The following is a 112530-nucleotide window of genomic DNA, read 5'->3' on the forward strand; positions in this document are numbered from 1 at the left end:
GCCCCGAACGGCGCTGAAAGAATTCATCAGACTCCCACCCCGAAGCCCCCGCTAGCATCGAACGACCCGGGCGGCCAGCCTGCGCCGCGCCGGGGACCCAAGGGAGCAAAACATCGTGAAGTGGATCGTGGCTGGCTTTGTGGCGCTGGTTTTCTCAGTGCTGTCGTTCAACGCATTCATTGCCAACGACCTGAGCCGCCAGACCAGCGGCAACCGGCTCATCGCCATGCTGACCGACCTGTACGGCTGGCTGATGGGCACCCTGGGCGCCGTGCCGACGGGCCTCCTGTTCGCGGCGTGCGCCGTGGGCATCGTGGTGCTGGCGGTCCGGGACGGCAAGAAGGCGTCCTGAGCCATGCCGGTGACCACGCGCGTGGCCCTGCTCGACCCGCAAGGCACCACCGGACCCCAGCTGCTGCACAGCCTGCCCCGCCTGGGCTACGACGCCCTGCAGTTCTCGAGTGCGGGCGACTTCTTTGCGTTGCTGGACAGCGGCCAGCCGATCGACCTGCTGCTCCTGGTGGTCGAGAACGAGCTGGCTTCGCGCAGCCTCTTCGCCGCCTGCCGGGCGCTGAACATTCCGACGCTGCTCATCGTGCGCGACAGGCGCTGGGAACAGCTCATGCCCTGGCGCGACGCCCCGGGCTGGGACGACTTCATCGAGCTGCACGGCGCCGGCATCGACGACGCCATCAACGAGCTGGCCTGGCGCATGCGCACCCTGCTGCTGCGCGCCCGGCAGGCCGCGCAGACCGCCAGCCTCGGCGCGGCGAGTTGGGGCCCCTACCGCTTTCTCGACATGGCCCACACGGTGCTGCTGCACGAGCGGCGCATCCGCCTGCAACCGCGCCAGTACGCCTTCGCCGTCACGCTGTTCCGCAACGCCGGGCAGGTGATCACGCGCGAGTGGCTGTGGCAGTCGATCTGGGACAAGACCACGCCGTATGAAGGCACGCGCGTGCTCGACGTGTGCGCGGCCAACATCCGCAAGCGCCTGGACCTGTGCGCCGCGAACGGCTACGAGCTGCGCGCGGTCTACAAGCAGGGCTACCGGCTGGTGTCGGTGTTGCCCGGGCGCGAACCCGTCAAGGAGAGGGAGTTCACGCGAAGAGGCCGGCCACGCCATGCCGCCCTTGCCGTGAATTGCTGACAGGCCCGGCCCCGCTGCGGGCCGGGCCCCGGGCGTGCGTCAGGCGTCCGCCCCCACGCGAATCAGACGCGCCGGCTTCAGCCGGCCGTCCAGCGACGCCAGCCAGGCGCCCAGGTCTTCGTTCGACACGGGCGTCAGCAGCAGCTCGAAAGAACGCTGCGCGCGCACCGCGACGGGCACCGACTCCACGCTCTCCAGCTCCGAGCGGTGCGTGAGGTACAGCAGCGGCAACATCCAGTCGGCCGCCTGGTGCATCGCGGGCACGCGCGCCACCGTCTTCTGCGCGTCGGCGTGCAGCCCCACGATCACCCCGTCGAAGCGCTGCCCCACCTCCAGCGCCTGGATCAGGTCGGCGATGCGCACGAAGGGAATGAAGTCGGCCCCCAGCGCCGTCAGCGAGTTGCCGGTGCAGGCGCGCTGCAAGGCGTCGGAATCGACCAGCGCGATCCGGTAGCCCGAGGGAGCAGGCGCGTTCATCGTCACTGCTCCCCTGCGATGTCGAGCTCGACGCGCCGGTTGGGCTGCAGGCACTGCAGCAGCGCTGGCGTGCTGCGGCTGCCTTCGCAGTCGGACACCACCGGCTGGCGCTTGCCCATGCCCGCGGTGCGGATCAGCTTGCGGTCCAGGCCCTGCTGCACCAGCAGGTCGCGCACGGTATTGGCGCGCTCCAGCGACAGCGCCTCGTTGTAGGCGTCGCCGCCCAGCCGGTCGGTGTGCCCGGTCACCACGATGTAGTGCAGCGAGCGGAAGTTGTTGCGCAGCTCGACGGCCAGGTGCTCCAGCCGCGTGCGGCCCGCGGGCTGCAGGTCGGTGAGCGAGGCGCCGTCGAAGCGGAACAGGCCATCCGCATTGAGCGTGACCTTCTGCGGCGGCGCCAGCTTGGTGCTGGCCGGTATCGGCGTGGCCGCCGGCGGCTGCGCGAGCAAGGCGCAGTCGGGGTTCTTCCACCAGCCGCCAGTCATGAGCTCGCTGCCGTTGAAACGCACCATGTACTGGCAGGTGACGTGCTCGCTGCCCTTGCCCGTGTAGAAGTGGAAGATGTAGTTCCACTCGCGCACGCCCCACAGGCCTTCGCTGAAGTGCGGCCAGCCCAGCAGCTCGCGCAGCTGGTCCTTGCCCATGCCGGGGCGCACGCGCTGGAACTTCTCGGTGCCCGGAAAGGCGCCCTGCTTCCACTTGGCGCTGTCCAGCGCCGGAAACTCCTCGGGCCTGGGCGCCGCGGGCTTCTCGGCCGCGGCGCGCGCCTGCGCGTCCTTGTCGATGGCGGCGCCGGGCGAGGCGCAGCCCTGCAGGGCCGCGAGCAAGGCCGCCAGTGCGACGGCGGACAGGGTTCGGTTCATCTGCTTCATTCTTTTTCTCTCCCGCTTCAATTGAAGACCCACTCGGCACCGACCGTGGCCGCGGCCCCGGCGCGGCTCATGCCCACGCCGCCGGTCACGCTCCAGCCGTTGTTCTCGGCCGTGCGGCGGAAGCTGATGCCCACCGCGCTCTCGCCCTTGAACGTGCCGTAGCCCACGCGCATCACCGTCTTGCCCGGCACCGAGGTGCCCGGCATCTGCACGGCCATGGCGGCGGCCACGCCGGCATAGGCGTTCTTGGCGGTGTTGCGCAGCTCGTTGCCCAGCGCGTTGGTGCGCGCGTCGGTGTAGGCCATGCCGGCGGCGCCGGCCTGGTTCAGCTGCTGCACGTTGACCGCGTCGGTGGGCGCCACGCCCGGCGCCACGTTCTGCACCGTGACCGGGCCGGTGGAGGCGCCGTTGCCCATGGTCACGCTGTTGTAGTTGACGCTGCCGTCCACGTTCGTGTCGTAGCGCACCGCGCTTTGCTGCACGGCCTGCAGCTGGCGCACGTTCACCGCGTCGGTGGCCTGCGTGCCGCCGGCCACGTTGGTGATCTGGCGTTCGTTGCCGGCCGCACCGACCGACACCGCGCCCTGCGCCGACTGCACCACGGTGTTCGAGAACATCTCGCGCTGCCCGTTCATGCCCGCGCGGTTGGCCACCGCGCCGTCGCCCAGCGCCACGCTGTTGGCCGTGCTGGCCGTGCTGTTGGCACCCAGCGCGATGCTGCCGGCCGCCTTGGCCTGCGCGTTGTTGCCGGTGGCGATGGAGTTGTTGCCGGTCGCAACGGCCTTCGGTCCGATCGCCACACTCTCCGCGCCCTTGGCGTCCGAGTCAGCCGCCTTCGAGTTCGCGTGGAAGTACTTGATACCGCCACCCCCCGTGGTCATGTTGTTGATCGCCTGGTTGGTCGCGTTGAGCTGGCTGCCGTTCACCGCGTCGGTGCTGGTGGCGCTGATCTCGCCGGCCGCGACGTTGGTGATCTGGCGCTCCGCGTCCTTCGAGCCGACGCTGACCACGCCCACCGGCTTGGTGCCTGCGAACTGGTAGGTCGTGCCCTGGAGCGTGACCTCCTTGGTGGGCTTGGCCTCCGCCGTGGTCGAGTCGTTGCCCAGCGCGACGCTGTTCTTCGTGGTGACCACGGCGCCGGTGCCGATGGCCACGCCCTGGTCGGCCTTGACGGCCGCGCCCGAGCCCACCGCCGTGCTGTCGGTGCCCGTGGACGTGGGCGCCACGTAGGTCGTCGGCGAACCGGTGATCCACTTGCTGCCCGCCGCCGCGGCCTGGCTGGCCACCGCCTGCAGCTGCGCCACGTTCACGGCGTCGCTCGGTGCGGAGCCGGCGGCCACGCCGGTGATCTGGCGGAACACGCCGTTGGCCGCGTCGCCCACGCCCACCGCGCCCGTGGTGCTGGTGGTTGCGGCGATGGCATCCGCCTGCGCGGCGGTGGCTTCCGGCGGCACATAGCCCTTCACGCCCGCTGCGCGGTCTGCCACCGAGCCTGCGCCCAGTGCCGCACCACCGGCCGCGGGGGCCGTGCTGCCTGCGCCCACGGCCACGCTGACGTCGCCGGCCGCGGCGCTCGCCGCGCCCATTGCGACGCTTGCCACGCCCGAGGCGTTCGAGGCCGCGCCCGCGGCCACGCTGCCGTTGCCTGCAGCCCGCGCCCAGGCGCCGAAGGCCGCGCTGTCGATGCCGTCGGCGGTCGAGAAGTAGCCCACCGCCGTGCTGCGGTCGCCCATCGCCCAGGCGGCATTGCCGATCGACGTGGCGCTGATGCCCGCGGCCTGCGCCGCCGTGCCCATGGCCACGGCGTTGACAGCCGTCGCCTGCGCGTCCTTGCCCGCGGCGATCGCGTCGGCGCCCGTGGCCCCGTCGTTGTTCTCGTTGCCGCCGCCGGTCGAGTTCACGCTGTAGTACTTGGTCTTGCTCTCGGCGACCGTGTCCTTGAGCTGGCTGACATTCACCGCGTCGGTGCCGGCCACGCCGGGCGCCACGTTGGTGATCACCTTGCCGCCCGCGTCGACCCCCGCCGTGGTCACGCTCGGACCGCCGACGATGGTCAGGCCGGTGGCGCCGAGGGTGACGTTCGGGCCCACGGTCACGCCGGCGTTGTTCATCACCGTGTTGCCGGTGGTCACGCTGTCGAACTTCACGTCCTTGGCCGTGGCCACGGTCAGCGTGTTGCCGTTGCGCGTGACCACCATGTTGTCGCCGTTGGCGAAGTTGGCCGTGCCGCCCGGCGCGATGTTCTGCGGCGTCGCCTCGCCGTTCGCGCTCAGGTTCCAGCCCTTGCTGGCCGTGGCGTCGACCAGCTTGAGCTGCTCTTCGGTGGCCGCGCGGCCCACGGTCGCAAAGCTCGGGTCGGTCAGCGTCTTGTTGCTCAGGCCCTGGATGTCGTTGCTGACGCCGCTGAGCTTGACGGTGCCGCTGGTGACGCCGCCGGCGGCGACGGCCGTGGTGGTCGTGCCGTTGTTGACCGTCAGGCCCGTGGTGTTGAGGACGCTCTGGCCGACCGTCACGCTGTTGTTGACCTTCACGTCGTCAGCGAGCTTGAAGTCGAGGTTCGTGCCGCTGCGCGTGATCGTGACGTTGCTGTCGGAGTTGCTGAAGTCGACCTTGCCGCCAGGAGCGACATTGCCGCCCGTGGCTTCGCCGTTGGCCGCGACATTCCAGCCTGCGCTGGCGGTGTCGTTGACCTTCTTCAGTTGCTCTTCGGTCGCTGCACGTCCCGCCGTCGCGAAGCTCGGATCGGTCAGCGTCGTGTTGCTGAGACCCTTGATGTCGTTGGTGACACCGCTGAGGTTCACGCTGCCGCTGGTCACGCCGCCTGCGGCGACTGCGGTGGTGGTCGTGCCGTTGTTGACCGTCAGGCCCGTGGTGTTGAGCACGCTTTGGCCTACGGTCACGCTGTTGTTGACCTTGACGTCATCGGCCAGCTTGAAGTCCAGGTTCGTACCGCTTCGCGTGATGGCGATGTTGCTGTCCGAATTGCTGAAGTCGACCTTGCCGCCTGGAGCGACGTTGCCGCCCGTGGCCTCGCCGTTGGCCGCGACATTCCAGCCTGCGCCGGCGGTGTCGTTGACCTTCTTCAGTTGCTCTTCAGTGGCCGCGCGCCCCACGGTCGCAAAGCTCGGGTCGGTCAACGTCGTGTTGCTGAGACCCTGAATGTCGTTGGTGACACCGCTGAGGTTCACGCTGCCGCTGGTCACGCCGCCTGCGGCCACTGCGGTGGTCGTGGTGCCGTTGTTCACCGTCAGGCCCGTGGTGTTGAGCACGCTCTGGCCCACGGTCACGCTGTTGTTGACCTTCACGTCGTCCGCCAGCTTGAAATCGAGATTCGTGCCGGTGCGCGTGATCGCGATGTTGCTGTCGGAGTTGCTGAAGTCGACCTTACCTCCAGGTGCGACGTTGCCACCCGTGGCCTCGCCGTTGGCTGCCACATTCCAGCCTGCGCTGGCCGTGTCGTTGACGATCTTGAGCTGCTCTTCGGTCGCTGCGCGGCCCACCGTCGCGAAGCTCGGATCGGTCAGCGTCTTGTTGCTCAGGCCCTGGATGTCGTTCGTCACGCCACTCAGATTGACCGCTCCGCTGGTCACGCCGCCGGCGGCCATCGCCGTCGTGGTCGTGCCGTTGGTCACGGTGGTGCCCGTCGCCGACGTCGTCGTGACGTTGCCCGCGCCGTCGTTCACCGTCAGGCCCGTCGTGTTCAGCACGCTCTGGCCCACCGTGACGCTGTTGTTGACCTTGACGTCGTCAGCCAGTTTGAAGTCGAGGTTCGTACCGCTTCGCGTGATCGTGACGTTGCTGTCCGAATTGCTGAAGTCGACCTTGCCGCCCGGTGCGACGTTGCCTCCCGTGGCTTCGCCGTTCGCCGCCACGTTCCAGCCTGCGCTGGCCGTGTCGTTGACGATCTTGAGCTGTTCTTCCGTGGCCCCACGGCCCACGGTCGCAAAGCTCGGGTCGGTCAGCGTTTTGTTGCTCAGGCCCTGAATGTCGTTCGTCACGCCGCTCAGGTTGACCGTCCCGCTGGTCACGCCGCCGGCTGCAACGGCGGTGGTCGTCGTGCCGTTGTTCACAGTCAGACCGGTGGTGTTCAGCACGCTCTGGCCCACGGTCACGCTGTTGTTGACCTTCACGTCATCCGCCAGCTTGAAGTCGAGGTTCGTACCGCTGCGGGTGATCGTGACGTTGCTGTCGGAATTGCTGAAGTCGACCTTGCCGCCAGGCGCCACATTGCCACCCGTGGCTTCGCCGTTCGCTGCCACGTTCCAGCCTGCGCTGGCCGTGTCATTGACGATCTTGAGCTGTTCTTCCGTAGCCCCACGGCCCACAGTCGCGAAGCTTGGATCAGTCAACGTCTTGTTGCTCAGACCTTGGATGTCGTTGGTCACGCCACTCAGATTGACTGAGCCACTGGTCACGCCACCTGCCGCGACTGCGGTGGTGGTCGTTCCGTTGTTCACCGTCAGGCCCGTGGTGTTGAGCACGCTCTGGCCCACGGTCACGCTGTTGTTGACCTTCACGTCGTCAGCGAGCTTGAAGTCAAGGTTCGTACCGCTGCGGGTGATCGTGACGTTGCTGTCGGAGTTGCTGAAGTCGACCTTGCCGCCAGGCGCGACATTGCCGCCCGTGGCCTCGCCGTTCGCTGCCACGTTCCAACCCGCGCTGGCCGTGTCGTTGACGATCTTGAGCTGCTCTTCAGTGGCCGCACGGCCCACCGTCGCAAAGCTCGGATCGGTCAGCGTCTTGTTGCTCAGCCCCTGAATGTCGTTCGTCACCCCACTCAGCTTGACCGTCCCGCTGGTCACGCCACCGGCCGCAACGGCTGTGGTGGTCGTTCCATCGTTCACCGTCAGGCCCGTGGTGTTGAGCACGCTCTGCCCCACCGTCACGCTGTTGTTGACCTTCACATCGTCAGCTAGCTTGAAGTCGAGATCCGTGCCGGTGCGCGTGATCGCGATGTTGCTGTCCGAGTTGCTGAAGTCGACCTTGGCCCCTGGGGCCACATTGCCGCCCGTGGCTTCACCATTGGCAGCCACATTCCATCCCGCGTTGGCGGTCGCATCGACGGCCTTGAGCTGGCTCACGTTCACCGCATCCGTATCGACCGCGCCGGCCGCCACGTTGGTGATGCGCCGCTCGGCACCCACGCCGCCTATCGACACTTCGCCCACCGGCGTCGCGCCGGCGACCGACGTCGCGCCCGTCGGCACATAGGCCGCGTTCGCGTTCAACGTCGCCAGGTCCGTGGCCGTGGTGCTGTTGGCACCGAGCGCCACCGCGTTCGCGTAGGTGGCGCTGGCATCGGTGCCGATGCTGACGCCGCTGTCGCCCGTGGCCTTGGCACGGGTGCCGATGGCGACGGTGTTGCTGGCGCTGATGTTCTCGCCCGCGTTCAAGCCGATCGCGACGTTGGCGCTGCCCTGGACCCCGCCGCCGGCAAGACCGCCCAGCGCCACGTTGAAGGCGCCGTTGGTGCCCTGCCCCGCGGAACTTCCGATGCCCACGTTGGAGAAACCGGTCGTGACCGCCCCGCCGTTCACGCCAATGCCGATGTTGGAGTCACCGGTGACGCGGGCGCCCGCGCTCAACCCGAGCGCGGTGTTGTTCCCGCCCGTCACCGACACACCGGCGCTGTTGCCGACGGCCGTGTTGTCCGCTCCCGCAACCTGCCGGCCCGCGCCGTACCCGACGAAGGTGTTGTGCGAGTTGCCAGCCGCCGTGCTGCCCGAGCCGGCCATGTTGCCGACCGCCACGGTGCCCACACCCGCGGCCACGGCATCCACGCCTGACGCGATCGCATTGATGCCGGTCGCGCCCTTGTTGTCGTAGTTGCCGCCCTGCGTGCCGTTGTCGTTCACGCTGTAGTAGTGCGTCTGCGCGCCCTTGAGCTGACTCACGTTGACAGCATCGGTATCGTCCGAGCCCGCTGCCACGTTGGTGATGCGCCGCTCCTTGCCCGCGCTGCCCACCGACACCTCGCCCACCGGCGCGGTGCCGGCCACGGCCGTCGCGCCTGCCGGCACATAGGCGTTCTTGAGCGCCAGCGCGGCTGCGTCCTGCGTCGCCTTCGAATCCGCGCCCAGCGCCACGCTGTTGACGGCGGCAGCCTGCGCGCCATGGCCGACGGCAACGCCGTCGTCCTTGCTGGCCACGGCGCTGTTGCCGATGCTCACCGTGTTGTTGGCAGTGATGCCGGCAAACGTCGCGGTGTCGACGATGCCTGCGAGGCTGCCGATGGCGATGTTGCTGCTGCCTGTTGTTCCAGCACCAGCCAGAGCACCGATGCCGATGTTTGCATCGCCGACGACGGAGGAGCCCGACAGGTCGCCCATGGCGATGTTGTCGTTGCCGTTCACGGCCTGGCCCGCGCTGCCGCCGATCGCGGTGTTGTAGGTGCCCTTGGTCCCGATGCCGCTGTAGACACCCATCGCCAGGTTGTAGTCGCCCTGGACGCCCTGGCCCGCCGCAATGCCGAACGCCGCATTCGAGCTGCCCGCCACGTCCTTGCCCGCAGCGGAACCCACGGCGGTGTTGCTGGACCCCACGACACCGCCACCCGCTTCGGTGCCGATGCCCACGTTGTTCTGGCCGGCCAGGCCGGCGCTGGCGCCCACGCCGGCCTGGTAGCCGATGGACACGCTGCGCTCGCCGTTGGCCTGCGCACCCACGCCCGCCGCCAGTGCGTTGATGCCGGTGGCGCCGTCGTTGGCGTAGTTGCCGCCCTGCGTGCCGTTGTCGTTCACGCTGTAGTAGTGCGTCTGCCCCGCCTTCAGTTGCGCCACGTTCACCGCATCGGTGGCTTGCGTGCCCGCTGCCACGTTCGTGATCTGGCGCGTCTGGCCGTTGCCGCCGACGCTCACCGCGCCCAACGTGCTCTTCCACGTGGCCGAGGTGTCCGTCGAGGCCAGGCCCGTGGCCGGGTCGAAGCCCGCCACGCCCTTGTCCGTGCTCGCCACCGATTTGCTGCCCAGCGCCACGCCGTCGGCCACGGTCACGCTGGTCGAATCGCCCAGCGCCGTGGCGTTGGCCACGTTGACATTGACGTTGTTGCCCAGCACGAAGGTGTTGCTCGCCGCAGCGCCCAGCGTGTTGTTGTTGCCCACGCTGTAGCTGTTGGCGCCGTCGATCACGGTCGGGTCGCCGATGGCGCCGCTGTTGTTGCCGTTGACGACGTTGCCGGTGCCGATGCTGATCGACTGCGTGCCCAGCGCCTGGGCGCCCGTGCCGATCGCGATCGCGCGCTCGGCATTGGCAAATGCCTGGGTGCCCAGGGCGATCGTGTCGCTCGCCGTCGTCGGCGTGATGTTCCCGGAGGCCACATCGCCGGCAAGGCCCGCGGCCGAGCCGATCGCCAGGTTGCGGTTGCCGCTCACCAGGGCCCCTGCCGTCTGGCCGAGCGCGATGTTTTCGTTGCCGTCGGCGGCAAGACCGGCGTTCTGGCCCAGCGCCACGTTGCTGTTGCCCTTGGCGATCGAGCCCGCCCCCGCACCGATGGCCAGATTCGCATCACCCTGGGTGCCAAGCCCCGCCCCCTGCCCGATCGCGGCATTGCCCGAACCCACGACGCTGGCGCCCGCCGAAGTGCCCATGCCGATGTTGCCGTCGCCCTTCACGAACGCGCCCGCGGCGAAGCCCCATGCGGCATTGCTGTCGCCCTCGGTGTTTGCGCCCGCCAGGTTGCCGAAGGCCGAGTTGGCGGTGCCCTTGGAGAAGATGCCCGCCCCCGCGCCGATGAAGCTGTTCAGGTCGCCCTCCGACGAGCTGCCGGCCGTTGCCCCGATGAAGGTGTTGCTGTTGCCCGACGCCGCCTGCCCTGCGTTGTTGCCGATGGCGGTGATGTCCGCGCCCGCGCTCTTGTTGCCGGCACCGGAGCCGATGAAGGTTCCCGTCAGCACGGTCGAATCCTTGCCCGCGCTTGCGCCGATTGCCACGGTGCCGCCCTTGGCGGCAGAGGCCTGGGTTCCGATCGCCACGCCGTTCGCGCCGGCCGCGTTGGCCTGGTAGCCCTGCGCGATCGCATAGTGCCCGCCGGCCGTCGCACCGTGGCCCATGGCGGTCGCATGGTCCCCACCGGCCTTGGCATCGACGCCCGCGGCCATGGCGTTCAGGCCCGCGGCGCCCTTGTTGTCGTAGTTGCCGCCCTGCGTGCCGTTGTCGTTCACGCTGTAGTAATGCGTCTGCCCCGCTTTCAGCTGCGCGACGTTCACCGCATCGGTGGCTTGCGTGCCCGCCGCCACGTTCGTGATCTGGCGCGTCTGGCCATTGCCGCCCACGCTCACCGCGCCCAGCGTGCTCTTCCACGTGGCCGAGGTGTCCGTCGAGGCCTTGCCCGCGGCCGGGTCGAAGCCCGCCACGCCCTTGTCCGTGCTCGCCACCGACTTGCTGCCCAGCGCCGCGCCGTCAGCCACCGTCACGCTGGTCGAGTCGCCCAGCGCAGTCGCGTTGGCCACGTTGACGTTGACGTTGTTGCCCAGCACGAAGGTGTTGTTCGCCGCAGCGCCCAGCGTGTTGTTGTTGCCCACGCTGTAGCTGTTGGCGCCGTCGATCGTGCTCGGATCGCCGATGGCGCCGCTGTTGTTGCCGTTGACGACGTTGCCGGTGCCGATGCTGATCGACTGCGTGCCGTTGGCCTGGGCACCCTTGCCCATGGCAATGGAGGCTTCGCCCTTCGCAAAGGCGCTATCGCCCACCGCCACGCTGGACACACCGAAAGCCTTGCTCGCCGTGCCGATGGCCACGGCGGCCTTGTCGCCGGCGACCGCCGACGAGCCCAGCGCCACGGCGTCGTCGCCGGTGGCGCGCGACAGGTGGCCGATGGCCGTCGTGCGGCTGGCGTCGATGCCGGCCACGCCGTTGCGCTGGAACGCCTGGGTGACCGAGGTCTGCAGCTCGGCGGCGGTGACCAGCACGTTGCCGCTGCTGGCCTCGATGACGTTGCCGCTGGCGTCCAGGGTGTAGGTGCCGTCGGCCAGGCCGGCCTCGGTCACGCCGCGCGTGGCCAGAAAGCCCATGTACTCGGTCTGCGCCGCCAGGCTCGCCGCCTGCACGGCGGCCTGGGAGATCGGGGCGTTCGGGTCCTGCGCGGCCAGCGCCAGGTTGGCGCTCGCCAGGGTGCCGAGCGCGATGTTGTTGCTGCCCTTGGCCTGAAAGCCCGCCATCGTGCCCTGGTTGATGTTCTGGTCGCCCGTCACGAACTGGCCGGCGCGCTGGCCCACCGCGACGTTGCGATTGCCGGCCGACAGCCCGCCCGCGCCGTAGCCCATGCCGGCGTTTTCGTCGCCCTGCACCGCAAAACCCGCCTGGTTGCCGACGTAGGAATTGCGCGCGCCATTGCCGCTCGCGCCCGAGCCGCTGCCGACGAAGGTGTTGAGCGAATTGCTGAAATCGTTCGGGTCGGTCTTGGCGGGGCGGCCCATGCCCGCGAACGTGCCGATCGCGACGGTGTCGTAGCCGGCTTCGGCGCGCGAACCCAGCGCCGTGCCGCGTCCTTCGGCCTTCGCCGAGCCCCCCAGGGCCACGGAGTTGCCTTCGGTCGCGGAGGCATAGGTGCCCACCGCCACGGAACTCCAGTTCTCGGTCGGTCCGGTCAGGCGATCGCCACCGCTCGCAATGGCGGCGCGGCCGATGGCGATGTCGCCGAGCTTGTGCGCCTCGGCGCCGTTGCCCATGGCTACGGTGTCGTTCGCGAGCGCCTTCGCATCGGGGCCGATCGCCACGCTGTTGGCGCCGATGGCGCCCGAGTTGGCCTGGGTCGAATTGCCGACAGCCGTCGAATTCACATGCAGGTACGGCGTCTCGTCGACATTCACCCAACGACCGTTCTTCCAGGTCATCAGCCCGACGCCGAGGCCGTTGGCCGAGGTGCCTGCCGTGGTGTTGAAGACCACCATGCCTTCGATCGGCGTCGGCGCGGCCAGGCCCCAGGTCGTAGCGTCGGTCAAGGCGGCACGCGGCATCAGCACGCCCTTGTTCGGCACACCCGCGCCCGGCTCCGGTCCGATGGTCAGCCAGGAACTGGGGTCCGGGGACGGCGTGCCGACCCCGACCTGCGCAAGCGCCGGCCCGCCCAACAGGAGCATGCCCAGGCCCAGCGCGGCCAGCTGGCGTTGCGCGCTGCGGCTCTTCTTGCCTCGGGCCGAGGCGATTTCCGACGCGGCAACCCAAGCGCCCAGCGCCTCATTCCAGATGGATCGATAAGACTTGTTCATTTCCCCTGTTCCTCGGATGCAAGCCGGCCTTACTCCGCAGGATCGCGACATGGCGAGCGGAGATGACCGGAGATGTGGAGTGATCGGAGCGCCGGGTGGCGCTACAGGGGGCGGATGATGTCGAGGGCCTTCGAGGGTCGAAGGGCCGGCGTGAGGTTTGGTCAGATTTGCAGCCAGCTTTAGTCTGCATTTGTGAATTTCTTTACTACTTCATAACCATCGCCAACAATGTTGCTAACGTTCACGCTACGGAATTCGTCAGATTTCGGGTGTGGATTCACTGTCAAAATTGCCGCCGCCACCCCTGGAGTCCATGCGCATCGCCATCCTTGAAGACGACCCGAACCAGCTCTCGCATCTCGTGCGGACACTCGAGCAGCTGTTAACAATTGGCGAGACGAATGTGACCTGCATCACGTTTTCGAACGGGTCGACCTTGCAACAGGCACTGCGACGCGAAAGCTTCGATCTGCTGGTGCTCGACTGGAACGTGCCCGGCCTGGCCGGCGTCGAACTGCTGCAGTGGCTGCGCAAGTGGCAGACCGACAAGGTGCCCGTGCTCATGCTGAGTTCGCGCGCTTCCGAGCACGACGTGGTGCAGGCGCTGAACCTCGGCGCCGACGACTACATCGTCAAACCTTTCCGACCGCTCGAACTGCGCGCCCGCGTGCAGCGCCTGATGGCCCGGCGCGTGCCGATCGCGCCGTCCGATGGCGAGCGCTTCGGCCGCTGGGAGTTCGAACGGGTGTCGCAAAGCGTCCTGATCCACCCGGCCCCGGGCGACGACGCCGCGCCGCAGCGGCACGCCCTCACCGACCGCGAATTCAAGCTCGCGCTGACGCTGTTCCAGCACATGGGCGACACGGTGTCGCGCGCGCATCTGCTCGAAAGCGCCGGCTACAGCAACGAAGAACTGCCTTCGCGCACGCTGGACAGCCACATCTACCGGCTGCGCAGCAAGCTCGGCCTCGAAGCCGAAAGCGGATTGAGCCTGCGCACGGTGTACGGCCGCGGCTACCGGCTCGAGGCCACGCAACACGCACCGCAGGCGGATTCCTGATGGCGACGACGCACCCAACCCCGTTCCGCCCGTTCCGCCTGCACCGCCTGCTGTCCTGCGCCGCGCTGCTCGTCGCCACGGCGGCGGGCGCGCAGTCGCCGCACGTGGTGAAGCCCGGCGAAACCCTGTGGGGCATCTCGGGGCAGCAGCTGGACACGCCGCTGCGCTGGCCCGAAGTGCAGCAGCGCAACCAGGTGGGCGAGCCGCGCCTGTTGCAACCGGGCACGGTGCTGTACTTTGCCGACGGCCGGCTCGTACCCGAGGGCGCGGCGGTGGTCACCGCGGTCGAAGGGCGGGCCTCGCGCAAGCGCGCGGGTGTGCCTGAACAGGTCCTCACGCCCGGCCTGCCGATCCAGGCCGGCGACACGCTCATCACCGGCACCGATGCCTTCGTGACCTTGGGCGTGGCCGGTGGGAGCCGCGTCGTGCTGCCCTCGCGCAGCGCGCTGGAGGTGCTGGCCATCGACGCCAATACGGTGCGGCTGCGGCTCATCGAAGGCCGCGTCGAATCGCAGGTGCACAAGCAGCAGCCGAACCAGCAGTTCGAGATCCGCGCGCGGTCGATGGGCCTGGGCGTGCGCGGCACCCACTTCCGCGTGCGCGACGAAGACGGCGTGCTGACCGGCGAAGTGATTTCGGGCGAAGTGGTGGTGCAGCGCACCGCGCAGGCCGAACCGCCGCTCGTGCTGCGCGAAGGCCGCGGCGCGGTGCTGCTGGAGAGCGGCCCGTCGCAAGCGCAGGGCCTGCTGCCGGCGCCCCAACTGGTGCCCGAAACGACGGCGCGCAACGACCGCACGTTCCGCTTCACGCCCGTTGCGGGCGCGCAAACCTACCGCCTGCAATTGGCGCGCGACGAGCGCTTCCTGCTGCCGGTGTACGAACAACGCGGCCCAGGGCCTTCCTTCACGGTGCCGGCGGAACTGCCGTCGGGCCTCTACCAGCTGCGCCTCACGGCCTTCGATGCCGCCCGGCTCGAAGGGCTGCCGGGCGACGGCACGGTCTACCTGCCCACGGTCGAAGGCGGCGCGGGCGGCCAGAGCACGTCGACCGCACTGCCCGACGGGCGCGTGGAGGTCCGCTGGCCGGGCATCGCGGGCCAGCGCTACACCTTCGAACTCGCGCGCAGCCCTGACTTCGCCGTGTTGCTGGTCAACGAGCCCGCGGTCTATGCCACCGGCATGACGGTCGGCCCCTTCGCGCTCGGCGGGCGCTACCACTGGCGCGCGCGCCAGGCCACCCCCGACGGTGCTGCGTCCGCAGCCACCGGTTTCGGCGGAAGCTTCGACATTCCGGCGCGCTGAAGCGGGGCCACGCGCATGCGCCTCGTCGTCGAACGCCTGCTGATGGCGCTGCTGCTGCCGCTGGCCATGCTCGGCCTGGCGCACCGCCCGGGCCTGCTGCAGATGGATGCGTACATCCACGACCGCCTGCTGATCCTGGCCTCGCACCGGGCGTCGGCCGACATCCTGATCATCGCCATCGACGAGCACAGCCTGCGCGAACTCGGGCGCTGGCCCTGGAGCCGCGCGACCCACGCGCGCCTGCTCGAACGGCTCGCCCCGGCGGCGCCGCGCGCGGTGCTGCTCGATCTTTTCCTGACCGAGCCGAGCGCCGACCCGCGCGAAGACGCGCACCTGGCGCAGGCCATGGGCCTGCTGCCCGTGTACCTGCCGCTGCTGCATGCGAGCCCCCTGGCCTTCACGAGCCACGAATGGCCGGGCTTCCTGCCGCCGCTGCCGGACTTTGCCGCCCAGGCCCGCGGCGTGGGGCATGCCGGCCTCGCGCCCGACACCGACGGCGTGGCGCGCACGCTGTACCTGCTCGAGGGCTATCCGAACCAGCTGCAGCCCTACGTGGGCGCGCTGATGGCGCGGCGCGTCCCGCCGGCCGTGGTCGACCCCGAGGCGACGCCGGTCGACTGGTTGCGCCAGAGCCCGCTGCGCCTGCTTTTCGCCGGCCCGCGCGGCAGCTACCGCACCGTGCCCTACGTGAGCGTGCTGCGCGGCGAAGTGCCCGCCGAGCTGCTGCGCGACAAGCTGCTGCTCGTGGGCGCCACCGCGCCCGGCCTCGGCGACCAGACGCTCACGCCCAACGCCGGCATCCGCGGCGTGCTGCCCGGCGTGGAAGTGCATGCCAATGCCATCGACAACCTGATGCACGGGCGCAACGTGAGCGTGTCGCCCCCGCTGTGGCACGCGGCCTGGACCGTGGTGCCGCTGTGGCTCGCGCTGTGGCTGCTGGTCCGTCGGGGCCGGCACGCACTGCCGATCGCCGCCGGCCTCGCGAGCGCGTGCCTGCTGATCAGCAGCGTCGCCATGCTGGCGTGGCACCACTGGCTGCCGCCTGTGGCGCCGATGCTCGGCCTGGCCATCCTCTACCTGCTGTGGAGCTGGCGCCGTCTCGAATCGCAGTTCGTCTACCTGCGCAAGCGCGCACAGGTGCTCGACGCCCTGCCCGGCGGCACCTTCGAAGTCATGCCGGCCCGCTCGCCGGCGCCCGCCGATCCGGCGGAGCATCCCAAGCAGGCGCTCGACCGCGCCATTGCACGCCTGCGGCGCATGCAGCAGCTCATGGACAAGGCCATGCAGGCAATGCCCGTGGCCATGTTGATCTGCGACGAAGAGGGGCACATCGGGTCCGGCAACGCGGCGGCCTTCCGGCTGCTGGGCGGCGATGCCATGCCGTCGCACGACGACGATGGCATTGCACCGCCCGCGCTGCGCGGCGTGCGCCTGCCCGAGCTGATCGCGCCGCTGGCCGTGCCGCCCGCCAGCGGCGCGCCGGCCCGCACGGACGCCGCCCATTGGACCGACCGGCTGCACGGCGAATACGCGACCCCCGACGCGCGCGTGTTCCGCCTGGAGGCCGCGGCCTTCAGCGGCGACGCGCCCGAAGACCGCGGCTGGGTCGTGATGCTGCCCGAGCTCACGGCCGAGCGCGAAGCGCAGCGCCAGCGCGACGAGTGGCGCCAGTTCCTGTCGCACGACCTGCGCAGCCCGCAGGTCACGATCCTCAGCATCCTGTCGATGCATCCCACGGCCGATGCCGACATGCGTTCGGCCATCGGCCGCGAAGCCGAGCGCACCCTGGCGATGGCCGAGGGCTTCATGGATTTCGCGCTCGCCGAATCGGACGACTACCGCTTTGCGGACACGCACGTCGGCGCCGTGCTGCTCGATGCCAGAGACCAGGTGTGGCACTACGCGCAGTCTCATGGCGTGCGCGTCGAAGCGCGCATCGACGACGCCGCCGGCGACACGACCCTGCGCGCCGACGGGGCCTTGCTGACCCGCGCCATCGTCAACCTGCTGAACAACGCCATCCGCCACAGCCCGTCCGGCCGCCGCGTGGAATTGGGCATGGCCATCGAGCCCGGTGCCAACGGCGCGGACGCGGCCGGCGTCCGGATTTCCGTCAGCGACCAGGGCTCGGGCATGACGCCCGGACAGCTCGACGCCCTGCTCCATGCACCGCGCGGCCGGCGCGCCCCCACCGCGCCGGAAGCCGCCCCCGGCGAGACCAAGGGCACGGGCACGCGGCGCATGGGCCTGGGCTTTTCCGTCGTGCGCGCGGTGGTCCAGAAACACAACGGCACCCTGGGCGCGGACAGCACGCCCGGTGCCGGCACGACCGTCTGGCTGCGGCTGCCCCTGCCCGGTTCGCGCCCTAGCACATCGAAGTGACGGGTTTTCCAATCCCGATGGGGACAATGTTGTGGAAAACCGTGTGCGCAGCGCGCGAAACCCTTGCCTGGCGGGGCCTGCAACACGGTGCCTGCGAAACAGGCAGCGACGCTGAAAAACCTGGAGAAATATTTTTCTCGGCGTTTTCGCCACACTTTCGGCGCCGAATCGGGACGCGCCGCAGCACCGGCGGGACCACCGCAGCGCTCAGTCCGAGGGCTCGCTCGCCGCACCGTCGGCGAGCATGGCCGCGATGGCCGAGGCCTCCAGCCCGGCTTCGGCCAGGAGGCGCCGGGTGTCCGCGCCGCGACGCACGGGCGCGCGCAGCGAAGGCGTCAGCGGCTCGCTGGACGTGAAGCCGATGCCCGGCACCGGCACCCGCCGCGCGCCGTTCGGCAACGGCAGCTCCACGTGCGGCCAGTCGCACGCCATCTGTGCCGCCGCCTGTGCGGGGCGCACCACCGGCGTGGCGGGCACGCCGTGGCGGGTCAGCAGCGCATCCCATTCGGCCGTGCTCCTTCCGCCCAGCGCCTGGCCCAGCAGCGCCTGCGCGCGCGGCACGTCGCGCAGTTCGGCGGCCTCGTGCAGTGACGACAGCAGCGAGGCGTCCGTGCCGGTTTCGCGCAGCGCGTTCAGCAGCCCCTTCGCCTGGTCGGCCGCATTGCAGACGATGGCCAGCTGGCCGTCGGCCACCCCGAAAGTGCCCGACAGGGGGCTGCCGGAAAACGCGGTCGATGCGCTGCGCGGCATCTCCATGCCACTGACCAGCGGCCCGGCGTAGGTGGGCGCCATCAACGTGAGCGCCGCGCCCATCATCGACACCTGGAGCCATTCGCCGCGCACGCGCGCCTCGCCGTTCGGTCGGTCGCGCCGGTAGAGCGCGCTCATCACCGCCAGCGCGGCCTGCTGGCCCACGGCGTAGTCGACGAGCGGAAAACCCACCCGCTGCGGCTTGCCGTCGCGGTCGGCGTTGGCTGCCATCAGCCCGCTCGCGGCCTGGATCACGTGGTCGTAGGCGCGCCGGTCCGATGCGGGGCCGAAGCCGGTGATCGAGCAGACGACCAGCTGCGGATGGCGTGCGATCAGTTGCTGCGGATCGAAGCCGAGCGCCGCCAGCTTGCCGGGCCGGAAGTTCTCCAGCAGCACATCCGCGCTGCCGATCAGTTCGGCCAGCGCCTGTTTGGCCCGCGGGTCGCGTGCATCGATGGCCAGCGAGCGCTTGCCCGCGCCCTGCGTCACGAAGGTCTCGCCCAGTCCGAGGGCGGTCAGTTCGGCATCCAGGCCCTTGGCACGAATCATGTCGTCGCCGTCGGCGCGCTCGATGCGGATCACCTCGGCGCCGAGCAGGCCGAGCTGGTAGCCGGCGAAGGGGCCGGCCAGCACGTGGGTCCAGTCGATGACGCGCAAGCCGGCCAGGGGTGTGGGGGTCGATGTCATCGCGTCACTCCGGCTTGACGCCACTGTTCTTCACATAACGCGCCCAGCGGGCGATCTCTTCCCTGGCGAAGCGGCGGCCCTCTTCGAGATTGAACGCCAGCGGCTGCGTTCCGCTGCTGGCGCGCAGTTGCACCGACTCCGGCGACGCCGACGACTTGCGGATGGCCGCATGCAGCGTCTCGACGATGGGCGCGGGCGTGCCCGCGGGCACGAACACGGCGGTCCATCCGGTGATCTCGAAATCGGCAATGCCTTGTTCGCGGAACGTGCCGACGTCCGGCGTGGCCGGATAGCGCCGCGCGGCGGCCACGGCCAGCGGCTTCAGCTTGTTCCCGTCGATGAAGACCTTGGCCACCGACGCGTCGGAGAACGCGAAGTCGATGTGCCCGCCGGCCAGGTCCGCCAGCGATTGCGGGTTCGACTTGTAGGGAACCGTGACGGCGTCGATGCCCGCCGACTTGCGAAAGATCTCGCAGGCCACCTGTGTCACCGCGTTGCCGCTGCCGCACCTGAGCGCGTTCGGATGGGCCTTGCCGTAGGCCATCAGGTCGGCCAGGTTGCGCCACTTGGCGTTGGCCGCGACGTACAGCGAGATCGGGCTGCTGCCCAGGCCCGCCACCATCTCGAACGACCCGGGTTCATAGCCGAGCCTGGCCGGGAAGAACGAGAAATTGACGGCGTTGGTCGTGGCCGAGCCGATCAGCAATGTGTACCCATCGGGCTTCGCGCGCGCGGCCGCCGCCGTTCCCAGCGCGCCGTTGGCGCCTTGCTTGTTGTCGACGATGACGGGCGTCTTCAGGATGTCCGTCAGGTCCTTGGCCAGCACGCGCGCGCCGATGTCGGTGCCGCTGCCCGCGGCGAATGGAACCACCAGCGTGATGGGGCGTGAAGGATAGGCCGCCTGTGCGCAGGCCGAGGCAGTCCCCAGGGCCCACAAGGCGCACAGGGCGCCCAGGAAGAAAGAACTGCGAAGCATGAGGGGTGTGTCTCCTGGTGGTGTCCGGGCTGAACGATAGGTTGCCGCCCGGCGCGCAGCAACCTACATTCCGTGGCGACCTTTTCCACTTTGGAAAACCATGAACTTGAACGACCTCCATCTGGCTGTGGTGATCGCGCGCGAAGGCGGGCTGAGCCATGCCTCGGCCTGCCTCGGCATTTCACCGGGCACCCTGAGCAAGGCCGTGACGCGGCTCGAGCGCGCCACCAAGGTCAAGCTGTTCGAACGGCTGGCCCGGGGCATGCGCCCCACCGAGCTGGGCCAGGCCTTCCTGAAGCGGGCGCAGCGCATCGACCTGGACGCCGCCGACCTGCATGCGGAACTGCGCGACCTGCGGCAGGCGCGCGCGGGCGTGCTGCGCTGCGGTGTCGGCGACGGCATTCCCGACCGCTGGGTGCTGCCGGTGGTGGCCGCGCTCATCGAGCGCGGGATCCGCGTGGACCTGTCGGGTGGCAACTCCGACTCGCTCACGCGGGCCGTCGCCATGGGCGAGCTGGAGTTCGCCCTGACCGGCCTGCACAAGAAACCGGCGGCCGCGCTGGCATGGGAAGGCCTGCGGGACGACCCGCTGCTGCCCATGGCGCCGATCGGCCATCCGCTGGCGCGCACCAAACGCGAGGTGGGCTGGGACCAGCTCGCGCAGGCGCGGTGGATCGTCATGGCGCCCGGCACCTCGACGCACACCGAGTTCGAAGCGAACTTCCGCGCGCACCGGCTCGACCCGCCCGAGCCGGTGGGCACCTCGCGTTCGTCCCAGCGCGAGCTGGCGTTGGTGCGCTCGCTGGGCGCCTTGATGCCCGTGCCGCGTTCGGTCCTGAAAGAGCCGCCGGTCGCGGCGCAGTTCGTGCCCGTCAGCCCCGTCGGCGGATGGCGATCGACCCGCCGCGTGGGCATCGTGCGGCGCGCCGGCGGCTACCTCAGCCCCTCGGCATCGCAAGCGATGGAGGCGCTGGAAGACATCCTGCGCAAGGAGCGCTGACGACCGGAGGCGCAAGGCATGGCGCGCCGCGTGCGTTAGGCTCCACGATCCCTTCAACCCCTCCTCCCATGCACATCGAAGAACGCATCCACATCGCCGTCCCGCCCCGAGTCATCGACCGCATCTGGAGCGAGGTCGACCGATGGCACCTGTGGGACCCGGACACCAAGCAGGCCCGGCTCGACGGCCCCTTCGCCGTGGGCACCAAGGGCCGGATCGTTCCGCAAAAAGGCATGGGCGTTCCGATGGTGGTCACGGAGCGCTCCGAGGGCCAGTCGTTCACCGCGCAGGGCTACATCCCCCTGTTTCGCATGCACTTCAAGCACACGGTGTCTGCAACGGACAGTGGCTCGGACGTGGTGCACCGCGTGTGGTTCACCGGCGCCCTGGCCTTCCTGTTCGGGCCGGGCGTCGCCAAGCAGGTTCGGCATGGACTGCCCCGGACCATGCTGTCGCTGAAGGCCTATGCCGAGCAGCGCCACGCCACGTCGGGGCCCGGCGACGCCCCCTGAAAGCCGCCGCGCGCTGGCATCGCGCCGCAAATTCCCGCGCGCTGGCGAATGAAGGCGCATCATGGGCCGATGAACATCCAGCTCGGTTTCGAGATCGCCTACCAGTTTCCCCGGCCGACGCCGATGATCCTGGCCCTCAGCATTCACTACTCGCGCGCCTCGGACCTGCTGCGCCCGGACCATCTGCTCACGAAACCGGCCGTTCCCACCACCGCGTACCGTGACCTGTTCGGGAACTGGTGCACACGCCTGGTCGCCCCCGCGGGCCGCTTCGTGCTGAGCACGGACACCGTGGTCCACGACGGCGGCGCACCCGACATCGTCGTGCCCTCGGCGCCGCAGGTGCCGGTGGAGTACCTGCCCGAGTCCACCCTGCTCTACCTGCTGGGCAGCCGGTACTGCGAAACCGACCTGCTGTCCGACTTCGCCTGGCAGCGCTTCGGCAACGGCCCGACCGGCTGGGGCCGCGTGCAGGCGGTGTGCGACTTCGTGCACCAGCACATCGAGTTCGGCTACCCGCATGCGCGGCGCACCCGCTCGGCGTTCGAAGCCTTCAAGGAAGGGCAAGGCGTGTGCCGCGACTATGCGCACCTGGCCATCACGCTGTGCCGCTGCCTGAACATTCCGGCCCGCTATTGCAGCGGCTACCTCGGCGATGTCGGCACCCCGCCGCCGCACGGCACGATGGACTTCGCGGGCTGGTTCGAGGCCTTCCTGGGCGACCGCTGGTACACCTTCGACGCGCGCAACAACGTGCCTCGCATCGGCCGCGTGCTGATCGCGCAAGGGCGCGACGCCAGCGACGTCGCGCTGTCCAACACCTTCGGGCCCAACGAACTGGATGGGTTCAGGGTGTGGTGCGACGAGGTGCAATGAACTGAATCGCCGCTCTTCGCCGACGCCCCCGCGCTACGCGCTGCCCCAGCCTCCGCCCAGGGCCTTGTACAGGTTCACGGTGTTCACCGCCGCCTTGAGCTGCAGTTCGATCAGCTGCTGCTGCCCGGTGTACAGCTCGCGCTGCGCATCCTGGCTCGAGAAGTAGTCTTCCATGCCGCTGCGAAAGCGCGTGCGCGAGATGCCGGCCACCTTCTCAAGCACCTGCACGCGCGCCTGTTGCGCCTCCAGCTGCGGCTGCAGGTGGTCGCCGGCGATCAGCGCGTGGGCCACCTCGCGAAAGGCGACCTGCGCCGCCGATTCGTAGCCGGCCATCGCGGCGGCCAGCCGCTCTTCGCTGGCGCTCACGTTGGCCGACCGGCGGCCCCAGTCGAAGATCGGCAGCGACACGCCCAGCACGCCGGCCCAGCTGCTGTTGCCGCTGCTGAGCAAGGTCGACAGCTCCTTGCTGACGCCGCCGGCCAGCGCCGTGAGCGAAATGGTCGGCAGCATCGCGGCCTTGGCCGCGCCCACGCCGGCGTTGGCGGCCTCGACGCGCGCATAGGCCGCAAGCAGGTCGGGCCGGCGCTGCAGCAGGCTGGACGGCAGGCCGGCCGCGACCTGCGCGGTGGAACGCTCGGGCCAGGGCCGCGCGCTGCCCGTCTCGGGCGGCACGGGGCGCCCGACCAGCACGTTGAGCCACTGCAGGTCCTGTGCGACGCGCATGCGGTATTCCTCCTGCCGCACGCGCGCGGTCTGCAGCAGCGACTGCACCCGGTACACGTCGAGCTGCGCGGCACCGCCGACCGCACGGGCGCGGCCGATCGTGTCGGCATTGGCATTCAGCGCGGCCTCGTTGGACTCGGCCAGCGCAAGCAAGGCACGGTCGGCGCGCAGCGTGAGGTAGGCGTTCGACACCTCGCCCACGAGGTTCATGCGCGCGGCCGCGTGGTCCTTGTCGCCGGCCTCGGCAAGCGCGCCGCTTTGTTGCGCGGTGCTCTGCTGCCGGCCGAAGAAATCCAGCTCGTACGACATCACGCCCGCCTGGACGTCGAAGCTGTTGGACACGCGCCCGTCCGACGGCAGGTTGCCGACCGGGCTGAGCGAGCCCTGTGGCGTGGTCTGCGCGCGCTGGGCATGCGCCGACAGGCCCAGCGCCGGGAACAGCGAAGCGCGGTTGCCCGCATAGTTCGCGCGCGCCTCGCGGGCCTTCGCGGCATAGGCGCGCAGGTCGCGGTTCTGTTCGAGCGCGGTGGCGATCAGGCCGCGCAGCTCCTCGTCCTGCACGAAGCTGCGCCAGTCCACGGGCTGCGCGCCCGGCGCCGTCGTGCCCGCGGGCCATTGCGACGGCACCGACAGGTCGGGGTCCTTGAGCGGCGGCGTGAGGTTGCACCCGGTCGTCACCAGCACGATGCACACGGCCAGCACCGCGAAGAGCAGGCGCAGCGACAGGCGCGCGAAGCCCGCGCCCGGTGCGCGCATGCCCGCACTCGCGAACAGCGCCGACGCCGCCTGCCAGGGCCGCACCTGCACGGCCACGTGGCTCGGCGGCACGTTGAAGACGTGGCGCACGAGGTCTTCGCGCTGCGCCTCGGTGGCGGCGAACTTCAGCTCGGCGCCCGCCCTGCCGCGCGCGGCGAGGTGGGCCGGCAGCCAGCCGACCGGCTCGACATGCACCTCCAGCGGCTGCCCGACGCGCAGGCGCTTGAGCGGCCCCCGGCCTTCGAGCAGCGCGCCGTCGGCCGCGATGTTGACGAAGCGCGACTCGCCCTCGCCCGCCGCCGTGCGCACACGTGCCCGCGCACGCCAGGGAAAGCGCTCTTCCTGCTGCGGGCGCGGCAGGTCGACGCAGGCCATGAGCGCGCTCAGGCACAGCACCAGGGCGATGCCGGTCCACACGAGGTTGAGCTGGTCGCCCGGCGTCAGCGCCTCGCCGCCCAGGGCCGCCATCGCGGCCGCGCCCTGCAGCGCGACGAGCAGGCCGCCGAAGACCGCCACCAGCTTCCAGTGCACCACGGTGCGCGAGCGGTCCAGCCCCTTGGCCGTCACCTTGAACGGATGGCCGAAGGGCTTCAGCATCGCGCGCGCCAGCGTGCCGCTCACGGCCATCGCCGCCACCAGCTGGCTCACCTCGCTGAACACGGGCAGGCAGCGCCGCTGGCTGACCCAGTAGCTGTAGGCCCAGAACATCACGAGCGACGGCAGGCCGTAGGCCGCAAAGGCCTGCGGCGTGGCATGGAAGGCCGAGACGCCGGCATACCAGTACAGCGCCGGCGCCAGCAGCACCAGCACCATGAAGGGCTTGCCCAGCCAGTGCAGCAGCCCGTGCAGGAAGTGCATCCGCGCCGACAGGCTGTAGCCCGGGCCGCGCAGGGGCCCGTCGGGCAGCAGCGCGAGCTGCACGGTGCCCAGGCACCAGCGGCTGCGCTGGTTGATGTAGTCGATGATGCTCTCGGCCGACAGCCCGTTGGACAGCCGCTCGCCCAGCCAGCGCGTGATGCGGCCGTGGCGCAGCAGCAGGTAGGTGGTGTGGATGTCTTCGCACACGCTGCCCACCGGGAACCCGCCGGCCTCGGTGATCGCGTCGCGCCGCACGATGAACGAGGTGCCCACGCAGAACGCCGAATCGACCGCGTCCTTGGCGGGCTGCAGCACGTCGAAGAACACGCGCTGCTCGTCGACCCAGCTGTCGGTGGCGCGCAGGTTGTGCTGGATGGGGTCGGCGTTGTAATAGAACTGCGGCGTCTGCACCAGCCCCACGCGGCGGTCCTCGAACAGGCCCAGCATGCGATAGACGATCTGGCGCTGCGGCGCGAAGTCGGCGTCGAGCACGAGGATGAACGGCGCGTCGGTCACGCCCGCGGACAGGCGCAGGCCGTTGTTGAGGTTGCCGGCCTTGGCGTGGCGGTTGTCGGGCCGCCGCGCGTAGTGCACGCCGCGGCGCTCGCAGTACGCGCGCAGCCAGTCGCGCCGCGTGTCGTCGAGCACCCAGACGTTCAGCCGCGGGTAGTCGATGGCCTGCGCGGCGATGATGGTCTTCTCGAGCACGGCCAGCTCTTCGTTGTAGGTGCAGATGAAGACATCGACGGCCGGCACCTCCTCGCCACGCGCATGGCGTTCGCGCAATGCGGCCTCGCCCCGGTCGGCCTGCGCGCGATTGTCGCGGCGCCGCATGAGCATGTGGATCGACATCAGCGTGTAGACGATGGCCGTCAGTTCGAAGCCCAGGAACACCCAGGCGAACAGGGTCTCGAAGCCCAGGTCCGAGGGCGGCATCGTGGCGACCACGCGCCAGACGGCGTAGCGCAGCAGCAGCAACGCAGTGAGCGCACCGAACAGCACGCGGTGGGTGATGCGCTCGACCCTGGCCCAGGTCATGAGGAGCAAGGCGAGCCCCCCGACCAGGGCGTTGAGCTGGAATTCCGGTGTGGCGATCAGGCTGGACATGAGGGGACTTCCGATGCGGCGGTCTTGCCGGTGAAGGGGTTGAAACCCGTGGCGGCCAGGGCGATCCAGGCGGTCGCGCCCAGGTGCGGCCAGCGGTAGTAGAAGAAATCGGCACCGGTCGAATCGGGGCCGATGGCCAGGCCGGTGGCAATGCGCGCGCTCGGCGTGGCGTAGTACAGGCCGTTGCCGGCGCGCTGCGAGGCCAGCAGCTGCCACAGCGCCTCGGGCGCCGCGCCCTTGCGGGCCACCAGCGTGGCGGCCGCCTGCGCGCTGCCTTCGGTCCAGATGCCGTCGGGCTCGCGCGAGAAACCGTAGCCCGCGCCGACGCGGTGGTGCTTCTCGACCCAGTCGAGGCTGCGCACCCAGGCGCAGGAGCCCTCGGGCGCCGCGAGCAAAGGCCACAGCTGCGCATCGAGGCCGGAGCCTTCGGTGGAAATCGTGGCGCCATCCTCCTTGGTGCCGATGTGGAAGCGCTGCTCCGACGGGTTCCACATGCGGCCCACGAAGTCGAGCGCGGTGCGCGCCTGGCGTGGCTCGGGTCCGTCCGGCTGGCCGTCGGCGCGCACGGCCCGTGCGGCCCACGCCGCCGCCACGGCGATGTCCAGGTTGTGCTCGGTCGACTTCCAGGTCTGCGCGCGCTGCGCGTGGTCCCAGCCGTGGCGCCCGCCGTTGTAGCCGTCGGGGCCGTTCCGGGCGCGCGTGTTCTGTTCGGTCCAGGCCAGCAGCCGTCGCGCGGTCGCCAGGTAGGCGGGCGTGGGTTCGGCCTGGTGCAGGTTCAGCAGCAGCAGCGCGGCCCAGGCCACGTTGCCGGTGGCGGTGCTGACCTGGTAGGCATCGGCGATCCACTGCTTGCGCCCGGCGTCCCAGCGGCCGGGCAGCGCGGGCTTTTCCTCGGTGACCGGCCCGGCGCGGTAGGCATTGCGCACGCGCCCGTCGGGCATCGTCTGGTCGTGCGCCACCGCCCGCACCACGGCGTCGCCGATGCGCCGGGCGGCGGCGCGCTCGCCGCACGCCAGCAGCGCGATGCCGGCCAGCGCGTTGTCGTAGGTGAAGCCGGCGCCCGCCAGCGCAGGCTCGAACGGCGGCTCGCCCTGTGCATTCGCCGGGCGGTAGCTGCTCAGGAACAACGGCCCCGACGTGGCGCCGCCCTGGTCGTGCGCGACGGCGCGGCGCAGCCCGTCGCAGCTCTCGCGCGCAAGGGCCTTTTGCGTGGCGCCGGGCGAAGGTGAAGGTGCAGCAGCAGCAGCAGCAGCGACGCCGGCAAGCGCCATCGATGCGGCGGCGCACCGTGCCACGGCACGGAAAGAAAAAGGGATCGACATGGCGTTCTCGGTGGGCTGCGCGACATGCTTTCTCACGCCTTGGCGAGGCTGGCCGAGACCACCTTGCCCGGCACGCACAGGGTCTGGCGGCTGCCGTCTTCCGAGGGCGGCGGTTCGGGCGCCTCGATGCGTGCCACCGCATAGATCGAGCCCTGCTCGGCAAAGGGGAAGGGCACGCTGTACGTGCTCTGCAGTGCATCCGAGGCCACGGGCAGCAGCTGCTCGACGCGCGCCTGCACGTCGACGTTCTGCGCCACCTTCACGTCGAGCTTGGAGCCGACGCTCAGCCGCTTGGCCAGCCGCGCGGGAAACACGGCGACGACGCCGATCCGGCTGCAGTCGGTCACGCGCACCAGCGAGGAGCCTGCCGTGACATACGCGCCCTCGGGCGCCAGCACCGTGTGCACCATGCCGGGCTGGCTCGCCTTGACCTCGTAGGCGGCGAGCTTGTCGACGCGGCGGCGCTCTTCGTCCTCGAGCTGCGTGATCTGCGCGAGCTGCTTGACGATCGCGGTGCCGTCCTGGCGCGCGCGGTCGCTGCTGTTGCGCAGCGCTTCACGCCGGCTCGCGAGCGTCTGGAACAGGCTGTTGCCGCTGGTGCCCACGAAGGCGCCCTGCCCCGCGCTCGCCACCGTCTGCGCCTGTCCCGCGAAGGCCTGCTCGGCCACCGCTGCATTGGCACGCGCGGTGCTCAGCTGGGCCTCGGACGCGTTCATCACCTGTTCGCTGATGGCGCCCTCTTTCAGCAGCGCTTCGTTGGTGCGCACCTTGTTCTCCTGCTCGGCCACCACGCTGTGCGCCACGTCGCGCTGGCGCTGTGCGATCTCCCAGGCGTCCCAGGTCTGCGCCAGCGAGGCCTGACGGGTCACCTGCGCCTGCTGGCCGATGGAGCGCATCTCCTGGCTGTCGGACTTGTACTGGTTGCCCAGCTGCGACAGCTGGCTCTGCAAGGCCAGGCGCTGCGTGGTCAGCGTGGTAAGGATCTCCTGGCTGACGGTCGGGTTGCGCACCGTGGCCACCACTGTGCCGGGCGCCACCGCGTCGCGCGTGCGCACCGCCATCTGCGTCACCACGCCGTTGATCGGCGACGTGACGATGCCGACCGGCGCCTGCAGCACGGCGCGCGTGGCCTGCGAGGACAGGAGCGGCGCGACCAGCGTGGCCACCATCAGCCACAGCACGAAGGCCAGCAGCGCATAGGCCGCCAGCTTCGGAACGAAGGCGCCCCGCTGGCGCCGGGCACTTCCGGCACCCGGGGCGCGCGGTCGGCCCGGTTCCGACGGAAAAGGAATGGGTCTGGACACTCGCATAACCACCTCTTGGAAACATCGACGGCATGCCGGCGAACGGCATGCCGTCTGGTGAAGAAAGAGACTCGAATCAACCTCCCGACCCCTCGGTCCGCGCCTTCGATTTTTCGTGCTGCGGTGCAATAAAGGTACGCCCAAAGCGCGGCCCGTCCTGCTTCCGGGAGAAACAAGATGTGCGAACTTCACATCTACTTTTCGGCTGCAGACCGGGCGAAGTCCTACATAGGTGTTGCGGCGGTGGGGGTTGACACGGGCTGGGCGTGTCGGCACGCACGGAACAGCGCGCGATCGCGTTTGTCTCGAAGGCCCGCGGGCATGGCGCAGGGCGAGGTCCGATGAAGCGGCCCGCTGCGCGCGCGGCGTCGAGAACGCGGCTTCGGCGTCGGGTTCAACAGGCCGTAACGATATTGCCGCGATTGGTCACAGCCGCCGCGGGGGCGCTGTGGCGGGTACGCATCAGCGACGGTCATCAACCCCGGTGAGCCCCATGCCCTTCGCGACATGGGGACACGCCCAGGCTGCGGCATGCGCGCGTTCTTCCTTTGCACCACCGGCTTTTCGGCGGTTGTCCTACACCTTGGGCCGCGCAGAAGACTAGACCTGTACCTGCGCCGGTTCAGGGCCGTGCGCTCCCCTTTCCTGCCATGAACCACGGCCGCCCAACTTACTTTTTCTTCAAAGGATTCCAGATGCGAAAAGTCAACGCTGTGATGACCCGCGATGTCGAGGTCATCAGTCCCGACGCCACCATCGCGGAGGCCGCCAGGCGCATGCGCGACGGCGACTTCGGGATGATGCCGGTGGGCGAGAACGACCGCATGATCGGCGCGATCTCGGACCGCGACATTGCCGTGCGCGGCATCGCCGAGGGACACGACGGCAACGCCAAGGTGCGCGACGTCATGTCGGACGGCATCCGCTGGGCCTACGAGGACGACGCCGTCGATCATGCGGCGCAGCTCATGGCCGAGCACCAGATCCGGCGCCTGCCCATCGTCAACCGCGACAAGCGGCTGGTGGGCATCCTGGCACTGGCCGATGTCGCGGTGAAGGAGCCCAAGGTCAAGCCGGCCGCCGAGGCGCTGTGCGGCATCTCGCAACCCGTCGAGGCCTGAGAAGGTCTGACCAGGCGAGGTCCTTCACCCCGATTCACTGTCCCTTCCCTTTCTTCCTGGAGGACTTGCCATGCACGTCGCACCTTTCCACCTGCTTGCAGCCGCCGCCGTCGCGGCGAGCCTCGCCGTGACCGGTTGCACGGTCACCCGCCCCAGCGGCGCGGCGAACGACATCCCGGCGTCGTCGGCATCGGCCATCGATGCCCAGGTCGATGCCTCGCTGGCCCGGCTCTATGACACCGTCGCCGGTTCGCGCGCGCTCGTCGCCGGCGCGCAGGGCGTGCTGGTGTTCCCGTCCGTGGTGGGCGGAAGCTTCGGCATCGGCGCCGACTATGGTCGCGGTGCCCTGCGCAGCGGCGGCCGCACGCAGAGCTACTACAGCACGACCGCCGGCTCCATCGGCTTCCAGGCCGGTGCGCAGTCGAAGGCCGTGTTCTACGTGTTCACCTCCAGGGAGGCGCTGGACAAGTTCCGCCAGAGCCGGGGCTGGACGGTGGGCGTCGACGCGACGGTGGCGCTGGCACGCTACGGTGCCAACGGCGTCGTCGACAGCAGCACCTTCCGGCAACCCGTGGTCGCTTTCGTGATGACCAATGTGGGCCTGGAGGCGGGTGCGTCGGTGCAGGGGGCGAAGGTCACCGAAATTCGACCTTGATGCTCGTCATCGGATGACGGGCATCCGGTCGGAAGCGCCATCGACAAGGAGCGCCCGTCATCATGCTCAACGGAGCCGAAGCCCACCCGATCCAATCTGCGACGCGCGCGTTGTTCGAGCGCTATGAGCGGGAATTCAATGCGGGGCTGACCGGCGAAGCCGACCTCGAAGCCGTGGCGGCGCTCTACGCCGCGTGCTTCATTGCCGCTTCGCCCGCCGGCGTCTTCACGGGCAAGAACGATGAAGAACTCAGGCGCGTGTCCGCGAAGGGGTTCAAGCATTACCGCGACACCGGCGTGCAGCGGATGAACGTGCGCAACCTGGACATCTCGGCCATCGACGAATGGCACGGGCTCGCCCGCGTGGCGTGGAGAGCGATCTACAAGGTCGACGGGGCGCAGAAGGTGATCGACTTCACCAATGTCTATCTGGTGCGGCTCGAGGGCGACACCGCGAAGGTGTTCGGCTGGATCACCGGCGATGAGGCCGAGGTGCTGCGGCAGCACGGCATCGGGTGAGAGGCTGCCGGGCGCCGAGGAATGGGGGCTGGAGCGGGTGAAGGGAATCGAACCCTCGTATGAAGCTTGGGAAGCTGCCGTTCTACCATTGAACTACACCCGCAGCAGGCGCGGATTCTAACGTCAGTTCACTCGCCCCCAACGCACGCTCAGGTCTGCAGCGCATCCCTTCGCAGCCGCAGCGCCGCACGCCCTTGCGGCGTGACGAGCAGGACGACGGCGACGCGCGGGCCCGTGCCGCTGGCGGCCGGTGGCAGCACGGCTTCGATGAGGTGCGCGGCGACCAACATGGTCGCGCAGTGGATGTCGGCTTCGTCGCGGACCGCCATCGGGAACGACGCGTCTTCGATGCGCTCCAGAAAGTCCATGGGCATGGGAAGGCTCCTGAGGAAACGAGGCGCAGTCTAGGTCGTTGCGCCCCCGAAAATGCAGCCCGGATGGGTTGCTTTTGTAACCAAATCGACAGGTCGCACGGTGCGAGCGCCGTGCGAGAACTTTCGCCCGACAGCGCCTCGCCACCCGCGTCTCAGCGCGGTGCACGCATCCGTGCGAAATCGGCGCAGGCCAGCACGATGGGCCCGTGCGGATCGGCCCTGAAGCGCGCCACCGCCGCCGCCGAGATCACGTCGAAATGCCGTTTGCAGGCATGCAGCGTGTGCTCGCCGATTTCCTTCGCGCCGAGCGCATCGTGCAGCACGTCTTGCGAAATCTGCGCCAGCACGCGCGCGCCGTCGGGACCGTCGGGGTACACGGCGAAACGCACCGTGGCCGTATCGAAGCAGTAGATGCCTTCGAAGTCCATCGCCTTGTCTCCTTCATCGCAGCGCAAGGATTCGGCGCGCGCGCTGCGCAGCGTGGTGATGGATTTGCACGCATGTTGAAGAGGGAAGCGGCCTACAGCTGCGGTCCGCGCGCCTGGCCCTCACCCGGCCTCGCCCGCGCGTGCGGCCTTGGCCCACACGAAGACCGGACACCTGGCCGATGCGGCGCGGCCCGAATGCGGGCACACCTGAGGCTATGGCCCGTTCCGACACGCCCCTCGCAACCTACCAGGCGAAGCGCGACTTCGCCGTCACCGACGAACCCGCCGAAGGCGGCAAGGCCCGGCCGCACGCGCCCGCCTTCGTGATCCAGAAGCACGCGGCGCGGCGGCTGCACTACGACTTCCGGCTCGAACTCGACGGCGTGCTGGTGTCGTGGGCCGTGCCCAAGGGGCCGAGCCTCGACCCCGCGCACAAGCGCATGGCCGTGCATGTGGAAGACCACCCGCTGTCGTACGCCGGCTTCGAGGGCGCGATTCCCGAAGGCCACTACGGCGCGGGCGACGTCATCGTGTGGGACCACGGCACCTGGGAGCCCGTGGGCGATCCGCGCAAGGGCCTGGCCGCGGGCAAGCTCGCGTTCCGGCTGCACGGCCAGAAGCTCGAAGGGCTGTGGGAACTCGTCAGGATCGCCAAGGGCGGCGATCGGCAGGAGCCCTGGCTGCTGTTCAAGAAGCGCGATGCCTTCGCGCGCTCGCATGCCGAGTACGACGTGGTGTCCGCGCTGCCCGACAGCGTGGCCGGAGCGCGCAAGACCGCCAAGGCCAAGACCGCGCCCACATCGCCCGCCTTGCCCGCAACGGGCGCGGTGAAGGCACGCCTGCCCGCCAGGCTTTCGCCGCAGCTCGCGACGCTCGCCACCGGCGTGCCCGAAGGCGCACCCGGCGACTGGATCTTCGAGATCAAGTTCGACGGCTACCGCCTCATGGCGCGCATCGGCAACGGCAAGGCACGCCTGCTCACGCGCGGCGGCCACGACTGGAGCGCGAAGCTGCCGAAGCTGGTGGCCGAGCTGGAGCGCCTGGGCATCGGCAACGCCTGGCTCGACGGCGAGATCGTCGTGCCCGACAAGAACGGCACGCCCGACTTCAACGCGCTGCAGAACGCACTCGACCGCGAACGCGCCGACCCCATCGTGATGTTCCTGTTCGACGTGCCCTTCTTCGAGGGCTTCGACCTGCGCCACACGCCGCTCGCCGAACGCCGCCGCCTGCTCAGGCAGCTGATGGATGCGCACGCCACGCGCCGCCTGCGCTTCAGCAGCGACTTCGAGGCCGATGTCGACTCGATCCTGCAATCGGCCTGCCGCATGAACCTCGAGGGCGTGATCGCCAAGCGCGCCGACGCGCCGTATGTCTCGCGCCGCAGCGACACCTGGCTCAAGCTCAAGTGCATCCGGCGCCAGGAGTTCGTGGTGTGCGGCTACACGCTGCGCACCGACAGCCCGACGCGCATCGGCAGCCTGATGCTGGGCGTGCACGCGAAGAATGGCGAGCTGGTGTCGGTCGGCGGCGTCGGCACCGGCTGGAACGACCGCGAGGCGCGCGACATTCGCCGCCAGCTCGCCGCGCTCGATACCGACCACGCGCCGTTCACCGGCGGCGAGGCCAAGCCCGGCCGCCGCCGGCCGGGCGGCACGCGGCACTGGGTGAAGCCGACGCTGGTGGCCGAGGTGCGCTTCGCCGCATGGACGCCGGACGGGCAGATCCGCCACGCGTCTTTCGTGGCGATGCGCGACGACAAGCCCGCGTCGGAGATCGTGCATGAAGAGCCCCGTGACATCGCACCTGCCTCTCGCGAAAAAGGCACGAAGGCCATGAAGACCTCATCGAAGAAATCCGCCTCCACCGTCGGCGGCGTCGCCGTGAGCCACGGCGAGCGCGTGATCGATGCGGCTTCGGGCCGCACCAAGCTCGACCTCGTGCGCTACTACGAATCGGTGGCCGACGACATGCTGCCGCACCTGAAGGGCCGCCCCTGCGCGCTGGTGCGCGGGCCGCAGGGCGTGGGCGGCGAGATCTTCTTCCAGAAGCATGCCGAGAAGGTCCACATCGCCGGCGTGAAGCAGCTCGACCCGGCCCTGTGGCCCGGCCACCCGTCGATGCTCGAGGTCGGCACGCGCGAGGCCTTGCTGAACGCGGCGCAGTTCAACGTGATCGAGCTCCACACCTCGAACGCGACCTCGACGCACTTCGACCGGCCCAACCGCATGATCTTCGACCTCGACCCGGGCGAAGGCACGCCGTGGGCGCATGTGCAGGAAGGCGCGCTGCTGATGCGCACGCTGCTCACCGAACTGGGCTTGGCCTCATGGCTCAAGACCAGCGGCGGCAAGGGCCTGCACGTGGTCGTGCCGCTGCGCATGCACTACGACAACGACACCGTGAAGGCCTTCTCGCGCGCCATCGTGCAGCACATGGCCCACGTGATCCCTTCGAAGTTCGTAGCCAAGAGCGGACCCTCGAACCGCGTCGGCAAGCTCTTTGCCGACTACCTGCGCAACGGCGTGGGCGCGACCACGGTGGCGGCCTACTCGGCGCGGGCGCGGCCGGGCATGGGCGTGTCGATGCCGGTGCGCTGGGACGACCTCGCCGGCCTCAAGAGCGGCGCGCACTGGACCATTTCCACCGCGCGCGAACACCTGTCGTTCCAGTCCGAAGACCCCTGGGCCGCCTACTGGACCACGCGCCAGCCGCTGGGCGAGGCGATGAAGCGGCTCGGCTTCAAGAAATAACCAAGGAGACACACCATGGCCACGAGAACCCTCTGGAAAGGCGCCATCACCTTCGGGCTGGTCCACATCCCCGTGGGCCTGCACACCGCCAGCACCGAACAGGGCATCGACTTCGACTGGCTCGACAAGCGCAGCATGGACCCCGTGGGCTACAAGCGCATCAACAAGCGCACGGGCAAGGAGATCGCGCGCGAGCAGATCGTGAAGGGCTTCGAGTACGAAGACGGCAAGTACGTCGTGATCTCGCCCAAGGAGATCGAGGCCGTCTACCCGCGCACCACGCAGACCATCGAGATCCAGCGCTTCCTCGACGTGGGCGAAATTCCCTTCGTGTACCTGGAGCGTCCCTACTACCTCGCGCCGATCAACAAGGGCCAGAAGGTCTACGCGCTGCTGCGCGAGGTGCTGGTGAAGACCGGCAAGGTCGGCCTGGCCAAGGTGGTGATCGCCACCAAGCAGCACCTGGCACTGCTGATTCCCTTCGGCAAGGTGCTGGTGCTCAACCTGCTGCGCTGGGGCGACGAGATCAAGGACGCCGACGGGCTCGACCTGCCGGCCGCCGGCATCAAGGGCGCGAAGCTGTCGGCCACCGAGATGAAGATGGCCGAGCAGCTGGTCGGCGACATGTCGGGTCCGTGGAACCCCGACGAATTCAAGGACGAGTTCAAGCACGCCGTGATGAAGATCGTCGAGAAGAAGGTCAAGGCGGGCGACACGGAGACGGTGGTGCAGCCGGAAGAAGAAGCACCTGAGGGCGGCGCCGAGGTGATCGACCTGACCGAGCTGCTCGCGCGCAGCCTGCGCAGCGGCAAGCGCACGCCGCCTGCGGCGAAGAAACGTGCGGCGAAGTCGACGGCTTCTGCACGTAAGACCGCGCACAAGCCTGCTGCGGCCAAACGCGCGAAGAGCGTGGCCCGCAAGGCGGCCTGACTAGCGCCGCGGCGCTTTCGCAGCCCCCGGCAGCGCCGCCACGCGCTGCGCCAGGAAGTCGACCAGCACCTGCACGCGCAGCGGCAGTTGCCGGCGCGGCGCATAGAGCAGGTGCAGCTCCTGCGCCGGCCCCGTGTGCCGCGCGAGCACGCGCACCAGCCGCCCCTGGGCGAGCAGGTCCGCCACCATCCACGTGGGCTGCAGCGACACGCCCGCGCCCGCCAGCACGCTGTCGAGCAGCGCCACGGCGTTGTTGACGCGGTAGCGGCTGCGCACCGGCACGGCCACCGCGCCGTCGGGGCCTGTGAGCAGCACGCCGTCGTCGCCTGCCGCATAGCGCAGGTAGTCGTGCGCCAGCAGGTCCTGCGGCGTGCGCGGCTTGCCGCGTGCGGCCACGTAGTCCGGCGAGGCGACGAGCACGCGCGGCCAGCTGCCGAGGTGGCGCGCGACGAGGTCGGGCGGCAGCGCGCCGCCGACGCGCAGCGAGACGTCGATGCGCTCCTCGCGCGGATCGACGAAGCGGTCGTCGAGCACCAGCTCCAGTTCGATGTCGGGGTACAGCCGCAGGAACTCGACCGCCATCGCGTTGAGATGCCGCTGCCCCAGCGTGACCGGCGCGCTCAGGCGCAGCAGGCCGCGCGGTTGCTGCACCTGGGCGCGCGCGTCGGCCACAGCGTCGCCGTAGTCCTCGAGCATGCGGCGCGCGCGTTCGTGAAAGCGCTGACCCTCCTCCGTGAGGCTCAGGCCCGTGGCCGCGCGCCGCAGCAGCCGCACGCCCAGCGACCGCTCCAGCCCAGCGACGAGCTTGCTCACGGTGGGCTGCGTGGTGTCGAGCGCGCGGGCCGCGCCCGAGAGGCTGCCGAGCTCGACGCTGTGCACGAAGGCGGAGAGTGCGCGAAGGGTGTCCATGGGGTCATTCGAATCAGGAATGTGATGCATGCCATTCTGCCTCCTACCCCTCGCGATTCGAATAGAAGAAAGTTCGTCCATCGACACTTCTTTCACCTGAGGACATTCACATGACCGCTTCGCGACTCACCTCCCTCCTGCGCCAGGGCGCGCTCGCCCTTTCCCTCGCGGGCGCCGCCACCGTCTCCGTTGCAGCGCCCACCCACTGGAGCCCCAGCTGGATGGCCGCCACCCAGCCGCTGTGGGACCCAAGCTTCGTTCTGCCCGTCGGCATTCCCGCCCGCTTCGAGCGGCAGACGCTGCGCCATGTGGCGCGCCTGAGCATCGGCGGCACGCGGCTGCGCGTGGTGATCAGCAACGAAGGCGGCACCACGCCGCTGCACATCGGCGCCGCCCGCGTGGCCCGCCATGCGAACGGCTCGGCGGTCGTCGAAGGCACCGACCGCGTGCTGCGTTTCGGGGGCCGGACCGACGTGACCGTGCCACCCGGCGCACGCCTCGTGAGCGACCCGGTCGACCTGCCGCTGCCCGCGCTGAGCGAGGTGGCCGTGTCGCTCTACCTGCCGGAACCCAGCCAGCCCGCAGGCTTTCACTTCGATGCGCGGCAGACGCTGTACATCGCCGACGGCGACCTGAGCGCCGCCGCGCGACTGCCGGCCGCCGCCACCTCGTGGAGCACGCGCGTCTACGTGAGCGGGCTGATCGTCGAGACGCCCCAGGCGCCCGTCACCGTCGTCGCGCTGGGCGACTCGATCACGGACGGCAACGGCTCGACGCCCGGCGCCCACACGCGCTGGCCCGACGCGCTGGCCGAACGGCTCGCGCCGCGCGGCGTGGGCGTGCTCAACGCCGGCATCTCGGGCGGCCGGCTGCTGAAGGACGGCATGGGCCGCGCGGCGCTCGAACGCGCGGGCCGCGATGTGTTCGCGCAGCCCGGCGTGCGCGCGATGGTCGTGCTGCTGGGCACCAACGACATCGGCTGGCCCGGTGGCCCCTTTGCACCGCAGGAGCCCGCGGTGCGCGCCGAGGCCGTGATCCAGGGCTTTCGCCAGCTGATCGAGATGGCCCACGCCCACAACGTGCGCATCGTGGGCGCGACGATTCCGCCGAATGAACGTGCGCTCGAAGGCACGCCGCTGGCCGGCCACCACTCGCCCGAGAAAGACAAGGTGCGCCAGGCCATCAACCGCTGGATCCGCGAAAGCGGTGCCTTCGATGCGGTGGTCGATGTCGACGCCCTGCTGCGCGACCCGGCCCGGCCGATGCGGCTCAAAGCCGCCATGGATTCGGGCGACCACCTGCATCCCGGCGACGCCGGCTACCGGGCGATGGCGGCGGCCATCGACCTCGACGCCCTGCTCGGCAACGATCTTCGATAGACTGCAAATATACTGTACATAAATACAGTCTTTTCTCTAGAATGGCTCGTCTCCAAGAACAACATTCGAGGCGACGCCATGACCACCGCCAACCCGCCTGCGCCCTCGGCGCAGGTGCTTTTTTTCTCCTCGCGACAGCATCCGTTGCAGTCGCGTTCGCGCACCACCGGCAAGACAGGCCGGATTTCGAACTGGCCCTTCCGCGTGACGCGGGAGCACGGCCACGACGACAGCAACGAACAGGATGACATCCGCGTTCAGGCGGCGCGCGTCATCCGGACGACGGCCGCGCATTGGTGGCCGCCGGAGCCCTGAACCGCCTTTTCATCCTTCTTCCCCCGGAGAACTGCAATGGACGACTTCCACCGTGGCGATGCGTTTGCGAACGGGCCCGAACCCGACTGGGACTCCCCCGCTTTCGAGAGGCAACGCCACCTTCTCATCGCGCTGTTTCCCGAGCCCGAGGTGCAAGCGGCGATCGAAGCGCACCGCAAGGAATGGATCTGGCCCAAGGGCCACTACTTTCCTCGCAGCCCGCGACTGCACCTGACGCTCCACTGCTTCGGCGACCAGCCCAAGGATGTCGAGAAACGCCTGCGTGAAGCACTCGCCCAGGTTCGGGTGCGGCCCATGAGCCTCGTGCTGGACAGCTCGCGCACATGGCGCAACGACATCGCGGTGCTGCAGCCCGCCGAGCACGGCGCTTTGCGCACCCTGCATGCGGACATCGGCCGTGCGGTCCAGAAGGCGGGCATCGTCACGGAAACGCCGATGTTCACACCGCACATCACCATCGCCCGCCGCACCGAGGGCGCGGCCTACCCGATGCGCCTGCCGCCGATCCCGTGGCGCGTGAGGAAATTCCTGCTCGTGCGCTCGTTCACTTCGCATCCCGTCGAGCACAAGGTGCTGGCCACCTACGAGGCCGACGAAGAAGACAAAGAAGACGGCGTCTGACAAGGGCCGGCCGGCTTTCGTGGCCTGATCGGGTGAGACAATTTTTGGCGCCCATCGAACCCACGCCACGCCCGCCGCATGCTGACACCACCCGATATCGCCCCCGACGCCGTTCAAGCGCGTCTCGCCGAAACCTACGACCTGCAGGTGAAACGCGCGGAATTCCTGCCGCTGGGCGCCGACGTCGACTCGGCCGCGTTCCGCATCGAGGCCTCGGACGGCCGCGCCTATTTCCTGAAGCTGCGCCGCGGCGGCTTCACGCCCGCCGTGGTCGACGTGCCGGCCGTGCTGCATCACACCTATGACATCGACGCCGTGATGGCCCCGCTGCTCACGCGCACGCGGCGGCTCAGCGTGCAGGACCAGGGCTTCGACTGGGCGCTCTACCCCTTCTTCGATGGCGTCGACGGCTTCACGCGCGCACCGACCGACCGGCAATGGACCGCGCTCGGCACCGCGCTGAACGCCATCCACCGCACCGAGCTGCCCGAATCTCTGCGCGCGGGCCTGCCGCGCGAAAGCTATTCGCACCACTGGCGCGAAGGCGTGCGTGGCTACCAGCGCCGCTTCATCAACGGCGTGGCGGGCGACGATCTGGTCAAGCGCTTTCTGGCCTTCTGGGACGCGCACGACGAAGAGATCGATTCGATCGTCTACCGCAGCGAACAGCTCGCCTCGATCCTGCTCGAGAAGTCGCTGCCGCAGGTGCTGTGCCATGCCGACCTGCACGCGGGCAACGTGCTGCTGGGCGACGACGACCGCCTGTGCATCGTCGACTGGGACACGCTGACCCTCGCGCCCAAGGAGCGCGACCTGATGTTCATCGGCGGCGGGGTCGGCGGCGTGTGGAACCAGCCGCGCGAAGAAGCGCTGTTCTTCCAGGGCTACGGCACGAGCGAGGCGGTCGACACGCTCGCCCTCGCCTACTACCGCCACGAACGCATCGTGCGCGACCTGCTCGAGTTCTGCGACCAGATGTTCGACCCGCAGGCCAGCCGCGAAGACCGCGAGGAAGGCCTGCGCCAGATGGCGAGCCAGTTCGATCCGGGCAACGTGGTCGCCGTCGCACACCGGGACTACGACGCCATCACCTGAAGCACCCGAAGGGCGCGGGTCAGATCAGCAGGTCCTGCGCGTCGTCCTCGAAGCCCGCCACGGGCTGCGCCTTGGCCAGCGCCAGCCACACCGAAAAAGGAATGCGCTCGAAGGCGCGGTGCACCGCGGCGCGTGCCACCACGAGACGCTCGCCCTCGAGCACCATCACGCCGCATTCGGCCGGGATCTCGTCGGGTGACGCGATGCAGCGGCCCTTGGCGTCGTTGCCCAGCACGTACCAGCACTCGCCGCCCAGGTCGAGGTAGGCCGCGCGCTTGTCGGGCTTGCGCAGGTCGCCCAGCAGGTCGGCGCGGCTGACCTTCACCTCGTGCACGATGGGATGCGCATAGGCCTCGACGCTGGTGTTGCGAATCGAAAAGACATCGGGCCGCGCCATGCACCAGCGCGGCTTGCCGCCCTCCTCCAGCGGTGGCAGCCGGGCGCGCAGGCCCAGGCCGCGCCAGGCAATGCGGCCGCCGCGCGTCATCTCGCGCGCCACGCGCTCCACCAGCGCCTCGTGCGGCGACAGCGCCGCGCGGTTGACCGTGAGCGTGGTGGCAATGCGCGCAATGCCCGCATCGGTCACGCGCAGCGTCTCGTGGCCCAGCGCGCCGCGCACGCGTTCGAGAAAACCGCCCGCGAGCAGCTCGACCTCGATGGTGTCGCAGCAGGGCCAGCCGGCCGAGCGGTAGATCTCGCGCAGGCGCCGTGCATGCGGCTTGCCGAAAGGCACGGCGGTCTGCAGGGGCGGCGGGTCGCTCACCGGCGGCGGAAAACCGGGGTCCGTCACCGGGGGCATGACGGGCGGCGGATCGCCCTCGGGCGGCAGCACGGGCGGCGGCGGTGGCGGCATGGGCACATCGGGCGCGGGCGGCGGCGGGCCGATCGGCGTGGCGACGACCTCATCGGCAAGGGCAAATCCGGCGGTTGCGGCGAGTGCGGACATGGGAAGAACAGGTTAGCGAAAAGTGAGGGGCGGCGCGAGGCATGGAACGATCGGTTGCATTCGCAATGCCTCAGTGGAAGTCGCGGCTGGTATTGCTCTGCGCCAGCCGGCCCAGCAGCGGCGTGAGGTCCTTGAAGCCCGTGGCGATCAGGTGCTGCACCTTGCCGCCGCTGTCGTCGTCGCGCTGCCAGGTGCCCTGCACCGCGAGCAGGTGCGACTTGAGCAGGGGCTCGCGCCAGGCCTCGATGACGTGGCTCCAGACGATCACGTTGACGTTGCCGGTCTCGTCTTCCAGCGTGACGAAGATGGTGCCGTTGGCGGTGCCGGGCCGCTGCCGGCCCTTGACGATGCCGCAGGCGCGCACGGTCTGGCCGCTGCGCGCGGCGCGCAACTCCACCGCGCTCAGGAGCCGCATGCGCGCCAGGCGCGGGCGCAGCAGCGCGAGCGGATGGCGGCGCAGCGTGAGGCCCAGCGCCGCGTAGTCGCCGACGATTTCCTCGCCCTCGGGCGCGGCCGGCAGGAGCAGCGCCTGTTCGTGGATCGGCACGCCCTTGAGCAGGGCCGACGAGCGGTGCTGCGCGGTGGCGTCCCACACCTGCTGGCGCCGATGGCCCGAGAGCGACATCAGCGCATCGGCCGCCGCGAGCGCGGCCATGTCCTTGCCTTCGAGTTCGGCGCGCAAAGCCAGATCTTCGGTGCTGGTGAAAGGCGCTTGCGCGCGCGCTGCGAGCAAACGCCTGGCGCCGGCTTCGCTGAGGCTCAGGACCCGATTCAGGCCCAGCCGCACCGCCGGCTGGTTCTCGTTGCCCAGGCGCTCGGCGTAGCGCGTGTCGGTGCCTGGCGGCATGCGCGGCGCATCGGGTGCGCGGGCCTCGAGCGTGGTGTCGATCTCGCTGCATGTGACGTCGACCGGCCGCACCTCGACCCCATGGCGGCGCGCGTCCTGCACCAGTTGCGAAGGGCTGTAGAAGCCCATCGGTTGCGAGTCGAGCAAGGCGGCGAGGAAGCAGGCGGGCTCGTAGTTCTTGAGCCAGCTGCTCACGGTGACCAGCAGCGCGAAGCTCGCGGCGTGGCTTTCGGGGAAGCCGTAGTCGCCGAAGCCGAGGATCTGCTTGAAGATGGCTTCGGCGAACTCTTTCGGGTACTTGTTGTCCACCATCCCATCCACGAGCTTCGCGTGAAACTTGTCGAGGCCGCCCTTGCGCTTCCACGCGGCCATGGCACGACGCAACTGATCGGCTTCGTCTGCGCTGAACTTCGCCGCGATCATGGCGATCTGCATCACCTGCTCCTGGAAGATCGGAATGCCCAGCGTGCGTTCCAGCGCCTCGCGCAACTCGTCTTTCTCGTAGTGGATCGGCAAGCCCTTGAGCACCCGCTCGCGCTGCTTCAGGTACGGATGCACCATGCCGCCCTGGATGGGCCCCGGCCGCACGATCGCGACCTCGATCACCAGGTCTTCATAGGTGCGCGGCTTCAGGCGCGGCAGCATCGACATCTGCGCCCGGCTCTCGATCTGGAACACGCCGATGGTGTCGGCGTCGCAGATCATGTCGAACACCTTCGGGTCGTCGTGGGGGACGTGGTGCATCTCCACCATCGAGCCCCGCCAGCGGTTCATGTGATCGAGCCCGCGGCGGATGGCGCTCAGCATGCCGAGCGCGAGCACGTCGACCTTGAGCATCCCCATGGCTTCGAGGTCGTCCTTTTCCCACTGGATGACGGAGCGGTCTTTCATCGACGCCTTCTCGATCGGCACCAGCCGCGTGAGCTTGGTGTGCGTGAGCACGAAGCCGCCGACGTGCTGGCTCAGGTGGCGCGGAAAGCCCTTGAGCCGCTGCGTCATCTCGATCCACTGCATCAGCTTGAGCCTGTCTTCCTTCACGCCGACGCGCGCGGCGGCCTTGTCGAGCTGCTCGCCGAGCACGGTGTCGTCGAACCAGTAGTGGTCCTTGGCGAATTCGTCGACCAGCCGCTCGTCGATGCCGATGGCCTTGCCGACGTCGCGCAAGGCGCTGCGCGAGCGGTAGCAGATGACGACGGCGGCGATGGCGGCGCGCTCGCGGCCGTACTTTGCGTAGATGTACTGGATGACTTCTTCGCGCCGCTGGTGCTCGAAGTCGACGTCGATGTCGGGCGGTTCCTTGCGATGGCGGCTCAGGAAGCGCTCGAACAGCAGGTGGCCTTTGTCGGGGTTGATCGCGGTGATGCCGAGGCAGTAGCAGACCGCCGAGTTGGCCGACGAGCCGCGGCCCTGGCAGAGGATGTCTTGAGAACGTGCGAAGCGCACGATGTCTTCCACCGTGAGGAAGAACATCTCGTATTCGAGCTCGGTGATCAGGTCGAGTTCTTTCTGGACCTGTGCACGCACCTTCTCCGGAATGCCGTCGGGATAGCGCACCCGCGCGCCCTCCCACGTCTTGCGCACCAGCGTCTGCGCCGCCGTCTCGCTGCTGCCCACGGTCTCCAGCGGGTACTTGTAGGTCTCGCGGATCACCTCGGGATCGAAGCGGCACCGCTGCGCCACCGCCAGCGTGTTCGCCAGCATCGCGGGCAGGTACAGCTCGGCCAGCCGCACCCGCTGGCGCAGGTGCCGCTCGGCGTTCGACTGCAGCGCGAAGCCGCACTCGGCCACCGTGCGGCCTTCGCGCACCGCCGTGAGCACGTCGTGCAACGGCTTGCGGCCGCGCGCATGCATGTGCACATCGCCGGCCGCGACCAGCGGCACGCCTGCCTGTTCGCCCGCCTGCATCAGCGTGACGAGCCAGAGGTCGTCGTCGAGTTCGTTGAACAGCTCCACGGCCAGCCAGAGGTTGTCGCCGTACAGCGCCCTGGCGGCGGCCAGGTCGTCCTGCACGGTGGCCGCATCCGGCATGCCGCCCGGCGGACGGTGCGGCACGAAAAGCACCTGGCAGCGCTGCAGCGAGGCGACGTCGCTCGTGTCCCAATCGACGCGGTACTCGCCCTTGGGCAGCTCGGTGTTGCGCGCGGCGGTGATGAACTCGCAGAGGTTGCCCCAGCCCTCGGTGTCGTTCGCGATCACCACGAGCTTGAAGCGCTCGAAGCGGAACTCGCTGCCGAACAGCAGCCGGAATTCGGGGTGGCGCGGGATCGGCGGCTCGTCCGGGTGCTCGCGCTCGTAGGTGTCCAGCTTGGCGGGCAGGTCGCGCAACGCGACATGCGCGCGCACGATGCCGGCCACCGAGCATTCGTCGGTGATGGCCAGCGCCGCATAGCCGAGGTGGTAGGCGCGCTCGACCACCTCTTCGGGCGTCGACGCGCCGCGCTGGAAGCTGAAGTTCGTGAGGCAGTGCAGCTCGGCATAGCCGGGCAGGCCCGGCGCCGGACGCAGCCGCTGCGGCAGCACATGCACCTTGGCGGGCTGGCGCTTGCGCTCTTCCTTGCCGCTCAGGTCAGGCATAGAAGCCTTGCAGGTACCAGCGCACCTCGCCCGACGAAAAGCGCGTGGCGGGCCGCTCGCGAAAGATCCACACCAGGCCGGCCTCGGGGCTTTCGGCCACGTAGTAGTCGCGCATCGCGGGCTGGCCGCCGTCTTCTTCTCCGCCCCACCAGCCGGCCTCCACGCGCTGCGGCCCGACCAGCTTGCGCAGCGGCCCGCAGTAGCACGGGCGCTCGCCGTCCATCTCGAGCCGCAAGGGCTCGGGCAGCAGCCAGGGCGGGTAGATCGCATCGGGCTGCGAGGCGGCGTCCTTGCGGGCCTTGTCGGGTGCAGGCGTTTTCTCTTTCTGCAGCGCGGGCCGCCACCGCTGCTGGCGCTCGGGCCGGTGGTCGGCCTGCGCGATCGGCACCACCACCTGGTCGGCGCCGAGCCGCACGCTGAGCCGTTCGACCATCTCGTGCAGCTTGTCGCCCTTGCGGTTGTCTTCCGGCAGGAAGCTGGTGCTGGCGCCGGCCAGCGGATCGGTTTCAAGCGTGCGCAGCTTCAGCCAGCTCGCGGGCGCGGCCAGCGTGGTGAGCGCGAGTTTTTCGGACAGCAGGCGGCGCAGGTGCGCCATGTCCTGCGTGGGCTCTGCCGTGCGCACGGTGAGCTGCTGGTGCGGCGGCAGGGTCACGCCGTTGAGGCGCCGCAGGTCGAGCGTCCACTGCAGCTCGAGCGCACGCGCGCCGCGCTGGCGCGCGCGCAGCCAGATCTGCAGCGCCGAGAGCAGGCGGTTGGCCGACCACATGAGTTCGGGCCCGGTCTCGGCCAGCGCGGGCAGTTCGAGCTTCTGCTCGAACACGTCAGGCAGCGTGAGCCAGGCGTGGGTTTCGGGGCGCAGGCCCCAGGCGATGTCGAGCGCCTCGCGCAGCCCGGCGCCGAAACGCCGCGCCAGCCCGCCGCGCGGCAATGCCGCCACCTCGCCCCAGGTGCGGCAGCCCAGGCGCGCGAGCAGGTCGAGGTGGCCCTGCGCGGCCGTCAGCGTGTCCAGCGGCAGGCCGGCCGGCACCTCGGCGGGCCGGTGTTCGTTGCGCGCGAACAGGCGCAGCCGCGCCAGCGCGATCAGGCTGGTGGCGCCCTGCGCGCCGCGCATGCGCGCGTCGGGCGCGGGGTTGAGGGCCAGCAGCTGGCGCATCAGCGGCGCGCGACCGCCCCACAGGCGTTCGCAGGCCGAGACCTCGAGCATCAGCGCCTCGTCCTGCCAGGCGGCGTGCGGCGTGAACTGCAGCGCCCACCAGCCCAGGGCCTCGGGCGGGGGCATGTCGGGGGCGTCGGCTTCTTCGGACTCAGACGACCACTGCAAGGCGATCCAGTGCATCCGGGCCTCCTTTCCATGCGTCGATGCGCACCACCGTGGCCGACGGCGCGGCGGCCGGTGCCACGGGCGGCTGCAGGCGCAGCTGGCGCCGCACGCGGGCGGCGGCCAGCAGCGCGCTCATGCGGGCGTTGCGCGCCGGCACCCGCACCGGCGCGGCCAGCGGCGGCCCCCGGCGCTTGAGCAGGTGCAGCGCGATCTGCGCCGGATCGTCCGGGCAGCGCTCGGCGCGCAGGCGCAGGCGCGCGGGCGAGGCCGACAGCGCCACCGACTCGGGCCGGAACACGAACAGCAGCACCTCGTGCTGCGCGGCCGCCAGCTGCAGCCGCCGCAGCTCGCCCACGCGGGCCTGCGGCAGCCAGGCGACGACGGCGGCGATCTCGGCGCAGCGCAGCGCCTGCTCGCAGGCCCACAGCCGCGCGGCCGGGGCGTCGCTGCGCACGCACATCAGCGCCTCCACCGGCAGCCCCTGCGCCGCCAGCGCGGTGCCGCAAGGCTCGTAGGGCGCGCCGACCAGCACCACCGGCCCGCCGCGCGCTTCCACGGCCTGCGCCAGCGCGGGCAGCAGCAGGCGCCAGACATGGGCCTCGGGCGTGGCCTGCAGCAGCTCCGTCATCGCGCCCACGGGCCAGCCGCCGCCGGGCAGCTCGGCGTCGAGCGCGGCATGCCCGGTGGCCACGACCTGCGCGTCGGCCAGGCCGAGTTCGTCGGCGTGCCAGACGCCGCGGCCCGCGGCGGTGGAAAAGGAGTCGAGGAAAGGGAGGCCCATGATTGCAGTTGTTAACTGTATTTTTATACAGTATTTCCCAGGTCGCAACCAGCGATCGATTTACCTGCGAAGGCCCGCGCCTTAAGATCGGTTTATTAACAATTAGTGACCATGAGACACAAAAAGATTCACCTGCGGTTTCTGGCCCTCGCCGCGCTCGTCTTCGCAGGGGTGCCCGCCTCGGCCCAGCCCGCCAAGCCGCTCCTGATCGGCCAGACCTACGTGCAGACCGGCCCGCTCGCGTCGCTGTCGACCGAGCCGCTGGTGGGCATCCGTGCCATGTTCACCGCGCTGAACGCGAGCGGCGGCGTCAACGGCCGGCCGGTCGAGCTGCGCCAGCTCGACGACGCCTACGACCCCGCCAAGGGCGCCGAGAACGTCAAGACCTTCGCGCGCGACGGCGCGGTGGGCGTGCTGATGCCCATCGGCACCTCGTCGGCGGTCGGCGCGCTGAAGGCGGCCAACGAGCTGAAGATTCCCGTCGTCGGCCCGTACACGGGCGCGGGCCCGGTGGTGAAGTTCAGCGAGTTCGGTTTTCCGGTGCGCATCAGCTTCGACGAGGAATACAGCCGCATCGTGAACCACCTGTTCACCATCGGCCTGTCGCGCATCGCCTTCGCGCACAACGACAACCCCGGCGCGCGCTCGGCGATGGAGAGCACGCAGAAGTTCATTGCCGAACGCGGCGACAAGATGGTCGGCAGCGTGGCCATCAAGAACGACGGTTCCGACGCGGCCGAGCGCGCCGCCGAGCTGGCCAAGCTCAAGCCCAAGGCCGTGGTGCTGTCGGCCACCAACGACGTGGCGGCGAAGTTCATCGCGGCCTACCGCGCGACCGGCGGCGAGACGGCGTTCTATTCGTTCTCTTTCCTGAACGGACAGAAGCTGTTCCAGGACATCAAGAAGGACGCGGCCGGCGTGGTCATCTCGCAGGTCGTGCCCTACCCGTGGAACAGCGCGATGCCGGTGATTGCCGAGTACCAGGCGGCGATGAAGAAGATCGGCATGACCGAGTTCAGCTACGCCAGCCTGGAGGGCTACGTCACGGCCAAGGTCATGGTCGAAGGCCTGAAGCGCGCGGGCGCCAACCCCACGCCCGAGTCGCTGCAGAAGGGCCTGGAGTCGTTCAAGACGCTGGACCTCGGCGGCATCGCCGTGTCGTACCGGCCCGGCGAGCACCGCGGGCTGACCTTCTCGGAACTGTCGATGCTCAAGGCCGACGGGCGCTACCTGCGCTGAGGCTGAACCGCTTCAGCCCAGGAAGCGCAGCAGCTGCGCGTTGACCTCGTCGGCGCGCTCGTACTGCACCCAGTGCCCCGCGCCGTCGATCACCACGCCTTCGCGGCCCGGGCCTTCGCTGGCCAGTTGCGCCACCAGCGGACGCGAATCGGCGGTGACGTCGAACTCGCCCCACAGCAGCAGCGTCGGCACGCCCAGCGCGTCGATCGCGGCCTGCAGCCCGCCCGAGAGCGACACCTCCTTGCTGCGAAAGCGCGTGCCGTGGCACGAGAGGTCGTGGATCTCGAAGGCCAGCGGGTCGATGGCGGCCGGGTCGTGCAGCATCAGCGCGCCCAGGTTGTGCATGAGCGCGGCGCGCTCGGTCTCGCGGTCGGGGGCGGCGCGCCAGTTGATCATCTCGACTGTCATGCGGCGCAAGGTGCCATGGCCGCCGCTGCCCATCAGCGCCAGCCGGCGGATGGCGCCGCGCCGCACCGCGAAGCGCGCGGCGGTGAGCCCGCCGAACGAGAAACCGCCCAGGTCGATGGGCGTGCCGGCGCCGATGAGCGCATCGAGCGTGCCGCCGAGCGCGGCCAGAAGCGGCACCAGCGCGTCGTCGCCGGGCGCCACGCGCGGCAGCGCGTCGGAATCGTGAAAGCCGGGCATGTCGGGCAGGAGCAGCGTGCGCTGCGCCGACAGCGCCTCGGCGTTGCGCAGCCAGTGCATCCAGCTGCCGTGGCCGCCGTGCAGCAGCACGATGGGCGGCTTCGTCGTGTCGGTGCCGAAGCGGCGCCAGCGCACGCGCACGCCGTCGTGCACCAGGTCGTGCGAGGTGGACAGGGCTTCGATGCGGGCGATCTGGCGCCGGGCTTCGGCGGATTCGTCGGGGGTGGGAAGAGCGGGCGTGGGCATGGCTTCATTCTGCCGCGCGGCCCGCACTCTCAGTCCGTGCCGAACCGGTAGCTCGACACCACGAGCCCGCCCATGAAGGCGTCCTCGTGGTAGACGCGCTCGCCGACGTCACCCTCGGCCGCGCCCACCGCGACCATCAGCGGAATCAGGTGCTCCTCGCGCGGGTGCGCCATGCGCGCCGACGGGGCCGAGGCCCAGTCCTGCAGGCGCTGCACGCGCGCCTGCGGCGTGGCCTGCACAGCCGTCTCGTCGAGCCAGTCGCCGAAGGCCTTGGACACGCCGTGCGCCTGCGGGCCGAAGTTGCGCAGGTTGTGATAGCTCAGGCCGCTGCCGACGATGAGCACGTTCTCGTCGCGCAGCGGCGCGATGGCGCGGCCCAATGCCAGGTGCTCGGCCGGGTCGAGCCCGCGCCGCAGCGACAGCTGCACCACCGGCACGTCGGCGTTCGGGTACATCGCGGCCATCGGCGAGAACATGCCGTGGTCGTAGCCGCGCTCGGGGTCGATCTGCGCCGGCAGGCCGGCGGCGGCGATCAGCGATTGCACGCGCTGCGCGAGTTCGGGCGAGCCGGGCGAGGCGTAGCGCACCTCGTAGGTGTGGGCCGGAAAGCCGCCGTAGTCGTAGATCATGGGCGGGCGCGGGTTGCCCTGCACCGTGAACACGGGCGACTCCCAATGCGCCGAGACCATGAGGATGGCGGCCGGCATGCGGCCGATCTGGCGCGGCATGTCGGCCAGCGAGGCGGCGAGCTGGTCGTAGGTGGCGCCCATCTCCTTCTTCATCCAGGGCCAGGGGCCGCCGCCGTGCGAGATGAAGTACGTGGGCAGGCGGGAAAGCGTGGTGTCGTGGGTCAAGTCGATGCTCCTTGAAGGCGTTGGATCGACTGTAGACATTTCCTTTCAGGAAATCGACAGGCTACGATGCATCGAATCCTTTCTTCACAGGAAATCATCGATGGACCGCATGACCAGCCTGCGCGTGTTCCGCGAGGTCGTCGAGGCCGGCAGTTTCGTGGCCGCGGCCGAGCGCCTGGGCCTGTCGGCGCCGATGGCCAGCAAGCACGTGGCGCAGCTCGAGAAATCGCTGGGCGCGCGGCTGCTGCACCGCTCGAGCCGCCACCTGAGCCTGACCGAGGCCGGCACCGCCTGGTACGAGCAGAGCCGCCGCGCGCTCGACCTGCTCGACGCGGCCGAAGCCGCCATCGGCCAGACCAGCGACGCGCCGCGCGGCCAGCTCAAGGTGAGCGCGCCCGTGTGGTGCGCCACGCCGCGCTTTGCGCGCGTGCTGGCCGACTACCGCGCGGCATACCCCGAAGTGCTGGTCGACATGCACCTGGAGAACCGCAAGGTCGATCTCGCGGCCGACGGCTACGACCTGGCCTTGCGCGCCACGCAGGAGCCCTCGCCCGCGCTCATCGCGCGGCCGCTGTGCCGCGTGCCCTTTCATCTTGCGGGCACGCCGGCCTACCTGAAGCGCCACGGCGCCCTGCCCGCGGTGCCGGCCGACCTCGCGAAGCTGGGCGCGATCGTGCCCAGCTACGTGAACCTGGACAACCTCGCGCTCAAGGGGCCGGGCGGGCGCATGTTCCCGCTGCGGCTCACGCCCGCGATGCGCTCGGACGACACCACGCTCACGCTGCACGCGGTGCGCGCCGACATGGGCATTGCCTACCTGCCCGTCTGGCTCATCGACGACGACCTGGCGCAGGGCCGGCTGGTACGGCTGCTGCCCGCGTTCGAGGCCACGCCGGTCACGCTGTTCGCCGTGTACACCAGCCGGCAGTACATGTCGCCCAAGCTGCGAACTTTCATCGACTTCCTGAGCGCGCGGCTGGGGGGCATGGAAACAAAGGCAGCAGGCGCCGACGCCCCCCAGGCACAGCCGCGCGCGCCGAGGCTGAAGGGAAGCTGAAGACAGCAAAACCGAACGCACCTTTTCGGGGCAAGGTCATGCATGCAGGGCTACATTCGAAGGCTCTGCTGGAGACCGATTCCTTGTTCCGCTTTTTCGAAAAACTCCTTCCCCCGTACCCCGCCGCCGAACCGACGCTGCCGCCCCAGGGCTTCTTTGCCTTCCTGTGGGCCTGCACGCACGGCGTGCGCGGCAAGATCGCCGCGATGGCGGTGCTCACGGCGGTGATGTCGACCTTCGAGGCCGCGCTGTTCGCGATCCTCGGGCGCATCGTCGACTGGCTCGGCGGCCAGGTGCCCTCGCAGCTGTGGGCCGAGCGTGGCGACACGCTGCTGTGGCTGGCCGCGTTCCTGGTGATCAGCATCGGCGTGGTGGCGCTGCAGACCATCGTGAAGCACCAGACGCTGGCGGTGAACCTGCCGATGCGCCTGCGCTGGAACTTCCACCGCCTGATGCTGGGCCAGAGCATGGCCTTCTACCAGGACGAGTTCGCGGGCCGCATCACGGCCAAGGTGATGCAGACCGCGCTGGCCGTGCGCGAGACCGTGTTCGTGCTGGCCGACGTGCTCGTGGCCATGGGCGTGTACGTGGCCACCATGATCATCCTGGTGGGCGTGCTCGACGCGCAGCTGGTCTGGCCCTTCGTCATCTGGCTGGCGCTGTACATCGCCTCGCTGGTGTACTTCGTGCCGCGCCTGGGCAAGGTCGGCAAGGCGCAGGCCGACGCGCGCGCACTCATGACCGGGCGCGTGACCGACGCTTACACCAACATCGCGACCGTCAAGCTGTTCTCGCACACGCAGCGCGAGGCCGGCTTTGCGCGCGACGCGATGCGCGAGTTCATGAAGACGGGCTACGGCCAGATGCGGCTGGTGAGCGCCTTCGAGATCGTCAACCACACGCTGAGCATGGGCCTCACGGCCGGCATGGCCGGCATGGCGCTGTGGCTGTGGTCGCACGGCACGGTGGGCGTGGGCGCGGTGGCCGCCGCCACGGCGATGGCGCTGCGGCTGCAGGGCATGTCGCACTGGATCATGTGGGAGATGACCAGCCTGTTCGAGAACATCGGCACGGTGCAGGACGGCATGAAGACGCTGTCGCGCCCGCGCACGGTGCTCGACGCGCCCCATGCCACGGTGCTCGACGTGCCGCACGGCGAGGTGCGCTTCGAGCAGGCGAGCTTCCGCTATGGCGATGCGGGCCGCCGCGTCATCGACGACCTGAACCTGGTCGTGAAGCCCGGCGAGAAGATCGGCCTGGTCGGCCGTTCGGGCGCCGGCAAGTCGACGCTGGTGAACCTGCTGCTGCGCTTCCATGACCTGGAGAGCGGCCGCATCCTCATCGACGGGCAGGACATCTCGAAGGTCACGCAGGATTCGCTGCGCATGCACATCGGCATGGTCACGCAGGACACCTCGCTCATGCACCGCTCGGTGGCCGACAACATCGCCTACGGCCGGCCCGACGCCACGCTGGCGCAGATCGAAGCCGCCGCCAGGCGTGCCGAGGCGCACGACTTCATCCAGACGCTGGGCGATGCGGGCGGACGGCGCGGCTACGAGGCGCACGTGGGCGAGCGCGGCGTGAAGCTCTCGGGCGGCCAGCGCCAGCGCGTGGCGATTGCGCGCGTGATGCTGAAAGATGCGCCGATCCTGCTGCTCGACGAAGCCACGAGCGCACTCGACTCCGAGGTCGAAGCCGCGATCCAGCAGAGCCTGTACACGCTGATGGAAGGCAAGACCGTGATCGCCATCGCGCACCGGCTGTCGACCATCGCCGCGATGGACCGGCTCATCGTGCTCGATGAAGGCCGGGTCGTCGAAGAAGGCGACCACCGCACGCTGATGGCCCAGGGCGGCCTGTATGCGCGGCTGTGGGCGCACCAGAGCGGCGGCTTCCTGGGCGACGGTCTGGAAGAAGACGAAGCCCTGCGCGCCTGATAAGGCTCCTTCGTGAAACACCGCGGAACCGGCTTGCCGGGCCGCAGGTGTTGCCCCCGGAAGGGGGTTGGCGCAGCGACACGAAGTGCGCGAAGCCTGGGGGAGAGCCTAGCTCGGTGACGTGCCGGCCTCGTACAGCGCGACGTATTCACCCGACGGCGGGATCGGCTTGATGATGTCGATCAGCACGCCGTTCGGGTCGCGCGTGATGAAGTGGCGCTGGCCGAAGGCCTCGTCGCGCAGCGACAGCAGGATCGGCAGGCCCGCCGCCTTCAGGCGCTCGTGCACCGCGTCGGGATCTTCCACCTCGAAGTTCAGCAGCAGCCCGCCCGCCACCTGCCCGCGCGCTTCGGCGGGAATGGTCGTGTGGCTGCCGTCGAGCACGGCGAGGTTCACCGAGGCATCGTCCGCCAGCTGCAGGTGCACGTACCAGTCGGTCGTGAACAGCGACACGAACCCGAAATGCGCCTGGTAGAAGGCCGCGGTGCCGGCCACGTCGTTGGTCATGATCACTGGGTAATAGCTCGTCACTTTCATGGGGTGGCTCCTTCGTGGATAAAACATACAAACTGCATGTAAGTTAAATATTAATCCACAAACAGACTGCATGTAAATTAGGGTCATGGCCAAAACCCCGGCACGCACCAACCGCGAACGCACCGAAACCACCCGCCTCGCCCTGACCGAGGCGGCCCGCACGCTCTTCGTCAACAAGGGCTACGGCGACACCTCCACGCCCGAGATCGCCATGGCCGCCGGCATCACGCGCGGCGCGCTGTACCACCACTTCAACGACAAGCGCGACCTGTTCCGCCAGGTGTTGCTGCTCGAGGCGCAGGCGGTCGCGGCCGACATCGATGCCGCCACGCCCGACGAACTCGGCCCGCGCGAAGCCCTGCTCGTGGGCAGCGAGGCTTACCTGAAAGCGATGACGGTGCCGGGTCGCACCCGGCTGCTGCTGATCGACGGGCCCGCCGTGCTGGGCCTGGCGGAAATGATGTCGATGGACGACGCCACCTCGGCGAACTCGCTGCGCCAGGGGCTGGCGCGCGCCGGCATGGGCCGCGGCGAGGTGTCGCTCGACGCCCTCGCCCGCCTGCTGTCGGCCGCCTTCGACCGCGCGGCGCTGGAAATCGATGCCGGCGCCGATGCCGCCAAGGTGCGGGCGGCCATGCTGTGGCTGCTGGAGCAGGCGCTCCCGCCCAAGAGTAACTAGACCGCGCCTCGCCCGCCCATGCGCACGGGCCACTTGGCCACCGTGCCGCGCTGCATCGATTCGAGCGTGGTCTGCGTGAACACGTTGATGCTCACGTGCCGCGCCAGGTAGTGCTCCAGCACCAGCCCCAGCAGGTACGGGCTCGTGCCCGAGAAGCCTTCTTCATCGACGCTCAGCGTGCACTGCACGCCGCGCCCGTAGATCAGCGGCCCCGCGCCCGGCAGGCGCCGCGTCACGGGTTCGATGCGCGAGCCGACGAGGCAGTCGATCTGCCGGCGCAGCACGTCGTTGTCGGCCGTGACGAACAGCCGCAGCATGTCGCGCAGCGCCTGCGCGCCTTCGCGGTGCGGCATGTCGGCCAGCGGCAGGTGGTTGAAGCCCAGTTGGCGAATCAGCCGCCACGCGATCTCGCGCTGCGCGAACGGCGACTTGGGCGTGCTCGGCGCACGGATGAGGCCCACGGCCGACACCGGGATCGAATCGGCCACCGCGAGGTCGGCCTGCCCGTTGCGCGGCACGAGGCACGGCAGGTCGCGGTTGGTGAGCATCGCCTTCACCGACAGGTAGCGCAGGCTCTCGGGGTACGGCGCCTCCTGCTGGTCGACCAGCGACAGGAACACCTCGGTGCCGATGTAGGGCGTGCGCGTGCCGTACTTGCGCGCCGTTTCCGACACCAGCCGCGGCTCGCGCCGCACCGAGAAGTAGCGGCCGTGGTTGCCTTCGTCTTCATTGAGCGTCTGGTAGAGCGGACGAAAGTCGATCTCGGCCGTGGTGCGCGCCTGCTGGCCGGCGATGCGCTGCACCGAATACACCTCGAAGTCCATCGGCCGCGAGCGGTCGGGCACGAGATGGAACTCGGTCTGCGCGCTGTCGAGTTCGATGCGGTCGGTGCGCCGCTCGAACAGGTTGACCACCGGCGTGCTGAACAGCGCGAATTGCGCCGCATCGACCAGCGCACCCAGCGCGCCGGGCGGCTTGCTCAGCAACACGACGATCTCGACCTCCTTGCCGGGAATGCGCGCCAGCCCCGGCGCGAGCTGCGTGAGCGTGAAGAAATAGAAGCGCTCGGGGCACGCGAAGTACTCGTGCAGCAGGTTGTGGCCGTGGAAGGTGTTCCACGCCAGCGGCAGCAGGCCTTCGCCCGGCGCCAGCCCTTCGTGCACCAGCGCGCCTTCGGTCACGACGTGCGGGCGGTCCATCAGCTGGCCGGGCTCGCCGATGAAGGTCGCGACCGCCGAGGTGTGCAGCAGCTCGAACAGGTGCGACGCCACCTGCTCGTTGCCGCGCAGGTAGATCGGCAACCGGTCGAGCCCCGACAGTGCCGAGAAACCCATCTCGCCCACGATGCGCAGCCGCAGCCGCAGGCGCAGCGCGCCCGTCACCTGCACGTGCGGCGGCACGTAGCGCTCCAGCGCCGGGATGTCGGGCGGTGCGCCGGTGAGCCGCGCCTCGGCGATCTCGAAGGGCCACAGCGTCACGTCCTGGCTGGAGCGGAACTCGCAGGGCGTCTGCTCGCCCGCGGGCACGCGCGCATGAAAAGCCGTGCCGCGCGGCACCACGAAGCCGCGCGTGAAGTCGCCCTCCTTCACGCTGGGACGCAGCTGCGCCACGGCCATCGACGGCGTGGGGCTCAGGTAGTTGGGGTACAGCACCTCGAGCAGGCGCTGCGTGAAGCGCGGAAATTCGGCGTCAAGCTTGATCTGCATGCGCGCCGACATGAAGCTGAACGACTCGATGAGCCGCTCCACGTACGGGTCGGCCACCTCGATGCCGTGCATGCCCAGGCGGCGGGCGATCTTGGGGTGCGAAGCGGCGAACTCGCTCGCCGCCTCGCGCATGTAGACGAGTTCCCGGTTGTAGTACTCGAGGAGTTGCGGGTCCATGACGGTGAGCCTTCCCTGGCGTGGTTGAAATAAAGGAGAAATGAAGGACAGACAGGCTTCAATCCGCTGCGCCGACGATGCGCATGCGGTTGGTCTCGAGGTCGACCGCGCTTTGCACCGTGAAGGCCAGCGGGTACGGCTTCAGGTGAATGAGCGCACGGATCTCGAACAGCAGCACGTTGTAGGCCTCGGCTGCGCCGTCTTCCTTCATGAGCGGCACGACCTGCACGCTGTCGGGAATCAGGCGCGGCTCATAGTCGCGGATGGCGCGGCGGATGATGCGTTCGATGTCCGCCCACTTGCGCTCCGACAGGTAGCTGCCGGCCAGCGGCGGCACGCCGTAGTTGACGGTGGAAGACGCCGCATCGGCATGGCGCGTGCGGTCGATCAGGTCTTCGGCGTTGGTGGTGTTGAACAGCAGGGCCAGGTCGCGCTGGATGATCTCGCGCATCCGGGCCGGCGTGGCCGTGTACTCGGACGGCAGCTCGGTGCTGCGGCCGGGCGCCTCGTCGCGCAGGCGGTCGAACAGCGTGGGCAGCAACTGCGCGTTGACGCGCGGCGCGGCGGGTGCATCGGGCCCGCGGGGCGCGCGGGCGCCGGGGTGCGCGGGGTGGGAACCTGTGAACGGGGATTGCTCGGTGAGCCGCATGACCTGGCCTTTTCTGGAAGGGGCAGAGTCTTGCGTGGATGCCCGCCGCTCATTGCAAACAATGGTCACACAGCGGGCCGGGCGTGCACGCCCACGCCCACGTCCACGCCGATCTCGGGCATTTGTCGCCGTGTGCGCGCTTCGCGAGTCCTACAGCACGCACCGTCCCTCGCCGACACCCGCGCGCCGGCGGGCGCCCGATGCTGGGTCATCGCCAACCACAAGGAGCCTTCGCGTGAATTCCATCATCTACATCGTCGGCCTGGTCGTGGTCGTCGTCGCCGTGCTGTCGTTCTTCGGCCTGCGCTGAAACCGCAAGCGCAGCGCCACGGGGCCGTTCGCGGCCCCGTTTCTCTTGGGCAGGCCTTCTGCATGCGCCGGGCATAATTTGCGCGCCCCGCCGCCGCTTTGCTGCGCCGGGGCGTCATTGGCGAAGAAGAAGGGACCCTGTTGATCACCACCACCGCGCTGCGCGCACCTGCTTTTCCGGATGCGGTGATCACCGAGGCGGTCCGATGGACCGAACAGAACGGCCCGCTCGACGACGCGTCGGCCCTTCGCACCGCGGCCTCGCGCGCAGCCGACGGCCCCACCCGCATCGTTGAACGCGCTCGCCAGCTCGGCGAGCGCATGGGCCTGCAGGCCGAACTCACGCGCGGCCGGCACTGGGCGCCGTGGGTGCTGCTGGCGCTGGTGGCGCTGGTCGTGATCGCGGGCCTGGGCCTCGCGGGCCAGGTGGTCGGCGGCAACGACCGCCACATCAACGTGATCGTCGCGCTCGTCAGCTTGCTGGGCCTGCATGCGCTCACGCTGCTCTTGTGGCTGGCCGGCCTGTGGCTGCCGTCGGGCACCTTCGGCACGGCTTCACTGGGCTGGCTGTGGCTGTCGCTCACGGCGCGCGTGGCGGGCGGCCAGCGCGGCCAGGCGCCGCAGCTGGTGCGCGCGGCCACCGGGCTGCTCACGCGTGCGCGCCTGCTGCCCTGGGCCTTCGGGCTCGTGAGCCACGGCATCTGGGCGCTGTCGTTCACCGTGGTGCTGGCCGCGATGCTGTTCGCCCTCGCCTTTCACAGCTACACGCTGAGCTGGGAAACCACCATCCTCGAACCCGCCTTCTTTGTGCGCGTGGTGCAGGCGCTGGGCTGGCTGCCGGCGCAGTTCGGCTTTCCGGTGCCCGATGCGGCCACCGTGCAATCGGCCACCCCAGTCGCAGCGGCCCAGCGCACCTGGGCGCTGTGGCTCACCGGCTGCATCGCGGTGTACGGCCTGCTGCCGCGCCTGGCGCTGGTGCTGCTGAGCGCCGCGGTCTGCCGCCAGCGCCGCCCGGCCCTGCAGCCCGACTGGCAGGCGCCCTACTACCGCAAGCTGCTGGCCCGCTTCGCCGCGCTGGCGCCGCCCGCCATCGTCGATGCCGACCCCGGCCGCGCGCACCCCGCTGCGCCCACGGGCCTGCCGGCCTCCGAGCAGCACGACGGCCTGTTCGTCGTCGGCTTCGAACTGCCGCCCGACCTGCCCTGGCCGCCCGCCGGCCTGCCGGCATCGGCAGTCCGCATCGACGGCAGCGCGCCGGCACGCCGCGCACTGCTCGACCAGCTTGCGCAGGTCCACCCGCGCACCGTGCTGCTGGTCTGCCATGCGGCCTCGAGCCCCGACCGCGGCACCGAGCGTTTCCTGCGCGAGGTGCTGACGCATTGCGGCGAATGCCGCCTCTGGCTGGCAGACGCGCCCAACGCCGCCGCCGCGCAGCGCTGGCGCGACTGGCTGCGCGACGCCGGGCTGGCCCACGTGGTCGCGAGCGACCGGCTCGATGCCGTCTTCACGGAAGGCACCGCCACCGCATGACCTCCCCGACTCCGATCCGCATTGCCGTCGTCGGCCACACCAACGCGGGCAAGACCTCGCTGCTGCGCACGCTCACGCGGCGCGTGAACTTCGGCGAGGTGTCGCAGCGCCCGGGCACCACGCGCCACGTCGAATCGGTCGATCTCGAGGTGAACGGCCAGCCGGCCGTGCGCTTCCTCGACACGCCGGGCCTGGAAGACGCGGTCGCACTGCGCGAGCACCTGGCCGGCCTCGACGCCGCCCAGCAGGCCACGCCTCCCGAGCGCATCCGCCGCTTTCTGCAGGGCCCCGAGGCGCAGGGCGTGTTCGAGCAGGAGGCCAAGGTGCTGCGCGCGATGCTCGACATCGACGCCGCCTTTCTCGTGATCGACGTGCGCGAGCCGGTGCTGCCCAAGTTCCGCGACGAGATCGAGCTCCTGAACTCCTGCGCGCGCCCGGTGCTGCCGGTGCTCAACTTCGTGCGCGATGCCGCCAGCCGCGAGCCAGACTGGAAAGAACTGCTCTCGGCCTACGGCCTGCATGTGCAGGTGCGCTTCGATGCAGCGGCGCCTTTCGTGGGCGCCGAGCACGACCTCTACAACGACCTGGCCACGCTGCTGCGCGACCGCCGCGACGCGCTGCGCGGCGTGGTCGATGCGCTCGGCGCCGAGGCCGACGCGCGCCGCCAGTCGGCCTGCACGCGCATCGCGGACCTGCTGGTCGATGCCGCGGCCATCCGCCGCACCGTGCCCGCCGCCGAGTTCGCCGACGCCACGCGCCGCCAGGCGCTGGTCGCCGGCGTGCAGAAGGACGTGTTCGACAAGGCCCAGCGCTGCACCGACGACCTGCTCGCGCTCTACGGCTTTCGCCAGGGCGACGCCGACGAAGCGCCGCTGCCGATCATCGAAGGCCGCTGGACGCTCGACTTCTTCAACCCCGAGGCGATGAAGGACGCGGGCCTGCGCCTGGGCAAGGGCGCGGTCATCGGCGCCGCCGTGGGCGTGGTGGCCGACCTCGCGGTGGCCGGGCTGTCGCTGGGCGCGGGCGCGGCATTGGGCGGCGCCATCGGCGGCGCGGTGTCGCAGGGCTGGGGCCCGCTCGGGCGCAAGCTGGCCAACAAGCTGCGCGACATGCACGAGCTCACGGTGGAAGACAGCGTGCTGTTCACGCTCGCGGCGTGGCAGCTGCAGCTTTCGCAGGCGCTGGAGCGGCGCGGCCATGCGGCCGTCGAGCGCATCCGGGCCGAGGCCCCGTCGGCGGACGAGGACGACACGCTCATGCGCGCCGCCGCCGGTGCCGTGCGCGCCGTGCAGCCGGCGCGCAGCCATCCCGAGTGGGAATCGACCGGCGCCCTCACGCGCAGCTTCTGGCGCCCCGCGCCGCAGCGCGAGGCGCTGGCCGGCACGCTGTCGAGCGAACTGCGGCGCGCCTTCGACGCCTGACACCGGGCCTCAGCCCGCCACTTGTTCGGGCGTGACCTTGGCCAGTGACTTGTCGACGAACGCCCCCAGCCGCGTCTGCACTTCCCCGCCGGTCTGCACCACCGCCGCCATCAGCGACTCGGCGAACATGCCGTCGGTGGCCGACATGTCGGCGATGCGGCTGATCGACGTCACCATCGCGTAGTTCGACAGCGCCGCGTTCTTCGCCACGCGCTTGGCCAGCACCATCGCGGCACGCAGGCTCTCGCCGGGCGCGGCGATCTCGTGCGCCAGGCCCAGCGTCTTGCCGGCGCGGGCGTCGAGCACGCGGCCGGTGAGCATCATCTCGACCATGCGGCCCGGCGTGATGATGCGCGCCACGCGCACCGTCGCGCCGCCCCCCGTGAAGATGCCCTTCTGCCCCTCGGGCAGCGCGAAGTAGGTCGACGGGTCGGCCACGCGCACGTGCGTGGCCGCCGCCAGCTCCAGCCCGCCGCCGACCACCGCACCGTGCAGCGCCGCGACCACCGGGATGCCGCCGTACTGGATCTTGTCGAAGGTGCTGTGCCAGCGCTGGCACACGCGCATGAAGTCGACCGCGGTGCGCTCCTTGTCGTGGTGCTCCTTGAGGTCGAGCCCGGCACAGAAATGCGGCCCCGCGCCGGTCAGCACCACGGCCTTGGCCTCGCGCGGCAGCGCACTGAATACGGCGTCCAGCGCGGCCAGCGTGGCCTCGTCGATGGCGTTGCGCTTGGCGGGACGGTTCAGGGTCACGACGGCGACCTCTTCGTCCATGTGCAGGGTGACGTTCCGTTCGATCACGGCAGGGCTCCTTGGGTTGTTGCGGGTTCCGCCACCGGAATGGGGCGCTTCAGGGCTACGATAGCCCTGGGCGCCGCGCCATTGCTTGCAGATCGCGCCCATTCATTTGCAGATTCCGCCAACCGTCTTTTGAACCCGTCATGCCGCCAGAGCGCGCCACCGTCGCCGTCAGCTTCCTGCAGCACCTGCTGAGCGGTGCGCGCCGCCAGCTGAGCCCGCGCGACATCGACATGCTGGCCGCGCAGGCCGGCCTCTCGCCGCAGCTGCTGCGCCAGGACGGCGCGCGCGTCACGCGCGAGCAGTTCGTTCGCATGTACGAGTGCGTGTCGCTCTTCATGGGCGACGAGATGCTGGGCCTGTGGTCGCGACCGATCCGTGCGGGCGCGCTCAAGTACCTCGGGCTCAGCCTGCTCGATGCGCCCTCGCTCATGGTCGCCATGTACCGCTTCACGCGCTTCTGGAACCTGCTGCTGGACGACCACCGCCTGCGCATGACGCGCGCCCACGGCGTGGCCACGATCGCCATCGCGCCGCACCCCGAAGCCGCCGCGCGGCCCACCACGCCCTTCGGCCATGCGCTGATGGTCAAGCTGATCCACGGCGTGGCCTCGTGGCTCATGGGGCGGCAGCTGCCGGTGCTGGGCGTCGGCTTTGCGTTCCCGCGCCCGGCGCGCTTCGACGAGTACGCCAACCTGTTCCCCGGCCCGTTGCAGTTCGAGCAGGACACATCTTCGGTGCGCTTTGCGGAACCCGTGCTGCGCCAGACCTTCCAGCGCACGCGCGCCGAGCTGCTCGACTTCGTGCGCCGCGCGCCCGACGACTGGATCTTCGTCACCTTCGACCACGACACCACCAGCGCCACCGTGCGCGAGTTCGTCGCCGCGCACCTCGCCTCGGACGCTACGCTGGGCGCGGCGGCGCGCGCGGTGCACATGTCGGAGCGCGCGCTGTCGCGCCAGCTCGCGGCCGAAGGCACGAGCTTTCGTGCACTGAAGGAAGAGGTGCGGCGCGACCTCGCGATCCAGCGCCTCGTGAAGACGCGCGAACCGATCGACCGCATCGCCGCCTCGGTCGGCTTCGACAACACGCCGGCCTTCCACCGTGCCTTTCGCACGTGGACCGGCAGCACGCCGCGCGGCTACCGGCAGCGGGCCGGTTAGTTCGCCGCTCCTGCCAGCGCCTGCAACTTGGCGAAATCGCCCGGCCGCGCGCCCATCTGCTCGGGCGTGGAGCGCTTCGTCACGCGCTCCAGCAGCGGCAGGCGGTTGACCGGCTGCACCGTCATGCCCTTGCCGCGCAGGAACTGCTCGTCTTCGAGCTCGCTGGCGATCACGCCGACGTTGGTCCACTTGGCCGTGTCGGCCAGCGTCTTCTCCACCATCGCCTGCTGCGCCGGCGTGAGCCGGGCCCAAGCCGCCTTGCCGATGACGATGCCCAGCGTGTCGTAGATGTGGCCCGTGAGCTGCACGTACTTCTGCACCTCGTACAGCTGCTTGGCGCGCACCGTGCCCAACGGATGCTCCTGCGCCTCGACCTCGTTCTTCTTGAGCGCGCCGTACAGGCTGTTGAACGGCAGCGACACGGGCTTGGCGTCGAGCGCGGTGGCGAAGAGCTGGTAGGCCGCGGCGTCGGGCACGTACAGGCGCAGGTCGCGAAAGTCTTCGGGGCGCTGCAGCGGCTTGCCCGAGGTCACCTGCCGCGCGCCGTAGTAGACCGACGCGACCATGCGGTTGCCGCTGCGTTCGTTGTAGCCCTTCATCAGGTCCGCGAGCAGCGGGCTCGCGAGGTACTTGCGCACGTGGTCCAGGTCCTTGAAGGCGAAGGGGTAGCTGCCCAGGCCCAGCGGCGGGTAGCCCTCGGCCAGCGTGGCCTGCCCGACGTAGGCGATCTGCATGGCGTCGTTGGCGAGCATCAGCGCGTAGTCGCGCTCCTGCCCCAGCTTCGAGGCGGGCACCACCTCGATCTTGATCTTGCCCTCGGACTGCTCGGCGATCTTGCGCGCCGCCAGTTCGGCCTGCTGGTGAAAGATGCTCGCGGGCTCGTAGATGTGGCCCCACTTGAACTGCTGCACTTGCGCACAAGCGACAGCGGCGCTCCCCATGGCGACGCACAGGACAGCAGCCCGGCGCCACGACATCAAACGTTTTTTCATCGGCAGTCCCTCGCGGTGAGAAGGCCCGCCGGCGCGGGTGCGCCAAAGCACGCGGCGGGTGTCGGGAACGCATCCCGGCCGCTGAATGTAAACATTTGCAACCAGAATCCAGACAGGGTTTGCCCGGTCACGGGGCAGTCATGGCCCTTCCCTAGCATCCGCGTGCGCCCGACGCGCCCACTTCCCCACCGCACCTCAGCACCTCATGTACCCCGGCGAACGACTCAACGGCTACAGCCACCTGTTCGGCCTGCTGCTCGCACTGCCGGCGGCCGCGCTGCTGCTCGCCAAGACGCTGCCCACGGGCGACCCGGCGCGCATCGCGGGCGGGCTGGTGTTCTCGCTCTCGGCCGTGGCGCTGTACGCGGCCTCCACGCTCTTTCACAGCACGCGCGGCCGCAGCAAGCGCCTGTGGGAGCGCGCCGACCACTGCGCGATCTTTTTGCTCATCGCCGGCACCTACACGCCCTTCGCGCTCGTCACGCTGCAAGGCCCCTGGGGCTGGCTGCTGCTCGCGGCGATCTGGAGCGCGGCGTGCTTCGGCATCTGGCGCGAGCTGAAACCCGCCGAGACCGGCACGGCGAAGAAGCCTTCGCTGCCGCTGTACATCGGCATGGGCTGGCTCGGCGTGCTGGCCGCCGCGCCGCTGGCGGCCAAGCTGCACGCCACCGGCCTGGCCTGGCTGGTCGCGGGCGGCGTGCTCTACACGGTGGGCACGGTGTTCTATCGCAACCGGCGGGGGCTGCGCCACGCGCACGGCGCCTGGCACCTGTTCGTGCTGGCCGGCACCACGAGCCACTACGTGGCCGTGGGATGGTTCGTGCTCTGAAGCCTGGTTCCTACAACGGCTGCAGCTTCGCGGTCTTCATCATCCGCTCGGTCAGTTCCATCTCGCTCGCGAAGCCCTGCACATAGGCCTCGGTCGTCGACGGGCTCACCTCGCTGCCCAGCTCGGTCAGCGCAGCGATCACCGACGGCTGCTTCAGCGCCTGCCCGAACACCTCGTAGATGCGCGCCGCAATGGCATCAGGCGTGCCCGCCGGCACCGAGACGCCGCCCCACGACGTGAGCTCGACGCCGCGCAGCCCCAGTTCGGCCAGCGTCGGCACCTGCGGCAGGGCCGCGTTGCGCTTGGCGCCGGCCACGCCCAGGGCGCGCAGCTTGCCGCCCTGCACGTGCGGCAGCGCCACCGAGAAGATCGGCATGCCGAAGTTCACCTGGTTGCCCAGCATCGCATTGACGATTTCCGACGCGCCCTTGTACGGCACGTGCGTGGCCTGCACGCCCGCGGCCTGCAGGAACAGCTCCACGCCCAGGTGCGAGGGCGTGCCGACGCCGCCCGAGGCGTAGTCGAGCTTGCCGGGGTTGGCGCGCGCACGCGCCACCAGCTCCTGCAGGGTCTGGATGCCCGAGCCCGCATTCACCACCAGCAGCACGTCGGAAGTGGTCAGCCGCATGATGTGGCGGAAGTCCTTGAGCGCGTCGTAGCCCGGGTTCTGCTGCATGCGCATGTTGGCGGCCATGGGCGCGCTCGAGTAGATCCAGGTGTAGCCGTCGGGCGCGGCGCGCGCGACCTGGCGCGCGCCGATGTTGCCGGCCGCGCCGCCCCGGTTCTCGATGACGACCGGCTGCCCCAGCAAGGGGCCGAGCGCTTCCGCGAGGATGCGCGCGCCGTTGTCCGGGCCGGTGCCGGCCAGGTACGGCACGACCCACTTGACCGGGCGGGTCGGCCGCCAGGCGGAGGCGTTCGCGCCAGCTGCGCGAGCAACGCCCGGCAGCAGCGCCGAGGCCGCGATCGCACCGCACAGCGCGCGGCGATTGGCATTGATGAGAGTCATGGCTTGTGGTGTCTCCTGATTGTCTGGTCCGGCCTCAGGCCGCATCGCCGATCAGCTCGCGCGCGATGATGTTCTTCTGGATCTCGCTCGTGCCCGTGAGCACGCGGTACATGCGCAGCATGCGGAACAGGAACTCCACGCGCCGCCCCTGCACGATGCCTTCGCCGCCGTGGATCTGCACCGCCGCGTCGGCCACGCGGAACGCGGCCTCCGAGCAGAACAGCTTGGCCATCGAGGCCTCGGCGCGCGGGTCGCCACCGGCGTCGATCTGCCGCGCGGTCGACAGCATCAGCGCGCGCGCCGCGCACAGCTGCGTCGCCATGTCGGCCAGCGAATGCTGGATCGCCTGGAACTGCGCGATGGCGCGGCCGAACTGGCGGCGCGTGCGCGCGTAGTCGCGTGCGTCCTTCAACGCCACGGTCGCCAGCCCCACCATGCCCGGGCAGTGCAGCAGCCGGTTGACCGTGATGCGCCCCAGCGCCAGCGCCAGCCCCTTGCCGGGCTCGCCGATGAGGTTCGCGGCCGGCACGCGGCAATCGGTGAGCACGATGTCGCCCGTGGTCGACTGGCCCGCCATGGTCTTGTAGCCAGCCTGCACTGCGACGCCCGGCTGCGTCAGGTCGACGAAGAACGCCGTCACCTCGCGGCGCGCCGGATCGTCCGAGGTGGACGCCATGAGCACCGCGAGATCGGCAAACGGCGAGCCCGAGATGAAGCGCTTGCGCCCGTTGAGCACATACACGTCGCCCTCGCGCCGCGCCTGCGTCTGCACCGCGCCGGCATCGGAGCCGGCCTCGGCTTCGGTGAGCGCGAAGCAGATCGCCTTCTCGGCCTGCGCCACGGGACGGATGAACTTCGCCATCTGCTCCGGCGTCGCGAACTTGGCCAGTGCGCCGACGCGCGGTGGCCCGCTGAGTTCGCCGAACACATGCGGCGCGAGCGGCGAGCCGCTGGCGTAGATCGATTCCTTCACCAGCACATGGTCGACTAGCGACAGGCCCAGGCCGCCCATCGCCGGCGGCAGCGTCATGCCGTAGAAGCCCATCGCGTGCGAGCGGCGCCAGACGTGGCGCAGCGTCTCCCTGTCGGGGCCGTGCTCGTGGTCGATGCCCTTCTCGCGCACCAGGTCGGCCAGTTCGCCGTTCAGGAAATCGCCGATGCGGGCGATCAACTCGGCCGCGCGCGGCGAGCCCTCGAAGGGGCCGTCGAACAGCGGCGCGCGGATGGCCGAAGCCTCGGTGGGTGCGGCGGAAGGGGTCAGCGTGGTGTCCATGTCGTTCTCTTCGCTCTTGTTCAATTGACGCGCCGCGCGTGGCCGGCCCAGTACGGCGTCTGGATCGCCTTGCGTGCGACCTTGCCATTGGCGTTCTTCAGCAGCGAATCGACGAACTCGATGCGGCGCGGCCGCTTGAAGCCCGCCAGCCGCGCGGCGCAGAAGTCGTCGAGCCCGGCCGTGTCGGGCGAGGCGCCCGGCTTCAGCACGATGTGCGCGGCCACCGCTTCGCCCCACTTGTCGTCGGGCACGCTGAACACGCAGGCCTCGGCCACCGCCGCGTGCTGGTACAGCACGGCCTCGACCTCCGAGGGGTACACGTTGAAGCCGCCGCTGATGACCATGTCCTTCTTGCGATCGACGATGTAGATGTAGCCCTCGTCGTCGGCGCGCGCGAGGTCGCCCGTGTGGTAGCGGCCCTCTTTGAGCACCTCGGCCGTGAGCTCGGGCGCGCGCCAGTAGCCGGCGAAGATGTCCTCGCCGCTCACCACGATCTCGCCCACCTCGCCGGGCGCGACCGGCCGGCCTTCGTCGTCGACGATCTCCACCAGCGACTCCAGGAAAGGCCGCCCGCACGAGGCCAGCCGCTCGGGCATGGCGGCGCGCGCGAACAGGTGGTCTTCCACCGAGAGGCCGCACACGCCCGAGGTGGTTTCGCCCGCGCCGTAGCCCTGCGACAGCACGGGGCCGAACACGTCCATCGCCTGCATGATCCGCGCGGGCGCCATCGGCGCGGCGCCGTAGCCCAGGCGCTGCAGGTCGGGCAGCGGCCGGTAGCGGCCCTGCAGCTCGGCCAGCAGCATGTTGATCATGGTGGGCACCATGAAGGTGTGGGTCACGCGCTCCTTCTTCATGTCGTCCAGGAAGCGCGCGGGCTCGAAGCCGGTGAACAAACGGATGGTCGCGCCGCTGCACAGCGCCGGCACGATCTGCATGCCCGAGGCGTGCGTGATCGGCCCCACCAGCCCCAGCAGGTCGCCCGGGCGCAGGCCCTCGCTGCGCGAGAGGAACTTGCGCAGCTGGGCCAGCCGGTTGCCGAAGGTCTGCATCGCGGCCTTGAGCACGCCGCTGGAGCCCGAGGTGTAGTGCAGCACCGCCAGCTCGTCGGCGCGCACGCGCTCGCAGGTGAAGGCGTCGCTCGCGAGTGCGAGCTGGCCTTCGTAGGAAGCAGGCGTGCTTTCGGCGGCGTCGAGCAGCAGCAGCTTGGGTGCCGCGCCCTTCAGCAGTGGCAGGAAGGTCTCGGCGCGCGCGGCGGTGGTGACGATGAGCGCGGCGTCGCTGTTCTCGATGACCTCGGCCACCTCGACCGGTGCGAGCCGCGCGTTCATCGGCGCCTTCACCAGCGCGGCCTTGTAGCAGGCCAGCTCCAGCTCGACGATCTCGACGCAGTTGGGCAGGTACACGCCCACGCGGTCGCCGCGCTGCAGGCCGAGGCCGCGCAGGGCATTGGCCAGGCGGTTGGCGCGCCGGTCGAGCTGTTCGTAGGTGCAGGCGCGCTGCGGGCTGGTCACGGCGATCTGCCGGGCATGCAGGCGGGCGGCGCGGGATGCGAGTTCGCCGACGTTGGCGACCTCGGGCGAAAGTGAGGGCAAGTTGTCTCCTTGAGGCCGGTGCCTGTGCACCGTGGGGAGAACTTTCGCAAACAACGCCGCCGCACAACAAATACCGATTGCTGATGCGCAGCCATCACAAAAGATGATGGCCCCGGCGCGCGATCTTCCTGCCCGCGATGGCTATGGCTTGCCGTCGCCCAGGAACTGCGCGTCCCAACGCCCCGAGGCGATCATCGAGCGTGCCTCGTCGGCCAGCGCCTGTCTCACGACCTGCGTGGCCGCGTCGGGCGCCTTGCCGGCCGGCGTGGCCAGGTGGTAGGTGCGCGCCAGCTCGGGCTCGACGATGCGTGCAATCAACCAGTTCGGCTGATCACCCGGCCCGTCCGCAAGTGCGCAGGCGGGCGTGACCGTGAAGCCCGCGCCCGCCAGGTAGAGCGAGCGCAGCACGCGCGCCGAGTCGTGCTCGTGCACCACGTTGAGTTCCACGCCTACGGCCTCGGCCGCCGCCTCGACGCGCTGGCGGATGCTGAAGCGGCGCGACTGCAGCACCAGCGGCAGGTTCGCCGCGCGCGCGAAAGGCACCGTGGGACGCGCGGGCGCACCCTTCTTCCCGCGCCCGCCCTTCGCACTTTTTCCGAGCAGTGCCGCCACCTCGCCCTTCGCATCGAAGCCGCAGAGGAACATGCCTTCACGCACGAAGGGACGCACGTCCAGCCCCTCGACACTGGGGGTGTCGACCAGCAGGCCGATGTCGGCGCGGCGATCGACCATCGCCTTGCGCACCATCAGGCTCAGGTCGTCGATCACGAACACGCGGATGCGCGGGTGCGACTGCTTCAGCCGCGCCAGCACCGGCCCGAGCAGCAGCGAGGCCAGCAGGAACGGCACCGCCACCGTGACCGAGCCCTCGGGCCCGTCGGGCGCGCGCTGCAACCGCTCGCGCATGGCCGCGGCATCCGACAGCAGGCGCCGCGCGTCCTGGTACAGCTGCAGCCCCGCGGCCGTGGGCGTGACACCGACATGCGAGCGGTCGAACAGCTGCGTACCGAGCTCGGCCTCGAGCTTCTTGATCTGCGCGGTCAGCGCGGGCTGCGCCACGTACAGCGACGCGGCCGCGCGCGACAGGCTGCCGGCTTCGAGCACCGCGATGAAATAGCGAAGAGACCTCAAGTCCATGGGGCGGGCGGGAGAAAGATGGGGCCGCCCATTGTGGCCCCGTCGCCGACTCAGCTTGCGAGGGCCTTCACTGCGATGCGCGTGGCCGAGGCGACCACGTCGTTGCGGCCCTTCGCGTCCTTGTCGGGGAAGGTCAGGTAGACCGACAACACCAGCGGCGCGCCCGACGGCGGCCACAGCACGCCGACGTCGTTGGTGCTGCCGTAAGAACCCGCGCCGGTCTTGTCGCCCACACGCCAGCCTTTGGGCACGCCGGCCAGGAAGCGTTCGGTGCTGGTGGTGTTGCCGAGCAACCATTCGCGCATCTGCTCGCGCTGCGGCGCGCCGAGCGCGTCGCCCAGCGCGAGCCGCTGCACGGTGTCGGACATGGCCGCAGGCGTGGTCGTGTCGCGCGGGTCGCCGGGAACGGCGGTGTTCAGCTCAGGCTCGGTGCGGTCGAGGCGGAAGGTGGTGTCGCCGATGCGCCGCGCGAACGCGGTGACGGCGGCCGGTCCGCCCAGCACCTTCAGCAGCAGGTTGGCGGCGGCGTTGTCGCTGTACTGCATGGTGGCGGCGCACATCTCGTTCACGGTCATGCCGGTGGCGAGGTGCTTCTCGGCGACCGGCGAGTGCGACACCAGGTCGCCCTTGCCGACGCTGATGCGGCGCCCGAGCAGGCTGGCGTCGGTCGCGCTGCGTTCGAGCACGGCGGCGGCGAGCACCAGCTTGAAGGTGCTGCACAGCGGAAAGCGCTCGTGCGCACGGTGCTGCAGGCGCGCGCCGCTGCCGGTGTGGAAGCCCGACACGCCCAGGCGTCCGCCGCAGGCGCGCTCGAGTTCGGCGAGCTGCGTTTCGGCGTCCGACTGCGCGCCCTTCTTCGGCCATGCGCTGCAGGCGCCGGCAAGCGGGGTCACGGCGGCGGCGAGCAACAGGGTGCGGCGCTGGATCAGAGGGTTCATGTGCGTGCGTCTTTCTTTTCGCGAGTGAATGGAATGAAAGGCATCGTAGGAGCGCCGCTGCCGCGCTTCCAGCGCCCGGGGCGCGCACGGCGTCCCGGGTGTATCAGGTGTAACGCCATTTCATCATTCAACCTTCGGGTTGAATTTTCTTCGGGACCGATCTATATTCAACTTCATGGTTGAACTTGAAATCGAAGACGCACGGCTCGACGCCGTGTTCCACGCCCTGGCCGACAGCACGCGGCGCACCATGCTGCAGTTGCTTGCGCAGGGTGAGTGCAGCGTGGGCGAGCTGGGCGCGCCATTCCGCATGTCCTTCGCGGGCGCCTCCAAGCACGTCAAGACGCTGGAGCGCGCGGGGCTGGTGTCGCGCACCGTGCAGGGCCGTGCGCACGTATGCCGGCTGGAACCGGCGGCGCTCGCCACGGCCGATGCGTGGCTGCGCGCGTACGAAGTCTTCTGGAACCACCGCCTGGACGCGCTGGCGGATGCGCTGCGGCGCGATGCCCACGACGACGGCCACAGCCGCGCGTGAGCACCTTCTCTCTCTTCACCTACCCAAGGAGCACCGACCCATGACCACGACCCTGAAGCACAGCCTGGGCACGCAGACCGAGCCCGGCACCCTGCGCATCGAACGCATCCTGCCCGGCCCCATCGACCGCGTGTGGACCTACCTCGTCGACCCGGAAAAGCGCCGCAGCTGGCTGGCCGGCGGCACCATGGCGCAGGCGCCGGGCGCGGTGTTCGAGCTGCGCTTCCAGCACACCGAGCTGTCGGGCGAGGTGGCGCCCGAGCGCTTCGCGGCCTACCGCGAGACCCATGTGCAGCACTCGCGCGTGCTGCGCATCGAGCCGCCGACCCTGCTGGTCATCAGCTGGGGCAGCGAGCGCGAGGACGCGTCCGAGGTCAGCTTCGAACTGTCGCCGCAGGGTGCGCAAGCGACGCACCTGGTGCTCACGCACCGCCGCCTGCCCGACCGCAAGGAAACGCTGAGCGTGGCCAGCGGCTGGCACGCGCACCTGGGCGTGCTCGACGAGGTGCTGCACGGGCGCGCGCCGCAAGGCTTCTGGACGCAGCTGGAGGCCGCCGAGGCGGCCTACGCGACGCACATCCGCTGAAGGCCTTCGGGCGGGCGTCAGGCCCGGCGGGCGGGCTGCGACGGCTCGCGGCAGGGCTGCACGCGGACTGCGCGGCTGATCACCTGCCGCTGCTCGCGCGCGCCCTTGAGCAGGCGCTCGGCCGCGACCCTGCCGTGAGGCACCGGCGCGCCCTCGCCCATTTCCGACACGGCCACGAACACCGTCTGCCCGCCTTCGAGCACCGCCTGCGTCTTCGGTTGCGACTTGCCCGCGTAGAGCGGTGCATCGTCGATGTAGGCCTCCAGCGAGTGCGCGCCCGGCGCCACGCACAGGCGCGTGAAGCCGTTGGGCATCAGCGCGGCATGGAACTCGCCGTCGACATACACATGCGCCGCGCCCGTGCTGGGCGTGGATGTGGCGCGGCGGAAGAACACGACCTGCGCCAGCTCGGGCACCACCGCGGGCGCGGGCCGGTACACGGCCCCCTTGCGCGCGGTCGTGGCCGATACCGCGACGGGCACGGCCATGTTCATCGGCTCGGAAGGCGGCGGCATCGGCGGCAGGGGCACGTACGCCGTGACCGCGACGGGGCCGCAGCCCGCGACCAGCGTGGAGGCGGCGAGCAGCCAGCGGCCCGCGCGCAGGCGGGGATGGAAGGAAAGGAATCTGGACAAGGACATGGCGTGCTTCGAGCGCCTTCAGAAAAAAGGCAGCCATCTGGCGAAGAGAAGGAAGAGCGGGCCGGCCGGAAAACGGCCAGCGCTCAGGGAACGAAGCACTCTAGGAAAAACCACCGAGGCAGGCCATCGGACGAATCCGAAAGCGGTGCGCGATGGCGTGGGCCCGCGCTGAAAACGCGGGCCCGGCGGCGCGTCGGCTCAGGCCGCGCGCAGCCGGCGGGCCGCGATGCGCACCGGCATCGACAACAGGATCTGCGCCATGCTCTTGCCCAGCGGGTCGGTGCGCAGCGACGCCATGCCGCCGCCGCCCAGCGCCGCTTCGCAGACGAAGTTGAAGGCGCCGATGCCAGGCAGCTCGTAACGCGTCACCTCGCCTTCGACCAGGTGCGCCATGTAGGCGCGCACGGCCTGCGCGCTGAGCTGCTCGCGCAGCACGGGCAGGAAGCGCGGCTCGCGCGCGAGGATGCCGATGTTCGAGACGTCGCCCTTGTCGCCGCTGCGGCCATAGGCCAGGCGGATCAGCGGCACCTCGAGCCATTCGTCGTCCGTGTCCGGGTCGGTGGCGTCTGCCTGCGGCGCCACCTCATCGGCCACGGCAACCTCCGCTGCCTGCGCCCTCACGGCTACGGGCCACGACTCGCCCGCCATCTCGACCACGGGCGTGAACAGCGCCTTGTCCACGAGCAGCGGAAACTGCCGGATCGACAGCGCCACCGACGGCCGCCCGCCGCCCAGGCCGGTGGTGCCGGGCGCCCACGAGGTGCCGGCCGCCGAGATCTCGCGCGCGAAGAGTTCGAGCGGCGCCTTGTCCGCGTGCGTGACGGCCACGCGCAGCACCGCCTGGCGCGGCGGCTGGGCGGTGGCGTGCGGGCCGTAGCACTGCTCGGCGCCCAGCACGTCGATGTGGGTGGCCGAGAAGTCGGCCCAGCCGCGCTGCGCGAACAGGTCGCGCGTGCGGCGCAGCATGGCCTCGCCGCTGCGCCGCGCCTTGGCGGCGGCGTCGAAGCCGACGATCAGCAGCTCGGCGTTGCAGCGGTAGCCCGCGGCATAGGTGGCCGTGACCTTGTAGCGGCCCGAGGGCGCACGTCCTTTCGCGCCCGAGACGCGCACCCGGTCCGCACCCACGGCCTCGATCTGCACGGCGCGAAAGTCGCAGGTCACGTCGGGCAGCAGGTAGGCCGCGGGGTCGCCGATCTCGTACAGCAGCTGTTCGCCCACGGTGGCGCGGCTCACCAGCCCGCCGGTGCCGGGCGGCTTGCCGACGACGAAGCTGCCGTCGGCCGCGCATTCGACCACCGGGTAGCCGATGTGGGCCCAGTCGGGCACCTGCTCCCAGTCGGTGTGCAGGCCGCCGGTGGCCTGCGCGCCGCATTCGATGATGTGGCCGGCCAGGCTGCCGCCGGCGAGGCGGTCCCAGTCGTCGTCGGCCCAGCCGAATTCGTGCATCAGCGCGCCGAGCGTGACGGCGCTGTCGACGCAGCGGCCGGTGATGACGATCTGTGCGCCGGCATCGAGCGCCCGCGCGATCGGCACGGCGCCCAGGTAGGCGTTGGCGCTCACGAGGCGCTCGGGCAGCGGCGCGCCCGTGCTCATGTGGCCGATGCCCTGCGCGCGCAGCGCCTCGGCATGCGGCAGCGCGTCGTCGCCGGTGACCACGGCAATGCGCGGCGCGAGCCCCATGCCGGCCGCCAGTTGCGTGAGCGCGGCGGCGCAGGCGCGCGGGTTCACGCCGCCGGCGTTGGCGATCACGCGGATGCCCTGACGCATCACGTCGGGCAGCACGGCGGCCATGGCGGTGGTGACGAAGTCGGTGGCGTAGCCGGCGTCGGGGTTCTTCAGCTTCGCGCCGGCCAGCAGCGACATCGTGAGTTCGGCCAGGTAGTCGAACACGAGGTAGTCGATGCCGCCGTGCGCCACGAGCTGCGGCGCGCCCGTGCTGCTGTCGCCCCAGAAGCCCGAGGCGCCGCCGATGCGCACGGTCTTCTGCTGCGTGTGGGGGCTGTTCATCGCGCGGCTCATTCGGGTTCGATGCCGGCCGCGCGGATCACGCGGCCCCACTTCTGCGACTCGGCGGCCTGGAACTTCGCGAGCGCCTCGGGCGTGCCGGTGGCGGCCTCGCCGCTGGAGATGGCCTGGTAGGCGACGATGGCCGGCGAGGCCGACACCTTCACCAGCATCTCGTTGAGCTTGCGCGTGACGGCCGCGGGTGCGCCCGGCGGCAGGTAGACCGCCGTCCAGTACGACATGTCGTAGCCCTTCACGCCCGCCTCGGCCACGGTCGGCAGCGCGGGCACGGCGGCCAGGCGCTTGTCGCCGCTCACGGCCAGCGCGCGCAGCTTGCCGCTCTTGACGTGCGGAAGCGCCGTGGGCGCGTCGGCGAACATGAAGTCGACCTGCCCGCCCAGCAGGTCGGTGATGGCCATCGGGTTGCTCTTGTAGGGCACGTTCACCATGTCGATGCCCGCCATCTGCTTGAGCAGCTCGCTCGCCACGCGGCTGGACGAGCTGCCGCTGCCGAAGTTGAGCTTGCCCGGCGATTTCTTCGCCGCTGCCACGAGGTCGGCCACCGACTTGATCGGCGAATCGGCCCCCACCAGCAGCAGCATGTGGCCCTTGGACAGCAGCCCGACCGGCGTGAAGTCTTTCACCGGGTCGTAGGGCAGCTTCTTGTACAGGTGCTCATTGGCCGCGTGCGTGGTGTTGGTGGTCATGAGCAGCGTGTAGCCGTCGGGCGCGGCCTTGGCGACGTACTGCGCGGCCAGGAAGCCGCTGGCGCCGGCGCGGTTCTCCACGATCACCGGCACCTTGTACTCGGTGGTCAGTGCCTGCGCGATGGTGCGCGCCTGCTGGTCGGTGCCGCTGCCGGCCGCGAACGGCACGACGACGGTGAGCGGCTTGGCGGGGTAGTCCTGCGCGTGGGCAGGTGCCGCCGCCGCGACCGCGAAGGCCAGGACCGCGCCAAGGCGGAAGATGGAAGTGCGCATGGATGATGTCTCCGGTGGGATGTAGTTTTTGAGAAGGGAAAGGATGCGGTCGCTCAAATGCTGTCGCGCGGCGGCACCGGCGGCGCACCGAGCGCCGCGTTGTGCTCGCCCAGCCGGGGCGCGACCGCGCGGTGCGCGGGCCGCACGCCGTCGATGGACATCGGCAGCGCCGTGAGGCGGAAGTCTTCGCCCGGCACCGGCTGCAGCATGCCCAGTGCCTCCACCTGCGGATGCGCGACGGCCTCGGGCACGGTGTGCACCGGCGCGCAGGGCACGCCGGCGGCAGTGAAGCGCGCCATCCAGTCGGCGCGGGTGCGCGCGCGCAGCAGCGGGCCGATCTCTTCGAACAGCGCCGCCTTGTGCTGCAGCCGCTGGCGGTTGCCGGCAAAGCGCGCGTCGGTGGTCCAGTCGTCGCGCCCGAGTTCGTGCGCGAACTTGGCGAAGAGCCGGTCGTTGCCGCAGCAGATCAGGAGCGGCGCATCGGCGGTATCGAAAGATTCGTAGGGCACGAAGCCCGGATGGCCCGAGCGGTGGCGCTCGGGCAGCCGGCCTTCGTTGACGTAGGCGTCGGCCTTCTGGCCGGTCCAGACCAGCGCGGTCTCCAGCAGCGAGGTGCTCACCACGCCGCCCCGCCCCGTGAGGTGGCGCCGCTGCAGCAGCGCCAGCGCGCCGATCACGGCCCACATGCCGGTGCCCTGGTCGCAGACCGAGGCGCCGGTGCGCATCGGCGGATCGTCGGGCCCGCCGTTGATGCTCGACAGCCCGCTGAAGGCCTGGATCAGTGGCTCGTAGCCCGGCTGCATGCGCAGCGGGCCGGTGTGGCCGAAGGCCGAGATCTCGCAGTAGATGAGCCGCGGATGGCGCGCGCACAGCGACGGGCCGTCGATGCCCATCGACTGCGTGACGCCCGGGCGCAGGTTGTGGATGAGGATGTCGGCGCCGGCCGCGAGGGTCTCGAAGGCGGCCATGCCCTCTTCGCTCTTCAGGTCGATGGCGACCGAGCGCTTGCCGCGGTTGAAGACGTGGAAGTTGAGCGCGTCGCCGTGGCGAAAGGCCGGGCCCATGTGGCGCGCGTCGTCGCCGCCCTCGACGCGCTCGAGCTTCACGACGTCGGCGCCGAGATCGGCCAGGATCGCGCCCGCGAAGGGCCCCGCCAGCACCTGCCCGAGCTCGAGCACCCGGATGCCTTCCAGAATTTTGGTGTCCATGTCACGGGGGCGCGGGGGCCCCTTGTCTCCGTGTATCGAATGCGCCAGTCTCGGCGTCGCACATTGATCTGTGAAGAACAATATTCCTATATCTGTGATAACTTGGATGGATCAATCCACAGCCACTCTGGGAAGGCCGCGTCCGTGCGAGTCGACATCACGCTGCAGCAGCTCGAGGCCTTCGTCGAGGTCGCGAAGACCGCCAACTTCCGCGCTGCCGCACAGGCCCTGCACGTGTCGCAGCCGGCGCTGAGCCGCACGGTGCGCATCGTCGAAGACCTGGTGGGCGCGCGCCTGTTCGACCGCGACACGCGGCACGTCGAGCTCACACCGGCGGGGCGCGAGCTGCTGCCGATCGCGCTGCGCATCCTGGAGAACTTCAACAGCTCGTTCAGCGAGCTGTCGCAGTTCCTCGAAGGCCGCAGCGGCCACCTCACCATCGCGGCGCTGCCCTCGACCGGCGTGGCGCTGCTGCCCGGCGCCATCGCCGAGTTCCGCCAGCAGCATCCGCAGGTGCAGTTCTCGCTGATCGAAGGGCCGGCCGAAGCGGTGCGTGCCGCGGTGGACGAAGGCCGCGCCGACTTCGGCCTCAGCGTGCGCCCCGGCACGCACGAGCCCCTGCTGTACCGCCACCTGCGCGACGACCCCTTCGTGCTGCTGTGCCGGCGCGACGACCCGCTGGCCGCGCGCGCCTCGGTGTCGTGGTCGGTGTTCGCGACGCGGCCCTTCATTGCGAGCAGCTTCCAGAGCAGCATCCGGCCGATCACCGACGCCGCCTTCCTGCAGCGCGGCCTGCAGGTGCAGCCCGCGCTCGAATACCCGAGCGTGGCCGTGGCGGGCGCGCTGGTGGCGGCCGGCCTGGGGCTCACCGCCCTGCCCCGGCTCGCGCTGCAGCTGTCGCAGAACGACGAGCTGGCCACCGTGCCGCTGCAGCGCCCGCTGATGTCACGGCCCATCGGGCTGGTCACGCGGGCGGGGCGCTCGCCTTCGCCCGTGGGCCGCGCCTTCATGGACCTGCTGCACCGTCGGGAATCGTCCCGCAGCTGACCGGCGCACGGTGCGCTGCGGCATGATCGACGCCATGCACAGCACGCCCCCGTATCCCCTGGTCATCGTCAAGGTCGGTGACACCCATGACGCGCTGCGCGAAGGCCGCGGCGACTTCGAACACTGGATCGCCGACGGCCTCGGCACGCAGACCCTGCCCCTCGTGGTGGTCGACCCGCGCCGCGGCGACACGCTGCCCGCGCCCGGCCAGGTCGCGGGCGTGGTCGTCACCGGCTCGCACGCGATGGTGTCGCACCGCGAATCCTGGAGCGAAACCACCGCCGCCTGGCTCGCCGAACTGGTCGCGCGCGACACGCCCGTGCTCGGCATCTGCTACGGCCACCAGCTGCTGGCGCACGCGCTCGGCGGCGAGGCCGGCCACCACCCGGGCGGCCCCGAAGTTGGCACGGTCACCGTCACGCTCGATGCCGCCGCCGCCGGCGACGCCCTGCTGGGCGACCTGCCCGCGCAGTTCCCGGCGCAGGCGATCCACTGGCAGAGCGCGCTGCGCCTGCCCGAAGGCGCGGTGAAGCTGGCCCACAGCGCGCACGAACCCGTGCACGCCTTCCGCGTGGGCGCGCAGGCCTGGGGCCTGCAGTTCCATCCCGAATTCGACGCCCAGACCATGGGCGGCTACATCGAGCTGCTGGCCCGCGACCTCGCCGCCGACGGGCTCGATGCCGCGGCGCTGCGCGAAGGCGTGCGCCCCACCGACGCGGCGGCGAGCCTGCTCGGGCGCTTCGCACGGATCGTCGAGGCCAAGGCGCAGCCAACCGTCTGAGGGCGCCGACGGGGCGTCGGCGCGCGACTACAAAAAGCGGGCCCCGCTTGGGTTAAGGTGCGGTTCCTTTCGCAGCTTTCCCCGCCTCATGACCACGCCTTCGTCCCCGCCGGCCCGCAAGCACTTCTCGATGATTCGCGGCTTTCACCTGGCCGATGTGTTCACGCTCGGCAACGCGGCCTGCGGCGTCGGGGCGGTGTTCTTCGCGATGGCCTTCATGCGCAGCCAGTCGCTCGCCCACTTCTACTGGGCCGCGGCGCTCGCCCCGGCCGCTTTCATCTTCGACGTGCTCGACGGCCGCATCGCGCGCTGGCGTCAGACCCAGTCGGCGCTCGGACGCGAACTCGACTCGCTGGCCGACGTGATCTCCTTCGGCGTGCTGCCCGCCGCGCTCGGCTTCGCCGCCGGCCTGGACGGCGGCTGGGACTGCGCCGTGCTCATCTATTTCGTCGGCTGTGGCGTGAGCCGGCTCGCGCGCTACAACGTGACGGCCGAGGCGCTCTCGGCCGGTGCCGACAAGGTGAAGTACTTCGAAGGCACGCCGATCCCGACCAGCGTGGTGCTGGTGGGCGTGCTGGCCTACGCGGCCTCGAAGGGCGCCCTAGGCGCCAACGTGTGGGGCGGCGCCTGGACGCTCGGCCCCTGGCAGCTGCACCCGCTGGTGCTGCTGTTCGCGCTCTCGGGCACGCTGATGATCAGCAAGACCCTGCGCATCCCCAAGTTCTGACCGCAGCTCTGCCCCGCTCACCAAGGAGACCCCGCATGACGATGAAGCTGTATTTCGACCCGCGCAGCCGTGCGCAGGTCGCCAAGTGGATGCTCGACGAAGCCGAGGTCGACTACGAGATCGTGCCCACCCTCATCCGGGAGGGCGCCCACAAGCGCCCCGAGTTCCTGAAGATCAACCCGGCCGGCAAGCTGCCGGCGCTGGTCGACGGCCGCACCCGCATCTTCGAGAACGCGGCCATCTGCATGTACATCGCCGAGAAGTACCCCGGCAAGCGCCTGGCACCGGCCGTGGGCACGCCCGAGCGCGGGCGCTACCTGTCGCTCATGGTCTATTCGACCGCGCAGCTCGAGCCCTCGATGGGCGACAGCCTGCTGAAGATCAAGAGCAACAACAGCGCGCGCGGCTGGACCGATTTCGAGCAGGCCAAGGACGCCGTCGAACGCGAACTCGGCGACGGCCCCTACCTGTTCGGCGCCCAGTTCACGGCCGCCGACGTGATGATCGGCTCGATGCTCATCTGGCACCGCGCCTTCGGCGGGCGCACGAACCGGCCCCAGCTCGACGCCTACATCCACCGGTTGCAGGCGCGGCCCAGGGGCATGAAGTTCGGGTGAGGTAAGTGGCAAGGCGTGCCGCGCTGGCGACAGTGTGCGGCGGAGGTTCATCCTCTAATCGGTCCCTCTTTTTCGACCCATTCCCTATCACGCCCGCCCCATGACTTCGAACACCTCGCGCTCCCGGTTCTCGTTGACGGCCCTCTCCCTGGGCCTGGTCGCCCTGCTCGGGGCCTGTGCCAGCACACCGCCGCCCGGCAGCCGCAGCGTGAGCATCGAGCGCACCACCTTCGGCATCGCGCACATCACGGCGCCCGACTACGAAGGCCTGGCCTACGGCACCGCCTACGCGCACGCGCAGGACAACGTCTGCCAGACCGCCGAGCACCTGCTGACGCTGCGCGGCGACCGCGCGCAGTTCCTCGGGGCGCAGAACACCGGCGACTTCGGCCTGGGCCGCATGCCCAACGCGCAGATCGACCTGTTCGTGCGCTACCACATGGACGACGCGGCGCTGGCCCGCGCGGCGGCCACCACCAACGACGAGGTGAAGGCCGCGCTGCGCGGCTACGTGGCGGGCTACAACCGCTACCTGCAGGACGCGGGCCCGGGCGGCCTGCCCGAAGCCTGCCGCGGCAAACCCTGGGTGCGCCCGATGACGGCCGCCGACCTGGCGCGCGCCACCGAGCAATCGATGATCCAGGGCGGCCTGGGCGCACTGGCCGGCGCGGTGCTGGCCGCCGTGCCGCCGGCCCCGGGCGCAAGAACCGGTGCGGCGCCGGTCGCGCTCGAGCAGGCGGTGGCCGAGATCGGCCGCCACAGCTTCAACGCCAACCCCGAGGGCGGCGAGCTGGGCTCCAACGGCTGGGCCTTCGGGCGCAATGCCACGCCCGACGGCAAGGGCCTGCTGCTGGGCAACCCGCACTTCCCCTGGAACGGCACCAACCGCTTCTGGCAGATGCACCTGACCATCCCCGGCCAGCTCGACGTGATGGGCGCCACCGGCGGCCTGAGCCCGGTGGTGTCGATCGGCTTCAACAAGGACGTGGCCTGGACCCACACCGTGTCGACCGGCAAGCGCTTCACGCTGTACGAACTCAAGCTCGACCCCAACGACCCGACCGTGTACTGGGTCGACGGCCAGCCGAAGAAGATGGTCGCGCGCACCGTCGCACTGCCGGCCGCCGCCACGGCGGGCGGCGCGCCCGTGCAGCACACCTTCTACGCCACCGACTGGGGCCCCGTGGTCTCGCTGCCGCGCGCCGGCCTGGGCTGGACCGCCCAGAAGGCCTATGCGATCCGCGACGCCAACACGCTCAACGTGCGCTCGGCCGAAAGCTGGATGAAGATGGGCCGGGCCCGCAACGTTGCCGAGCTGCGCGCCGCCATGGGCAACCAGGGCATCCCGTGGATCAACACCCTGGCGGCCGACCGTGAAGGCAACGCGATGTACGCCGACCTGTCGGTGGTGCCCGACGTGTCGGCCGAGATGCTCAAGGCCTGCGCGCCCTCGCCGGCCGCCGCCGCGCTGCTCAACGCGGCCGGCCTGCCCGTGCTCGACGGCTCGCGCAGCGCCTGCGCCTGGCACCGCGATAGCAGCGCCGCTGCGCCCGGCATCATCGCGCCGGCCCGCATGCCGGTCGTCATCACGCCCGACTGGGTGCAGAACAGCAACGACAGCTTCTGGCTCAGCAACCCGCGCGTGCCGCCAATGGCCGGCGTGTCGCCGCTGGTCGGCCCCGTCGGCGTGCCGCAGCGGCTGCGTACGCGCAGCGGCATCATGGAAATCGAAGGCCGCCTGGCCGGCACCGACGGCCTGCCGGGCAACCGCATGGGCGCGGCCGAGCTGCGCAGCGTGATCTTCCGCGACAGGAACCTCGCCGGCATGCTGGTGATGGACGACCTGAAGGCCGCGTGCACCGCCACCGGCGCCGCGCTGAGCGCCGACCAGGCCCTGGGCTGCCGCGTGCTCTCCGCCTGGGACCGCACCAGCAACGCCGAGTCGAAGGGCGCGGCGCTGTTCCGCGAGTTCTGGCGCAAGGCCAAGGACCTGCCGAAGGTCTGGCGCGTGCCTTTCGACCCGGCGCAGCCCGTGACCACGCCCACCGGCCTGGACATGGCCACGCCCGCCACGCGCGAGGCGGTGTTCAAGGCGCTGGGCGACGCGGTCGGCACCGTGCGCACCGCCGGCTTCGCGCCCGACGTGGCGCTGGGCGTGCCGCAGTCGCGCACCGTGCGCGGCCAGAAGATCGCACTGCCCGGCGGCGACGAATTCGAAGGCGTGCTCAACAAGCTCGAATCGCAGGGCCAGCCGCTGATCGACCCGAGGGGCTACGCCATCAACTACGGCAGCAGCTACATGCAGGTCGTGACCTTCGACGCGCGCGGCCCCGTGGCGCAAGGCCTGCTCACCTACGGCCAGAGCAGCGACCCGGCCTCGCCGCGCGCCTACGACCAATTGCCGCTGTTCGCGGCCAAGCAGTGGCATCCGCTGCCCTTCCACCCGGCCGACGTGCAGGCGCAGCGCGAAGGCAAGCCGCTGCAGCTGGCGTACTGAACCATGTCCTCGACCACTGCTCCTTTTCCCGCCCACGCCGCTACGGGCATCGACCTGCTGAACCGCCTGGCCGCCGAGCAGCCGCTCGCCCCGGCCTGCGATCACTTCTACTTCCTGCGCCACGGCCAGACCGGGCGCAACGCGCTGCGCGTCTTCCAGGCGCCCGACGAGCCCCTGAGCGCGCTCGGCGAGCAGCAGGCGGTGCAGGCGGCCGAGCTGCTGGCCGGCGAGCCGATCGGCGCCATCGTGTGCAGCGACGCGCGCCGCGCCTTCGACACCGCCCACACCGTGGCGCGCGCCCTGGGCCTCGTGCCCAGCGCGCACGAGAACCTGCGCGAGCGCAACTTCGGCGCGCTCATCGGCACCTCGTCGGCCAACATCGACTGGGCCTGCGAGCCCGAGGGCGGCGAGACGCTGGCGCAGTTCGTCGACCGCAAGCGCCAGGCGCTGGCCGCCGCGCTCGCCGCGCAGCCCGCGCCGGTGCTGGTGGTGGCGCACGGCGGCACGCTCTACGCGCTGGCCGCGCTGCTGGGCGTGGCGGTCGATGCGAGCATCTTCGGCAACGCGCAACCCTTGCGCTTCACACGTGCCGGCCCCACATGGGCCGTGACGCCGCTGCAACAGCGGCAAGCCGACGGCGGAGCAGCCCTGGCCTGACCTGGCTCCCGGTTGATCTGTACGCCGTCCTGAAAGGAATCACCACCCACCATGGAATTCAAGGACTACTACAGCGCACTGGGCGTCGAACGCACCGCGTCCGACGACGAGGTGCGCAAGGCCTACCGCAAGCTCGCCCGCAAGTACCACCCCGACGTCAGCAAGGAGCCCGACGCCGAGCAGCGCATGCGCGACATCAACGAGGCCAAGGACGTGCTCGGCGACAAGGACAAGCGCGCCGCCTACGACGCGCTGGCCGACCGTGTCGCGCGCGGCGGCCGCCCCGACGGCAGCTTCGAGCCGCCGCCCGGCTGGGACACCGGCTACGAGTTTCACCGCGGCCCGCGCCAGGGCCCGGCCGACCACGCCGACTTCAGCGAGTTCTTCTCGTCGATGTTCGGCGACGCCGAGCGGCGCGGCGCCACGCGCCAGAACTACCGCGCGCGCGGCGAAGACCACCATGCGGCCATCGAGATCACGCTCGAAGACGCGCTGAACGGCGCCGAGCGCGAACTCACGCTGCGCGCCCAGACGATCGACGCACAGGGGCATCCGCAGTGGGAGAACCGCACGCTCGCCGTGAAGATCCCGCCCGGCGTGCACCCCGGCCAGTTCATCCGTCTCGCGGGCCAGGGCATGCCCGGCCACGGCGGCGAGCCGGCCGGCGACCTGTACCTCGAGGTGCGCATCGCGCCGCACAAGCTGTACCGCGTGGAAGAGCGCGACCTGTACATGACGCTGCCCATCACCCCCGCCGAAGCCGCGCTGGGCGCGCAAGTGCAGGTGCCCACGCCCACCGGCGGCGTGGTCGAGGTCACCGTGCCGCCCAACGCGCGCGGCGGCATGAAGCTGCGGCTCAAGGGTCGCGGCTTCGCGGGCAAGACGCCCGGCGACCTGTACCTGCTGCTCGAGATCGCACTGCCGCCCGCCGACAGCGAGGCCGCGCGCAACGCCTACGCGCAACTCGCGCAGGCGACCTCCTCGTTCAACCCCCGCCAGCACCTGGGAGTCTGAGCATGGCGAACTTTTCTTCCGTGACCACCACCACGGCCATCGGCGTCTCGCACCCGCTGGCCGCCAACGAACTGGCGCACGCCTGCGGCGCCGACACCGCCTGGGTCGTGCAGCTGGTCGAAGTGGGCATCGTGCAGGTCACCACGACCGACGCACCGCCCGAACGCTGGGAGTTTTCCAGCACCGACCTGCAGCACGCACTCGAAGCGCGCCGCCTCGAACGCGACTTCGGCGTGAACCTGGACGCCGCCGCGCTGATCCTCGATCTGCAGCATGAGGTGCGGCGGCTGAAGGCGGTGCTGCAGGCGCGCGGCGTGGGCTGAAAAGCGCCACGCGCGCGTCGCGGGTCGCGCACGTGCAATGACTGCCAGATCCGCACAGCCGCCCGCCATTTGCGAACAGGATCGGTGAGCCTGCGGCCCTAGATTGCCGCTGCCTGCGGAATTTCGCATGGCAGGCCGGCGCGCAGGCAACCCTTCACACACGCCCGGCCTCCTCACACAGGAGACAAGAAGGCATGACCTCGCACAGGCTGAAGACCGCGCTCGACGCAACGCTGCACCAGACCGTTCACCGCCACGGCGGCGCCCCCGGCGTCGTCGCGATGGCGACCGACCGCACGGGCAATTTCTACGAAGGCGCCGCCGGCACGCGCGAACTCGGGCTCGACCGGCCGATGGCCACCGACAGCGTGTTCGCCATCTTCTCGACCACCAAGGCGATCACGGGCACCTGCGTGATGCAGCTGGTCGAAGAGGGCAAGATTTCTCTCACCGACCCGGCCGGCGCCTACGTGCCCGAGATCGACGAACTGCAGGTGCTCGACGGCTTCGACGCCGACGGCCGGCCGCGCACGCACGCGCCGCGCCGGCGCATCACGGTCAACGACCTGATGCTGCACACCTCGGGCCTGGGCTACGAGTTCTTCAGCGAAGACGACCTGAAGTACCGCGCCGCGCTGAACATTCCCACGGTGGTGTCGGGCAGCTTCGAATCGATCCGCACCGTGCTGCTGCACGAGCCGGGCGCGGCCTGGACCTACGGCGCCAACATCGACTGGCTGGGCCGCATCGTCGAGCAGCAGCGCGGCAAGCGCCTGGGCGAGGTGATGAAGGAACGCGTCTTCGAGCCGCTGGGCATGCAGGACATCGGCTTCGGGATGTCCGAATCGATGAAGGCGCGCCGCGTGACCATCCACGACCGCGCCGCCGACGGCCGGCTCACGCCGCTGCCCGAGCTGGTGCTGCCCGAGCCACCGCCGATGGACATGGGCGGCCACGGCCTGTATGCCACCGTGGGCGAGTACATGAAGTTCATCCGCATGGTGCTGAACGACGGCGCCGGGCCGCACGGGCGCGTGCTCAAGGCCGACACGGTGCAGCGCATGGCGCAGGACGGCCTGGCCGCGATGGACCTGTCGGTGGGCGGCTGGCGCACGTCGGTGCCCGCGCTGAGCAACACGGGCGAGTTCCTGCCCGGCACCGACAAGGGCTGGGCCTACACCTTCATGACCAACCGCGAGCGCGCGCCCACGGGCCGCCCCGCGAACTCGCTGATGTGGGCGGGCCTGGCCAACAGCTTCTTCTGGATCGACCGCGAGAACGGCATCGGCGGCTACTGGGCGACGCAGATCCTGCCCTTCCAGGACTGCGCGAGCTACCCGGGCTTCGTGGCTTTCGAGACCGCGGTTTACCATCACCGTTGAGCCGTTGCCCCGGGGCGCGGCGCCTTCTTCTCCTTGAACCGAGGTGCGCGATGGATGCGATCCGCAACGTGCTGGTCACCGACGCCCGCGGGCAGCCGAGCGAGCGCCACCGCCTGGTGGCCTCGCACGACTGGGACGACATCCGGCGCTGGTCGGACCGCATCTACATGCCCTACCGCGTCACGCCCATCGGGCGGGCGCGCACGCCCGACTCGGTGCTCGACGCCACGCGCATCGGGCACTTCACGCTGAGCCGTTTCCACTACGGCATTCCGGTGAACATCAAGGACTTCTCGCCCGACAGCGGCGTCGGCATGGTGCTGACGACCGTGCGCGGCGCGGGCCGCCACTGGTCCGAAGCCAACGCCTATGCCGACACCGGCGTGGGCGACGCCTTCGTGGTCGACACCTCGCGCACGCACTACTGGGTGGACTTCGATGCCAACCACCTGCAGGTGAACCTCAGCTTCTCGCACGACGCGCTGGCCGCGCTGCACGCGCGCTGGTTCGGCGCGCCCGCCGACGAGCGGCTGTGGACGCGCAAGTTCAAGTTCGGCGGCGCCCATTCGAGCTGGATCGCGCTGCTGTCGTATGCGTGCCGCTGCGTCACCGAGCTGCCCGAGGCGGTCGACAGCGGCCCGCTGGGACGGCACCTCGAGGAGATGATCGGCGTGCACGTGCTGACCCAGTGGCGCGAGCAGCTGGAGCACCCGGCCGAGGCCGTGCAGCACCGCATGGCGCCGCGGCATGTGCTGGCGGTCGAGCGCCACATCCGCGAGCACGCCCAGCACGCGCCCACGCTCGGCGAACTGGCGAGCGTGGCGGGTGTCAGCGTGCGCACGCTGAACAGCGCCTTTCGCGAATACCGCCAGGCCACGCCGATGCGCGCGCTGCGCGAACAGCGCCTGCAGGGCGTGCGCGCCGAACTGCTGATGGCCGACGCCGACGCCGGCGCGACGGTGCGCTCGGTGGCGCAGGCGTGGGGCTATGCCAACTTCGGCCTGTTCGCCGCGGCCTACCAGCAGCGCTTCGGCGAGCTGCCTTCGGCCACGCTGCGCGCGCGCAAGACCGGCTGAACCTTCATCTGATCTTCAGCTTGGGGCGCGTTGCCGCTCCCACAATTCCAGCGGGCGGGACACCTCGCCTTGCCTGGGAACCCCGGTCGCCTACGCCGCCGGGAAATCCCCCTCCCCATGGATTCAGGCATCGCATTCGGGCCTGGATGCGACCGATGCCGAGCACCTCTTGAGCGAATGAACAACCCTCGCCCGTCCCTCTTCCCGGCCTGCGCGTCGATCGCGGCCACCTTTGTCCTCACGGCCTGCGCCGCCTCCATCCGGCCGGCCAGCGACGACCCCGACGTCGTGCAGGAGCAGGCCCTGCAGCAGTCGCTGTCGCTGAACCACCGCATGACGCTGCAGCGCCGACTCGACGACGTGGCGATCCCGCTCCTGGAGCGCAGCGCGCCGTTCTGCGGCGGCGACGTGCGGGCCAGCCTAGGCGCGCACATCGCCAGCCTGTGGAGCTTCGAGAAGGAAGAACGCGCGGCGGCAAAACAGACCCTGCACCTGGACGACCGGCTGAGCGTGCTGTGGACGCTCGACAGGAAGCAGGCGCCGGCCACGCCCCTGCGCGCTGGCGACGTCCTGCTCTCTGTGGGCGGCAAGCCGCTGCCTGCGGGCGAGAAAGGGATCGACCGGCTCAACGACGTGCTGATCGACGCCGCGCGCGCCAAGCCCGCCAAACGCGAAGGCTGGCTCGACGCCGTGGTGCAGCGCGAGGGCCAGTCGACGGCGCTGCGCCTGCCCTACACCACGGCGTGCAACTACACCGCCGTCACGCGCATGAAGAACGAAGTCCATGCGGAGAACGACGGGCACGAGATCGTCGTCAACTCGGCGCTGATGCGCTTCTTTCCCGACAACCGCGACCTCGCGATCGTGCTGGGGCACGAGCTGGCCAACGGCGTGCTGTCGCATGGCGGCAAGACGCGCGCGGTGGGCATCGCGGCCGGCATCGTGGATGGCGCGCTGGGCGGCACCGGGCTGGCGCAAGAGGCGCTGTCGTCGCCCTTCTCCCAGCAGTTCGACGCCGAGGCCGACTACCTCGGCCTCTACATGGTGGCCGCGGCGGGCTACGACATCGACGGCGCCGAACGGATCTGGCGCGAGCTCGGGGTGCACACGGCCGGGGCGAAAAAGAAGAGCTTCATGAGCGCCCCGCCGAGCTCCGCCAAACGCTTCGTCGCGATGCGGCGCACCATCACGGAGATCCAGGCCAAGACGAAGAACGGGGCACCGCTCGTGCCCCTGGCGACATCGAAGTCCTGATCGCTCCGGCGCCGGCCACTACTGCATCTGCTGCAGGTTGCCGATGCGCACCAGCATCTCGGTGAACATCTGCATGTCGGCGTCGAGGTCGGGCACTTCCTTGTATTCCTTGGCGTTGTGCGCCGTGTACTTCTTGCCGGGCATCGCGGGGCCGAAGTTGATGGCGTTGGGCATCAGCTTGGCCGTGGTGCTGCCGGCGGTGGGCACGGGCTTGGCTTCGAGGCCGGTGGTGTCGCCGAAGATGTTGAGCAGGGTCGAGAGCCACGCGCCCTTCGGGTCGCGCGCCATCCAGTTGCCCTGGTCGTAGGCCAGCTCCAGCTTCACCTGGCTGGCCGTGGCCCAGCCGTTGACCTTGGCCGCCACCTGCGCCTTCAGTTCGTCGGGCGTGCGCCCGCGCGGCATGCGCACGTTGGCCGTCACCTCGAGGCGGCCGTCGGCGCCCATGCGCACCAGCGTGGGCGAAATCGTGAGCGGACCCATGAAGTCGTCCTGGTAGCCCAGCCCCATCTTCTCGCCGAGGTAGCCGGTGCCGTAGAGCGCGTCGATGTACTGCACGGCGCGCAGGTAGGGGTTGGCGGCCAGCGGCACGCCGGACTCCTTCAGGAACAGCGCCAGGCGCGGCACGGGGTTCACGCCCTCTTCGGGCCGCGAGCCGTGGGCCGACGTACCGGTGACCTTCAGCTCGACGGCCTCGGCGCCGCGCGCGATGTCGATCGCGAACTTGCCGCCCTGGCCTTCGTACTTCCGCACGAAGGCGGCCTTGGCGGCCTCGAGCTTCGCGGCCACGGCCGCGAGGTCGCCGCCCTTGAGCGTGGCGGTCGCGGTCTGCGGAATGGCGTTGGCCGAGGCCGCGCCGCTCATCGCGGTGATGGCGGTCGCGGCGGGGTCGGCCGCTTCCGCGGGGAAGAACACCTTGAGCGCGCCCGAGCCCTTCTCGGCCACGACCGCGGGGTACTTGCTGTCGAGCACGATGTTGTAGGCCGGCAGCGGCGTCTTGTCGCGGTAGTACTGCATCGCGTCGCCGCCGGTTTCCTCGGTGGTCTCGATCATCAGGCGCACGCCGCGCTCCACTGGCAGGCCGCTGTCCTTCACGGCCTTCATGGCGTAGAGCACGGCGGCGATGGAGCCCTTGTCGTCGATGGTGCCGCGTCCGTAGAGGAAGTCGCCCACGCGCGTCATCGCGAAGGGATCGAGGCGCGTGCCGTCGTCGAGCACCCATTCGGACAGCACGGCCGGCACCACGTCGGCGTGCGTGAGGATGCCGAACTCCTCGCTGCCGCGGCCCTTCAGGCTCACTTCGAAGATGCGGCCGTCGACGTTGCGGTAGCCGAGCCCGAAGTCCTTCGCCATCTTCTCGACCAGCTGGCCGAACGCGACCATCGGCGGGCTCTCGTGCGGCGGCACCTGCACGTTGCGCACGGTGGGCAGCGCCACCATCGTGCCGATGCTGGCGATCACGGCCTGCTGGTTCTGCAGCCGGTTGTACAGGCCGAGCAGGCGCGCGATGTTGACGAGGTCGTCGCCCGCCAGCGCCTTGCCGCCGGTGTAGGCCGCCACGCTGGCCTGCAGCGCGGGCTGGGCCTGCGCGGCCTGGGCCAGGAAGGCCTTGAAATCGGGCGCCGTGCGGCCGCCCTTCCAGGCGGCGGCGAGCTGGTCGAGCGCGGGCTTCTTGAGGGTCTCGGCACCGGCCGGGACAGCGACGGCGAGCGCCATGAAAGCCAGCGAAAGCGCCGACAATGAAAAACGAGACTGCTGCATCAGGGTCACCCCCTCATTCCGAAAACATTCCCCGACGATAGCCGAGCCATGCCTCACGACGACAGCCAATCTTCGCCCCCGCGATGCGCCTGGGCCCGCACCGATCCGCTGCTGGCCAGCTACCACGACGCCGAATGGGGCGTGCCCGAACGCGACAGCCGCGCGCTGTGGGAAAAGCTGATGCTCGACGGCTTCCAGGCCGGCCTGTCGTGGCTCACCATCCTGCGCAAGCGCGACGCCTTCCGCGCGGCCTTCGAGGGTTTCGTGCCCGAGACGGTGGCGCGTTTCACGCCGGCCGACGTCGAGCGCCTCATGCAGGACGCGGGCATCGTGCGCTCGCGCGCCAAGATCGAAGCCGCCATCGGCAACGCCAAGGCCTACCTCGCGATGCAGGCGGCGGGCGAAGATTTCTCTGATTTCGTCTGGGGCCTGGCGGGCGGCCAGCCGGTCGTCAACACCACGGGCACGGTGCCCACGCAGACGCCGCTGTCCGAAACGATGTCGAAGGCACTGAAGCAACGCGGCTTCAAGTTCGTCGGGCCGGTGATCGTCTACGCCTGGATGCAGGCCACGGGCATCGTCGACGACCACGCGCCCGACTGCCATTGCCACCGCAGCCATCGGCGCGCCTGAGCACAGCACAGACGTGAAAAAAACCGGACGGTGCTATTGCACGGTCCGGTTCTTTCGGGTGGTGGTCTTGCTAACCGAGGCGGCTTGCGCCGCCGTCGATCACAGGCCAGCCTGGCGCGTGAAGCTGCGTGCCTGCGAGGGGATCACGCTGCCGGCGAAGGATTCGCGGCGCAGGTTCTGGCCGGGAGCGTGGGCGGCTGCCACGGCTTCGGCGCGGACCGAAGCGCGGTCCACCGACGAGGCCAGCACGGGGGCCACGCTGGCCGACCCGGCGTCGCTGTATTCGTTGCCGGCACGGGCGGCGGCCACGGCTTGCGGTGCCACGTCGGCACGGCTGTAGCCGGAGGTCACGGCGTGAACGCCTTCGTAGGTCTCTGCGTGGGCGGCGCCAGCGGCGGCGAGCAGGGAGAGAGCGGCGGCGGCGAGGATGTTCGAGGTCTTCATTTCAATTCCTTCTTGATCGGGCTTTGGATGCCCTGAAGTGTGCGCCAAATTCCTAGGGTAAACCCCAGTCAATCTGAATCGCAGTGTTCACGGAATTGAAACAATCACGGGGAACTTTCCGACATGCGGGGTTCGCGTGAAACTTTTTCGTACAAACGCCCCAGAGTTTGCAAACTTTGGCGCGCTTTCGTCAAGTCTCAGGGCCGCCCCCAGCTGCGCACCAGCGTGCGGATCGCGACCGCGCCACTGCCCTTGACCTCGGCACGGTAGCTGCCCAGCAGCGCCTCGCGCTCGGCGGCGGCCTGCGGTTCGTTGCGCCAGGCGAGCAAGGCGGCCACGTCGGCGTCGGGCAGCGCCAGCAGCAGCGCCTGCGTGACCAGCTTTTCGAACTCGCGCGCCACGGTCATCAGGTTGCGCGGTCGCGGCGAGGTCACGCCGCGCGACCAGAGCGAGTCGAGCGCAGTGTCGAGCGTGCGGTCGGGCAGCGAACTGAACTGCCCGGCATTCCCGCGCGCCAGCTGCTTGACCACCGCGCTCATGAGCAGCTGGCTCGAGAAATCGATCTCGCGCGCCTCGGCCACCGTCATGCGCGCCAGCAGTTCGACGCGCGCCGGGTCGGCCGGCCGTGCGTGCTGCTGATGGAAGAAGGTCACCTTGGCGGGCTCGTCCATCGCGGCGTAGTCGGCGCGCAGCTTCGCCAGGCGTGCCACGGCCTCCAGCACCTGGGGCGCCGGCGCGGCGGCGCCCTGCCCGGCCGCCGCCACGTCCTGCCGGATCGCGGTCACCGAGGCGTTCACGTCGAAGGCGCGGCCGGCCGCCACGTCGAGCGACTGCAAAGCCTTGTCGGCGATGGCCAGGTCAGGCGGTTCCAGCAGTTCGCGCGCACCGCGCGACACGGCGCCGGGGCCGTAGGCGTTCTGGTAGCGCGCCTGCACGCCCTCGAACTGGAGCAAGGCCTGCGCGCGGTCCTGCGTCCACCCCGTCAAGGGGGCAAGGAGCAACGACAGCAACAAGAGGCAACGGGGCGACGACAGGCGGGACAGCAAGGACATCCCGCATTATTGGCACGCCGCGATCCCGCGCCCTTCATCAGGCCTGCGCCAGCTCCCCGCGCAGCAGCTTCGCGGCCGCCACCATGTTCGACAGCGCCGCCTCGGTCTCGGGCCAGCCGCGGGTCTTGAGGCCGCAGTCGGGGTTGATCCAGAGGTTCTCGCCCGGCACCACCTGCGCGGCCTTGCGCATGAGGCGCACGATCTCGTCGACCGAGGGCACGCGCGGCGAGTGGATGTCGTACACGCCCGGGCCGATCTCGTTCGGGTAGCGAAAGCCGCCCTCGCCGCCGAAGCCGCGGAGCAGCTCCATGTCCGAGCGGCTGGTCTCGATGGTGATCACGTCGGCGTCCATCGCCGCGATCTCCGGCAGGATGTCGTTGAACTCCGAATAGCACATGTGGGTGTGGATCTGCGTCTGGTCGCGCACGCCCGAGGCGCTGATGCGGAAGGCGCGCGTGGCCGCCTTCAGGTACGCGGGCCAGCCCGCGCGGCGCAGCGGCAGGCCTTCGCGGATGGCAGGCTCGTCGATCTGGATGATGCCAATGCCCGCGCCCTCGAGGTCGTTCACCTCGTCGCGGATCGCCCACGCGATCTGCTCGCAGGTGGTGGCGCGCGGCTGGTCGTCGCGCACGAAGGACCACTGCAGGATGGTCACGGGGCCGGTCAGCATGCCCTTCATCGGCAGCGTCGTGAGGCTCTGCGCGTACGCGGTCCATTCGACCGTCATCGGCGCCGGGCGCGCCACGTCGCCAAAGATCACCGGCGGCTTCACGCAGCGCGAGCCGTATGACTGCACCCAGCCGTTGGCCGTGAAGGCGAAGCCGTCGAGCTGCTCGCCGAAGTACTCGACCATGTCGTTGCGCTCGGCCTCGCCATGCACCAGCACATCGATGCCCAGTTCTTCCTGCTTGCGCACGGCGAGCGCGATCTCGGCGCGCATCTTCTCGCGGTAGCCGGCCGCATCGAGCTCGCCGCGCTTGAAGGCGGCGCGGGCCGCGCGGATCTCGGCGGTCTGCGGGAAAGAGCCGATGGTGGTGGTCGGCAACGCGGGCAGTGCGAAACGCGTGCGCTGCAGCTGCTGGCGCTGCGGGAAAGCGGACACGCGGCGGTCGTCGCCGGCCACGCTGCGCGCCAGGCGCAGCGCCACGTCGGCGCGGTGCACGCGCGGGCTGGCGCGGCGCGCGGCCGCGGCGGCACGGGCGGCCGTGAGTTCGGCGGCCACCGAGGCTTCGTCGCCATCGACAGCCGCACACAGCACGCGCAACTCATCGAGCTTCTCGATCGCGAAGGCGAGCCACGATTTCAGTTCGGTGTCGAGCTTCGTCTCGGCCGCGAGGCTGAACGGCACATGCAGCAGCGAGCACGACGGCGCGATCCACAGTTCGCCCTGGTGCTTCTCGGCCACGGGCCTGAGCTTGCCCAGCGCCACATCGACATCGGTGCGCCAGATGTTGCGGCCGTCGACCACGCCGACCGACAGCACCTTGTGCGCCGGCAGCCAGTCGGCCACGCCGGTCAGCTCCTGCGGTGCGCGCACGGCATCGACGTGCAGGCCGGCCACGGGCAGCTGACAGGCCAGGCGCAGGTTCTCGGACAGCGGCGAGAAGTAGCTCGCCAGCAGCAGCTTCGGCGCATTGCGCGCGATCTGCCAGTACACGCGTTCGAAGGCATTGCGCCAGGCCTCGGGCAGGTCGAGGCCCAGAATCGGCTCGTCGATCTGCACCCACTCCACGCCCTGCTGCTTGAGCCGGCCGAGCACCTGCTCGTACACGGGCAGCAGCGATTCGAGCAGCGAGAAGCGGTCGAAGCCGGCCGCCTTTTCCTTGCCCAGGTACAGGAAGCTCAGCGGCCCGAGCAGCACGGCCTTGACCGCGTGGCCGGCCTGCTGCGCCTGCGCGACCTCGTCGAACAGGCGCGTCGACGCCAGCCTGAACTGCGTGGCCGCATCGAACTCGGGCACGAGGTAGTGGTAGTTGGTGTCGAACCACTTGGTCATCTCGAGCGCGAAGGTGCCTTCGGCGCCGTGGGTGCAGCTGTCGTCGTGCACATGGCCCGCCTCGTCTTCCACCCCGCGCGCCATCTTGAAGTAGCGCGACAGCTCGGGCTCGTCGCCGCTGAAGCCGAAGCGCGCCGGCTCGCAGCCCAGCAGCTGGATGTGGTTGGCCACGTGATCGTAGAAGGCGAAGTCGCCCACGGTCACGAAGTCGAGCCCCGCGTCGCGCTGCGCCTGCCAGTGGCGCGCACGCAGCGCCTCGCCGACGGCTTCGAGCGCGGCGTGGCCGGTTTCGCCGCGCCAGTGCTTCTCGAGGGCGAACTTGAGTTCCCGGTGGGCGCCCATGCGCGGAAAGCCGAGGATGTGGGTACGGGTGGTCATTGCAGGTAATCCGGTCGCTGGTCTTGGAAACCGGTGATGGTCGGCGTTTGGCGCATATGATTCAAACGAAACCTTTTGCCCGTTCGCTTGAATCATTTTCATGATGCAGTCCATCCTCGAGATCCGCCACCTGCGCACGCTGGCCGCGTTGCGCGACACCGGCAGCCTGGTGCGCGCGGCGCAGCTGCTCAACCTCACGCAGTCGGCGCTGTCGCACCAGATCAAGCTGCTCGAAGAGCGCTACGGCGCGCAGCTGTTCGAACGCAAGTCGGTGCCGCCGCAGTTCAGCACCACGGGGCTGCGGCTGTTGCAGCTGGCCGACACCGCGCTGCCGCTCGTCGAAGAGGCCGAGCGCGACGTGGCGCGGCTGGCGTTGGGACGCAGCGGGCAGCTGCGCATCGTGGTCGAGTGCCACACCTGCTTCGACTGGCTGATGCCCGCGATGGACGCCTTCCGCCAGCGCTGGCCCGAGATCGAACTCGACATCGTCTCGGGCTTCCACCCCGACCCGATCGCGCTCGTGATGCAGAACCGCGCCGAGGTGGCGATCGTCTCCGAGGAAGACCCCGATGAAACGGTCGACTACCACGCGCTCTTCCGCTTCGAGATCGTCGCGCTGCTGGCCAACGACCATGCGCTGACGGCCAAGCCGCACCTCACGGCCCGGCACTTCGCCGACCAGACGCTCATCACCTACCCCGTGCCCGACGAGATGCTCGACATCGTGCGCCAGGTGCTGGCACCCGCCGGCGTCGAGCCCGCGCACCGGCGCACGACCGAGCTCACGGTGGCGATGCTGCAGCTGGTGGCCAGCGGGCGCGGCGTGGCCACGCTGCCGCTGTGGGCGGTGCAGAATTACCTCGACCGCGGCTACGTCACGGCGCGCCGCGTGGGCGCCCGGGGCCTGACGGGGCGGCTGTACATGGCCTGCACGCAGGCCACCTCGGCGCGGCCCTGGCTGGACGACTTCGTGCGCGTCACGCGCGAAAGCTGCTTCAAGAGCCTGCCGGGGATCGAATTGCTGTGAACCCGAGGGCGGGAGGATCACGTCCGAATCCGGCCAGTGCGTGGTGGTGCACGGCCTGAAGATCGACCACCACCACGGATCGCCTCATGACAACGCCGAACACGCCCGACTCCCCCGCCGCGCCGCGCCAGCGCTTCTTCCACGGCTGGCTCGTGGTCGCCGGCGCCTTCGCCGTGATGTTCGTGGGCTTCGGCTGCGCCTACACCTTCAGCGCCTTCCTCGATGCGCTGCAGCGCGACTTCGGCGCCTCGCGCGGCGAGGTGTCGCTGGTGTTCTCGCTCGCGGGCTTCCTGTACTTCGGGCTCGGCGTGTTCAGCGGCCCGCTGGCCGACCGCTGGGGCGCGCGGCGGCTGGCGGTCGCAGGCATGGTGCTGGTCGGCCTCGGGCTGGTGCTCGCGGGGCAGGCGCGCAGCCTGACGCAGATCTTCTGGGCCTACGGACTCGGTGTCGGCCTTGGCGTGGGCGCCTCATACGTGCCCGTGCTGGGCGCGGTGCAGCGCTGGTTCGTGCGCCAGCGCGGCTTCGCCTCCGGGCTCGCCGTGAGCGGCATCGGCGTGGGCACGCTGGCCATGCCGCCACTGGCCTCGTGGTTCATCGACACGCTGGGCTGGCGCGACGCCTACCTGGCGCTCGGCGTGCTCGCGGCCGTGGTGGGCGTGGGCATGGCGCTGCTGGTGGAGAACGACCCGCGCGCACGCGGCCTCGGGCCTGATGGCGATCCACCGCAGGCGCAGGCTTCCACCGCGCTGCCGCCCGGCGCCTCGGTGCGCGAGGCCGTGGGCTCCGGCCGTTTCGCGGGGCTGTACGCGGCCTGCCTCATCAGCTCGTTCGGCTTGTTCGTGCCCTTCGTGCACCTGGTGCCCTACGCGCTCGACCACGGCGTGGCCGCGTCGTCGGCGGTGCTGCTGCTCGGCGCGATCGGCGTGGGCAGCACGGCGGGCCGCTTCTTCCTGGGCGGGCTGGCCGACCGCATGGGCCGGGACCATGCGCTGCCGCTGATGTCGGCGGGCATGGCGCTGTCGCTGGTGGTGTGGGCCGTGTCGGGCGGGTTTTGGGGGCTGGCCCTGTTCGCCTTCGCCTACGGCGTGTTCTACGGCGGCTTCGTGGCGCTGCTGCCCGCGCTGGTGATGGACTGGTTCGGCGGGCGCCACATCGGCGCGATCATCGGCATCCTGTACACCAGCGTGGCCATCGGCACGCTGATCGGGCCGAGCGCCGCGGGCTTCGCCTTCGACCTCACGCGCAGCTACCTGCTGCCGATCCTCGTGGCGATCGGCGCCAACCTCGTGGCGGCCGGCCTGCTGCTCGCGATGGCGCGGCGCGGCCGGCGCGCCGTTCAGCCGGCTTTCTGAACCAGCTTCAGCACGCTCGAGAAATCGAGCGCGCCGTGGCCCGCGAGGCTGTGCGCCGCGTACAGGCTGCGCGCCAGGCCGCCCAGCGGCGTGGCCGCGCGCACGGCGGTGGCGTTTTCCTGCGCCAGGCCCAGGTCCTTGAGCATCAGGTCGGTGCCGAAGCCGCCGGCGTAGTTCTTCGAGGCCGGCGCGGCTTCCATCACGCCGGGCACGGGGTTGTACTTCTCGAGCGCCCAGTTGCCGCCCGAGCTGCGGCGCATGATTTCGGACAGCACCTTCGGGTCGAGCCCGTTGGCCACGCCCAGCGCGAGCGCTTCCGAGGTGCCGATCATCAAAATGCCGAGCAGCATGTTGTTGCAGATCTTGGCGGTCTGCCCCGCGCCGGCCGCGCCGGCGTGGAAGATGTTGGCGCCCATCTTCTCGAGCACCGGGCGCGCGCGCTCCAGGTCCTTGGTCTCGCCGCCGACCATGAAGGTCAGCGTGCCGGCAATGGCGCCGCCGGTGCCGCCCGACACGGGCGCATCGATCATCGCGACGCCCTTGGCGGCGGCGGCCTCGGCCACCTTGCGCGAGGTGGCGGCGGCGATCGTGCTGCTGTCGATCACGAGCGTGCCGGCCTGGATGCTGTCGAGCAGGCCGGGCTTGCCGGCGCCGCCGAGGAACAGGCCCTCGACGTGCGCGCTGGCGGGCAGCATGCTGATCACCACCTCGGCGCCGGCCACGGTCTCGGCCGCCGACTTGGCGATGGGCAGGCCTTCGGCAGCGAACTTCTTGCAGGCTTCGGCCGAGAGGTCGAAGGCGCTGAGCGTGTGACCTGCCTTGTGCAGGTTCAGGGCCATCGGGCCGCCCATGTTGCCCAGGCCGATGAATGCGATCTTCATGTGTCTTGTCTCCGTTGTTCTGTGCAGGGAATGGGGCCGGTCAGGTCAGCGAGGCCAGTTCCGCGGGCATCTCGCCGCGCGGACGCAGGTGGTCGTCGACGAAGGCCGGCGTGATCTCTTCGAGCGTGGCGGGGCTCCAGCGCGGGTTGCGGTCCTTGTCGACCAGCACGGCCCGGATGCCTTCGGCGAAATCCTTGTTCGCGCAGAAGCCCAGCGAGGCCCAGTACTCGAGGCGGAACACCTCGGCCAGCGACATGCGCGGCACGCGCTGCCAGAGCTCGAAGCTCAGCGCGATGGAGCTCGGCGCGCCCTTGGCGAAGGTCTTCGAAGCGGTCTGCAGCCAGGCGTCGTCGCTTTGCACCTCGCGCAGGCGCTTGGCGATGTCGAGCAGGTCGTCGCCGGCCATCAGCGCGTTGATGGTGTCGTAGTGCTCGCGCACCTTCGACGCGGGCATCTCGGCACCCTCGCCCGCCTGGGCCAGGATGCGCGACAGCGTGGCGCGGTCGGCCTTGGCGTCGCCGCCGGCCCACTGCGTGGACGCGATGGCCTCGATCACCGCGCCCTTGCGCTCCTGCGGCACCAGCACGTCGGCCAGGCCGCAGAAGATGGTGTCGTGCGCATTGATGTTGGCGGCCGTGAGCGCCAGGAACAGGCCCGTGCGACCCGGCGTGCGGCGCAGGAACCAGCTGCCGCCCACGTCGGGGTACAGGCCGATGTTGATCTCGGGCATGGCGATGCGGCTTTGCAGCGTCATCACGCGGTGCGAGGCGCCCGCCAGCAGGCCCACGCCGCCGCCCATCACGATGCCGTGGCCCCAGCACAGGAAGGGCTTGGGGAAGGTGTGGATCAGGTGGTCGAGCTCGTACTCTTCGCGGAAGAAGTCTTCGGCGTAGGTGTTGCGTTCGGGGCCGCAGTCGAGCAGCGTCTGGTACAGCTGGCGCAGGTCGCCGCCGGCGCAGAAGGCCTTCTCGCCCGCCGCGTCGAGCAGCACACCGACGATGCCGGCGTCGGCCGCCCACTCGCGCAGCTTGGGCGTGAGCAGGCGCACCATGTCCACGGACAGCGCGTTGAGCGAAGCCGGCGCATTGAGCGTGGCCACGGCAAAACGCTGGCCGCCGGCGGTCTTGATTTCGTTGAAGAGAACTACGTTGTCGGTCATTGTTTTCAGGTCCTGGGTGCGGCGGGGTCAGCGGATGTCGCTGTCGCCTTCCAGCAATTTTCGCGCAACGATGACGCGCATGATTTCGTTGGTGCCTTCGAGGATCTGGTGCACGCGCGTGTCGCGCACCAGGCGCTCGAGCGGGAACTCGCTCAGGTAGCCGTAGCCGCCGTGCAGCTGCAGCGCGTCGTTGCAGACGTTGAAGCCCGCATCGGTCGCGAAGCGCTTGGCCATCGCGCAATAGGTGCTCGCGTCCGCATGGCCCGCGTCGAGCTTGCTGGCGGCCAGCCGCACCATCTGCCGCGCGGCGACCAGCTCGGTCGCCATGTCGGCCAGCTTGAACTGCAGCGCCTGGAAGCTCGCGATCGGCTTGCCGAACTGCTGGCGCTCGTGCAGGTAACGGCGCGCCGCGTCGAGCGCGCCCTGCGCCGCGCCCACCGAGCAGGTCGCGATGTTGATGCGCCCGCCGTCCAGGCCCTTCATGGCGATGCGAAAGCCTTCGCCTTCCTTGCCCAGCAGGTTCTGCGCCGGCACGCGCACGTTGTCGAAGTTGATGGTGCGCGTGGGCTGGCTGTTCCAGCCCATCTTGTGCTCCTTCTTGCCGTAGCTCACGCCCGGGGCGTCGGCCGGCACCGCGAAGGCCGAGATGCCGCTGGCGCCCGCGCCGCCCGTGCGCGCCATGAGCACCAGCACGTCGGTCGAGCCGGCACCCGAGATGAAGGCCTTGCCGCCATTGATGACGTATTCGGCCCCCTGCAGTTCGGCCCGCGTCTTCAGTGACCCCGCGTCGGAGCCCGCGCCGGGCTCGGTCAGGCAGTACGACGCCAGCTTGCGCCCGCTCGTGAGGTCTTCGCCCCACTGCTGCGCCACGGCGTCGGTGGCCCAGGTGCCGAGCATCCACGTCGCCATGTTGTGGATCGTGATGAAGGCCGTGGTCGACGGGTCGACCGCCGCCATTTCCTCGAACACCAGCGCCGAGTCGAGCCGCGGCAGGCCCAGGCCGCCGATGCGCTCGGGCGCGTACAGGCCGCAAAATCCCAGCTCGCCGGCCTTGGCGATGGCTTCGCGCGGAAAGACCGCCTCGGCGTCCCACTGCGCGGCGTGCGGTGCGAACTCGGCCTGCGCGAAATCGCGCGCGGTCTGCGCAAAGGCGTTCTGTTCTTCGGACAGTTCGAAATTCATGGTTGACGACCCTTCCAGAGGTCCAGTTCGGCGGTGCGTTTGCGGGTCGACTTTTCCAGGCACGCGTTGAACACCAGCGGCCAGATCGAGCCGCCTTCGTTCGCCTTCGCGGCCCGCTTGCACCCAGGGTCGCGGCCCTTGAGCCAGGTCCGCTGTTCGGTGCGCAGCGCGACGCGCATCTGCGGCGAGAGCGTCTTCATCACCTCGCCGTAGCGGATGTTGAGCTCGGCGTCGGCCGCGCGGAAATCGCGCAGCGCGCAGTCGTTCATCTGCTGCTGGTTGCCGTTGGGATTGCAGTCGACCGGCTCGTCGGAGCCGGCCGCCTGCGCCCCGCCGGCCAGCAGGGCAAGCGCCGCCGCGGCTGCCCAGGCTGCGACGCGAAGCCCCTGCCTCACTTGAGGCTGATGGTGGTGTTGACGCCCTGGCTCACGGTGCTGTCGTCGAACCAGCGTGCCGTCACGGTCTTGGTCTGCGTGTAGAACATGATGACCTGCTTGCCGTACGGGCCCAGGTCGCCGAGCTTCGAAGCGCGCGAACCGGTGAACGAGAACATCGGGACCGGCACCGGGATCGGCACGTTGATGCCCACCTGGCCCACGTCGATGTCTTCCTGGAAGCGGCGCGCCGCGGCGCCCGACTGCGTGAAGATCGCCGTGCCGTTGCCGTTCGGGTTGCTGTTGATCAGGTCGATGGCCTCGTCGATGGTCTCGGCGTCGGCGATGCACAGCACGGGGCCGAACACTTCCTGTTCGTAGATCGTCATGCCGGGCTTCACGCCGGTGAAGATCGTCGGGCCGACGAAGTTGCCCTTCTCGTAGCCGGGCACAGTGGGCTTGCGGCCGTCGAGCACGAGCTTGGCGCCGTCGGCTTCGCCGCGTTCGATGAGGCTGTTCACGCGGTCGTACGCTGCGCACGAGACCAGCGGGCCCACGTCCACGCCCTTTTCAGTGCCCGCGCCGATCTTCAGCGTCTTGGCCTTCTCGATGAGCTCGGGCACCCAGTTGCGCGCCTCGCCCACCAGCACCGCGACCGACACGGCCATGCAGCGCTGACCGGCTGCACCGAAGCTCGCGCCGGCCAGTGCGTTGAGCGTCTGCTCCTTGTTGGCGTCGGGCATCACGATGGCATGGTTCTTCGCGCCCATCATGCATTGCGCGCGCTTGCCGGCCAGCGTGGCGCGGTTGTAGACGTGCGTGCCGACCTTGGTCGAGCCGACGAAGCTGATCGCCTTGATGTCCTTGTGGTCGCAGATGCCGTTGACGACGGCTTCGCCGCCGTGCACCACGTTCAGCACGCCGGGCGGCACGCCGGCTTCGAGCGCCAGTTCGCACAGGCGCATCGTGACCATCGGGTCCTGCTCGGAAGGCTTCAGCACGAAGGTGTTGCCGGTGACGATGGCCATCGGGAACATCCACAGCGGGATCATGGCCGGGAAGTTGAACGGCGTGATGCCGGCGCACACGCCCAGCGGCTGCAGCAGCGTGTAGGTGTCGACGCCGTTGGCCACGTTGTTGGCCAGCTCGCCCAGTTGCAGGTTGCCGATGTTCGAGGCGTGCTCGACCACTTCGAGGCCGCGGAACACATCGCCCTCGGCGTCCGGCAGCGTCTTGCCCTGCTCGGCCGTGAGGATCGCGGCGAGCTCGCCCATGTTTTCGCGGATGAGCTGCTGCAGCTTCAGGAAGATGCGGGCGCGCGCGCCCAGGGGCGTCTTGCGCCAGGTCTTGAAGGCTTCCTTGGCGGAGGCCACGGCGGCGTCGAGCTCGGCTTGCGTAGCGAAGGGCACGCGGGCCAGCACCTGCTGCGTGGCCGGGTTGACGACGTCGCGCCATTCGGTGGTCTTCGATTCGACGAACTTGCCGCCGATGAGCAGCTTGACGGTGGCGACCTGGGTCGAGGGGGTGGTGGTGGCGTCCATGAGGGTTTGTCTCCTGTGAATACGGTGCCGGTATGGGCCGGTGCAGCCTGCATCCTAGCTTTGCAGATTTGCCATGACAATAGACAAATATGCGTCATCGCTTTGCAAAAATGCAAAGCACCGCACGCCACCCCGCACGAGGCCGCACGCACATGGACTGGGACAACCTGCGCTACTTTCTCGAACTCGCCCGCTCGGGCACGCTGATGAGCGCGGCGCGCCGGCTGGAGGTCGACCACACCACCGTCGCGCGGCGCATCCAGGCGCTCGAAAAGGAGGTGGGCGCACCCCTCTTTTCGCGCGAGGCCGGCGGCCACAGGCTCACCGAAGCGGGCCGTCGACTGCAACCGCAGGTCGAGGCGATGGAAAGCGCCTTCCAGGCCGTGGAGAGCACCGCGCCGGCGTCGCAGGAAGGGCTGTCGGGGCTGGTGCGCATCGGCGCCACCGAGGGCTTCGGCACCGTGGTGCTCGCGCCGCAACTGGCGCTCTTCGCAGTGCAGCATCCGAAGCTCACCATCGACCTGCTCGCGATGCCGCGGCTGGTGCACCTGTCGCGGCGCGAGGCCGACATCGTGATCTCGCTCGAACGGCCGGCGCGCGGGCCGGTGGTGGTCACCAAGCTCACTGACTACACGCTGCGCCTGTACGCATCCAAGCAATACCTGGCCGCGCACAAGCCCATCAAGACGCGCGAAGACCTGCGCGGCCACACCTTCATCAGCTACGTGGACGACCTGCTGTTCAGCAAGGAGCTGCAGTACCTGGACGAACTGCACCGCCCCGACAGCTTTGCGCTGCGCAGCACCAGCGTGCTGGCGCAGCACCGGGCGGTGGCGGCGGGCGCGGGGATTGCGGTGCTGCCGGCGTTCATCGCGCAGGACGACCGCGCGCTCAAGCCGGTGCTGCCGGACGCGGCGAACTTCACGCGGACCTTCTGGATGTCGATGCCGGCGGAAACGAAGCACCTGGCGCGCATGCAGACGGTGTGGGAATTTCTGCGCGCGACGGCCACGGCGCAACAGCAGGTGCTGTTGCCTGACGGCGCGGCGAACACGAAGTGACCGGTTCGCGATTGAAGAAGCAACCGTCAAGGAGTTCTTGACGGTTCAAGTTCGCACTCTCAGGAAAACAGGCGCTTCAGGAACCCAGGCTTGGCCGCCGCCGCCTTTTCGAGCAACTCGATCAGGCCGTCCACGCGCGGCTTCTTGAGCCGACGCGCGTAGTCGAGGTAGCTCTCTTCCTCGTCCATGCGATAGAACTGCGGCGGCATCGGCAGTTGGCCTGGCAGCGCCGCCAGCAGCACGCGCAGCGCGTCCAGCTGATTCATGCGGATGGCGCTCATGATCGCGGTCTCGCCGAGCGAGGGAATGATCTCGTTGGGCTGCGCGAGCCCGCCGGCGAGCAGGGGCTGGATCGCCGCCGCATCGCCTGCGACCGCTGCCGCGCCCAGCGCCTCGAGCGCCGCCAGTTTCTCGGGCGAGAGACTGGCCACATAGGCGTCGCTGCGCTTGTCGTCCTCGTCGCGCGCGTCGCCGCCCTGCATGACCATGAAGTCGGTCACGAGCGCCACGGGCTCGCCCGCCGCGTCGAGCGCCCAGAAGCTCGGGTAGCTGCCGTCACCCCAACCCGCGCTGAAGATCAGCACGTTGCTCGCGCTGCCCGCGCCCAGCGGGTAGTGGTCGGCGATGTCGGCCGAAGCCAGGTCGGCGCCGAGCACGTCGTCGTAGTAGCTGACGTACTCGGGGTTGGTGGCGGACTCGCGCGCCTCGCGCTCGGCCATGGCCTTGGCGCCGTCGGCGTCCATGAAGCAACCGACGCCGGCATCGACCGGGTAGCCGTAGAACTCGTCGCTGCCGAGCTCGTCCTGCGATTGCCCTTCGAGCAGCGCCGCCTCCCAGTGCAACTCGCTCGCCTGCAGACTGCCTCGCTCACGCAGCCACAGCACGGCCAGCGCATGGCGGCCGCCGCCTTGCAGCACCTCCACGGGGAATGCGCCGCGCCCGCTCACGCTGCGAACAAAAGGCTCGCGCTCGGGCTGCACCAGTGGATCGCAGGCCACGATGCGGCCGCTCGTGATGTTCAGGGCCCCGCAAGGCTGGCGCTGCAGATGCCGAGCACGCAGCGCCTCGTTGTCAAGAAAAATGCTCTGGAGGTTGTCGATGTCTAGATAGGCCATGCGCCCAGTTTCTCATCCCCCGGCAGCGGCAGGCCACACCGGCGGATGGCTGCCCGGCGGCATCGAAGGGCGCGGCCAGGCGGCCGGCGTGCGCGACAGCTGCGCGCTGTGGCGCACCGCCGCCAGCTCGCCGAAGCCCGAGGCCGAGGTCTCGACGTACGGTGCGACATCAGCCCGCGCGATCGACAGCCCGCCCTCCACGCGCCCCAGCCCGCGCAGCCACTGCCCCGTCTGCGCCAACGACACCTGCACATGCCAGCTGCCGCCCTCTTGCTGCTGGCGCCACAGTGCCGCGGCGGCGCCCAGGGCGATCAGGTAGCCGCTGGCTTCGTCGAGGATCTGCATCGGCATCGGGCGCGGCTTGCCGTCGCCCGCGGCCTCGCCTTCCGCATGGTTGAAGCCCATGGCGGTCTGCACCAGCGAATCGAAGCCGCGCCGATCGGCCCACGGCCCCTGCGTGCCGTAGGCCGTGAGCGAGACGCAGACGATGCCCGGCCGCTCGCGCGCCAGCGCCTCGGGGCCGAAGCCCAGCGCCGCGATGCCGCCAGGGCGGTAGCCCTGCACGAAGACATGCGCGTCGGCCACGAGGCCGCGCAGCACGGCGCGACCTTCGTCCGTGCACAGGTCCACGTGCGTCGAGAGCTTGCCGCGGCTGGTGTCGGCGATGGATTCGATGTTCGGCAGGTTCGGTGAATTGACCAGCATCACGTCGGCGCCATAGGCCGCCAGCGCCCGGCCGCCGACCGGCCCCGCGAGGATGCGTGTGAGGTCGAGCACGCGCAGGCCTTCGAGCGGACGCTGCTCGCCGCGCAAGGGCGGCAGCGCGCGCGGCGGTGCATCGCCGATGCGCTCGATGGTGAAGAGCGGCTGCGCCGCCACCGCCTGCCCCTGCGGCGTCGCGTCCCATTCGTCGAAGCGGCGCAGCGCGGTCGCCGCCAGGCCTTGCACGGCGGCGGCCGATTCGAAATCGATCGCGCGCCAGCCGGCCATCGCGGCCTCGGCCTCGGCGCGCGTGGCGCTGGCCGGGTCCAGCTTCATGAGGCGCAGCGCACCTTCGCGGTGGTGTTTGAAGTTGGCGTGGATACGCACCCAGCCGTCGGCGCAGCGGTACATGCCGGAGAAGGTGTCCCACAGCTCGGGCACGCGGCCGTCGAGGCTGAACCAGCCCGTGCAGTCGAGCGCGGCATGCAGCGTGTCGACCGCGACCTCTTGCCGCGCCACGCCGCGCCGGTGCCCCAGCTCGCAGGCCGCGAGCGCGGCGGCGGCGATGCTGGCCTGCGCCGCGAGGCCGACCGCGAAGGACGACGGCAGCACCGGGTCGGCGCCCGTGAGCCGCGCGAAAGCCAGCGCCTCGGCGGGCAACCCCGCCAGTTGCCAGAGACCGGCCAGGACTTCTTCACTCGTTGCCATGCGTCAAACCTTCAGGGGAAAGAGGAAATGAAAAAGGCAGGGTCCGCTTGCGCGGCCCTGCCCTTGTTGCTGTCGTTGCGTTCGCGACCTTGTGCCGATGGCTTACTGGATCAGCTTCGCACCGGTCTTGGCCTGCAGCGCGTCGAAGCTCACGCCCGGCGCCAGCTCGATCACCTTGAGGCCTTCGGGCACGACGTCCATCACGGCCAGGTCGGTGATGATGCGGTCGACCACGCCCACGCCGGTCAGCGGCAGCGAGCACTGCTCGAGGATCTTCAGGTCTTCGGTGCCGTCCTTCTTCTTGGCGACGTGTTCCATCAGCACGATCACGCGCTTCACGCCGGCCACGAGGTCCATGGCGCCGCCCATGCCCTTGACCATCTTGCCGGGGATCATCCAGTTGGCGAGGTCGCCCTTGGCGCTGACCTGCATCGCGCCCAGGATCGACAGGTTGATCTTGCCGCCGCGGATCATCGCGAAGCTGTCATGGCTGCCGAAGATGGCGCTGCCGGGCAGCGTGGTGACGGTCTGCTTGCCGGCGTTGATGAGGTCGGCGTCGACGTTGTCTTCGGTCGGGAACGGGCCGATGCCGAGCATGCCGTTTTCGCTTTGCAGCCAGACTTCCTTGGTGCCGGTGTGGTTGGCCACCAGGGTCGGAATGCCGATGCCGAGGTTGACGTAGAAGCCGTCTTCGAGTTCTTGGGCGGCACGGGCCGCCATCTGGTCTTGGGTCCAGGGCATCTCAGGCTCCTTCTTTCTTGTTGACGGCCTTCACGGCCGATTCGCTGCCGGCGGCGGCGGCCTGGGCGATGGCGGTCTGGGCCTCGACCTTGGCGGCGGCGGCATCGACCGAGGCGCTCACGGTGCGCTTCTCGATGCGCTTTTCGGGCGTGGCGTTGAGCACCAGGCGGTGCACGTAGATGCCCGGCAGGTGGATGTCGTCGGGGGCCAGCTCGCCCACTTCGACGATCTTCTCGACCTCGACGATGCAGACCTTGCCGGCCATGGCGGCGGCGGGGTTGAAGTTGCGTGCCGTGAGACGGAAGCGCAGGTTGCCGGCCTTGTCGGCCACGTCGGCCTTGACCAGCGCCACGTCGGGCACCAGCGAATGCTCCATGACGTAGGTCTCGCCGCCGAACTCGCGCAGCTCCTTGCCTTCGGCCACTTGCGTGCCCACGCCGGTCTTCGTGAAGAAGGCCGGAATGCCCGCGCCGCCGGCGCGCAGCTTCTCGGCCAGCGTGCCCTGGGGCGTGAATTCGAGGGCGAGTTCACCGGCCAGGTACTGGCGCTCGAACTCCTTGTTCTCGCCCACGTACGACGCGATCATCTTCTTGATCTGGCGCGTCTCGAGCAGCTTGCCGAGGCCGAAGCCGTCGACGCCCGCGTTGTTCGAGATGACGGTGAGGTTCTGCACGCCGGAATCCTTCAGCGCGTCGATCAGCGCTTCGGGAATGCCGCACAGGCCGAAGCCGCCGACCGCGAGCGTCTGCCCGTCGGCCACGACCCCCTTGAGTGCCGCGTCTGCGGAGGGATAAATCTTGTTCACTCGGGCTCCTTGATGGGTGGTGGAGAGTGGGTGGGAAAGGCTTCAACGATACTACCTACTCGTATACGTAGTATTTCGTAATGGTGACCCCCGATGCCCGAGATCGATTACCGGCTGGCTTTTGAACATGCACCCGTCGGCATGGTGGTCTCGAGCAACCGCACCATCGTCGCCTGCAACCAGCGTGTGTGCGAAATTTTCGGCGCGGAGCCCTCTGCCTTGGTCGGGCATTCGTTCAGCATCCTGTACCCCAGCGTGGCTGAGTTCGAGCGCATCGGCAAGCGCATGGAGCCCTTTTTGAACGCCAGCGGCCACTATGCCGACAACCGCATGATGAAGCGGCTGGGCGGGCTGCACGGGGCTCTGGCGGGTGAGACCTTCTGGTGCCACGTCACCGGGCACGCGATGAACCGCGCGGCGCCGCACGAGGCCGGCATCTGGACCTTCGAGGACCTGGGTTCGCGCCGCGCGGTGAAGGCGGAGCTCACGCCGCGGGAGCGGGAGGTGGCGGCGCAAGTCATGCGCGGGCTGACCTCGAAGGAGATCGGGAAGGCGCTGGGCATCAGCCATCGCACGGTGGAGCTGCATCGGGCGCGGTTGATGCGCAAGTACGCGGCTGCGACGACTGCGGAGCTGGTGCAGAAGTTGATTGCGGGGTGATTCCTTTCAGGGCGCGTGCACAGGCCACCGGGTACTTCCCTCCGCGAATGTCCCCCGGGCTTCGCCCTCCTCCTTGATTTCGCTGCGGGAAGCACCCAGTGTCCTGCGCCCGCTCGGCGCTGTCGTCGTGCGAGGCGATCAGCTTGCGTCGCGCGAGAGCACCATCTCCATGCGGACCAGATCCCGCAGCGGGATGCCGTTCTGCTTCGTCGCCTTGCCCCAACGGCGCACGAAGTAGTCGACGTCGACCCCGACGATCCGAAAGCCGAAGCGTTGGTAGAAGGCCAGCTCGCGCAGGCTGCTGTTGCCCGTGCCGACTTCGAGCCGGTGCGCGCCGCGCTGCCTGGCAAGAGCTTTCGCCTTCTTCAGCATCGCGGTGCCGATGCCCTGGCCCTTGTGGGCTTCGGCCACGGCGATGTTCATGATTTCCCAGGTGTCGACGCGCGTGGCCATGAGCACCATCTGGCCGACGACCTCGCCCGCCTGTTCGGCCAGCCATTGCTCGCCGCGCAGCAGGTACTTTTCGATCTCGGGGCGCGGGCCGTCCGCGTCGAACAGGAGCGGCCAGGGCACAGCATCCGTCGGGGTGGCCCTGCGCATCGTCAAACCCTTCATGTGTGTGTTTCGTTCTTTCCGTTGCATGACCCCATTCTGAGTTCTGGGCAGAAGTTCCCTGCCAGAGGCCCCGGATCGTTGCGAAAACGGAAACGCCGTGTCGACAAAACCCATGCGCCATCGCCGGTTGAGAGGCCTATCGTGGAACCCACGCGAACACACCGTTCGCCCCACACAGGAGCAGACACCATGTCCACACCCCTTCATTCGGAAAAGAACCTCCTTCAGCAAACCAGGCTGTCCGTGGCCCAGGCCCGCGCGCTGGCCGGGCACCAGGTGCCCGTGGCGCTCGGTCTCGCGGCGGTGATCCTGTCGGTGCTGGGCGTCAAGCCCTGAGCCTGGCCGGGGGCGTTCACTCCGGCTTGATGTCGGCGCCCTTGATCACCTTCGACCAGGCCGCGAGTTCCTGGTCGACAAACTTGCCCAGCGTCGCGGGGTCCATGTAGGTCGCGAAGGCGCCCTGCTCGTCCACCTTCTTGCGGAAGGCCTCGCTCTCGACGATCTTCCTGATCTCGGCGCTGAGCTTGTTCACCACCTCGGGCGGCGTCTTCGCCGGAGCAAACACCGCGAACCACGACTCGACCTCGTAGCCCGGCAACCCGGCCTCGGCCGAGGTCGGCACGTTCGGCATCGACGCGTGCCGCTTGCTGCCGGTGTACGCCAGCGGCTTGATGCGGCCGCCCGCGAAGTGGCCGATGACCGAGGGCGGCGTGGTGATGAAGATGTCGACATTGCCCGCCACCAGGTCGTTGATGGCCGGCCCCGAGCCCTTGTAGGGCACGTGCGTGGCCGGCTGCTTCGTCTGGCGCGACAGCAGCTCGCCGGCGATGTGCTGGATCGAGCCGTTGCCCGACGAGGCGTAGAACAAACCGCCCTCCTTCTTCCTGCCGTACTCGATGAGCTCCTTCATCGAGGTCACCGGCAGCTTGCCGCTCACCGCGACCACGTGCGGCGCGCGCATCACCATCGCCACCGGCACGAAGTCCTTGCTCGGGCTCCAGCGCAGGTTCGGGTACAGCGACGGGTTGCCGACGTGGTAGCCCGAGTACTGCAGCAGCAGCGTGTAGCCGTCGGGCGCGGCGCGGGCCACGAACTCGGTGCCGATGTTGCCGCTGGCGCCCGGCTTGTTGTCGACCACGACCGGCTGGCCCAGCGCGCGCTGCAGCGGGTCGGCGACCAGCCGCGCCATGATGTCGGTGGAGCCCGCGGGCGCCGTCGGCACCACGAAGGTCAGGGGTTTCGAAGGCCAGGTGTCGGCGTGCGAGGCGGCAGCGGCCAGCGCGAGGCCGACCGCCAGCAGGCGGTGAGCGGGTTTCATGGGTTTGTCTCCGGTGGTTTTTTTGGGGGGCTGTCTTCAGGCTGCGCGCGTCAGGGCGCCAGCTCCGAAATCTCGATGAGATTCAGGTCAGGGTCGCGCACATAGACCGAGCGGATGCGCGACGTGGCGCCCGTGCGCATCACAGGGCCCTCGAGGATCGGCACGCCCTGCGCTTGCAGCCGCGCGACGACTTCTTCGAGCGGCACGCTGGCGATGAAGCACAGGTCGAGCGAACCGGGCGTGGGCAGTTCGGCCTTGGGCTCGAACTCGTGGCCCTTCACATGCAGGTTGATCTTCTGGTGGCCGAAACGAAAGGCCTTGCGGCCGGCGCCGAAGGTTTCCAGCGTCATGCCCAGCGCCTCGACGTAGAAGCGCACGCAGGCTTCTTCGTTGGCGGTCGTGAGCACCAGGTGATCCAGGTGGTCGATCATGCGTTCTCCTTCTTGATGGGGCGCGCCTTTGCGCGTTCGACGATGGCGTTGAAATCGGCCGGCGGCGCATGCCGCGTCAGCCGGTGGCCGGCGCGCGAGACCTGACTCGACAATTCGTGCTGCACTAGCGATTCGAGTTCAGCCGCAGCGCCGATCAGGCCTTCGAGGTCCATGCCGGTGTCGTAGCCCATGCACTGCAGCATGTGGACCACGTCCTCGGTCGCGACGTTGCCCGTCGCGCCCGGCGCATAGGGACAGCCGCCGATGCCGCCGAGCGACATGTCGAGCCGGCGGATGCCCGCCTCGACCGCGGCGATGGTGTTCGCCAGGCCCATGCCGCGCGTGTTGTGGAAGTGCGCCGTCCATTCCAATGCCGGGTGCCGCGCACGCACGGCCTCGCACACGGTTTGCACCTGCGTGGGATAGGCCATGCCGGTGGTGTCGCACAGCGTGAGGCCCTGCACGCCCAGCGCTGCAAAGCGGTCGGTCCAGCCGAGCACCGTGGCCAGCGGCACCTCGCCTTCCATCGGGCAGCCGAACACGCACGAGAGCGACACGTTCACCGGCACCCTCGCCTGCTTCGCCAGTGCGATCACCTCGGCCAGTTGCGCGAACGACTGCTCGCGCGTCATCCGCAGGTTGCTGAGGTTGTGCGTCTCGCTGGCCGACATGACGATGTTGAACTCGTCGATGCGGCTTTCGAGCGCGCGCTCGGCGCCGCGCACGTTGGGCACGAGCGCGGTGTAGACCACGCCGGGCCGACGCGCGATGCGCTGCATCACTTCTTCGCCGTCGCGCAGCGCGGGAATGGCCTGGGCCGAAGTGAACGAGGTGACCTCGATCTTGGCGTAGCCGAGCGTGCCGAGCCGGTCGATCAGCGCGACCTTGTCGTCGGTGGGAATGAAGCGGCTTTCCATCTGGAAGCCGTCGCGCGTGGCCACCTCGTTGATGAACAGCCGCGTGCCGTTGCCGGTTTTCATACGGCCTCGCTTTCCACGCCACGCACCGGCCAGCCCGCGCCCTGCAGGTCCGCCGTGTGTTCGCCCAGACGCGGCGCCGCATGCGCGATGCGCCCCGGCGTGGCGCTGAGCTTGGGCACCACGCCCGGCACCTTGAGCAGTGCGCCGTCGGAGCCGCGCGCCTGCACGATCATCTCGCGCGCCAGGTACTGCGGATCGGTCGCGATGTCGGCCACCGTGTAGATGCGCCCGACCGGCACGCCCGCCGCGTCGAGCACGGCCAGCACCTCGTCGCGGCTGCGCTGCAGGGTCCACGCTTCGATGGCGGCGTCGATCTCTTCCACGCGCAGCACGCGGCCGTCGTTGTGCACGAGGCCGGGGTCGTTCTCCAGGTCCGCGCGGTCGATGGCGCGCATCAGGCGACGGAAGATGCTGTCACCGTTGCCCGCCACCAGCACGTAGTGGCCGTCGCTGCAGCGGTAGGCGTTGGTCGGCGCAATGCCGGGCAATGCGCTGCCGGCCCGCTCGCGCACGGCACCGAAGGCGTCGTACTCGGGCAGCAGGCTTTCCATCACGTTGAAGACCGATTCGTACAGCGCCACGTCGATGAACTGGCCCTCGCCGCCGTGGGCCGTGCGGTGGTGCAGCGCCGTGAGCACGCCGATCACGCCATGCAGCGCCGCCAGCGTGTCGCCCAGCGAGACGCCCACGCGCACCGGCACCCGGCCCGGCTCGCCGCTGAGGTAGCGCAGCCCGCCCATCGATTCGCCGAGCACGCCGAAGCCCGGCTTGTCGCGGTAGGGGCCGGTCTGCCCGTAGCCCGAGATGCGCAGCATGATGAGCCGCGGGTTCAGCGCATGCAGCTGCTCCCAACCCAGGCCCCAGCCTTCGAGCGTGCCGGGCTTGAAGTTCTCGATCAGCACGTCGGCTTCGAGCGCCAGGGCGCGCACGGCCTCCTGCCCTTCGGCGCTGCGCAAGTCTAGGCACACCGAGCGCTTGTTGCGCGACTGCACCTCCCACCACACCGAGGTGCCATCGCGCAGCAGCCGCCACTTGCGCAGCGGATCGCCGACGCCGGCGGGCTCGACCTTGATCACGTCGGCGCCGAACTCGGCGAGCGTCTTGCCGGCGAACGGGCCGGCGATGAGCTGGCCAAGCTCCAGCACCTTCAGGCCTTCGAGTGCGTTCATCTTTCTCTGTCTCCAGGTGGGTTGCCCCGACTCTAGGAACAGATGGCGATGAACGGAATTGCTCGGATGGCAGCAGGCCTTCGCGAAACGCGAAGACCCTGCGGTGCGCCCTACTTTTTCTTCAGCGTGGACGCAGGCCTGGCAACCACCGGTGGCTCGGCTGGTGTCTTGACCCAGCCGCGCAGCATCACGCCCAGGCAGATGCCGGCCGCGAAGATGAGCCAGTACACCCACGAAGGCAGGTTCTCCACACCGCTGTGCAGGTTCATGCCGAAGGCCGCGCCGATGGCCATGAGCGGAAAGGTCAGCGCGGCGATGGTGTTGAGCTTGTGCTGCGCACGGCTCATCTCGAGGGCCGAGTGCGCCTGCGCCTCGGCGGCGCGTGCGAGCCGGTAGTCGAGCGACATGCGCGTGTCGGCCAGCAGCAGCTCGAAGCCGCGTGCGATTTCCACCGCGAGGTCGCGCTGGTCGATGAGCATCAGGTCGCCCTTCACCGCATCGCGCGCGGCCTGCAGGGTGTCCTGCATGTTCCGCGCGGCGCGGGTGAGCGGGATCAGCGGGCCGAGGATCTGGAACAGGTCTTCCGAGGTCTCGGCGGCCTGGTGGCGGATCTCGAAGGTGCTGAACGCCGCGCGGTAGCTTTCGAGCAGCTTGGCGAGCGCGCGCGCGCCGGGGTTGTTGCCCTTGTGCAGCCACGTGCCGTCGGGCTTGCGCAGGAACACCACGGGCTTGCGCTCGGCGCCGGTGCCCGAGGGCGGCTCGTGCAGGATCACCATCAGGTGCTCCTGCTCATGGATGATGCGCTGCGCGCCGTAGGTGCTGCCTCCCAGCCGCTGCTGCATGGCAGCGGGCAGTTCCCAGTCGTAGTCGATTCGTCTTGGCATCAGGGGGCCTGCAGTTCTTTCCACAAGGTGTCGAATTCGTCCGCGAAGCGGCGCACCAGCGGCGGGTCGTTGCTCAGCACCAGGTTCTCCTCGTTGTACTCGCAGGCGCTGCGGGTCCAGTTGTAGCTGCCGTTGAGCAGCCGCGCGCCGTCGAAGATCGCGAACTTGTGGTGCATGTGGGCCTCCGTGCGGTCCACCGCCACCGGAATGCCGGCCGCGCGCAGCTGGCCGACGTCGCTGCCGCGGTCGTATTCCTTGTCGTTGTCGGTGATGAAGCGCACCGTCACGCCGCGCCGGTGCGCCGCCAGCACCTCGGCGGTGATGCGGTCGTCCGAGAGCGTGAACACGCACAGGTCGACCGCGCGCTTCGCCGTTCGCAGTTGCTGATTGATCGCCTGCAGGCAGGCCGTGCCGGGGCTGAAGTAGGCCTGCGATCGCACCGTGACGCTGTCGGGTGAACGGCCGGTGTCGATCGCGCGCACCACGCCTTCGAGCCACTTGAGCAGCGACAGCTGCTCGGGGTCGGCGGTGCGCGAACGCACGAGGTCGAAGGCGCGGTTGCGCAGCTGGCGCAGGCCGTCTTCGGGGGGCGAGGCCTCGCGCAGAGTGTGGACCAGCACGCGGCGCTCGTCGTCGCTCAGGCGCGTGTCGGCCAGGGTGGCGTCGAGTTGGGCCAGCAGTTCGGGCAATGCGGACATCAGTGATCCTTGTCGGCTTTGGGCGGAGATGGTGGCGGTGGCACGCGCTTGGGCGCGGCCCGCGTGGCCTGCACCTCGGCCGCGAGGCGCTCCATGTCCTGCTTGATCGAGCGGTCGAGTTCGAGCCGGCGCTCGGTGGCGGTCACCAGCGGCAGGATCAGCTCGCGGTAGGTCACGGCGATCTGCAGCATGGCATCGGCCAGGCGCTGGCTCTCGTTCGGCCCCTCGGCGACAGGCTTGGGCTCGGGCTTGAGTGCATCGACCGCGCGCGCCACGTCGAGCATGCTGCTCGCGATGCGCTGGCTGCCGTCCACGTCCGCGCCGCCGAGCTTGCGCTGACGCACGAACTCGTCGCAGATGGCGGTCCAGCGTGCGCTCTCCTCGGCCGTGGGGCTGCCGAGCAGTTGCGCCAGGCGCAGCAGGTTTTCTTCCGCGCCGGTGGTCAGCGTCTGGGCTTCGCCGCGGTAGTGGTCGCGCAGCAATGCGTCGAGTTCGTCGTCGCGCATCAGCGGCGTGATCTTGCCCGCGAGCTTGGTCATGTTGCGGTAGCTGCCCTGCAACTTGAACGGCGGCGCGGTGCGGTAGTTCTCCTGCTGCGCAGCCGAGGCGATGTAGGCCAGGTTGACCTTCAGCAACAGGTCGCGCGCCCGGAACAACCGCTGCAGCAGCGCCTTGATCTCTTCCAGCTCCACCGAGCTGTACGCGTGCGACAGCGCGCTGCTCGGCACGTCGTGGCCCTGCGCCATCTTCACCAGCAGCTGCACGTCCTTCGGGTCCCGCGAGGCCAGCGGCATCAGCGTGGGGTTGGAAGTCAGGCTGTTCTCGATGTACGAGAGTGCGAACGCCGCCTCGCGGCCCGAGAGCACGTCACCCAGGTTGTAGATGTCGGCGCGGTTGGCCAGCATGTCCGG

Annotated in this window: 96 protein-coding genes and 1 tRNA gene (1 of these 97 only partly in view); 44 read left to right on the forward strand and 53 right to left on the reverse strand. The window is 69.8% G+C overall.

All coding sequences use genetic code 11. The features are described from left to right. Positions 1-115 precede the first annotated feature (115 nt). Entirely contained in the window at positions 116-352 is a 237-nt protein-coding gene (locus tag AC3WQR_RS10625) for a hypothetical protein (protein ID WP_070060321.1), read from the forward strand. Positions 353-355: 3 nt separating this feature from the next. Continuing rightward, the gene (locus tag AC3WQR_RS10630) at positions 356-1150 is read left to right on the forward strand and encodes a winged helix-turn-helix domain-containing protein (protein ID WP_492741991.1); all 795 of its coding nucleotides are present in this window, start codon (positions 356-358) and stop codon (positions 1148-1150) included. A gap of 39 nt (positions 1151-1189) precedes the next feature. Here the strand turns inward: AC3WQR_RS10630 and AC3WQR_RS10635 are convergent, their stop codons facing one another. The 3 genes from AC3WQR_RS10635 to AC3WQR_RS10645 are packed head-to-tail and all read right to left on the reverse strand — an operon-like array spanning position 1190 to position 12704. Continuing rightward, positions 1190-1627, reverse strand: coding sequence for a hypothetical protein (locus tag AC3WQR_RS10635; protein WP_095744971.1), 438 nt, complete (start codon positions 1625-1627; stop codon positions 1190-1192). Between the two features lie 2 nt (positions 1628-1629). Continuing rightward, entirely contained in the window at positions 1630-2490 is an 861-nt protein-coding gene (locus tag AC3WQR_RS10640) for an OmpA family protein (protein ID WP_095747570.1), read from the reverse strand. Between the two features lie 26 nt (positions 2491-2516). Next, a complete protein-coding gene (locus AC3WQR_RS10645) occupies positions 2517-12704 on the reverse strand; it encodes an ESPR-type extended signal peptide-containing protein (RefSeq protein WP_492741992.1) in 10188 nt (3395 codons plus the stop codon). Positions 12705-13017: 313 nt separating this feature from the next. On the opposite strand from AC3WQR_RS10645, the gene AC3WQR_RS10650 reads away from it, so the two are divergent. Genes AC3WQR_RS10650 through AC3WQR_RS10660 form a run of 3 tightly spaced genes read left to right on the forward strand, consistent with a single transcriptional unit; the run spans position 13018 to position 17447 of the window. After that, positions 13018-13764 (forward strand): response regulator transcription factor, encoded by a 747-nt coding sequence (locus AC3WQR_RS10650; protein WP_492695759.1) that lies wholly within the window; start codon positions 13018-13020, stop codon positions 13762-13764. Further along, a complete protein-coding gene (locus tag AC3WQR_RS10655; RefSeq protein ID WP_492741993.1) occupies positions 13764-15065 on the forward strand; it encodes a FecR family protein in 1302 nt (433 codons plus the stop codon). The genes AC3WQR_RS10650 and AC3WQR_RS10655 overlap by 1 nt, the downstream gene beginning before the upstream one ends. A 15-nt stretch (positions 15066-15080) precedes the next feature. Beyond that, a complete protein-coding gene (locus AC3WQR_RS10660) occupies positions 15081-17447 on the forward strand; it encodes a CHASE2 domain-containing protein (RefSeq protein WP_492741994.1) in 2367 nt (788 codons plus the stop codon). A 207-nt stretch (positions 17448-17654) separates the two neighbouring features. On the opposite strand, the gene AC3WQR_RS10665 is transcribed toward AC3WQR_RS10660, so the two are convergent. Together AC3WQR_RS10665 and AC3WQR_RS10670 are read right to left on the reverse strand one after the other, a co-directional pair. Further along, the gene (locus tag AC3WQR_RS10665) at positions 17655-18884 is read right to left on the reverse strand and encodes a CaiB/BaiF CoA transferase family protein (RefSeq protein WP_492741995.1); all 1230 of its coding nucleotides are present in this window, start codon (positions 18882-18884) and stop codon (positions 17655-17657) included. A gap of 4 nt (positions 18885-18888) precedes the next feature. Next, positions 18889-19860 carry a Bug family tripartite tricarboxylate transporter substrate binding protein gene (locus AC3WQR_RS10670; RefSeq protein ID WP_492741996.1) on the reverse strand — a complete coding sequence of 324 codons (972 nt, stop codon included), beginning with the start codon at positions 19858-19860 and terminating at the stop codon, positions 18889-18891. A gap of 100 nt (positions 19861-19960) precedes the next feature. Between AC3WQR_RS10670 and AC3WQR_RS10675 the strand changes: the two genes are divergently transcribed. The 3 genes from AC3WQR_RS10675 to AC3WQR_RS10685 all read left to right on the forward strand — a co-directional run bounded on the left by AC3WQR_RS10675 (position 19961) and on the right by AC3WQR_RS10685 (position 22248). Next, a complete protein-coding gene (locus AC3WQR_RS10675) occupies positions 19961-20860 on the forward strand; it encodes a LysR family transcriptional regulator (RefSeq protein ID WP_492741997.1) in 900 nt (299 codons plus the stop codon). A 68-nt stretch (positions 20861-20928) separates the two neighbouring features. Beyond that, positions 20929-21372, forward strand: a complete 444-nt coding sequence (locus AC3WQR_RS10680) for an SRPBCC family protein (protein ID WP_492741998.1) — start codon at positions 20929-20931, stop codon at positions 21370-21372. A gap of 69 nt (positions 21373-21441) precedes the next feature. Continuing rightward, positions 21442-22248 carry a transglutaminase-like domain-containing protein gene (locus tag AC3WQR_RS10685; protein ID WP_492741999.1) on the forward strand — a complete coding sequence of 269 codons (807 nt, stop codon included), beginning with the start codon at positions 21442-21444 and terminating at the stop codon, positions 22246-22248. Between the two features lie 33 nt (positions 22249-22281). On the opposite strand, the gene AC3WQR_RS10690 is transcribed toward AC3WQR_RS10685, so the two are convergent. The 3 genes from AC3WQR_RS10690 to AC3WQR_RS10700 are packed head-to-tail and all read right to left on the reverse strand — an operon-like array spanning position 22282 to position 28324. Next, positions 22282-25692: an efflux transporter outer membrane subunit gene (locus tag AC3WQR_RS10690; protein WP_492742000.1), complete on the reverse strand. Its 3411-nt coding sequence runs from the start codon at positions 25690-25692 to the stop codon at positions 22282-22284. Further along, complete coding sequence (locus tag AC3WQR_RS10695; RefSeq protein ID WP_492742001.1) at positions 25680-27014, reverse strand: hypothetical protein; 1335 nt, start codon at positions 27012-27014, stop codon at positions 25680-25682. Before AC3WQR_RS10695 ends, AC3WQR_RS10690 begins: the two co-directional genes overlap by 13 nt. A gap of 32 nt (positions 27015-27046) precedes the next feature. After that, a complete protein-coding gene (locus tag AC3WQR_RS10700; RefSeq protein ID WP_492742002.1) occupies positions 27047-28324 on the reverse strand; it encodes an HlyD family secretion protein in 1278 nt (425 codons plus the stop codon). A 689-nt stretch (positions 28325-29013) separates the two neighbouring features. On the opposite strand from AC3WQR_RS10700, the gene AC3WQR_RS10705 reads away from it, so the two are divergent. The 3 genes from AC3WQR_RS10705 to AC3WQR_RS10715 all read left to right on the forward strand — a co-directional run bounded on the left by AC3WQR_RS10705 (position 29014) and on the right by AC3WQR_RS10715 (position 30612). Beyond that, a complete protein-coding gene (locus AC3WQR_RS10705) occupies positions 29014-29439 on the forward strand; it encodes a CBS domain-containing protein (RefSeq protein WP_159277250.1) in 426 nt (141 codons plus the stop codon). Between the two features lie 70 nt (positions 29440-29509). Then, a complete protein-coding gene (locus tag AC3WQR_RS10710; protein ID WP_492742003.1) occupies positions 29510-30094 on the forward strand; it encodes a BPSL1445 family SYLF domain-containing lipoprotein in 585 nt (194 codons plus the stop codon). A 62-nt stretch (positions 30095-30156) separates the two neighbouring features. Continuing rightward, complete coding sequence (locus AC3WQR_RS10715) at positions 30157-30612, forward strand: DUF6841 family protein (RefSeq protein ID WP_492742004.1); 456 nt, start codon at positions 30157-30159, stop codon at positions 30610-30612. Between the two features lie 29 nt (positions 30613-30641). On the opposite strand, the gene AC3WQR_RS10720 is transcribed toward AC3WQR_RS10715, so the two are convergent. From AC3WQR_RS10720 to AC3WQR_RS10730, 3 genes are all read right to left on the reverse strand, one after another. Beyond that, a tRNA-Gly gene (locus AC3WQR_RS10720) sits at positions 30642-30715 on the reverse strand. A gap of 46 nt (positions 30716-30761) precedes the next feature. Further along, positions 30762-30986 carry a hypothetical protein gene (locus tag AC3WQR_RS10725; protein WP_492742005.1) on the reverse strand — a complete coding sequence of 75 codons (225 nt, stop codon included), beginning with the start codon at positions 30984-30986 and terminating at the stop codon, positions 30762-30764. A 152-nt stretch (positions 30987-31138) separates the two neighbouring features. Further along, positions 31139-31414: a hypothetical protein gene (locus AC3WQR_RS10730; RefSeq protein WP_447743543.1), complete on the reverse strand. Its 276-nt coding sequence runs from the start codon at positions 31412-31414 to the stop codon at positions 31139-31141. A 215-nt stretch (positions 31415-31629) separates the two neighbouring features. Here AC3WQR_RS10730 and ligD point away from each other — a divergent pair, with 215 nt between their 5' ends. After that, positions 31630-34167, forward strand: coding sequence for a DNA ligase D (gene ligD, locus AC3WQR_RS10735; RefSeq protein WP_492742006.1), 2538 nt, complete (start codon positions 31630-31632; stop codon positions 34165-34167). A 15-nt stretch (positions 34168-34182) separates the two neighbouring features. Continuing rightward, complete coding sequence (gene ku, locus AC3WQR_RS10740) at positions 34183-35097, forward strand: non-homologous end joining protein Ku (protein ID WP_492742007.1); 915 nt, start codon at positions 34183-34185, stop codon at positions 35095-35097. Here ku and AC3WQR_RS10745 read toward each other — a convergent pair whose 3' ends face one another. Beyond that, on the reverse strand, positions 35098-36006 hold the full coding sequence (locus tag AC3WQR_RS10745; protein ID WP_447743539.1) for a LysR family transcriptional regulator: 909 nt from the start codon (positions 36004-36006) through the stop codon (positions 35098-35100). 110 nt (positions 36007-36116) lie between these two features. Between AC3WQR_RS10745 and AC3WQR_RS10750 the strand changes: the two genes are divergently transcribed. The 4 genes from AC3WQR_RS10750 to AC3WQR_RS10765 all read left to right on the forward strand — a co-directional run bounded on the left by AC3WQR_RS10750 (position 36117) and on the right by AC3WQR_RS10765 (position 39437). Then, positions 36117-37385: an SGNH/GDSL hydrolase family protein gene (locus AC3WQR_RS10750; RefSeq protein WP_492742008.1), complete on the forward strand. Its 1269-nt coding sequence runs from the start codon at positions 36117-36119 to the stop codon at positions 37383-37385. A 78-nt stretch (positions 37386-37463) separates the two neighbouring features. After that, the gene (locus tag AC3WQR_RS10755) at positions 37464-37700 is read left to right on the forward strand and encodes a hypothetical protein (RefSeq protein ID WP_070059288.1); all 237 of its coding nucleotides are present in this window, start codon (positions 37464-37466) and stop codon (positions 37698-37700) included. A gap of 36 nt (positions 37701-37736) precedes the next feature. After that, the gene (gene thpR, locus AC3WQR_RS10760; RefSeq protein WP_492742009.1) at positions 37737-38342 is read left to right on the forward strand and encodes an RNA 2',3'-cyclic phosphodiesterase; all 606 of its coding nucleotides are present in this window, start codon (positions 37737-37739) and stop codon (positions 38340-38342) included. Positions 38343-38420: 78 nt separating this feature from the next. Further along, complete coding sequence (locus tag AC3WQR_RS10765; RefSeq protein WP_492742010.1) at positions 38421-39437, forward strand: phosphotransferase enzyme family protein; 1017 nt, start codon at positions 38421-38423, stop codon at positions 39435-39437. Between the two features lie 19 nt (positions 39438-39456). On the opposite strand, the gene AC3WQR_RS10770 is transcribed toward AC3WQR_RS10765, so the two are convergent. From AC3WQR_RS10770 to imuA, 4 genes are all read right to left on the reverse strand, one after another. Beyond that, the gene (locus tag AC3WQR_RS10770) at positions 39457-40383 is read right to left on the reverse strand and encodes a hypothetical protein (protein WP_492742011.1); all 927 of its coding nucleotides are present in this window, start codon (positions 40381-40383) and stop codon (positions 39457-39459) included. A gap of 70 nt (positions 40384-40453) precedes the next feature. Next, the gene (locus tag AC3WQR_RS10775; protein WP_492742012.1) at positions 40454-43804 is read right to left on the reverse strand and encodes an error-prone DNA polymerase; all 3351 of its coding nucleotides are present in this window, start codon (positions 43802-43804) and stop codon (positions 40454-40456) included. Further along, on the reverse strand, positions 43797-45140 hold the full coding sequence (locus tag AC3WQR_RS10780; protein ID WP_492742013.1) for a Y-family DNA polymerase: 1344 nt from the start codon (positions 45138-45140) through the stop codon (positions 43797-43799). The genes AC3WQR_RS10775 and AC3WQR_RS10780 overlap by 8 nt, the downstream gene beginning before the upstream one ends. Beyond that, positions 45109-45906: a translesion DNA synthesis-associated protein ImuA gene (imuA, locus tag AC3WQR_RS10785; protein WP_492742014.1), complete on the reverse strand. Its 798-nt coding sequence runs from the start codon at positions 45904-45906 to the stop codon at positions 45109-45111. Before imuA ends, AC3WQR_RS10780 begins: the two co-directional genes overlap by 32 nt. A 111-nt stretch (positions 45907-46017) precedes the next feature. Between imuA and AC3WQR_RS10790 the strand changes: the two genes are divergently transcribed. Further along, positions 46018-47145 (forward strand): ABC transporter substrate-binding protein, encoded by a 1128-nt coding sequence (locus tag AC3WQR_RS10790; RefSeq protein ID WP_492742015.1) that lies wholly within the window; start codon positions 46018-46020, stop codon positions 47143-47145. Between the two features lie 12 nt (positions 47146-47157). On the opposite strand, the gene AC3WQR_RS10795 is transcribed toward AC3WQR_RS10790, so the two are convergent. Next, entirely contained in the window at positions 47158-48036 is an 879-nt protein-coding gene (locus AC3WQR_RS10795) for an alpha/beta fold hydrolase (protein ID WP_492742016.1), read from the reverse strand. A 29-nt stretch (positions 48037-48065) separates the two neighbouring features. Further along, positions 48066-48890, reverse strand: a complete 825-nt coding sequence (locus tag AC3WQR_RS10800; protein ID WP_492742017.1) for a DODA-type extradiol aromatic ring-opening family dioxygenase — start codon at positions 48888-48890, stop codon at positions 48066-48068. Positions 48891-48990: 100 nt separating this feature from the next. On the opposite strand from AC3WQR_RS10800, the gene AC3WQR_RS10805 reads away from it, so the two are divergent. Together AC3WQR_RS10805 and AC3WQR_RS10810 are read left to right on the forward strand one after the other, a co-directional pair. After that, positions 48991-49947, forward strand: a complete 957-nt coding sequence (locus tag AC3WQR_RS10805) for a LysR family transcriptional regulator (protein ID WP_369647441.1) — start codon at positions 48991-48993, stop codon at positions 49945-49947. A gap of 83 nt (positions 49948-50030) precedes the next feature. Continuing rightward, positions 50031-51887, forward strand: a complete 1857-nt coding sequence (locus tag AC3WQR_RS10810; RefSeq protein ID WP_492742018.1) for an ABC transporter ATP-binding protein — start codon at positions 50031-50033, stop codon at positions 51885-51887. Positions 51888-51995: 108 nt separating this feature from the next. Here AC3WQR_RS10810 and AC3WQR_RS10815 read toward each other — a convergent pair whose 3' ends face one another. Next, positions 51996-52424: a VOC family protein gene (locus AC3WQR_RS10815; protein WP_492742019.1), complete on the reverse strand. Its 429-nt coding sequence runs from the start codon at positions 52422-52424 to the stop codon at positions 51996-51998. A gap of 85 nt (positions 52425-52509) precedes the next feature. On the opposite strand from AC3WQR_RS10815, the gene AC3WQR_RS10820 reads away from it, so the two are divergent. Continuing rightward, positions 52510-53103: a TetR/AcrR family transcriptional regulator gene (locus tag AC3WQR_RS10820; protein ID WP_492742020.1), complete on the forward strand. Its 594-nt coding sequence runs from the start codon at positions 52510-52512 to the stop codon at positions 53101-53103. On the opposite strand, the gene tssF is transcribed toward AC3WQR_RS10820, so the two are convergent. After that, a complete protein-coding gene (tssF, locus tag AC3WQR_RS10825; protein ID WP_492742021.1) occupies positions 53100-54986 on the reverse strand; it encodes a type VI secretion system baseplate subunit TssF in 1887 nt (628 codons plus the stop codon). The genes AC3WQR_RS10820 and tssF overlap by 4 nt on opposite strands. A gap of 58 nt (positions 54987-55044) precedes the next feature. Further along, positions 55045-55635, reverse strand: a complete 591-nt coding sequence (gene tssE / locus AC3WQR_RS10830) for a type VI secretion system baseplate subunit TssE (protein WP_492742022.1) — start codon at positions 55633-55635, stop codon at positions 55045-55047. Positions 55636-56085: 450 nt separating this feature from the next. Between tssE and AC3WQR_RS10835 the strand changes: the two genes are divergently transcribed. Together AC3WQR_RS10835 and AC3WQR_RS10840 are read left to right on the forward strand one after the other, a co-directional pair. Then, positions 56086-57474, forward strand: a complete 1389-nt coding sequence (locus tag AC3WQR_RS10835) for a DUF2868 domain-containing protein (protein ID WP_492742023.1) — start codon at positions 56086-56088, stop codon at positions 57472-57474. Further along, the gene (locus AC3WQR_RS10840) at positions 57471-58895 is read left to right on the forward strand and encodes a GTPase/DUF3482 domain-containing protein (protein WP_492742024.1); all 1425 of its coding nucleotides are present in this window, start codon (positions 57471-57473) and stop codon (positions 58893-58895) included. Before AC3WQR_RS10835 ends, AC3WQR_RS10840 begins: the two co-directional genes overlap by 4 nt. Positions 58896-58904: 9 nt before the next feature. Here the strand turns inward: AC3WQR_RS10840 and AC3WQR_RS10845 are convergent, their stop codons facing one another. Beyond that, positions 58905-59696 (reverse strand): crotonase/enoyl-CoA hydratase family protein, encoded by a 792-nt coding sequence (locus AC3WQR_RS10845; RefSeq protein WP_255221122.1) that lies wholly within the window; start codon positions 59694-59696, stop codon positions 58905-58907. 140 nt (positions 59697-59836) lie between these two features. Between AC3WQR_RS10845 and AC3WQR_RS10850 the strand changes: the two genes are divergently transcribed. Continuing rightward, a complete protein-coding gene (locus tag AC3WQR_RS10850; RefSeq protein ID WP_369632415.1) occupies positions 59837-60856 on the forward strand; it encodes an AraC family transcriptional regulator in 1020 nt (339 codons plus the stop codon). On the opposite strand, the gene AC3WQR_RS10855 is transcribed toward AC3WQR_RS10850, so the two are convergent. Continuing rightward, entirely contained in the window at positions 60853-61848 is a 996-nt protein-coding gene (locus tag AC3WQR_RS10855; RefSeq protein WP_095947501.1) for a sialic acid TRAP transporter substrate-binding protein SiaP, read from the reverse strand. The two genes, AC3WQR_RS10850 and AC3WQR_RS10855, sit on opposite strands and share 4 nt — an antisense overlap. A 205-nt stretch (positions 61849-62053) precedes the next feature. Here AC3WQR_RS10855 and trhA point away from each other — a divergent pair, with 205 nt between their 5' ends. After that, positions 62054-62677 (forward strand): PAQR family membrane homeostasis protein TrhA, encoded by a 624-nt coding sequence (gene trhA / locus AC3WQR_RS10860; RefSeq protein ID WP_354347693.1) that lies wholly within the window; start codon positions 62054-62056, stop codon positions 62675-62677. A gap of 10 nt (positions 62678-62687) precedes the next feature. On the opposite strand, the gene AC3WQR_RS10865 is transcribed toward trhA, so the two are convergent. The 5 genes from AC3WQR_RS10865 to bla all read right to left on the reverse strand — a co-directional run bounded on the left by AC3WQR_RS10865 (position 62688) and on the right by bla (position 68626). Continuing rightward, a complete protein-coding gene (locus AC3WQR_RS10865) occupies positions 62688-63686 on the reverse strand; it encodes a tripartite tricarboxylate transporter substrate binding protein (protein ID WP_492742025.1) in 999 nt (332 codons plus the stop codon). 34 nt (positions 63687-63720) lie between these two features. Next, a complete protein-coding gene (locus tag AC3WQR_RS10870; RefSeq protein ID WP_070059307.1) occupies positions 63721-64959 on the reverse strand; it encodes an acyl-CoA dehydrogenase family protein in 1239 nt (412 codons plus the stop codon). Between the two features lie 20 nt (positions 64960-64979). Then, entirely contained in the window at positions 64980-66551 is a 1572-nt protein-coding gene (locus AC3WQR_RS10875) for an AMP-binding protein (protein ID WP_492742026.1), read from the reverse strand. 141 nt (positions 66552-66692) lie between these two features. Next, positions 66693-67688 carry a LysR family transcriptional regulator gene (locus AC3WQR_RS10880; protein ID WP_492742027.1) on the reverse strand — a complete coding sequence of 332 codons (996 nt, stop codon included), beginning with the start codon at positions 67686-67688 and terminating at the stop codon, positions 66693-66695. A gap of 50 nt (positions 67689-67738) precedes the next feature. Continuing rightward, positions 67739-68626: a class A beta-lactamase gene (gene bla, locus AC3WQR_RS10885; protein ID WP_492742028.1), complete on the reverse strand. Its 888-nt coding sequence runs from the start codon at positions 68624-68626 to the stop codon at positions 67739-67741. 175 nt (positions 68627-68801) lie between these two features. Between bla and AC3WQR_RS10890 the strand changes: the two genes are divergently transcribed. Both AC3WQR_RS10890 and AC3WQR_RS10895 read left to right on the forward strand, forming a co-directional pair. Continuing rightward, positions 68802-69161: an ArsR/SmtB family transcription factor gene (locus tag AC3WQR_RS10890; protein WP_492742029.1), complete on the forward strand. Its 360-nt coding sequence runs from the start codon at positions 68802-68804 to the stop codon at positions 69159-69161. A 40-nt stretch (positions 69162-69201) separates the two neighbouring features. Continuing rightward, positions 69202-69747 carry an SRPBCC family protein gene (locus AC3WQR_RS10895; RefSeq protein ID WP_492742030.1) on the forward strand — a complete coding sequence of 182 codons (546 nt, stop codon included), beginning with the start codon at positions 69202-69204 and terminating at the stop codon, positions 69745-69747. Positions 69748-69764: 17 nt separating this feature from the next. Here AC3WQR_RS10895 and AC3WQR_RS10900 read toward each other — a convergent pair whose 3' ends face one another. The 4 genes from AC3WQR_RS10900 to AC3WQR_RS10915 all read right to left on the reverse strand — a co-directional run bounded on the left by AC3WQR_RS10900 (position 69765) and on the right by AC3WQR_RS10915 (position 74580). Then, entirely contained in the window at positions 69765-70388 is a 624-nt protein-coding gene (locus AC3WQR_RS10900) for a hypothetical protein (protein ID WP_492742031.1), read from the reverse strand. Between the two features lie 198 nt (positions 70389-70586). Continuing rightward, a complete protein-coding gene (locus AC3WQR_RS10905) occupies positions 70587-72395 on the reverse strand; it encodes an acyclic terpene utilization AtuA family protein (RefSeq protein ID WP_492742032.1) in 1809 nt (602 codons plus the stop codon). Between the two features lie 8 nt (positions 72396-72403). Continuing rightward, a complete protein-coding gene (locus tag AC3WQR_RS10910; RefSeq protein WP_492742033.1) occupies positions 72404-73372 on the reverse strand; it encodes a Bug family tripartite tricarboxylate transporter substrate binding protein in 969 nt (322 codons plus the stop codon). Between the two features lie 53 nt (positions 73373-73425). Beyond that, complete coding sequence (locus AC3WQR_RS10915; protein WP_492742034.1) at positions 73426-74580, reverse strand: CaiB/BaiF CoA transferase family protein; 1155 nt, start codon at positions 74578-74580, stop codon at positions 73426-73428. A 144-nt stretch (positions 74581-74724) separates the two neighbouring features. On the opposite strand from AC3WQR_RS10915, the gene AC3WQR_RS10920 reads away from it, so the two are divergent. From AC3WQR_RS10920 to AC3WQR_RS10970, 11 genes are all read left to right on the forward strand, one after another. Then, positions 74725-75627 (forward strand): LysR family transcriptional regulator, encoded by a 903-nt coding sequence (locus AC3WQR_RS10920; protein ID WP_492742035.1) that lies wholly within the window; start codon positions 74725-74727, stop codon positions 75625-75627. A 34-nt stretch (positions 75628-75661) separates the two neighbouring features. After that, entirely contained in the window at positions 75662-76408 is a 747-nt protein-coding gene (locus AC3WQR_RS10925) for a glutamine amidotransferase (protein WP_492742036.1), read from the forward strand. An 88-nt stretch (positions 76409-76496) separates the two neighbouring features. After that, positions 76497-77135, forward strand: coding sequence for a CDP-alcohol phosphatidyltransferase family protein (locus tag AC3WQR_RS10930; protein WP_062475593.1), 639 nt, complete (start codon positions 76497-76499; stop codon positions 77133-77135). A 35-nt stretch (positions 77136-77170) separates the two neighbouring features. Next, on the forward strand, positions 77171-77752 hold the full coding sequence (locus AC3WQR_RS10935; RefSeq protein ID WP_492742037.1) for a glutathione S-transferase family protein: 582 nt from the start codon (positions 77171-77173) through the stop codon (positions 77750-77752). A 100-nt stretch (positions 77753-77852) separates the two neighbouring features. Beyond that, positions 77853-80249 (forward strand): penicillin acylase family protein, encoded by a 2397-nt coding sequence (locus AC3WQR_RS10940; RefSeq protein WP_492742038.1) that lies wholly within the window; start codon positions 77853-77855, stop codon positions 80247-80249. 3 nt (positions 80250-80252) lie between these two features. After that, on the forward strand, positions 80253-80906 hold the full coding sequence (locus tag AC3WQR_RS10945) for a histidine phosphatase family protein (protein ID WP_492742039.1): 654 nt from the start codon (positions 80253-80255) through the stop codon (positions 80904-80906). Positions 80907-80957: 51 nt separating this feature from the next. Then, complete coding sequence (locus tag AC3WQR_RS10950) at positions 80958-81920, forward strand: DnaJ C-terminal domain-containing protein (RefSeq protein WP_492678367.1); 963 nt, start codon at positions 80958-80960, stop codon at positions 81918-81920. Positions 81921-81922: 2 nt separating this feature from the next. Beyond that, the gene (locus AC3WQR_RS10955; protein WP_492742040.1) at positions 81923-82243 is read left to right on the forward strand and encodes a chaperone modulator CbpM; all 321 of its coding nucleotides are present in this window, start codon (positions 81923-81925) and stop codon (positions 82241-82243) included. Positions 82244-82437: 194 nt separating this feature from the next. After that, positions 82438-83625 (forward strand): serine hydrolase domain-containing protein, encoded by a 1188-nt coding sequence (locus tag AC3WQR_RS10960; RefSeq protein ID WP_492742041.1) that lies wholly within the window; start codon positions 82438-82440, stop codon positions 83623-83625. 50 nt (positions 83626-83675) lie between these two features. Beyond that, positions 83676-84701 (forward strand): AraC family transcriptional regulator, encoded by a 1026-nt coding sequence (locus AC3WQR_RS10965; RefSeq protein ID WP_492742042.1) that lies wholly within the window; start codon positions 83676-83678, stop codon positions 84699-84701. A 177-nt stretch (positions 84702-84878) separates the two neighbouring features. After that, positions 84879-85955, forward strand: coding sequence for a M48 family metalloprotease (locus AC3WQR_RS10970; protein ID WP_492742043.1), 1077 nt, complete (start codon positions 84879-84881; stop codon positions 85953-85955). An 18-nt stretch (positions 85956-85973) separates the two neighbouring features. On the opposite strand, the gene AC3WQR_RS10975 is transcribed toward AC3WQR_RS10970, so the two are convergent. Then, positions 85974-87713, reverse strand: a complete 1740-nt coding sequence (locus AC3WQR_RS10975) for a dipeptidase (protein WP_492742044.1) — start codon at positions 87711-87713, stop codon at positions 85974-85976. 48 nt (positions 87714-87761) lie between these two features. On the opposite strand from AC3WQR_RS10975, the gene AC3WQR_RS10980 reads away from it, so the two are divergent. Further along, the gene (locus AC3WQR_RS10980) at positions 87762-88346 is read left to right on the forward strand and encodes a DNA-3-methyladenine glycosylase I (protein WP_062481856.1); all 585 of its coding nucleotides are present in this window, start codon (positions 87762-87764) and stop codon (positions 88344-88346) included. 99 nt (positions 88347-88445) lie between these two features. On the opposite strand, the gene AC3WQR_RS10985 is transcribed toward AC3WQR_RS10980, so the two are convergent. The 3 genes from AC3WQR_RS10985 to metE all read right to left on the reverse strand — a co-directional run bounded on the left by AC3WQR_RS10985 (position 88446) and on the right by metE (position 92216). Then, positions 88446-88790: an alpha/beta hydrolase gene (locus tag AC3WQR_RS10985; protein WP_492742045.1), complete on the reverse strand. Its 345-nt coding sequence runs from the start codon at positions 88788-88790 to the stop codon at positions 88446-88448. A gap of 197 nt (positions 88791-88987) precedes the next feature. Beyond that, complete coding sequence (locus AC3WQR_RS10990) at positions 88988-89842, reverse strand: hypothetical protein (RefSeq protein WP_492742046.1); 855 nt, start codon at positions 89840-89842, stop codon at positions 88988-88990. Positions 89843-89879: 37 nt separating this feature from the next. Next, positions 89880-92216: a 5-methyltetrahydropteroyltriglutamate--homocysteine S-methyltransferase gene (gene metE / locus AC3WQR_RS10995; RefSeq protein WP_492742047.1), complete on the reverse strand. Its 2337-nt coding sequence runs from the start codon at positions 92214-92216 to the stop codon at positions 89880-89882. Between the two features lie 100 nt (positions 92217-92316). Between metE and AC3WQR_RS11000 the strand changes: the two genes are divergently transcribed. After that, positions 92317-93243 (forward strand): LysR family transcriptional regulator, encoded by a 927-nt coding sequence (locus tag AC3WQR_RS11000; protein WP_062476461.1) that lies wholly within the window; start codon positions 92317-92319, stop codon positions 93241-93243. A gap of 86 nt (positions 93244-93329) precedes the next feature. Further along, complete coding sequence (locus AC3WQR_RS11005) at positions 93330-94595, forward strand: MFS transporter (protein WP_492742048.1); 1266 nt, start codon at positions 93330-93332, stop codon at positions 94593-94595. Here the strand turns inward: AC3WQR_RS11005 and mmsB are convergent. Genes mmsB through AC3WQR_RS11030 form a run of 5 tightly spaced genes read right to left on the reverse strand, consistent with a single transcriptional unit; the run spans position 94580 to position 99732 of the window. Continuing rightward, positions 94580-95476 (reverse strand): 3-hydroxyisobutyrate dehydrogenase, encoded by an 897-nt coding sequence (gene mmsB / locus AC3WQR_RS11010; RefSeq protein WP_354347717.1) that lies wholly within the window; start codon positions 95474-95476, stop codon positions 94580-94582. The genes AC3WQR_RS11005 and mmsB overlap by 16 nt on opposite strands. Before the next feature lie 40 nt (positions 95477-95516). Continuing rightward, complete coding sequence (locus tag AC3WQR_RS11015; RefSeq protein WP_492742049.1) at positions 95517-96635, reverse strand: enoyl-CoA hydratase/isomerase family protein; 1119 nt, start codon at positions 96633-96635, stop codon at positions 95517-95519. 27 nt (positions 96636-96662) lie between these two features. Continuing rightward, positions 96663-97817: an acyl-CoA dehydrogenase family protein gene (locus tag AC3WQR_RS11020; protein WP_062476448.1), complete on the reverse strand. Its 1155-nt coding sequence runs from the start codon at positions 97815-97817 to the stop codon at positions 96663-96665. After that, positions 97814-98212: a lysozyme inhibitor LprI family protein gene (locus tag AC3WQR_RS11025; protein WP_070059333.1), complete on the reverse strand. Its 399-nt coding sequence runs from the start codon at positions 98210-98212 to the stop codon at positions 97814-97816. The genes AC3WQR_RS11020 and AC3WQR_RS11025 overlap by 4 nt, the downstream gene beginning before the upstream one ends. Continuing rightward, positions 98209-99732 carry a CoA-acylating methylmalonate-semialdehyde dehydrogenase gene (locus AC3WQR_RS11030; RefSeq protein WP_070059334.1) on the reverse strand — a complete coding sequence of 508 codons (1524 nt, stop codon included), beginning with the start codon at positions 99730-99732 and terminating at the stop codon, positions 98209-98211. Before AC3WQR_RS11030 ends, AC3WQR_RS11025 begins: the two co-directional genes overlap by 4 nt. Positions 99733-99884: 152 nt before the next feature. Between AC3WQR_RS11030 and AC3WQR_RS11035 the strand changes: the two genes are divergently transcribed. After that, the gene (locus tag AC3WQR_RS11035; protein ID WP_492742050.1) at positions 99885-100793 is read left to right on the forward strand and encodes a LysR family transcriptional regulator; all 909 of its coding nucleotides are present in this window, start codon (positions 99885-99887) and stop codon (positions 100791-100793) included. 59 nt (positions 100794-100852) lie between these two features. Here the strand turns inward: AC3WQR_RS11035 and AC3WQR_RS11040 are convergent, their stop codons facing one another. From AC3WQR_RS11040 to AC3WQR_RS11055, 4 genes are all read right to left on the reverse strand, one after another. Beyond that, positions 100853-101908, reverse strand: coding sequence for a DUF4241 domain-containing protein (locus AC3WQR_RS11040; protein ID WP_492742051.1), 1056 nt, complete (start codon positions 101906-101908; stop codon positions 100853-100855). Positions 101909-101920: 12 nt separating this feature from the next. Continuing rightward, complete coding sequence (locus AC3WQR_RS11045; RefSeq protein WP_492742052.1) at positions 101921-103318, reverse strand: CoA transferase; 1398 nt, start codon at positions 103316-103318, stop codon at positions 101921-101923. 102 nt (positions 103319-103420) lie between these two features. Beyond that, a complete protein-coding gene (locus tag AC3WQR_RS11050; protein ID WP_056573812.1) occupies positions 103421-104059 on the reverse strand; it encodes a 3-oxoacid CoA-transferase subunit B in 639 nt (212 codons plus the stop codon). 1 nt (position 104060) lies between these two features. Further along, positions 104061-104864 (reverse strand): CoA transferase subunit A, encoded by an 804-nt coding sequence (locus AC3WQR_RS11055; RefSeq protein ID WP_062476435.1) that lies wholly within the window; start codon positions 104862-104864, stop codon positions 104061-104063. A gap of 93 nt (positions 104865-104957) precedes the next feature. Here AC3WQR_RS11055 and AC3WQR_RS11060 point away from each other — a divergent pair, with 93 nt between their 5' ends. Further along, entirely contained in the window at positions 104958-105524 is a 567-nt protein-coding gene (locus tag AC3WQR_RS11060; protein ID WP_062476432.1) for a LuxR C-terminal-related transcriptional regulator, read from the forward strand. 138 nt (positions 105525-105662) lie between these two features. On the opposite strand, the gene AC3WQR_RS11065 is transcribed toward AC3WQR_RS11060, so the two are convergent. Continuing rightward, positions 105663-106124: a GNAT family N-acetyltransferase gene (locus AC3WQR_RS11065; protein WP_492742053.1), complete on the reverse strand. Its 462-nt coding sequence runs from the start codon at positions 106122-106124 to the stop codon at positions 105663-105665. 204 nt (positions 106125-106328) lie between these two features. Between AC3WQR_RS11065 and AC3WQR_RS11070 the strand changes: the two genes are divergently transcribed. Continuing rightward, on the forward strand, positions 106329-106475 hold the full coding sequence (locus tag AC3WQR_RS11070) for a hypothetical protein (RefSeq protein ID WP_167395007.1): 147 nt from the start codon (positions 106329-106331) through the stop codon (positions 106473-106475). Between the two features lie 16 nt (positions 106476-106491). Here AC3WQR_RS11070 and AC3WQR_RS11075 read toward each other — a convergent pair whose 3' ends face one another. From AC3WQR_RS11075 to AC3WQR_RS11105, 7 genes are all read right to left on the reverse strand, one after another. Beyond that, positions 106492-107457: a Bug family tripartite tricarboxylate transporter substrate binding protein gene (locus AC3WQR_RS11075; RefSeq protein WP_492742054.1), complete on the reverse strand. Its 966-nt coding sequence runs from the start codon at positions 107455-107457 to the stop codon at positions 106492-106494. A 50-nt stretch (positions 107458-107507) separates the two neighbouring features. Then, a complete protein-coding gene (locus AC3WQR_RS11080) occupies positions 107508-107888 on the reverse strand; it encodes a VOC family protein (protein ID WP_492742055.1) in 381 nt (126 codons plus the stop codon). Further along, positions 107885-108868 (reverse strand): hydroxymethylglutaryl-CoA lyase, encoded by a 984-nt coding sequence (locus AC3WQR_RS11085; RefSeq protein WP_492742056.1) that lies wholly within the window; start codon positions 108866-108868, stop codon positions 107885-107887. The genes AC3WQR_RS11080 and AC3WQR_RS11085 overlap by 4 nt, the downstream gene beginning before the upstream one ends. Continuing rightward, positions 108865-110037: a CaiB/BaiF CoA transferase family protein gene (locus tag AC3WQR_RS11090; RefSeq protein ID WP_369632378.1), complete on the reverse strand. Its 1173-nt coding sequence runs from the start codon at positions 110035-110037 to the stop codon at positions 108865-108867. The genes AC3WQR_RS11085 and AC3WQR_RS11090 overlap by 4 nt, the downstream gene beginning before the upstream one ends. A 110-nt stretch (positions 110038-110147) precedes the next feature. Continuing rightward, complete coding sequence (locus AC3WQR_RS11095) at positions 110148-110921, reverse strand: hypothetical protein (RefSeq protein ID WP_492742057.1); 774 nt, start codon at positions 110919-110921, stop codon at positions 110148-110150. Continuing rightward, a complete protein-coding gene (locus AC3WQR_RS11100) occupies positions 110921-111619 on the reverse strand; it encodes a phospholipase D-like domain-containing protein (RefSeq protein ID WP_070059346.1) in 699 nt (232 codons plus the stop codon). The genes AC3WQR_RS11095 and AC3WQR_RS11100 overlap by 1 nt, the downstream gene beginning before the upstream one ends. Then, positions 111619-112530, reverse strand: the end of a protein-coding gene (locus tag AC3WQR_RS11105; RefSeq protein WP_492742058.1) for a DNA repair ATPase. It continues 4356 nt past the right edge of the window; the window shows 912 of its 5268 coding nt (coding positions 4357-5268); its start codon lies off the right edge, out of view; the stop codon is at positions 111619-111621. Before AC3WQR_RS11105 ends, AC3WQR_RS11100 begins: the two co-directional genes overlap by 1 nt.

This window comes from Variovorax sp. FW305-3-2-15-B-LB1 (genome assembly GCF_058787635.1).

Coding starts and splice junctions, on each gene's coding strand:
- AC3WQR_RS10630 (WP_492741991.1), top strand. CDS start 356: ATGCCGGTGACCACGCGCGTGGCCCTGCTCGACCCGCAAGGCACCACC.
- AC3WQR_RS10635 (WP_095744971.1), bottom strand. CDS start 1,627: ATGAACGCGCCTGCTCCCTCGGGCTACCGGATCGCGCTGGTCGATTCC.
- AC3WQR_RS10640 (WP_095747570.1), bottom strand. CDS start 2,490: ATGAACCGAACCCTGTCCGCCGTCGCACTGGCGGCCTTGCTCGCGGCC.
- AC3WQR_RS10645 (WP_492741992.1), bottom strand. CDS start 12,704: ATGAACAAGTCTTATCGATCCATCTGGAATGAGGCGCTGGGCGCTTGG.
- AC3WQR_RS10650 (WP_492695759.1), top strand. CDS start 13,018: ATGCGCATCGCCATCCTTGAAGACGACCCGAACCAGCTCTCGCATCTC.
- AC3WQR_RS10655 (WP_492741993.1), top strand. CDS start 13,764: ATGGCGACGACGCACCCAACCCCGTTCCGCCCGTTCCGCCTGCACCGC.
- AC3WQR_RS10660 (WP_492741994.1), top strand. CDS start 15,081: ATGCGCCTCGTCGTCGAACGCCTGCTGATGGCGCTGCTGCTGCCGCTG.
- AC3WQR_RS10665 (WP_492741995.1), bottom strand. CDS start 18,884: ATGACATCGACCCCCACACCCCTGGCCGGCTTGCGCGTCATCGACTGG.
- AC3WQR_RS10670 (WP_492741996.1), bottom strand. CDS start 19,860: ATGCTTCGCAGTTCTTTCTTCCTGGGCGCCCTGTGCGCCTTGTGGGCC.
- AC3WQR_RS10675 (WP_492741997.1), top strand. CDS start 19,961: ATGAACTTGAACGACCTCCATCTGGCTGTGGTGATCGCGCGCGAAGGC.
- AC3WQR_RS10680 (WP_492741998.1), top strand. CDS start 20,929: ATGCACATCGAAGAACGCATCCACATCGCCGTCCCGCCCCGAGTCATC.
- AC3WQR_RS10685 (WP_492741999.1), top strand. CDS start 21,442: ATGAACATCCAGCTCGGTTTCGAGATCGCCTACCAGTTTCCCCGGCCG.
- AC3WQR_RS10690 (WP_492742000.1), bottom strand. CDS start 25,692: ATGTCCAGCCTGATCGCCACACCGGAATTCCAGCTCAACGCCCTGGTC.
- AC3WQR_RS10695 (WP_492742001.1), bottom strand. CDS start 27,014: ATGTCGATCCCTTTTTCTTTCCGTGCCGTGGCACGGTGCGCCGCCGCA.
- AC3WQR_RS10700 (WP_492742002.1), bottom strand. CDS start 28,324: ATGCGAGTGTCCAGACCCATTCCTTTTCCGTCGGAACCGGGCCGACCG.
- AC3WQR_RS10705 (WP_159277250.1), top strand. CDS start 29,014: ATGCGAAAAGTCAACGCTGTGATGACCCGCGATGTCGAGGTCATCAGT.
- AC3WQR_RS10710 (WP_492742003.1), top strand. CDS start 29,510: ATGCACGTCGCACCTTTCCACCTGCTTGCAGCCGCCGCCGTCGCGGCG.
- AC3WQR_RS10715 (WP_492742004.1), top strand. CDS start 30,157: ATGCTCAACGGAGCCGAAGCCCACCCGATCCAATCTGCGACGCGCGCG.
- AC3WQR_RS10725 (WP_492742005.1), bottom strand. CDS start 30,986: ATGCCCATGGACTTTCTGGAGCGCATCGAAGACGCGTCGTTCCCGATG.
- AC3WQR_RS10730 (WP_447743543.1), bottom strand. CDS start 31,414: ATGGACTTCGAAGGCATCTACTGCTTCGATACGGCCACGGTGCGTTTC.
- ligD (WP_492742006.1), top strand. CDS start 31,630: ATGGCCCGTTCCGACACGCCCCTCGCAACCTACCAGGCGAAGCGCGAC.
- ku (WP_492742007.1), top strand. CDS start 34,183: ATGGCCACGAGAACCCTCTGGAAAGGCGCCATCACCTTCGGGCTGGTC.
- AC3WQR_RS10745 (WP_447743539.1), bottom strand. CDS start 36,006: ATGGACACCCTTCGCGCACTCTCCGCCTTCGTGCACAGCGTCGAGCTC.
- AC3WQR_RS10750 (WP_492742008.1), top strand. CDS start 36,117: ATGACCGCTTCGCGACTCACCTCCCTCCTGCGCCAGGGCGCGCTCGCC.
- AC3WQR_RS10755 (WP_070059288.1), top strand. CDS start 37,464: ATGACCACCGCCAACCCGCCTGCGCCCTCGGCGCAGGTGCTTTTTTTC.
- thpR (WP_492742009.1), top strand. CDS start 37,737: ATGGACGACTTCCACCGTGGCGATGCGTTTGCGAACGGGCCCGAACCC.
- AC3WQR_RS10765 (WP_492742010.1), top strand. CDS start 38,421: ATGCTGACACCACCCGATATCGCCCCCGACGCCGTTCAAGCGCGTCTC.
- AC3WQR_RS10770 (WP_492742011.1), bottom strand. CDS start 40,383: ATGTCCGCACTCGCCGCAACCGCCGGATTTGCCCTTGCCGATGAGGTC.
- AC3WQR_RS10775 (WP_492742012.1), bottom strand. CDS start 43,804: ATGCCTGACCTGAGCGGCAAGGAAGAGCGCAAGCGCCAGCCCGCCAAG.
- AC3WQR_RS10780 (WP_492742013.1), bottom strand. CDS start 45,140: ATGCACTGGATCGCCTTGCAGTGGTCGTCTGAGTCCGAAGAAGCCGAC.
- imuA (WP_492742014.1), bottom strand. CDS start 45,906: ATGGGCCTCCCTTTCCTCGACTCCTTTTCCACCGCCGCGGGCCGCGGC.
- AC3WQR_RS10790 (WP_492742015.1), top strand. CDS start 46,018: ATGAGACACAAAAAGATTCACCTGCGGTTTCTGGCCCTCGCCGCGCTC.
- AC3WQR_RS10795 (WP_492742016.1), bottom strand. CDS start 48,036: ATGCCCACGCCCGCTCTTCCCACCCCCGACGAATCCGCCGAAGCCCGG.
- AC3WQR_RS10805 (WP_369647441.1), top strand. CDS start 48,991: ATGGACCGCATGACCAGCCTGCGCGTGTTCCGCGAGGTCGTCGAGGCC.
- AC3WQR_RS10815 (WP_492742019.1), bottom strand. CDS start 52,424: ATGAAAGTGACGAGCTATTACCCAGTGATCATGACCAACGACGTGGCC.
- AC3WQR_RS10820 (WP_492742020.1), top strand. CDS start 52,510: ATGGCCAAAACCCCGGCACGCACCAACCGCGAACGCACCGAAACCACC.
- tssF (WP_492742021.1), bottom strand. CDS start 54,986: ATGGACCCGCAACTCCTCGAGTACTACAACCGGGAACTCGTCTACATG.
- tssE (WP_492742022.1), bottom strand. CDS start 55,635: ATGCGGCTCACCGAGCAATCCCCGTTCACAGGTTCCCACCCCGCGCAC.
- AC3WQR_RS10840 (WP_492742024.1), top strand. CDS start 57,471: ATGACCTCCCCGACTCCGATCCGCATTGCCGTCGTCGGCCACACCAAC.
- AC3WQR_RS10850 (WP_369632415.1), top strand. CDS start 59,837: ATGCCGCCAGAGCGCGCCACCGTCGCCGTCAGCTTCCTGCAGCACCTG.
- AC3WQR_RS10855 (WP_095947501.1), bottom strand. CDS start 61,848: ATGAAAAAACGTTTGATGTCGTGGCGCCGGGCTGCTGTCCTGTGCGTC.
- trhA (WP_354347693.1), top strand. CDS start 62,054: ATGTACCCCGGCGAACGACTCAACGGCTACAGCCACCTGTTCGGCCTG.
- AC3WQR_RS10865 (WP_492742025.1), bottom strand. CDS start 63,686: ATGACTCTCATCAATGCCAATCGCCGCGCGCTGTGCGGTGCGATCGCG.
- AC3WQR_RS10870 (WP_070059307.1), bottom strand. CDS start 64,959: ATGGACACCACGCTGACCCCTTCCGCCGCACCCACCGAGGCTTCGGCC.
- AC3WQR_RS10880 (WP_492742027.1), bottom strand. CDS start 67,688: ATGGACTTGAGGTCTCTTCGCTATTTCATCGCGGTGCTCGAAGCCGGC.
- bla (WP_492742028.1), bottom strand. CDS start 68,626: ATGAACCCTCTGATCCAGCGCCGCACCCTGTTGCTCGCCGCCGCCGTG.
- AC3WQR_RS10890 (WP_492742029.1), top strand. CDS start 68,802: ATGGTTGAACTTGAAATCGAAGACGCACGGCTCGACGCCGTGTTCCAC.
- AC3WQR_RS10895 (WP_492742030.1), top strand. CDS start 69,202: ATGACCACGACCCTGAAGCACAGCCTGGGCACGCAGACCGAGCCCGGC.
- AC3WQR_RS10900 (WP_492742031.1), bottom strand. CDS start 70,388: ATGTCCTTGTCCAGATTCCTTTCCTTCCATCCCCGCCTGCGCGCGGGC.
- AC3WQR_RS10905 (WP_492742032.1), bottom strand. CDS start 72,395: ATGAACAGCCCCCACACGCAGCAGAAGACCGTGCGCATCGGCGGCGCC.
- AC3WQR_RS10910 (WP_492742033.1), bottom strand. CDS start 73,372: ATGCGCACTTCCATCTTCCGCCTTGGCGCGGTCCTGGCCTTCGCGGTC.
- AC3WQR_RS10915 (WP_492742034.1), bottom strand. CDS start 74,580: ATGGACACCAAAATTCTGGAAGGCATCCGGGTGCTCGAGCTCGGGCAG.
- AC3WQR_RS10925 (WP_492742036.1), top strand. CDS start 75,662: ATGCACAGCACGCCCCCGTATCCCCTGGTCATCGTCAAGGTCGGTGAC.
- AC3WQR_RS10930 (WP_062475593.1), top strand. CDS start 76,497: ATGACCACGCCTTCGTCCCCGCCGGCCCGCAAGCACTTCTCGATGATT.
- AC3WQR_RS10935 (WP_492742037.1), top strand. CDS start 77,171: ATGACGATGAAGCTGTATTTCGACCCGCGCAGCCGTGCGCAGGTCGCC.
- AC3WQR_RS10940 (WP_492742038.1), top strand. CDS start 77,853: ATGACTTCGAACACCTCGCGCTCCCGGTTCTCGTTGACGGCCCTCTCC.
- AC3WQR_RS10945 (WP_492742039.1), top strand. CDS start 80,253: ATGTCCTCGACCACTGCTCCTTTTCCCGCCCACGCCGCTACGGGCATC.
- AC3WQR_RS10950 (WP_492678367.1), top strand. CDS start 80,958: ATGGAATTCAAGGACTACTACAGCGCACTGGGCGTCGAACGCACCGCG.
- AC3WQR_RS10955 (WP_492742040.1), top strand. CDS start 81,923: ATGGCGAACTTTTCTTCCGTGACCACCACCACGGCCATCGGCGTCTCG.
- AC3WQR_RS10960 (WP_492742041.1), top strand. CDS start 82,438: ATGACCTCGCACAGGCTGAAGACCGCGCTCGACGCAACGCTGCACCAG.
- AC3WQR_RS10965 (WP_492742042.1), top strand. CDS start 83,676: ATGGATGCGATCCGCAACGTGCTGGTCACCGACGCCCGCGGGCAGCCG.
- AC3WQR_RS10970 (WP_492742043.1), top strand. CDS start 84,879: ATGAACAACCCTCGCCCGTCCCTCTTCCCGGCCTGCGCGTCGATCGCG.
- AC3WQR_RS10975 (WP_492742044.1), bottom strand. CDS start 87,713: ATGCAGCAGTCTCGTTTTTCATTGTCGGCGCTTTCGCTGGCTTTCATG.
- AC3WQR_RS10980 (WP_062481856.1), top strand. CDS start 87,762: ATGCCTCACGACGACAGCCAATCTTCGCCCCCGCGATGCGCCTGGGCC.
- AC3WQR_RS10985 (WP_492742045.1), bottom strand. CDS start 88,790: ATGAAGACCTCGAACATCCTCGCCGCCGCCGCTCTCTCCCTGCTCGCC.
- AC3WQR_RS10990 (WP_492742046.1), bottom strand. CDS start 89,842: ATGTCCTTGCTGTCCCGCCTGTCGTCGCCCCGTTGCCTCTTGTTGCTG.
- metE (WP_492742047.1), bottom strand. CDS start 92,216: ATGACCACCCGTACCCACATCCTCGGCTTTCCGCGCATGGGCGCCCAC.
- AC3WQR_RS11000 (WP_062476461.1), top strand. CDS start 92,317: ATGATGCAGTCCATCCTCGAGATCCGCCACCTGCGCACGCTGGCCGCG.
- AC3WQR_RS11005 (WP_492742048.1), top strand. CDS start 93,330: ATGACAACGCCGAACACGCCCGACTCCCCCGCCGCGCCGCGCCAGCGC.
- mmsB (WP_354347717.1), bottom strand. CDS start 95,476: ATGAAGATCGCATTCATCGGCCTGGGCAACATGGGCGGCCCGATGGCC.
- AC3WQR_RS11015 (WP_492742049.1), bottom strand. CDS start 96,635: ATGACCGACAACGTAGTTCTCTTCAACGAAATCAAGACCGCCGGCGGC.
- AC3WQR_RS11020 (WP_062476448.1), bottom strand. CDS start 97,817: ATGAATTTCGAACTGTCCGAAGAACAGAACGCCTTTGCGCAGACCGCG.
- AC3WQR_RS11030 (WP_070059334.1), bottom strand. CDS start 99,732: ATGGACGCCACCACCACCCCCTCGACCCAGGTCGCCACCGTCAAGCTG.
- AC3WQR_RS11035 (WP_492742050.1), top strand. CDS start 99,885: ATGGACTGGGACAACCTGCGCTACTTTCTCGAACTCGCCCGCTCGGGC.
- AC3WQR_RS11040 (WP_492742051.1), bottom strand. CDS start 101,908: ATGGCCTATCTAGACATCGACAACCTCCAGAGCATTTTTCTTGACAAC.
- AC3WQR_RS11045 (WP_492742052.1), bottom strand. CDS start 103,318: ATGGCAACGAGTGAAGAAGTCCTGGCCGGTCTCTGGCAACTGGCGGGG.
- AC3WQR_RS11050 (WP_056573812.1), bottom strand. CDS start 104,059: ATGCCCTGGACCCAAGACCAGATGGCGGCCCGTGCCGCCCAAGAACTC.
- AC3WQR_RS11060 (WP_062476432.1), top strand. CDS start 104,958: ATGCCCGAGATCGATTACCGGCTGGCTTTTGAACATGCACCCGTCGGC.
- AC3WQR_RS11065 (WP_492742053.1), bottom strand. CDS start 106,124: ATGCGCAGGGCCACCCCGACGGATGCTGTGCCCTGGCCGCTCCTGTTC.
- AC3WQR_RS11070 (WP_167395007.1), top strand. CDS start 106,329: ATGTCCACACCCCTTCATTCGGAAAAGAACCTCCTTCAGCAAACCAGG.
- AC3WQR_RS11075 (WP_492742054.1), bottom strand. CDS start 107,457: ATGAAACCCGCTCACCGCCTGCTGGCGGTCGGCCTCGCGCTGGCCGCT.
- AC3WQR_RS11080 (WP_492742055.1), bottom strand. CDS start 107,888: ATGATCGACCACCTGGATCACCTGGTGCTCACGACCGCCAACGAAGAA.
- AC3WQR_RS11085 (WP_492742056.1), bottom strand. CDS start 108,868: ATGAAAACCGGCAACGGCACGCGGCTGTTCATCAACGAGGTGGCCACG.
- AC3WQR_RS11090 (WP_369632378.1), bottom strand. CDS start 110,037: ATGAACGCACTCGAAGGCCTGAAGGTGCTGGAGCTTGGCCAGCTCATC.
- AC3WQR_RS11095 (WP_492742057.1), bottom strand. CDS start 110,921: ATGCCAAGACGAATCGACTACGACTGGGAACTGCCCGCTGCCATGCAG.
- AC3WQR_RS11100 (WP_070059346.1), bottom strand. CDS start 111,619: ATGTCCGCATTGCCCGAACTGCTGGCCCAACTCGACGCCACCCTGGCC.